Source organism: Kitasatospora sp. NPDC093102 (assembly GCF_040683915.1).
GTDB lineage: Bacteria > Actinomycetota > Actinomycetes > Streptomycetales > Streptomycetaceae > Kitasatospora.
This window is the reverse complement of sequence record NZ_JBFBFA010000001.1, coordinates 229,104-341,400: the sequence shown is the minus strand read 5'-3', so window position 1 is coordinate 341,400 and position 112,297 is coordinate 229,104. Positions and strand designations below refer to the sequence as shown.

102 protein-coding genes and 1 tRNA gene (1 of these 103 running past the window's edge) are annotated in these 112,297 nt (G+C 73.4%); 50 read left to right on the top strand and 53 right to left on the bottom strand.

Annotated features, from left to right (window positions below):
- A protein-coding gene (locus AB0O11_RS01565) for an SAM-dependent methyltransferase (protein ID WP_363380579.1) crosses the window boundary here: on the bottom strand, positions 1–545 show its 5' portion. Its footprint begins 472 nt before the window's first position; 545 of the gene's 1,017 nt are visible here — the first part of the coding sequence; its start codon is at positions 543–545; its stop codon lies beyond the left edge, outside the window.
- A gap of 128 nt (positions 546–673) precedes the next feature.
- Between AB0O11_RS01565 and AB0O11_RS01560 the strand changes: the two genes are divergently transcribed.
- From AB0O11_RS01560 to AB0O11_RS01525, 8 genes are all read left to right on the top strand, one after another.
- A complete protein-coding gene (locus AB0O11_RS01560) occupies positions 674–1,906 on the top strand; it encodes a sensor histidine kinase (RefSeq protein WP_363380577.1) in 1,233 nt (410 codons plus the stop codon).
- A 36-nt stretch (positions 1,907–1,942) separates the two neighbouring features.
- Positions 1,943–2,632, top strand: coding sequence for a response regulator transcription factor (locus AB0O11_RS01555; protein ID WP_363380575.1), 690 nt, complete (start codon positions 1,943–1,945; stop codon positions 2,630–2,632).
- 97 nt (positions 2,633–2,729) lie between these two features.
- Positions 2,730–3,707, top strand: coding sequence for a DUF2520 domain-containing protein (locus AB0O11_RS01550; protein WP_363380572.1), 978 nt, complete (start codon positions 2,730–2,732; stop codon positions 3,705–3,707).
- A 151-nt stretch (positions 3,708–3,858) separates the two neighbouring features.
- Entirely contained in the window at positions 3,859–4,764 is a 906-nt protein-coding gene (gene panC / locus AB0O11_RS01545) for a pantoate--beta-alanine ligase (protein ID WP_363380570.1), read from the top strand.
- Between the two features lie 53 nt (positions 4,765–4,817).
- Positions 4,818–5,267, top strand: a complete 450-nt coding sequence (panD, locus tag AB0O11_RS01540; protein ID WP_363380567.1) for an aspartate 1-decarboxylase — start codon at positions 4,818–4,820, stop codon at positions 5,265–5,267.
- Between the two features lie 15 nt (positions 5,268–5,282).
- Positions 5,283–6,956 carry an L-aspartate oxidase gene (locus AB0O11_RS01535; protein WP_363380564.1) on the top strand — a complete coding sequence of 558 codons (1,674 nt, stop codon included), beginning with the start codon at positions 5,283–5,285 and terminating at the stop codon, positions 6,954–6,956.
- Between the two features lie 4 nt (positions 6,957–6,960).
- A complete protein-coding gene (gene nadC, locus AB0O11_RS01530) occupies positions 6,961–7,929 on the top strand; it encodes a carboxylating nicotinate-nucleotide diphosphorylase (protein WP_363380561.1) in 969 nt (322 codons plus the stop codon).
- Positions 7,930–7,988: 59 nt separating this feature from the next.
- Positions 7,989–8,780: a type III pantothenate kinase gene (locus AB0O11_RS01525; protein WP_224283786.1), complete on the top strand. Its 792-nt coding sequence runs from the start codon at positions 7,989–7,991 to the stop codon at positions 8,778–8,780.
- A gap of 7 nt (positions 8,781–8,787) precedes the next feature.
- On the opposite strand, the gene AB0O11_RS01520 is transcribed toward AB0O11_RS01525, so the two are convergent.
- Positions 8,788–9,654, bottom strand: a complete 867-nt coding sequence (locus AB0O11_RS01520) for a hypothetical protein (protein WP_363380557.1) — start codon at positions 9,652–9,654, stop codon at positions 8,788–8,790.
- 67 nt (positions 9,655–9,721) lie between these two features.
- On the bottom strand, positions 9,722–10,276 hold the full coding sequence (locus AB0O11_RS01515; RefSeq protein WP_363380554.1) for a SigE family RNA polymerase sigma factor: 555 nt from the start codon (positions 10,274–10,276) through the stop codon (positions 9,722–9,724).
- Between the two features lie 192 nt (positions 10,277–10,468).
- Here AB0O11_RS01515 and AB0O11_RS01510 point away from each other — a divergent pair, with 192 nt between their 5' ends.
- The 7 genes from AB0O11_RS01510 to AB0O11_RS01480 all read left to right on the top strand — a co-directional run bounded on the left by AB0O11_RS01510 (position 10,469) and on the right by AB0O11_RS01480 (position 20,436).
- Positions 10,469–11,188 (top strand): hypothetical protein, encoded by a 720-nt coding sequence (locus AB0O11_RS01510; RefSeq protein ID WP_363380551.1) that lies wholly within the window; start codon positions 10,469–10,471, stop codon positions 11,186–11,188.
- Positions 11,189–11,288: 100 nt separating this feature from the next.
- On the top strand, positions 11,289–12,845 hold the full coding sequence (lysX, locus tag AB0O11_RS01505; RefSeq protein ID WP_363380548.1) for a bifunctional lysylphosphatidylglycerol synthetase/lysine--tRNA ligase LysX: 1,557 nt from the start codon (positions 11,289–11,291) through the stop codon (positions 12,843–12,845).
- A gap of 305 nt (positions 12,846–13,150) precedes the next feature.
- Positions 13,151–13,588 (top strand): BlaI/MecI/CopY family transcriptional regulator, encoded by a 438-nt coding sequence (locus AB0O11_RS01500; RefSeq protein WP_363380547.1) that lies wholly within the window; start codon positions 13,151–13,153, stop codon positions 13,586–13,588.
- Between the two features lie 10 nt (positions 13,589–13,598).
- Positions 13,599–14,135, top strand: coding sequence for an amino-acid N-acetyltransferase (locus AB0O11_RS01495; protein WP_363380544.1), 537 nt, complete (start codon positions 13,599–13,601; stop codon positions 14,133–14,135).
- Positions 14,136–14,226: 91 nt separating this feature from the next.
- On the top strand, positions 14,227–14,580 hold the full coding sequence (locus AB0O11_RS01490; protein WP_363380541.1) for an Lsr2 family protein: 354 nt from the start codon (positions 14,227–14,229) through the stop codon (positions 14,578–14,580).
- Between the two features lie 647 nt (positions 14,581–15,227).
- Positions 15,228–17,747, top strand: a complete 2,520-nt coding sequence (locus AB0O11_RS01485; protein WP_224282154.1) for an ATP-dependent Clp protease ATP-binding subunit — start codon at positions 15,228–15,230, stop codon at positions 17,745–17,747.
- A gap of 292 nt (positions 17,748–18,039) precedes the next feature.
- On the top strand, positions 18,040–20,436 hold the full coding sequence (locus AB0O11_RS01480; protein ID WP_363380538.1) for an immune inhibitor A domain-containing protein: 2,397 nt from the start codon (positions 18,040–18,042) through the stop codon (positions 20,434–20,436).
- A gap of 97 nt (positions 20,437–20,533) precedes the next feature.
- Here AB0O11_RS01480 and AB0O11_RS01475 read toward each other — a convergent pair whose 3' ends face one another.
- Positions 20,534–21,724, bottom strand: coding sequence for a beta-eliminating lyase-related protein (locus AB0O11_RS01475; RefSeq protein WP_363380535.1), 1,191 nt, complete (start codon positions 21,722–21,724; stop codon positions 20,534–20,536).
- A gap of 357 nt (positions 21,725–22,081) precedes the next feature.
- Between AB0O11_RS01475 and AB0O11_RS01470 the strand changes: the two genes are divergently transcribed.
- Positions 22,082–22,996, top strand: a complete 915-nt coding sequence (locus AB0O11_RS01470; protein WP_363380532.1) for a M23 family metallopeptidase — start codon at positions 22,082–22,084, stop codon at positions 22,994–22,996.
- Positions 22,997–23,010: 14 nt separating this feature from the next.
- On the opposite strand, the gene AB0O11_RS01465 is transcribed toward AB0O11_RS01470, so the two are convergent.
- Positions 23,011–23,661, bottom strand: coding sequence for a helix-turn-helix domain-containing protein (locus AB0O11_RS01465; protein ID WP_363380529.1), 651 nt, complete (start codon positions 23,659–23,661; stop codon positions 23,011–23,013).
- A gap of 219 nt (positions 23,662–23,880) precedes the next feature.
- Here AB0O11_RS01465 and AB0O11_RS01460 point away from each other — a divergent pair, with 219 nt between their 5' ends.
- The gene (locus tag AB0O11_RS01460) at positions 23,881–25,476 is read left to right on the top strand and encodes an MDR family MFS transporter (RefSeq protein WP_363380527.1); all 1,596 of its coding nucleotides are present in this window, start codon (positions 23,881–23,883) and stop codon (positions 25,474–25,476) included.
- A 79-nt stretch (positions 25,477–25,555) separates the two neighbouring features.
- Here the strand turns inward: AB0O11_RS01460 and AB0O11_RS01455 are convergent, their stop codons facing one another.
- Positions 25,556–26,431: an A/G-specific adenine glycosylase gene (locus tag AB0O11_RS01455; RefSeq protein ID WP_363381249.1), complete on the bottom strand. Its 876-nt coding sequence runs from the start codon at positions 26,429–26,431 to the stop codon at positions 25,556–25,558.
- A 237-nt stretch (positions 26,432–26,668) separates the two neighbouring features.
- On the opposite strand from AB0O11_RS01455, the gene AB0O11_RS01450 reads away from it, so the two are divergent.
- Complete coding sequence (locus AB0O11_RS01450; protein WP_363380525.1) at positions 26,669–27,529, top strand: hypothetical protein; 861 nt, start codon at positions 26,669–26,671, stop codon at positions 27,527–27,529.
- Between the two features lie 168 nt (positions 27,530–27,697).
- On the opposite strand, the gene disA is transcribed toward AB0O11_RS01450, so the two are convergent.
- Positions 27,698–28,756: a DNA integrity scanning diadenylate cyclase DisA gene (disA, locus tag AB0O11_RS01445; protein WP_363381248.1), complete on the bottom strand. Its 1,059-nt coding sequence runs from the start codon at positions 28,754–28,756 to the stop codon at positions 27,698–27,700.
- 194 nt (positions 28,757–28,950) lie between these two features.
- The gene (gene radA / locus AB0O11_RS01440; protein ID WP_363380523.1) at positions 28,951–30,474 is read right to left on the bottom strand and encodes a DNA repair protein RadA; all 1,524 of its coding nucleotides are present in this window, start codon (positions 30,472–30,474) and stop codon (positions 28,951–28,953) included.
- A 150-nt stretch (positions 30,475–30,624) separates the two neighbouring features.
- Here radA and AB0O11_RS01435 point away from each other — a divergent pair, with 150 nt between their 5' ends.
- Entirely contained in the window at positions 30,625–32,631 is a 2,007-nt protein-coding gene (locus AB0O11_RS01435; protein ID WP_363380520.1) for a sigma-70 family RNA polymerase sigma factor, read from the top strand.
- Positions 32,632–33,172: 541 nt separating this feature from the next.
- On the opposite strand, the gene AB0O11_RS01430 is transcribed toward AB0O11_RS01435, so the two are convergent.
- Positions 33,173–34,507 carry a DUF1254 domain-containing protein gene (locus AB0O11_RS01430; RefSeq protein WP_363380519.1) on the bottom strand — a complete coding sequence of 445 codons (1,335 nt, stop codon included), beginning with the start codon at positions 34,505–34,507 and terminating at the stop codon, positions 33,173–33,175.
- A gap of 253 nt (positions 34,508–34,760) precedes the next feature.
- Here AB0O11_RS01430 and AB0O11_RS01425 point away from each other — a divergent pair, with 253 nt between their 5' ends.
- Entirely contained in the window at positions 34,761–35,801 is a 1,041-nt protein-coding gene (locus tag AB0O11_RS01425) for an NAD-dependent epimerase/dehydratase family protein (protein ID WP_363380517.1), read from the top strand.
- A 173-nt stretch (positions 35,802–35,974) separates the two neighbouring features.
- Here AB0O11_RS01425 and AB0O11_RS01420 read toward each other — a convergent pair whose 3' ends face one another.
- On the bottom strand, positions 35,975–37,024 hold the full coding sequence (locus AB0O11_RS01420; protein ID WP_363380516.1) for a family 2 encapsulin nanocompartment cargo protein polyprenyl transferase: 1,050 nt from the start codon (positions 37,022–37,024) through the stop codon (positions 35,975–35,977).
- A gap of 202 nt (positions 37,025–37,226) precedes the next feature.
- Positions 37,227–38,645, bottom strand: a complete 1,419-nt coding sequence (locus tag AB0O11_RS01415) for a family 2B encapsulin nanocompartment shell protein (RefSeq protein WP_363380513.1) — start codon at positions 38,643–38,645, stop codon at positions 37,227–37,229.
- A gap of 329 nt (positions 38,646–38,974) precedes the next feature.
- Between AB0O11_RS01415 and AB0O11_RS01410 the strand changes: the two genes are divergently transcribed.
- Positions 38,975–40,045, top strand: coding sequence for an ATP-grasp domain-containing protein (locus AB0O11_RS01410; protein ID WP_363380510.1), 1,071 nt, complete (start codon positions 38,975–38,977; stop codon positions 40,043–40,045).
- 27 nt (positions 40,046–40,072) lie between these two features.
- Here the strand turns inward: AB0O11_RS01410 and AB0O11_RS01405 are convergent, their stop codons facing one another.
- The 3 genes from AB0O11_RS01405 to AB0O11_RS01395 form a co-directional block, all read right to left on the bottom strand.
- Entirely contained in the window at positions 40,073–40,621 is a 549-nt protein-coding gene (locus AB0O11_RS01405) for a methylated-DNA--[protein]-cysteine S-methyltransferase (protein WP_363380507.1), read from the bottom strand.
- Between the two features lie 111 nt (positions 40,622–40,732).
- Positions 40,733–40,966, bottom strand: coding sequence for a hypothetical protein (locus tag AB0O11_RS01400; RefSeq protein ID WP_363380505.1), 234 nt, complete (start codon positions 40,964–40,966; stop codon positions 40,733–40,735).
- A gap of 168 nt (positions 40,967–41,134) precedes the next feature.
- Positions 41,135–42,400 (bottom strand): MFS transporter, encoded by a 1,266-nt coding sequence (locus AB0O11_RS01395; RefSeq protein ID WP_363380502.1) that lies wholly within the window; start codon positions 42,398–42,400, stop codon positions 41,135–41,137.
- Positions 42,401–42,602: 202 nt separating this feature from the next.
- Here AB0O11_RS01395 and AB0O11_RS01390 point away from each other — a divergent pair, with 202 nt between their 5' ends.
- The 6 genes from AB0O11_RS01390 to AB0O11_RS01365 all read left to right on the top strand — a co-directional run bounded on the left by AB0O11_RS01390 (position 42,603) and on the right by AB0O11_RS01365 (position 48,061).
- Entirely contained in the window at positions 42,603–43,418 is an 816-nt protein-coding gene (locus AB0O11_RS01390; RefSeq protein WP_363380501.1) for a hypothetical protein, read from the top strand.
- Positions 43,419–43,815: 397 nt separating this feature from the next.
- Positions 43,816–44,265 (top strand): sortase-dependent protein, encoded by a 450-nt coding sequence (locus AB0O11_RS01385; RefSeq protein WP_363380498.1) that lies wholly within the window; start codon positions 43,816–43,818, stop codon positions 44,263–44,265.
- An 82-nt stretch (positions 44,266–44,347) separates the two neighbouring features.
- The gene (locus tag AB0O11_RS01380) at positions 44,348–45,076 is read left to right on the top strand and encodes a class F sortase (protein ID WP_363380496.1); all 729 of its coding nucleotides are present in this window, start codon (positions 44,348–44,350) and stop codon (positions 45,074–45,076) included.
- A gap of 131 nt (positions 45,077–45,207) precedes the next feature.
- Positions 45,208–46,053, top strand: coding sequence for a hypothetical protein (locus tag AB0O11_RS01375; RefSeq protein WP_363380493.1), 846 nt, complete (start codon positions 45,208–45,210; stop codon positions 46,051–46,053).
- On the top strand, positions 46,050–46,859 hold the full coding sequence (locus tag AB0O11_RS01370; protein ID WP_363380490.1) for a response regulator transcription factor: 810 nt from the start codon (positions 46,050–46,052) through the stop codon (positions 46,857–46,859). Before AB0O11_RS01375 ends, AB0O11_RS01370 begins: the two co-directional genes overlap by 4 nt.
- Positions 46,856–48,061, top strand: a complete 1,206-nt coding sequence (locus tag AB0O11_RS01365) for a HAMP domain-containing sensor histidine kinase (protein WP_363380489.1) — start codon at positions 46,856–46,858, stop codon at positions 48,059–48,061. Before AB0O11_RS01370 ends, AB0O11_RS01365 begins: the two co-directional genes overlap by 4 nt.
- Positions 48,062–48,124: 63 nt before the next feature.
- Here the strand turns inward: AB0O11_RS01365 and AB0O11_RS01360 are convergent.
- Positions 48,125–48,198, bottom strand: a tRNA-Thr gene (locus tag AB0O11_RS01360).
- Between the two features lie 282 nt (positions 48,199–48,480).
- On the opposite strand from AB0O11_RS01360, the gene ugpC reads away from it, so the two are divergent.
- The 3 genes from ugpC (at position 48,481) to AB0O11_RS01345 (ending at position 51,105) form a co-directional block, all read left to right on the top strand.
- Positions 48,481–49,572 carry a sn-glycerol-3-phosphate ABC transporter ATP-binding protein UgpC gene (ugpC, locus tag AB0O11_RS01355; RefSeq protein ID WP_363380486.1) on the top strand — a complete coding sequence of 364 codons (1,092 nt, stop codon included), beginning with the start codon at positions 48,481–48,483 and terminating at the stop codon, positions 49,570–49,572.
- Positions 49,573–49,737: 165 nt separating this feature from the next.
- Positions 49,738–50,193, top strand: a complete 456-nt coding sequence (locus AB0O11_RS01350) for a hypothetical protein (protein ID WP_363380484.1) — start codon at positions 49,738–49,740, stop codon at positions 50,191–50,193.
- A 111-nt stretch (positions 50,194–50,304) separates the two neighbouring features.
- Positions 50,305–51,105: a nucleotidyltransferase family protein gene (locus tag AB0O11_RS01345; protein WP_363380481.1), complete on the top strand. Its 801-nt coding sequence runs from the start codon at positions 50,305–50,307 to the stop codon at positions 51,103–51,105.
- 165 nt (positions 51,106–51,270) lie between these two features.
- Here the strand turns inward: AB0O11_RS01345 and AB0O11_RS01340 are convergent, their stop codons facing one another.
- From AB0O11_RS01340 to AB0O11_RS01310, 7 genes are all read right to left on the bottom strand, one after another.
- Positions 51,271–52,932, bottom strand: a complete 1,662-nt coding sequence (locus AB0O11_RS01340; RefSeq protein WP_363380478.1) for a DoxX family membrane protein — start codon at positions 52,930–52,932, stop codon at positions 51,271–51,273.
- A gap of 218 nt (positions 52,933–53,150) precedes the next feature.
- On the bottom strand, positions 53,151–54,140 hold the full coding sequence (gene rlmB, locus AB0O11_RS01335) for a 23S rRNA (guanosine(2251)-2'-O)-methyltransferase RlmB (RefSeq protein WP_363380476.1): 990 nt from the start codon (positions 54,138–54,140) through the stop codon (positions 53,151–53,153).
- 137 nt (positions 54,141–54,277) lie between these two features.
- Positions 54,278–55,672 carry a cysteine--tRNA ligase gene (gene cysS / locus AB0O11_RS01330; protein ID WP_363380475.1) on the bottom strand — a complete coding sequence of 465 codons (1,395 nt, stop codon included), beginning with the start codon at positions 55,670–55,672 and terminating at the stop codon, positions 54,278–54,280.
- A 94-nt stretch (positions 55,673–55,766) separates the two neighbouring features.
- Positions 55,767–56,162, bottom strand: coding sequence for a PPOX class F420-dependent oxidoreductase (locus AB0O11_RS01325; RefSeq protein WP_363380473.1), 396 nt, complete (start codon positions 56,160–56,162; stop codon positions 55,767–55,769).
- Positions 56,163–56,383: 221 nt separating this feature from the next.
- Entirely contained in the window at positions 56,384–56,884 is a 501-nt protein-coding gene (gene ispF / locus AB0O11_RS01320; protein ID WP_049657183.1) for a 2-C-methyl-D-erythritol 2,4-cyclodiphosphate synthase, read from the bottom strand.
- Positions 56,874–57,629, bottom strand: coding sequence for a 2-C-methyl-D-erythritol 4-phosphate cytidylyltransferase (gene ispD / locus AB0O11_RS01315; RefSeq protein WP_363381247.1), 756 nt, complete (start codon positions 57,627–57,629; stop codon positions 56,874–56,876). Before ispD ends, ispF begins: the two co-directional genes overlap by 11 nt.
- A 296-nt stretch (positions 57,630–57,925) precedes the next feature.
- On the bottom strand, positions 57,926–58,408 hold the full coding sequence (locus AB0O11_RS01310) for a CarD family transcriptional regulator (protein ID WP_014136563.1): 483 nt from the start codon (positions 58,406–58,408) through the stop codon (positions 57,926–57,928).
- A gap of 427 nt (positions 58,409–58,835) precedes the next feature.
- Between AB0O11_RS01310 and AB0O11_RS01305 the strand changes: the two genes are divergently transcribed.
- Complete coding sequence (locus AB0O11_RS01305) at positions 58,836–59,513, top strand: DUF461 domain-containing protein (protein WP_363380469.1); 678 nt, start codon at positions 58,836–58,838, stop codon at positions 59,511–59,513.
- A 99-nt stretch (positions 59,514–59,612) separates the two neighbouring features.
- Here AB0O11_RS01305 and AB0O11_RS01300 read toward each other — a convergent pair whose 3' ends face one another.
- Together AB0O11_RS01300 and AB0O11_RS01295 are read right to left on the bottom strand one after the other, a co-directional pair.
- A complete protein-coding gene (locus tag AB0O11_RS01300; RefSeq protein WP_031069385.1) occupies positions 59,613–60,308 on the bottom strand; it encodes a response regulator transcription factor in 696 nt (231 codons plus the stop codon).
- A 2-nt stretch (positions 60,309–60,310) separates the two neighbouring features.
- Positions 60,311–61,717, bottom strand: coding sequence for an ATP-binding protein (locus AB0O11_RS01295; RefSeq protein ID WP_363380467.1), 1,407 nt, complete (start codon positions 61,715–61,717; stop codon positions 60,311–60,313).
- A gap of 307 nt (positions 61,718–62,024) precedes the next feature.
- Between AB0O11_RS01295 and phoU the strand changes: the two genes are divergently transcribed.
- Both phoU and AB0O11_RS01285 read left to right on the top strand, forming a co-directional pair.
- Positions 62,025–62,714: a phosphate signaling complex protein PhoU gene (gene phoU, locus AB0O11_RS01290; protein WP_363380464.1), complete on the top strand. Its 690-nt coding sequence runs from the start codon at positions 62,025–62,027 to the stop codon at positions 62,712–62,714.
- Positions 62,715–62,948: 234 nt separating this feature from the next.
- Positions 62,949–63,125 carry a hypothetical protein gene (locus AB0O11_RS01285; RefSeq protein WP_224282645.1) on the top strand — a complete coding sequence of 59 codons (177 nt, stop codon included), beginning with the start codon at positions 62,949–62,951 and terminating at the stop codon, positions 63,123–63,125.
- Positions 63,126–63,201: 76 nt separating this feature from the next.
- Here AB0O11_RS01285 and AB0O11_RS01280 read toward each other — a convergent pair whose 3' ends face one another.
- The 4 genes from AB0O11_RS01280 to AB0O11_RS01265 all read right to left on the bottom strand — a co-directional run bounded on the left by AB0O11_RS01280 (position 63,202) and on the right by AB0O11_RS01265 (position 66,777).
- Positions 63,202–63,798 carry a lytic polysaccharide monooxygenase gene (locus AB0O11_RS01280; protein WP_363380463.1) on the bottom strand — a complete coding sequence of 199 codons (597 nt, stop codon included), beginning with the start codon at positions 63,796–63,798 and terminating at the stop codon, positions 63,202–63,204.
- 425 nt (positions 63,799–64,223) lie between these two features.
- The gene (locus AB0O11_RS01275; RefSeq protein WP_363380460.1) at positions 64,224–64,949 is read right to left on the bottom strand and encodes a hypothetical protein; all 726 of its coding nucleotides are present in this window, start codon (positions 64,947–64,949) and stop codon (positions 64,224–64,226) included.
- Between the two features lie 169 nt (positions 64,950–65,118).
- Positions 65,119–65,928, bottom strand: a complete 810-nt coding sequence (locus tag AB0O11_RS01270) for a hypothetical protein (protein ID WP_363380457.1) — start codon at positions 65,926–65,928, stop codon at positions 65,119–65,121.
- Between the two features lie 3 nt (positions 65,929–65,931).
- Complete coding sequence (locus AB0O11_RS01265) at positions 65,932–66,777, bottom strand: sigma-70 family RNA polymerase sigma factor (RefSeq protein ID WP_363380455.1); 846 nt, start codon at positions 66,775–66,777, stop codon at positions 65,932–65,934.
- A gap of 224 nt (positions 66,778–67,001) precedes the next feature.
- Between AB0O11_RS01265 and AB0O11_RS01260 the strand changes: the two genes are divergently transcribed.
- From AB0O11_RS01260 to AB0O11_RS01235, 6 genes are all read left to right on the top strand, one after another.
- Positions 67,002–67,457, top strand: coding sequence for a hypothetical protein (locus AB0O11_RS01260; protein WP_363380452.1), 456 nt, complete (start codon positions 67,002–67,004; stop codon positions 67,455–67,457).
- The gene (locus AB0O11_RS01255; RefSeq protein ID WP_363380450.1) at positions 67,454–67,849 is read left to right on the top strand and encodes a helix-turn-helix transcriptional regulator; all 396 of its coding nucleotides are present in this window, start codon (positions 67,454–67,456) and stop codon (positions 67,847–67,849) included. Before AB0O11_RS01260 ends, AB0O11_RS01255 begins: the two co-directional genes overlap by 4 nt.
- Complete coding sequence (locus AB0O11_RS01250; protein WP_363380447.1) at positions 67,846–68,094, top strand: helix-turn-helix domain-containing protein; 249 nt, start codon at positions 67,846–67,848, stop codon at positions 68,092–68,094. The genes AB0O11_RS01255 and AB0O11_RS01250 overlap by 4 nt, the downstream gene beginning before the upstream one ends.
- Positions 68,095–68,839: 745 nt before the next feature.
- Complete coding sequence (locus AB0O11_RS01245; protein ID WP_363380444.1) at positions 68,840–70,150, top strand: DUF3987 domain-containing protein; 1,311 nt, start codon at positions 68,840–68,842, stop codon at positions 70,148–70,150.
- A 1,162-nt stretch (positions 70,151–71,312) separates the two neighbouring features.
- Positions 71,313–71,543: a helix-turn-helix domain-containing protein gene (locus tag AB0O11_RS01240; RefSeq protein WP_363380442.1), complete on the top strand. Its 231-nt coding sequence runs from the start codon at positions 71,313–71,315 to the stop codon at positions 71,541–71,543.
- A 3-nt stretch (positions 71,544–71,546) separates the two neighbouring features.
- Positions 71,547–72,785 (top strand): site-specific integrase, encoded by a 1,239-nt coding sequence (locus AB0O11_RS01235; protein ID WP_363380439.1) that lies wholly within the window; start codon positions 71,547–71,549, stop codon positions 72,783–72,785.
- Positions 72,786–72,866: 81 nt separating this feature from the next.
- Here the strand turns inward: AB0O11_RS01235 and AB0O11_RS01230 are convergent, their stop codons facing one another.
- Positions 72,867–73,625: a phosphoglyceromutase gene (locus AB0O11_RS01230; RefSeq protein WP_363380437.1), complete on the bottom strand. Its 759-nt coding sequence runs from the start codon at positions 73,623–73,625 to the stop codon at positions 72,867–72,869.
- Between the two features lie 149 nt (positions 73,626–73,774).
- Here AB0O11_RS01230 and AB0O11_RS01225 point away from each other — a divergent pair, with 149 nt between their 5' ends.
- Entirely contained in the window at positions 73,775–75,094 is a 1,320-nt protein-coding gene (locus tag AB0O11_RS01225) for an MFS transporter (RefSeq protein WP_363380435.1), read from the top strand.
- A gap of 9 nt (positions 75,095–75,103) precedes the next feature.
- On the opposite strand, the gene AB0O11_RS01220 is transcribed toward AB0O11_RS01225, so the two are convergent.
- Positions 75,104–75,640, bottom strand: a complete 537-nt coding sequence (locus AB0O11_RS01220; protein ID WP_363380432.1) for a YbjN domain-containing protein — start codon at positions 75,638–75,640, stop codon at positions 75,104–75,106.
- Positions 75,641–75,710: 70 nt separating this feature from the next.
- Positions 75,711–77,084, bottom strand: coding sequence for a D-inositol-3-phosphate glycosyltransferase (gene mshA, locus AB0O11_RS01215; RefSeq protein WP_363380429.1), 1,374 nt, complete (start codon positions 77,082–77,084; stop codon positions 75,711–75,713).
- 213 nt (positions 77,085–77,297) lie between these two features.
- On the opposite strand from mshA, the gene AB0O11_RS01210 reads away from it, so the two are divergent.
- Positions 77,298–78,131: a class I SAM-dependent methyltransferase gene (locus AB0O11_RS01210; RefSeq protein ID WP_363380427.1), complete on the top strand. Its 834-nt coding sequence runs from the start codon at positions 77,298–77,300 to the stop codon at positions 78,129–78,131.
- 149 nt (positions 78,132–78,280) lie between these two features.
- Here the strand turns inward: AB0O11_RS01210 and AB0O11_RS01205 are convergent, their stop codons facing one another.
- Positions 78,281–78,844, bottom strand: coding sequence for an O-acetyl-ADP-ribose deacetylase (locus AB0O11_RS01205; protein ID WP_363380425.1), 564 nt, complete (start codon positions 78,842–78,844; stop codon positions 78,281–78,283).
- A gap of 235 nt (positions 78,845–79,079) precedes the next feature.
- Between AB0O11_RS01205 and AB0O11_RS01200 the strand changes: the two genes are divergently transcribed.
- Positions 79,080–80,570: a SpoIIE family protein phosphatase gene (locus tag AB0O11_RS01200; RefSeq protein ID WP_363380422.1), complete on the top strand. Its 1,491-nt coding sequence runs from the start codon at positions 79,080–79,082 to the stop codon at positions 80,568–80,570.
- Positions 80,571–80,675: 105 nt separating this feature from the next.
- On the opposite strand, the gene AB0O11_RS01195 is transcribed toward AB0O11_RS01200, so the two are convergent.
- The 8 genes from AB0O11_RS01195 to AB0O11_RS01160 all read right to left on the bottom strand — a co-directional run bounded on the left by AB0O11_RS01195 (position 80,676) and on the right by AB0O11_RS01160 (position 88,595).
- The gene (locus AB0O11_RS01195; RefSeq protein WP_363380419.1) at positions 80,676–81,029 is read right to left on the bottom strand and encodes a DUF2516 family protein; all 354 of its coding nucleotides are present in this window, start codon (positions 81,027–81,029) and stop codon (positions 80,676–80,678) included.
- A 117-nt stretch (positions 81,030–81,146) separates the two neighbouring features.
- Positions 81,147–81,662: a hypothetical protein gene (locus AB0O11_RS01190; protein ID WP_363380416.1), complete on the bottom strand. Its 516-nt coding sequence runs from the start codon at positions 81,660–81,662 to the stop codon at positions 81,147–81,149.
- 2 nt (positions 81,663–81,664) lie between these two features.
- The gene (locus tag AB0O11_RS01185; RefSeq protein WP_363380415.1) at positions 81,665–82,072 is read right to left on the bottom strand and encodes a helix-turn-helix transcriptional regulator; all 408 of its coding nucleotides are present in this window, start codon (positions 82,070–82,072) and stop codon (positions 81,665–81,667) included.
- Between the two features lie 93 nt (positions 82,073–82,165).
- The gene (locus tag AB0O11_RS01180) at positions 82,166–82,969 is read right to left on the bottom strand and encodes an alpha/beta fold hydrolase (RefSeq protein ID WP_363380412.1); all 804 of its coding nucleotides are present in this window, start codon (positions 82,967–82,969) and stop codon (positions 82,166–82,168) included.
- A 64-nt stretch (positions 82,970–83,033) separates the two neighbouring features.
- Positions 83,034–84,131: a MerR family transcriptional regulator gene (locus AB0O11_RS01175; protein ID WP_363380410.1), complete on the bottom strand. Its 1,098-nt coding sequence runs from the start codon at positions 84,129–84,131 to the stop codon at positions 83,034–83,036.
- 34 nt (positions 84,132–84,165) lie between these two features.
- Positions 84,166–85,032 (bottom strand): RNA polymerase sigma-70 factor, encoded by an 867-nt coding sequence (locus AB0O11_RS01170; RefSeq protein WP_363381245.1) that lies wholly within the window; start codon positions 85,030–85,032, stop codon positions 84,166–84,168.
- A gap of 108 nt (positions 85,033–85,140) precedes the next feature.
- A complete protein-coding gene (locus tag AB0O11_RS01165; RefSeq protein ID WP_363380407.1) occupies positions 85,141–85,359 on the bottom strand; it encodes a hypothetical protein in 219 nt (72 codons plus the stop codon).
- Positions 85,356–88,595, bottom strand: a complete 3,240-nt coding sequence (locus AB0O11_RS01160; RefSeq protein WP_363380405.1) for an SNF2-related protein — start codon at positions 88,593–88,595, stop codon at positions 85,356–85,358. The genes AB0O11_RS01165 and AB0O11_RS01160 overlap by 4 nt, the downstream gene beginning before the upstream one ends.
- Positions 88,596–88,778: 183 nt before the next feature.
- On the opposite strand from AB0O11_RS01160, the gene AB0O11_RS01155 reads away from it, so the two are divergent.
- Positions 88,779–89,393, top strand: a complete 615-nt coding sequence (locus AB0O11_RS01155; protein ID WP_363380403.1) for a YceI family protein — start codon at positions 88,779–88,781, stop codon at positions 89,391–89,393.
- A gap of 130 nt (positions 89,394–89,523) precedes the next feature.
- Here AB0O11_RS01155 and AB0O11_RS01150 read toward each other — a convergent pair whose 3' ends face one another.
- Positions 89,524–90,534 carry a LysR family transcriptional regulator gene (locus AB0O11_RS01150; RefSeq protein ID WP_363380401.1) on the bottom strand — a complete coding sequence of 337 codons (1,011 nt, stop codon included), beginning with the start codon at positions 90,532–90,534 and terminating at the stop codon, positions 89,524–89,526.
- A 113-nt stretch (positions 90,535–90,647) separates the two neighbouring features.
- On the opposite strand from AB0O11_RS01150, the gene AB0O11_RS01145 reads away from it, so the two are divergent.
- Positions 90,648–91,964, top strand: coding sequence for an MFS transporter (locus tag AB0O11_RS01145; protein ID WP_363380399.1), 1,317 nt, complete (start codon positions 90,648–90,650; stop codon positions 91,962–91,964).
- Positions 91,965–91,973: 9 nt separating this feature from the next.
- Positions 91,974–92,453 carry a macro domain-containing protein gene (locus AB0O11_RS01140; RefSeq protein WP_363380397.1) on the top strand — a complete coding sequence of 160 codons (480 nt, stop codon included), beginning with the start codon at positions 91,974–91,976 and terminating at the stop codon, positions 92,451–92,453.
- 48 nt (positions 92,454–92,501) lie between these two features.
- Here AB0O11_RS01140 and AB0O11_RS01135 read toward each other — a convergent pair whose 3' ends face one another.
- Positions 92,502–93,071, bottom strand: a complete 570-nt coding sequence (locus AB0O11_RS01135; protein ID WP_363380394.1) for an N-acetyltransferase — start codon at positions 93,069–93,071, stop codon at positions 92,502–92,504.
- 181 nt (positions 93,072–93,252) lie between these two features.
- On the opposite strand from AB0O11_RS01135, the gene AB0O11_RS01130 reads away from it, so the two are divergent.
- Positions 93,253–94,071: a TetR family transcriptional regulator gene (locus tag AB0O11_RS01130; protein WP_363380392.1), complete on the top strand. Its 819-nt coding sequence runs from the start codon at positions 93,253–93,255 to the stop codon at positions 94,069–94,071.
- Positions 94,072–94,139: 68 nt separating this feature from the next.
- Here AB0O11_RS01130 and AB0O11_RS01125 read toward each other — a convergent pair whose 3' ends face one another.
- Both AB0O11_RS01125 and AB0O11_RS01120 read right to left on the bottom strand, forming a co-directional pair.
- Positions 94,140–95,420, bottom strand: a complete 1,281-nt coding sequence (locus AB0O11_RS01125) for a GNAT family N-acetyltransferase (RefSeq protein WP_363380389.1) — start codon at positions 95,418–95,420, stop codon at positions 94,140–94,142.
- Between the two features lie 40 nt (positions 95,421–95,460).
- Complete coding sequence (locus AB0O11_RS01120; protein WP_363380387.1) at positions 95,461–95,982, bottom strand: GNAT family N-acetyltransferase; 522 nt, start codon at positions 95,980–95,982, stop codon at positions 95,461–95,463.
- A 126-nt stretch (positions 95,983–96,108) separates the two neighbouring features.
- Between AB0O11_RS01120 and AB0O11_RS01115 the strand changes: the two genes are divergently transcribed.
- Positions 96,109–96,432, top strand: a complete 324-nt coding sequence (locus AB0O11_RS01115) for a hypothetical protein (RefSeq protein WP_363380385.1) — start codon at positions 96,109–96,111, stop codon at positions 96,430–96,432.
- Between the two features lie 73 nt (positions 96,433–96,505).
- Here AB0O11_RS01115 and AB0O11_RS01110 read toward each other — a convergent pair whose 3' ends face one another.
- The 7 genes from AB0O11_RS01110 to AB0O11_RS01080 form a co-directional block, all read right to left on the bottom strand.
- Complete coding sequence (locus AB0O11_RS01110) at positions 96,506–97,741, bottom strand: C40 family peptidase (RefSeq protein WP_363380382.1); 1,236 nt, start codon at positions 97,739–97,741, stop codon at positions 96,506–96,508.
- A gap of 278 nt (positions 97,742–98,019) precedes the next feature.
- Complete coding sequence (locus tag AB0O11_RS01105) at positions 98,020–99,093, bottom strand: hypothetical protein (RefSeq protein WP_363380379.1); 1,074 nt, start codon at positions 99,091–99,093, stop codon at positions 98,020–98,022.
- 89 nt (positions 99,094–99,182) lie between these two features.
- Positions 99,183–100,997: a threonine/serine exporter family protein gene (locus AB0O11_RS01100; RefSeq protein ID WP_363380377.1), complete on the bottom strand. Its 1,815-nt coding sequence runs from the start codon at positions 100,995–100,997 to the stop codon at positions 99,183–99,185.
- Between the two features lie 118 nt (positions 100,998–101,115).
- Positions 101,116–101,769, bottom strand: a complete 654-nt coding sequence (locus AB0O11_RS01095; protein WP_363380375.1) for a VTT domain-containing protein — start codon at positions 101,767–101,769, stop codon at positions 101,116–101,118.
- A gap of 206 nt (positions 101,770–101,975) precedes the next feature.
- Positions 101,976–104,333: a hypothetical protein gene (locus tag AB0O11_RS01090; protein ID WP_363380372.1), complete on the bottom strand. Its 2,358-nt coding sequence runs from the start codon at positions 104,331–104,333 to the stop codon at positions 101,976–101,978.
- 61 nt (positions 104,334–104,394) lie between these two features.
- Positions 104,395–106,350 carry an ATP-binding protein gene (locus AB0O11_RS01085; protein WP_363380369.1) on the bottom strand — a complete coding sequence of 652 codons (1,956 nt, stop codon included), beginning with the start codon at positions 106,348–106,350 and terminating at the stop codon, positions 104,395–104,397.
- A gap of 195 nt (positions 106,351–106,545) precedes the next feature.
- The gene (locus AB0O11_RS01080; protein WP_363380367.1) at positions 106,546–107,694 is read right to left on the bottom strand and encodes a TetR/AcrR family transcriptional regulator; all 1,149 of its coding nucleotides are present in this window, start codon (positions 107,692–107,694) and stop codon (positions 106,546–106,548) included.
- Positions 107,695–107,925: 231 nt separating this feature from the next.
- Between AB0O11_RS01080 and AB0O11_RS01075 the strand changes: the two genes are divergently transcribed.
- The gene (locus AB0O11_RS01075) at positions 107,926–109,083 is read left to right on the top strand and encodes an acyl-CoA dehydrogenase family protein (protein WP_363380364.1); all 1,158 of its coding nucleotides are present in this window, start codon (positions 107,926–107,928) and stop codon (positions 109,081–109,083) included.
- Positions 109,084–109,156: 73 nt separating this feature from the next.
- On the opposite strand, the gene AB0O11_RS01070 is transcribed toward AB0O11_RS01075, so the two are convergent.
- Complete coding sequence (locus AB0O11_RS01070) at positions 109,157–109,423, bottom strand: hypothetical protein (RefSeq protein ID WP_363380361.1); 267 nt, start codon at positions 109,421–109,423, stop codon at positions 109,157–109,159.
- Positions 109,424–109,543: 120 nt separating this feature from the next.
- Here AB0O11_RS01070 and AB0O11_RS01065 point away from each other — a divergent pair, with 120 nt between their 5' ends.
- Positions 109,544–109,861, top strand: a complete 318-nt coding sequence (locus tag AB0O11_RS01065; RefSeq protein WP_188299973.1) for a cupin — start codon at positions 109,544–109,546, stop codon at positions 109,859–109,861.
- Here the strand turns inward: AB0O11_RS01065 and AB0O11_RS01060 are convergent.
- The gene (locus tag AB0O11_RS01060) at positions 109,851–110,456 is read right to left on the bottom strand and encodes a TetR/AcrR family transcriptional regulator (protein WP_363380358.1); all 606 of its coding nucleotides are present in this window, start codon (positions 110,454–110,456) and stop codon (positions 109,851–109,853) included. The two genes, AB0O11_RS01065 and AB0O11_RS01060, sit on opposite strands and share 11 nt — an antisense overlap.
- Before the next feature lie 109 nt (positions 110,457–110,565).
- On the opposite strand from AB0O11_RS01060, the gene AB0O11_RS01055 reads away from it, so the two are divergent.
- The gene (locus tag AB0O11_RS01055) at positions 110,566–112,116 is read left to right on the top strand and encodes an MFS transporter (RefSeq protein ID WP_363380356.1); all 1,551 of its coding nucleotides are present in this window, start codon (positions 110,566–110,568) and stop codon (positions 112,114–112,116) included.
- The last annotated feature ends 181 nt before the right edge of the window (positions 112,117–112,297 follow it).

Below are 112,297 nucleotides of genomic sequence, written 5' to 3'. Positions count from 1 at the left end.
TCGCCGGGCTCCACGGCCGGCCACCAGCGGTCGGCCCAGGCCGCGTCGGCCGTCGAGACCGGCTCGCCGAGGCGCTGCCCGCCGGTCTCGGTGTCCACCTCGACGTAGCGCAGCACCCCGTCCTCGTCCACCTCCCCGGCGTCCAGCGGCACGTTGTCCAGCCACTCGTTGGCGAACAGCAGCCCGGTCACCCCGCGCGGCGGCTCGTCCGTCCACAGGGCTGTGGACGGCAGGCCGGCCGGGCGCTCGGCGATCTCCACGCCGTACGGGCGCAGCCGCGCCAGCACCTCGGCGGGCAGCTCGGCCAGGACACCGGTGAGCAGTTCGCCCCGCCCGGCCCCCATGTCGACCAGGGTCAGCTCCTCCGGACGGCCGAGGGCCTCGTCAACCTCCAGCAGCAGCCGGGCCACCGCACGGGCGAACCTCGGCGAGGCGTGCACCGAGGTGCGGAAGTGCCCGGCGGGGCCCTCCGGCCTGCGGTAGAAGCCCTGCACGGGGTCGTACAGGGCCTGTTCCATGGCGGGCGCCCACCGCATCCAAGTCATGGGGCGGGACGCTACCCGGTCGCGGACGGCCCTCCCCATCGGCCCGGGTGCCTCTCCGACCTACGGAGTAGGACGGATCGCCCTACCGGCGGACCTGGGCATGCGGAGCGACTGCCTACGCTGGACACGTGCATCGACTCAACGCCTGGCTCCGCCGTCACCCCATGGTGGTCGACGCCGCCTGGGCGTCGATCGTGCTGTTCGTCGGCCTGGTGCCGAGCGACAACTACGTCGACGAGGGCTGGCGCTTCGACGCCTCGATCCTGATCGCGGTGCTGCTGCCGCTGCTGATGGTCTTCCGGCGGCGCCACCCCGACCTCACGGTGGTCGTCGCCACCTCCATCGGCGTCGGCCAGGTGCTCGCGAACGTCTCGCCTGAGGGCTCCTCGATCGCCTACCTGGTCTTCGCCTACACCGGCGCCGCCTTCGGCCGGAAGTGGACCTCCCGGCTGGCGCTGGCGGCCGGCCTGGCCGCCGGGCCGCTGGTGTTCTGGCAGATGATGCCGGTGAAGACGGTCTTCGACAAGGCGGGCGACGCGCACACCCGCCCGTACGCCTTCGGCGAGGCGGCGCTGATCACGCTGCTGATGAGCACGCCGTTCATCCTCTGCTGGGCCTGGGGCCGGCTGACCAGGGTCCGCCGTGCCTACCTGACCGAGCTGGAGGACCGCGCCGCCCGGCTGGAGCGCGAGCGGGACGCCCAGTCCAAGGTGGCGGTCGCCGCCGAACGGGCCCGGATCGCCCGCGAGCTGCACGACGTGGTCGCGCACAACGTCTCGGTGATGATCGTCCAGGCCGACGGCGCCGCGTACGTCCTGGACAACTCCCCGCAGCAGGCGAAGGAGGCGCTCGGCACGATCGCCTCCACCGGCCGCCAGGCGCTGGTCGAGATGCGCCGCCTGCTGGGCGTGCTGCGCACCTCCGACACCAAGGCCGAGGAGTACGTGCCGCAGCCGGGCGTCGAGGAGCTGCCGGAACTGCTGGAGCAGGTCCGCACGGCCGGGCTCGACGTGGACTACGCCACCTCCGGGCACCCGCGCGAGCTGCCGCGCGGCGTCGAGCTGACCGTCTACCGGATCGTCCAGGAGGCGCTCACCAACGTCCGCAAGCACGGCGGCCCCGACGCGCACGCCCGGGTCGCGGTCGACTTCGGCGAGCGCGAGCTGGCCGTCCTGGTGGAGGACGACGGGCGCGGCAGCACCGAGGAGCAGCTGGCCGCCGGCGGCGCGGACGGCCTCGGCCACGGCCTGATCGGCATGCGCGAGCGCGTCGGCATGGTCAGCGGCAGCCTCGACGTGGGCCCCCGCCCCGGCGGCGGCTTCCGGATCCGCGCCGTCCTGCCGCTCAAGGCGGCCCACTAGCCCCGTCCGCCGTCCACCCCTCCAAGGAGTCCCACCTTGACCATCCGCGTGATGCTCGTCGATGACCAGGAACTGCTGCGCACCGGTTTCCGGATGATCCTCCAGTCGCAGGGCGACATCGAGATCGTCGCCGAGGCGGGCGACGGCGCGCAGGCCCTGGAGCTGCTGCGACGCACCGAGGTGGACGTGATCCTGATGGACGTCCGGATGCCGCGGCTGGACGGCGTGCAGGCGACCCGCCGGATCTGCCTGGCCGAGGACGGCAGCCCGCTGCCGAACGCCCCGCACGTGCTCATCCTCACCACCTTCGACCTGGACGAGTACGCCTTCGCCGCGCTCAAGGCCGGCGCCAGCGGCTTCCTGCTCAAGGACGTCCCGCCGACCGAGCTGGTGGCCGCGATCCGCGCGGTGCACGGCGGGGACGCGGTGGTCGCCCCGACCACCACCCGCCGGATGATCGACCGATTCGCCGAGGTGCTGCCCACCCCGCAGAGCTCGCCCGGCTCGGACGCCCTCGGCCCGCTGACCGAGCGCGAGCGGGAGGTGTTCCTGCTGGTCGCCCAGGGGCTGTCGAACGGCGAGATCGCGGCCCGGCTGGTGCTCTCCGAGGCCACCGTGAAGACCCACGTCGGCCGGATCCTGGCCAAGCTGGGCCTGCGCGACCGGGTCCAGGCCGTGGTGCTGGCGTACGAGGCCGGGCTGATCCGGGCCGGGGCCACCGACTGAGCCGCTGCACCGTTCGGGCGCCCCCGTAGACTGGGGCGGTACGTCCGGTACCCGTCGAGTGGACTGGAACGGTCATTCAGGACAAGGCAGGACAAGGGTGGACGTGAATCCGTCCGGCTTCGCCGACTCCGGCGAGTTCGGCCCGCTCGCCGACGGTCTCGCCGACCGGGCTTTCGGTGATCCCGGCGACCCCGGCAACCGCCCGGCCCGGCTGGCCGTCGGCGTGGTCGGCACCGGCCGGGTCGGTCCCGCACTGGGCGCGGCGCTCCAGCTCGCCGGGCACACCGTGGTCGCCGCCTCCGGGGTGTCCGCCGCCTCCCGCCGCCGCGCCGAGGCGCTGCTGCCGGGCGTGCGGATCGTCACCCCGCCGCAGGTGCTGGCCGCCGCCGACCTGGTGCTGCTGACCGTCCCGGACGACGCGCTGGCCGACCTGGTGGCCGGGCTGGCCGCCACCGGCGCCGTCCGCCCGGGCCAGCTGATCGTGCACACCTCCGGCGCGCACGGCGTCGCCGTCCTGGAGCCCGCCACCCGGGCCGGGGCGCTGCCGCTGGCCCTGCACCCGGCGATGACCTTCGCCGGCACTTCGGTGGACCTGGCCCGGCTGGCCGGCTGCCCGTTCGGCGTGACCTCCCCCGAGGAGCTGCGGCCGGTCGCCGAGGCACTGGTGGTGGAGATGGGCGGCGAGCCCGAGTGGGTCCCCGAGGAGGTCCGCCCGCTCTACCACACCGCCCTCGCGCACGGCGCGAACCACCTGGTCACCCTGGTCGCGCAGGCGATGGACCTGCTGCGCACGGCCGGCGTCGCCGAGCCCGGCCGGATGCTCGGCCCGCTGCTGGGAGCCGCCCTGGACAACAGCCTGCGCTCCGGCGACGCGGCCCTCACCGGCCCGGTCGCCCGGGGCGACGCGGGCACCGTACGGCGCCACCTGGCGCAGCTCAGTACGGTGTCCCCGGACATCCCGGCGGCATATCGTGCAATGGCCCGTGCCACCGCCCAGCGGGCGGTGGCGAACGGGACTCTCTCGACCGACGCTGCGGCCGCTGTGCTGGACGCTCTCGACGAGGAGACGCGCTAGGTGACTCCTCCCCGGCCTGGACCGGGGCTTCTCACTCGGCCGCCGAAGCGGCCTCATGACGGACAAGCCCTGCCCGGTGCGCTACCGCACGGGACGGAGCGCAACAAGGCGGCGACACGTCGCGCAGCCGAATGATCGAAGGAGCGCAGGAATGGCGGGCAAGGCCCAGCGAAGCAAGCCCCAGCGGACGCCGAAGGTCCACCGTGCCGTCGTCACGCACACCGTGGACGACTTCGAGGCCGCGTTCTGGCCGGACGAGCATCCGGTGGACAACGCCGTGGTGATGACCATGGGCGCGCTGCACGAGGGCCACGCCGCGCTGATCCGGGCCGCCCGCAAGCAGGTCGGCCGCGAAGGCCGGGTCGCGGTGACGGTCTTCGTCAACCCGCTGCAGTTCGGCCCGTCCGAGGACCTGGACCGCTACCCGCGCACCCTCGACGCCGACGTGAAGCTGGCCGAGGAGAACGGCGCCGACGTGGTCTTCGCGCCCTCCGTCGAGGAGGTCTACCCGAACGGCGAGCCGCAGGTGCGCCTGTCGGCCGGCCCGATGGGCGAGCGTTTCGAGGGCGCCACCCGGCCCGGCCACTTCGACGGCGTGCTGACCGTCGTCGCCAAGCTGCTGCACATCACCGACCCGGACTTCGCCTTCTTCGGCGAGAAGGACGCCCAGCAGCTGGCGGTCATCCAGCGGATGGCCGCCGACCTGGACTTCGACGTCGAGATCGTCGGCGTGCCGACCGTCCGCGAGGAGGACGGTCTGGCGCTGTCCTCGCGCAACCGCTACCTCTCCGAGGAGGAGCGCACCCACGCCCTCGCCCTGTCCAAGGCCCTGTTCGCCGGCCGGGACGTCGCCGCGCAGGGCCCGAAGGCCGTGCGCGAGGCCGCCTCGGCCGTCCTGGACGGCGCCGAGGGCGTCACCCTGGACTACCTCGCCCTGATCGACCCGCACGCCTTCACCGAGGCGGCGGACGACTTCCAGGGCGAGGCCGTGCTGGCCGTCGCCGCGAAGGTGGGCCCGACCCGCCTGATCGACAACGTCCGCATCATCGTCCGGTAGTACCGGCGGCAGGACCCCCCTTTCCGGCATGCACTCACAGGAGGCGTGACCACATGCTCCGCACCATGCTCAAGTCCAAGATCCACCGGGCCACCGTGACCCAGGCCGACCTGCACTACGTCGGCTCCGTCACGGTGGACGAGGACCTGCTCGACGCCGCCGACCTGCTCCCCGGCGAGCTGGTCCACATCGTCGACATCAACAACGGCGCCCGGCTGGAGACCTACACCATCGCCGGCCCGCGCGGCTCCGGCGTGATCGGCATCAACGGCGCCGCCGCCCGTCTGGTCCACCCCGGCGACCTGGTCATACTCATCGCCTACGGGCAGATGGACACGGCCGAGGCCAAGGGCTACGAGCCGAAGGTCGTCTTCGTGGACGAGCGCAACCGGATCACCGGCTTCGGCGGGGACCCGGCGGAGGCACCGGAGGGCAGCGGACTGCTGCGCGGTGACGAGGCGTACCGTGACGAGGACGGCGCGGCCACCGCGGCCACGCGCTGAAGGAGCCACTGAGCCATGTCCGTTACGCATCGCCTCACCGCCCCGACCCCCGGGTGGACCGCCACCACCGACGTGGTCGTGGTCGGCTCCGGGGTGGCCGGTCTCACCGTCGCCCTCAACGTCCGCAAGGCCGGCCTGCGGGTCCTGGTGGTCACCAAGGCCGTGCTGGACGAGGGCTCGACCCGCTGGGCCCAGGGCGGCGTCGCGGCCGCCCTGGGCGAGGGGGACACCCCCGAGCAGCACCTGGACGACACCCTGGTGGCCGGCGCCGGCGTCTGTGACGAGGAGGCCGTCCGCACCCTGGTCACCGAGGGCCCGGACGCCGTCCGCCGGCTGATCGCCACCGGTGCCCTGTTCGACCGGGGTGAGGACGGCGAGATCCTGCTGACCCGCGAGGGCGGCCACCACCGCCGCCGGATCGTGCACGCGGGCGGGGACGCGACCGGCGCCGAGATATCGCGCGCCCTGGTCGCCGCCGTCCACAACGACCCGGACATCGAGCTGATCGAGCACGCGCTCGTCCTCGACCTGCTGACCGACGCCGAGGGCCACACCGCCGGGCTGACCCTGCACGTGATGGGCGAGGGCCGGCGCGACGGCGTCGGCGCCGTCCGGGCCCGCGCGGTGGTGCTCGCCACCGGCGGCATGGGCCAGGTCTTCTCCGCGACCACCAACCCGGCGGTCTCCACCGGCGACGGCGTGGCACTGGCCCTGCGGGCCGGCGCCGCCGTCACCGACCTGGAGTTCGTCCAGTTCCACCCCACCGTGCTCTGGCTGGGCCCAGAGGCCGAGGGCCAGCAGCCGCTGGTCTCCGAGGCGGTCCGCGGCGAGGGCGCCCACCTGGTGGACGCGGACGGCGTGCGCTTCATGGTCGGACAGCACGAGCTGGCCGAACTCGCCCCGCGCGACATCGTCGCCAAGGCCATCACCCGGCGCATGCAGGAGCAGGGCGCCGAGCACATGTACCTGGACGGGCGGCACTTCGGCGCCGAGATGTGGGAGCACCGCTTCCCGACCATCCTCGCCTTCTGCCGCGCCAACGGCATCGACCCGGTCACCGAGCCGATCCCGGTCGCCCCGGCCGCGCACTTCGCCTCCGGCGGCATCCGCACCGACCGGCACGGCCGCACCACCGTCCCCGGCCTGTACGCCTGCGGCGAGGTCGCCTGCACCGGCGTGCACGGCGCCAACCGGCTGGCCTCCAACTCGCTGCTGGAGGGCCTGGTCTTCGCCGAGCGGATCGCCGCCGACCTTGCGGAGCTGCACGCGGCCGGCGAGCTGCCCGAGCGCACGGTGGACGTCGCCGCGGCGCGGGCCGCGCAGCCGGTGCCGCTGCCGCCCTCCGAGGCCCGGGCCGAGATCCAGCGGCTGATGTCGCGCGGCGCGGGCATCCTGCGCTCCGCCGCCTCGATGGCCGACACCGCCGCCGGGCTCGCGCTCCTCGCCGAGCAGGCCCACGCCCACGTCGCCGAGGAGAAGCCGTCCGACCCCCGGGTGGAGACCTGGGAGGCCGCCAACCTGCTGCTGGTCGCCACCGCCCTGGTCGCGGCCGCCGCACAGCGCGAGGAGACCCGCGGCTGCCACTGGCGCGAGGACTTCCCCGAGCGCGACGACGCCCACTGGCGGCGCCACCTGATCACCACCCTCGCCGCCTCCGGCGACCCCGTCAGCACCCCTGAGGAGCAGTAGAACCATGACCCACTCCCACGAGGAACTCCCCCTGGCCGACCAGGGCGGCTGCGGCGACGGCTGCGCCTGCGGGGACGGCGAGGGCTACGAGACCGGCCTGGACCCGCAGCTGGCCGAGCTGCTGGAGGAGGCCGGGCTGGACCCGATCGAGGTCGAGGACATCGCCACCCTGGCGCTGGCCGAGGACTTGGCCGGCGGCGAGGACGTCACCTCGGTGGCGACCGTGCCCGCCGAGGCCGTCGCGACCGCCGACTTCACCGCCCGCCAGGCCGGCGTGGTGGCCGGCCTGCGGGTCGCCGAGGCGGTCGTCTCGCTGATCTGCGAGGAGGAGTTCGAGGTCGAGCGGCACGTCGAGGACGGCGACCGGGTCGCGGCCGGCCAGGTGCTGCTCTCGGTCCGCTCCCGCACCCGCGACCTGCTGACCGCCGAGCGCAGCGCGCTCAACCTGCTCTGCCACCTGTCCGGCATCGCCACCGCGACCCGCGCCTGGGCGGACGCCCTGGAGGGCACCGGCGCGGTGGTCCGGGACACCCGCAAGACCACCCCGGGCCTGCGCGCGCTGGAGAAGTTCGCGGTGCGCTGCGGCGGCGGCGCCAACCACCGGATGGCGCTCTCGGACGCCGCGCTGGTGAAGGACAACCACGTGGTCGCGGCCGGCGGCGTGGCCGAGGCCTTCCGGGCCGTCCGGGCCGCGTACCCGGAGCTGCCGGTCGAGGTCGAGGTGGACGAGCTGGCACAGATCCCGCCGGTGCTGGAGGCCGGGGCGGACCTGATCCTGCTGGACAACTTCACCGTCGACCAGCTGAAGGAGGCCGTCGCGCTGGTGGCCGGCCGGGCGAAGCTGGAGGCCTCCGGCGGACTGACCCTGGCCGGCGCGCGCGAGGTCGCCCAGACTGGTGTCGACTACCTGGCCGTGGGCGCGCTGACCCACTCCTCGCCGATCCTGGACATCGGCCTGGACCTGCGCGCCTGACCGTCAGGCCGAGAGCGGTTCCTGCCCCGACCCCGTCCCGACTCGCAGAAAGCGTCCCCGTGCTCCTCACCATCGACGTCGGCAACACCCAGACCACGCTCGGCCTGTTCGACGGCGAGGACGTGGTGGAACACTGGCGGATCTCCACCGATCCGCGCCGCACGGCCGATGAACTGGCGGTGCTGCTACAGGGGTTGATGGGCAACCACACCGCGGTCCGGGAGGCCGCGGTGGAGGGCCTGGCGATCTGCTCCTCCGTCCCCGCCGTGCTCCACGAGCTCCGCGAGGTGACCCGCCGCTACTACGGCGACGTCCCCGCGGTGATCGTGGAGCCCGGCGTGAAGACCGGGGTGCACGTCCTGATGGACAACCCCAAGGAGGTCGGCGCGGACCGGATCGTCAACGCGCTGGCCGCCAACCACCTGTACGGCGGCCCGTGCATCGTGGTCGACTTCGGCACCGCGACCACCTTCGACGCCGTCAACGCCCGCGGCGACTACGTCGGCGGCGCGATCGCCCCCGGCATCGAGATCTCGGTCGAGGCGCTCGGCGTCCGCGGCGCCCAGCTGCGCAAGATCGAGCTGGCCCGCCCGCGCAACGTGATCGGCAAGAACACCGTCGAGGGCATGCAGTCCGGCATCCTCTACGGCTTCGCCGGGCAGGTCGACGGCCTGGTCGAGCGGATGGCCCGGGAGCTGGCCAAGGACCCGGACGACGTCCAGGTGATCGCCACCGGCGGCCTCGCGCCCCTGGTCCTCGGCGAGGCCACCACCATCGACGTGCACGAGCCCTGGCTGACCCTGATCGGCCTGCGCCTGGTGTACGAGCGCAACCGGCCCGCCGCCGGCTGAGCCGCGCTCAGGGAGCGGGCGTCGGGGCCGTCCGCGGGTACCATTTCCCCCCCGACAGGAAGCCCTCGGTCCCGATGGTCGTGCCCGGCGGGACGGTCACCATCACCAGGCTCCCAGGCAGTGCCTCCAGGACCTTCCGCCAGCGCGGGTCCTTCACCACCGCGGCGAGTTGCTCCGGCGTCAGCGGCGGGTCGGTCCGGGTGATCGGCGCGCCCTGCTCCAGCGACTCGCGGTTCCACTCCTGGAGCATCATCCGGTAGCCGCTCCCGGTCAGCGTGGCGGACCAGGTCTTGGAGCCGGCCGGCTGGCCGGTGCGGGTGGCGGCCTGGTAGAGCTGCAGGTGGGAGCCGTCCGGGAGGTCCGACTCGTCACAGGTGTCGCCACCCGTCGGCACGGCCGGGCAGCCCATGTCGTTGCCGCCCGGGAAGCGCGTGATCCAGAACAGGTACTGGGCCGGGCCGTTCCCGTCGTCCAGCACCAGCCGCAGCTGCGGGGCGCCGCTCTCGGCGCCCCTGGCCTCGCCCACCCGCACCGTCCCCTGCGGCAGGAGTTCGGTGAGCATCCGCTGGAACTCCGGCCCGGTGACCGGGGCGGCGGACGCGGCCGGCGACCCGCCCGCCGCCGCGCCGACGACCGCGGTGCCGGGCCCGGGCAGCAGGCCGCCGAACGCGGCCGTGCCCACCCCGGCCAGGGCCAGCGCGGCGGCGCCCGCCACGGTGCCGATCCGCCGCCTGCGGCGCAGCCGGCGGCCGTACGACCAGCCGGTGTCGACCAGCCGGGTGGCCTCGGTGTCGAAGGCCCCGCCGGCCGCGGCGATGGCCTCGGTGAAGGCCCGCTCGAACCGCTCGTCGGGCCCGTCGTGCTCTGCGGACATGCTGAACCAGCCTCTCTACCAATCGAGTTGACGTGAATAGTGCAGTGACGTCGACGTGCCGGCCGGCTCAGCGCCCGGCTGGCTCGCCGAGGCTGTCGCCGAGGACGCCGCGGATCCGGCCGAGCGCACGGAAGGCCTGGGTCCGGACGGCGCCCGGGGTGAGGTGCAGGATCGCGGCGGTCTCCTCGACGCTGCGGTCCTCCCAGTAGCGCAGGACCAGCACCGCCCGGTCGCGCGGCGCGAGCCGGCCGAGCGCGTCCATCAGGGCCAGCCGCAGTTCCGGGTCGCCCTGCGGGGCCTCGCCGTCCGGCACCGCGCCGACCGGCCGCTCGCCGCTGGAGCGGCGGCCGCGGTGCGAGAGGAAGACCCGCACCAGCACGGTGTGGGCGTACCCGGCCGGGTTGTCGATCCGGCGCTTGCCGCCGAACCAGGAGGTGCGGTGCCACTGGGCGTAGATCCGCCCGAGCGTCTCCTGCACCAGGTCCTCGGCGAGGTGGGTGTCCCCGCCGGCGAGCAGGCAGGCCGACCGGTAGAGCGCTCTGGCACGGGCGGCCGCGAAGGCCTGGAAGTCCTCGTCCCGCCGCCCGCCCCGGGCCGCCTTCCCCTGACCGTCCGGTTGCATCCTGCCCGGCCCCCTCGCTCGTTCTCCCCTGACACCTGGATGACCAGTCAGGCCCCGGAGGTCGTTACAGGTGGCGGCGAAAGGTTTTTTCACCAGGCCAAACGTGGGTGGTTCGGCGCGACGTTACCGACAAATCGGATATTCCTCACGTAGTGTCAGCCCATGCCTACGCCACACGGATCGCGCGGCGGCATGGCTTTCAGCGCCGACGAAGTCCGCGTGCTGCGCCGAGCCCTCGCCCAAGCCCTGCACCCCGCCGTCCCCGTCCACCTCCAGCGGCCCGAACGGCCGGCGCTCGCCGGGCCGGGCGCCGAGCTCTGGGCGGAGGACGTCCAGGACGCCCTGCGCCTGACCGAGGCGATCGACGAGGCCGTCCAGGAGGGCGGCCGGCTGCGCGCCTTCCTGCTCGCCGATCTCGGACGCTACCGCTCCGCCCTGCCCGGCAGCGCCCCCGGCTACCTGGAGCGGCTGGAGGAGGCGGTGTCCGACGGGTACCTGCCCGGGCCGGAGGACCTCACCGCACTGCGCGGGCTGACCCGCCAGCCCTGCGGCCAGGGCGAACGGGCCCGCCGCTCCCGGCTGGCCGGGCGCTGCCACGCGCTGGCCGAGGCCGCCGTCCGCGAGCGGCTCGCCCTCCACACCGGGCAGCCCCGCCACCTGGTGGCCGTACCGAGCCCCGCCGCACCGCCGAACAGTCACCCCACCCCTGTAGGAGGCCGGACCACCATGAGCAGCACCGACTCCCGCCCGGAGCAGCCCGCCGCCGCGAAGACCCCGCCCCGTCCGAACCGGATGCCCACCCCCGCCGAGCTGTTCGGCCGCCGCCCCAAGCCCCCGGCCCACCCCGCTCCGCCCGCCGACCAGGGCCCCGAGGAGATCGAGGACATCGAGCTCGCCACCGGCACCGGCTGAGCCGGCTCACCCGCCGCCCCCCGGGGGGAGACCGCCGCCGCGGTCTCCCCCGCGGTAATCCCGTGGCGGAGCACCGTGTGCGGCTGGCTACCCTTGTGGGGTGAGCGATCAGAGCCTTGTCCCCGCGACCGACGACCTTCCCGAGCAGATGCGCGTCCGGCGCGAGAAGCTGGACCGGCTCCGGGCGGCCGGTGTCGACCCGTACCCGGTCGGATTCCCCCGCACCACCACCATCGCGGACCTGCGTGCCAAGCACCCGGATCTGGAGCCGGACACCGCGACCGGCGAGCGGGCCGGCGTGACCGGCCGCGTGATCCTCTCCCGCACCGGCGGCAAGCTCTGCTTCGCCACCCTGCGCGACGGCACCGGCGACCTCCAGGTGATGTTCTCCCTGGACAAGCTGGGCGCGGAGCGGCTGGCGGCCTGGAAGGCCGACATCGACCTCGGTGACCAGGTCGGCGTCGAGGGCGAGGTGATCACCTCCAAGCGCGGCGAGCTGTCCGTGATGGTCGACCGCTGGGAGCTCACCGCCAAGTGCCTGCGCCCGCTGCCGGACAAGCACAAGGGCCTGACCGACCCGGAGGCCCGGGTCCGCCAGCGCTACGTGGACCTGATCGTCAACCCCGAGGCCCGCGAGATCCTGCACCTGCGCAGCAAGGTCGTCCGCTCGATCCGCCGCACGTACGAGGACCGCGGCTACATCGAGGTCGAGACCCCGATGCTCCAGCCGGTGCACGGCGGCGCCAACGCGCGTCCGTTCAAGACGCACATCAACGCGTACGACATCGACCTCTACATGCGCATCGCCCCCGAGCTGTACCTCAAGCGGCTGGTGGTCGGCGGCGCCGAGAAGGTCTTCGAGATCAACCGCAACTTCCGCAACGAGGGCGCGGACTCCACCCACAACCCGGAGTTCACCTCGCTGGAGTCGTACGAGGCGTACGGCGACTACGACACCCAGGCCGAGCTGATCCGCGAGACGATCGTCAACGCGGCCCGGGACGCGCTGGGCACCACGGTGATCAGGGGCGTGGACGCGCACGGCGTCGAGCACGAGATCGACCTGGCCGAGCCGTGGGAGGAGGTCGGCGTCTACCCGGGCATCTCCGCCCACCTGGGCGTCGAGGTCACCCCGGAGACCGGCGTCGAGGAGCTGCGCAAGCTGGCCACCGAGCACGGCATCCCGTTCGAGAAGGAATGGGGCCACGGTCAGATCGTGCTGGAGATGGTCGAGCGCCTGCTGGAGGAGAACGCCGTCCGGCCGACCTTCATCAAGGACTACCCGACCGAGGTCTCCCCGCTGACCCGCCAGCACCGCTCGCAGCCCGGCGTGGCCGAGAAGTGGGACCTGGTGATCTTCGGTACCGAGATCGGCACCGCCTACTCCGAGCTGGTCGACCCGGTCGAGCAGCGCGCCCGTCTCACCGCCCAGTCGCTGCTGGCGGCCGGCGGCGACGTCGAGGCGATGCAGGTGGACGAGGACTTCCTGCGCGCCCTGGAGTACGCGATGCCCCCGACCGGTGGCCTCGGTCTCGGCGTGGACCGCCTGATCATGCTGCTGACCGGCAAGAACATCCGGGAGACGGTGCTCTTCCCGCTGGTGAAGCCGGAGCCGAAGGCTTCCGCCGCCACGGCGGAGAAGACCGAGGAGGAGTGACCTGATGGACTACGTCAGCGCGATCGTGCCGCCGCTGGTCATGGCGATCGGCTTCGGATTCCTGGTGCGGGCCATCGTCCGCAGCCAGGGCGGAGCCCAGCGGACCAAGGAAGACATCGACTGATCCCGCATGGCCGAGCGGCCCCGCGAGGACCGCGAGGACCGACGGGCGGAACCCGCGACTGACGCCGTCACCCGCCCCGGACGACCGGCGCGCCGCCATTCCCGATTCCCGGGGGTGGCGGCGCGCCGGTTTGGCGCACTTCACAAGATTTGCCCCATTCACTCCCTATCCTGGCCGCACTATGGTCCGGCAACTCGGCGAACTTGAGAACGCCATCATGACCCGGGTGTGGCAGTGGAACCGACCGGTCACGGTTCGCGAGGTTCTCCTGGATCTGCGGTCGGAACGCGAAATCGCGTACACCACGGTGATGACCGTCCTGGACAAGCTCCACAGAAAGGGCTGGCTGCGCCGCGAGCGGGTCGGCCGGGCCTATCGATATGAGCCGGTCTCCTCGCGTGAGGCGTACACGGCGGCCCTGATGAACGACGCCTGGGCCACCAGTGACAATCCGGCGGCGGCCCTGGTGCACTTCTTCGGCCTGATGTCGCCCGAGCAACGCGAAGCGCTCCGGGACGCCTTGCGGGTGGCCGCACTGTTCCCGTCCGATCCGACCGGCGCGGATTCCGCGGACGACGGACCGGATACCGGTGGGACGGAACCGGGAGCGGCGCGATAACGTCCCGACCATGGAGGTCACCATCCGCCGGGCGCGGACCACGGACGTGCGGGCAGTACGCGGGCTCATCGACGCCTACTCGCGCGACGGCATTCTGCTGGACAAGCCCACAGTCACACTGTTCGAATCCGTCCAGGAGTTCTGGGTCGCGGAACGCGACGACAACGGCGTGGTGGTGGCCTGCGGCGCGCTGCACGTGATGTGGGAGGACCTCGCCGAGGTCCGCACGCTCGCGGTGGATCCGGTCGTCCGGGGCTCCGGGATCGGGCACCTGCTGCTGGAGAAGCTGGTGCAGACGGCACGCTGGCTGGGCGTCCGTCGGATTTTCTGCTTGACGTTCGAGGTGGCGTTCTTCGCGAAACACGGTTTCGTCGAGATCGGCGAGCTCCAGGAAACCGATGATGGTACGACAGACCCGGCGGCGATCGCTACGGATGTCTATGAAGAACTCCTCCGCTCGTACGATGAAGGCGTCGCCGAGTTCCTCGACCTGGAGCGGGTGAAGCCCAACACACTGGGCAACTCGCGCATGCTGCTGCACCTCTGAGCCGCTCCACCCGGGTCAAGGGTTTGTGTTTTCCGGAGAAAGGCGCTTTCCTTTCCTTAGGCAATGGGTCGTTTAGCGGAAAGGGAAGCCCGTGGCACAGAGGGTGCAGGTCATTCTTGAAGACGATCTCGACGGCGGTTCGGCGGACGAGACGGTGACGTTCGCCCTCGACGGCGTTGCCTACGAGATCGACCTGAAGAGCGCCAACGCGGACAAGCTCCGCGGTCTGCTGGCGCCGTACGTGGAGAAGGGCCGCAAGCAGAGCGGCCGGCTCGCGGGGGCCCGTCGTCCGGGCCGCGGCGGTGCCGCGCGTCCGTCCGGCGGCGGTGCGCCCGACACCGCCAAGATCCGCGCGTGGGCCAAGGAGCAGGGCCTGGAGGTCAACGACCGCGGCCGGGTTCCGAGCAACGTCCGCGAGGCCTACGAGAAGGCCAACGCGTCCTGATCCCGGCGCCGCGGGCCTGCCGGAGCGGGTGCGGGGCCCCGGCGGCCGAAGGCGGCGCCGCCATCACACGTACGGGGCGCGGAGGGGTCTCCTCCGCGCCCCGCGGCGCGCGCCCGGACGGCCGCGTCACCACCGGTACCGGGGGCCTGCCGGGCGCGGGCTCGGGCGGCGGAACAATCACGGGCCGTGCAACGCTGTAGGAGCGAAGCGGTAGCGCGGACACCACCGGGACGGCGTACCCGGCCCCGGCCGCCGTCGAACCACCGTCGCCGCGGCCGGACTTCTCGCCAGGCGAACACCGCCACCGCGGAAACTGCGCGAGAACCGTCCCGATACCGGGTATGAATGCAGGTGGACGGGATCTTCGGTCCGTCCAGGGGCAGTATGGGCGACCGGCCGGCGGTTCCGGCCGCGCCCCGGCGGTGCGTGTTCGCCGATGGCGTAGCGGAATCCGGTGCATCCGGCCCACCTGTGGGAACACCGTTTCCCAGCATCAGGTTGGGATTGGTGTCGGCTGGTCGCGCAGCATCTCGCTCCTCTACCGGGGAGTGAATCCGTGGGCCGCGCCGCTGAGCGGGACTAGCATGCGGAAGGACAGGGCGGGGACGGACCCCGAACTGCCCGACCGCTCTGAGGAGCGATAAACGATGTTCGAGAGGTTCACCGACCGCGCGCGGCGGGTTGTCGTCCTGGCTCAGGAAGAAGCCCGGATGCTCAACCACAACTACATCGGCACCGAGCACATCCTCCTGGGTCTGATCCACGAGGGCGAGGGCGTCGCCGCCAAGGCCCTGGAGAGCCTCGGGATTTCTCTTGAGGCCGTTCGCCAGCAGGTCGAGGAGATCATCGGCCAGGGCCAGCAGGCCCCGTCCGGCCACATTCCCTTCACGCCCCGGGCGAAGAAGGTCCTGGAGCTGTCGCTCCGCGAGGCCCTCCAGCTCGGCCACAACTACATCGGCACCGAGCACATCCTGCTCGGCCTGATCCGCGAGGGCGAGGGCGTCGCCGCCCAGGTCCTGGTGAAGCTGGGCGCCGACCTCAACCGGGTGCGCCAGCAGGTCATCCAGCTGCTCTCCGGCTACCAGACCGGCGGCGGCAAGGAGTCGGCCACGGCCGGCGGGCCCGCCGAGGGCACCCCGTCGACCTCGCTGGTCCTGGACCAGTTCGGCCGCAACCTCACCCAGGCCGCCCGCGAGGCCAAGCTCGACCCGGTCATCGGGCGCGAGAAGGAGATCGAGCGGGTCATGCAGGTGCTGTCCCGCCGCACCAAGAACAACCCGGTGCTGATCGGTGAGCCCGGCGTCGGCAAGACCGCCGTGGTCGAGGGCCTGGCCCAGGCGATCGTCAAGGGCGAGGTCCCGGAGACGCTCAAGGACAAGCAGCTCTACACGCTGGACCTGGGCGCCCTGGTGGCCGGCTCGCGCTACCGCGGTGACTTCGAGGAGCGCCTGAAGAAGGTGCTCAAGGAGATCCGCACCCGCGGCGACATCATCCTGTTCATCGACGAGCTGCACACCCTGGTCGGCGCGGGCGCCGCCGAGGGCGCCATCGACGCCGCCAGCATCCTCAAGCCGATGCTGGCCCGCGGCGAGCTGCAGACCATCGGTGCCACCACCCTGGACGAGTACCGCAAGCACCTGGAGAAGGACGCCGCGCTGGAGCGCCGCTTCCAGCCGATCCAGGTCGCCGAGCCCTCGCTGCCCCACACCATCGAGATCCTCAAGGGTCTGCGCGACCGTTACGAGGCCCACCACCGGGTCTCCATCACGGACTCCGCCCTGGTCGCCGCCGCCACCCTGGCCGACCGGTACATCTCGGACCGCTTCCTGCCGGACAAGGCGATCGACCTGATCGACGAGGCCGGCTCCCGGATGCGCATCCGCCGGATGACCGCGCCGCCGGACCTGCGCGAGTTCGACGAGAAGATCGCCGACGTGCGCCGCGAGAAGGAGAGCGCGATCGACGCGCAGGACTTCGAGAAGGCCGCGTCCCTGCGCGACGACGAGAAGCAGCTCCTGCAGGCCAAGGCCAAGCGCGAGAAGGAGTGGAAGGCCGGCGACATGGACGTCGTCGCGGAGGTCAACGAGGAGCTCATCGCCGAGGTCCTGGCCACCGCCACCGGCATCCCGGTCTTCAAGCTGACCGAGGAGGAGACGTCCCGCCTGCTGCGCATGGAGGACGAGCTGCACAAGCGCGTCATCGGCCAGAAGGACGCCATCAAGGCGCTCTCCCAGGCCATCCGGCGTACCCGTGCGGGCCTCAAGGACCCGAAGCGCCCCGGCGGTTCGTTCATCTTTGCCGGCCCGTCCGGTGTCGGTAAGACCGAGCTGTCCAAGACGCTGGCGGAGTTCCTGTTCGGCGACGAGGACGCGCTGATCGCGCTCGACATGTCCGAGTTCTCCGAGAAGCACACCGTCTCCCGGCTGTTCGGCTCCCCGCCCGGCTACGTGGGCTACGAGGAGGGCGGCCAGCTGACCGAGAAGGTCCGCCGCAAGCCGTTCTCGGTCGTCCTCTTCGACGAGGTCGAGAAGGCCCACCCGGACATCTTCAACTCGCTGCTGCAGATCCTGGAGGACGGTCGCCTGACCGACTCCCAGGGCCGCGTGGTGGACTTCAAGAACACCGTCATCATCATGACGACCAACCTCGGCACCCGGGACATCTCGAAGGGCTTCAACCTCGGCTTCGCGGCCGCGGGTGACACCCAGACCGGGTACGAGCGGATGAAGGCGAAGGTCGGCGAGGAGCTCAAGCAGCACTTCCGCCCCGAGTTCCTGAACCGTGTCGACGACATCGTGGTGTTCCACCAGCTGTCCGAGGACGACATCATCCAGATCGTCGACCTCATGATCGCCAAGGTGGACGAGCGGCTCAAGGACAAGGACATGGGCCTGGAGCTCAGCGTCGAGGCCAAGAAGCTGCTGGCCAAGCGCGGCTACGACCCGATCCTGGGCGCCCGCCCGCTGCGCCGCACCATCCAGCGCGACATCGAGGACCACCTCTCGGAGAAGATCCTCTTCGGCGAGCTGCGGGCCGGCCACATCGTCGTCGTCGACGTCGAGGGCGAGGGCAAGGACGCCAAGTTCACCTTCCGCGGCGAGGAGAAGTCGGCCGTCGCGGACACCCCGGCCGCGGTTGCCTCGTCCGGTCCGGACCTGACGAAGTAACCCAACTTTTAACAGACAACTTCACAGCCACCGAGCCCCCGGCGTTCACGCCGGGGGCTCGGTGCGTTCGCTCCGAGCGGGCCGGCGGCGGGGCGGACCGGGATCGACCGGCCCCCGTGCTGGCTGGTGCGGGTGCGCTCGGTTTCTCAGCAAGCTTTAACCAACATACGGTTGACACACGGTCAGATGATGGGAAGTCGCGGAGCATAGCGCCGTGACCATGTCACGGTCAAGATCTATCTTTTCTGTGCACCCTTGTATCAAATGACGTCCACCTGTCTTTCATTTTGGTTTGCCGGGCTTTGGCCAGAAGCTGGCCCCGGTCGGGGAGGACGTCACAACGTTGAAGAACACCAGGAGAACCGCTGCGGCTGCCACGGCCGCGGCGGTCATAGTCACGCTCGGCGCGGGCCTGTTCCCGGGCACCGCCGTCGCCGCCGGCTCGGCCCCGGTCCCGAAGGACCCGGCCGACGCCGTCCAGAACACCGAGCACAACATTCCGGGCCCGCTGACCGCGAAGGTGGAGGCGGAGCAGAAGGCCGCCACCGAGAAGCTGCTCAACGGCACCGCCCAGGTCGAGCAGCACAACGGCAGCACCAGCGTGAAGCTCGGCAAGGACAAGTACGTCGAGCTCGCCCGCGAGCGCACGGACAAGATCTTCACCATCCTGGTCGACTTCGGTGACCAGGTGGACAACACCACCAAGACGCCGGACGGCAAGGTCAAGTACGGCGGCGAGGCCGGCCCGAAGCACAACGAGATCGAGAAGCCGGACGCGGCCACCAACAACTCGACCGCCTGGCAGGCCGACTACAACCAGCAGCACTACCAGGACCTGTACTTCTCCAAGGACAAGCCCTCGCTGAAGACCTACTACGAGAAGCAGTCCTCGGGCCGCTACTCGGTCGACGGCGTGGTCTCGGACTGGGTCCGGGTGCCGTGGAACGAGGCCCGTTACGGCTCCGACTACTGCGGCTCCAACGTCTGCGCCAGCGCCCAGGACCTGATCCGCGACGCCGTGGACATCTGGTACAAGGACCAGCTGGCCAAGGGTCAGACCGAGGCGCAGATCAAGGCGACCCTGGCCCAGTACGACCAGTGGGACCGCTACGGCTCGCACCACGACGGGAACTTCAACCAGCCCGACGGGTACATCGACCACTTCCAGATCGTGCACGCCGGTGAGGACAAGTCGGCCGGTGGCGGCAAGCAGGGCAGCAAGGCCCTGTGGGCGCACCGCTCGTACGTCTACGGCAACCTGCAGGGCAAGGCCGGCCCCGAGGGCAACAAGCTCGGCGGCGTCCAGGTCGGCAACAGCGGCCTGTGGATCGGCGACTACACGATGCAGCCGGAGAACGGCGGCCTCGGCGTCTTCGCCCACGAGTACGGCCACGACCTCGGTCTGCCGGACCTCTACGACACCGCCGGCAAGGGCATCGACAACTCGGTCGGCTTCTGGTCGCTGATGTCCTCCGGTTCCTGGCTCGGCGAGGGCAAGAACAGCATCGGCGACATGCCGAACGACCTCGACGCCTGGAGCAAGTACAAGCTGGGCTGGCTGAAGGCCGACCGCGCCAAGGCGGGCACCGAGTCGACCCACCACATCGGCCCGGCGGAGTACAACAGCAACCTGCCGCAGGGTCTGATCGTCGACCTGCCGAAGAAGAGCATCACCACCGAGATCAACAAGCCGTTCGGCGGCACCGGTGAGTGGTGGAGCGGCAGCGCCGACAACCTGAACGTCACGCTCACCCGCGACATCGACCTGACCGGCAAGACCAAGGCCAGCATCAACGCCAAGGCCTGGTACGAGCTGGAGCAGGACTTCGACTACGCGTTCGGCGAGGTCTCCACCGACGGCGGCAAGACCTGGACCGTCATCGACGGCACCTGGAACGGCACCGCGCTGCCCCGCGAGAACGACCGCCCGGCCCTCAGCGGCCAGGTGGCCGCCTGGGGCGACCTGTCCTTCAACCTGGACGCCTACGCGGGCAAGCAGATCAAGTTCCGCTACCACAACACCACCGACGGCGGCCTGCACTTCCGCGGCCTGACGCTGGACAACATCACGGTCGTCGCCGACGGCGCCACCGTGTTCAGCGACGACGTCGAGAACGGTGACAACGGCTGGGTGGCCGACGGGTTCTCCCGCTTCGGCGGCTCGTACAGCAAGGACTACGCGCAGTACTACATCGCGGAGAACCGGCAGTACGTGTCCTTCGACCAGACCCTGAAGACCGGCCCGTACAACTTCGGCTTCGCCGACAAGCCGAACTGGGTCGAGCACTACTCGTACCAGCCCGGCCTGCTGATCTGGTACTGGGACGAGTCGCAGACCGACAACAACGTCAGCGTCCACCCGGGCCAGGGCCTGATCCTGCCGGTCGACTCGCACCCGACCCCGCTGAAGTGGAACGACGGCACCCTGATGCGTCCGCGCATGCAGGGCTTCGACTCCACCTTCGGCTCCCGCCGCGTCCCGGCGCTGACCCTGCACAAGGCCGGCGCCGAGACCGTCATCCCGAAGACCAAGGGCGTCGACGAGTTCAACGACCTGAAGTCGTGGTGGAGCAAGGACAACCAGTACAGCGGTGTCAACGTTCCGAAGACCGGGACCAGCATCGAGGTCGAGAACGAGTCCTCGAACTACCTGGAGACCTGGATCCGGGTCCGCCCGGTCGACAACTGATCGTCAGCCCGGTAGCGATCGGCCTGTGACCAGGCAGCTCTGACAACTCCACGTCCGGCCCGTCCCCGCAGCGCGCGGGGGCGGGCCGGACGCTTTGTCAGGACCGGCCGGCCCGCAGCCGGTCCAGGAAGGCGGCGGCGGCCACCGCGACGTCGGCACCGGTCCAGTCGAGGGCGGCCGCGGCGACCGTGACCTCGGTCATCGAGAGCCCCGGCGGCCCGCACTCGCGCCAGGCGCCGAACAGCCCGGTCCCGGTGTCCTCGGCCAGCCCCAGCCCGGCCTCCTCCAACTCCCCGGCCGGGTACGGCAGCCAGAGCTGGAACTGGTGGGTGTGCGGCGGGGCCGGGTGCACCCGGGCGCCGGGGACGGCGGCGAACGCCCGCGCCAGCGCCCCGGCGACCGTCCCGGCGTGCGCCACGTACCCGGCCAGCCGCGGCAGTTCGCGCTCCAGCCCGGTCAGCGCGGCCAGCGCGAACGGCCACTGCTGGTAGAGCTGCCCGCCGTAGCGGTGCCGCCAGGCCCGGGCGGTGCGGACGAAGCCGCCCGGGCCTGCCAGCGCGGCGCCGCTGATCCCGCCGAGCGTCTTGTAGAAGGAGACGTAGACCGAGTCGGCCAGGCCGGCGACCTCCGGCAGCGGCCGGCCGAGGGCGACGGCGGACTCCCAGATCCGGGCACCGTCCAGGTGCAGCGCCGCACCGTGCTCCTCCCGCACCACCGCGGCCAGCTCCACCAGCTCCGCCCAGCCGGGCAGCACGAACCCGGCGTCGCGCAGCGGCAGCTCCAGGCTCAGCGCGGCGTACGGCTCGTCCAGGGCGCGCAGCTCCTCGGCGGTGGGCTGGCGGGGCGCGGTGGTCGGCCAGAGGCTGCGCAGGCCGGACAGGACGGCGAGCGCGTGCCGCTCGTGCCGGTCGGTGTGGGCCAGCGGGTGGGTGACCACGGTGCGCGGCCCCGCGGCCTCGGCGTGGATCCGCAGCGCGATCTGCTGGGCCATCGTGCCGGTCGGGAAGAAGGCCGCGTCCTCGGTGCCGAGCAGCTCGGCGACCCGGCGCTCCAGGGTGCGGACCACGCCGTCGCCGTACTGGTCCGGGCGGCCGTCCAGGTCGGCGGCGCCGTGCGGACCGGGGGCGGCGCCCGGCAGCGGGCCGGCCAGGTCGGCGAGGCGTTCACGGATGCTCTGCGGCCGGACGCCGGACAGCAGCCGCTCGCAGCCGCGCAGGGCGGCGAAACGGCGGTCCGGCAGGCTCGGGCGGTCACTGGCGTCGGGGTCTTCGCTCCTGTTGCCATACATGGCTCGATGGTCCCGCAGCGGGCCGGACCGGTCAGCGGTGCGGACGGAAAGCGGTCCGAGCCCGCCAAACCCCGGCCGCGCGTGGTGCTGGTCACAGGCCCCCGGCCCGGTACGACCGGCGGTAGTAGCGGGGTCGGCGGAATCGGCGGGCGCCCCGAGCGGTCGTGGACGACCGGATCTCGTGATCGTTACTCCGCCGGTCTGAATCTCCGGCGCCACGCTGACTACACGCCGTAGTACGTCACCCCGTTTGGGACTCCGCTCGGTGACCGTTAAACCTGAGTGGTCCCCCGCTCAGCACGCGCCCGAACGGGCACTCCGTGCTGCCCTCGTACGATCCGTGAGGTACGGCAAGCGATGTCCACCGTCCCGCCCGTGGGGCCGGCCCTGCGCCGGCTCACCGCCCTTGCGGCGGCCCAGGCCGCGGCCTGGCAGCCCCGGATCGGCCACGCCGTCCGCACCCATGTCGCACCGCTGCGCGCCCTCGGCTCGCCCCGGCACACCACCCTGCCCGGCAGCCGGCAGCGCGCCGAGCACGACCACGCGCTGGTGTCCGCCGGATCCGTCGCCGCGCTGCTCGCCGGGGTGCTGCTGGTGGCCGCCCCGGGCACGGCCTCGGCGCAGACCGTGCGGCCCACCACGCCGGGCAGCTCGGCCTTCACCGTGCCGCGGGCGGAGGTGCCGAGCGCGGGGCTGGTCCAGGTGGCCGGCCCCAGCCCGTACAAGCTGCCCGACGACGGCGACTCGGCGCAGCAGTTCGTGGCGGTGGCGGCCAACCTGCTGCCGCTCGAACCGCCGGCGCCGCAGCCGGAGCCGGACCCCGCCGCCGAGCCGGCCCCCGAACCCGGGCCGGCGCCGGCTCCCGGGTGGTCGGCGCCGGTGCCGAACGCACCGACCAGCAACCCGTACGGGAAGGCCAACCGCAGCTACGCGGCCGGCTACCACACCGGGGTGGACTTCGCGGTCTCCCCGGGCACGCCGCTGCTGGCGGTCGGCGACGCGACCGTGGTGTCGGCCGGCTGGGACGGCGCGTACGGCAAGGAGGTCGTGCTGCGGCTGGCGGACGGGCACTTCGCGCAGTACGCCCACATGTCCTCGCTCGCCGTCTCGGCGGGCCAGCGGGTGTCGGCGGGCGAGCGGATCGGGCTGTCCGGGAGCACCGGCAACTCGACCGGCCCGCACCTGCACTTCGAGATCCGCACCAGCAACCGCTACGGCGCGGTGGTCAATCCGATCGCCTACCTCGCGGGGCACGGCGTCACGGACTTCTGAGCCGTCCGACGCCCTCAGGTCCCGGCAGGGGCGGGGGCGGCGGCCGGGGCGGGGTGGCTGATCCCGGCGCCGATCTCCAGCGCGATGTCCCGGGCCGCCCCGATCGCCGCGTCCAGGTCGGCGGCGGGCAGCTGCTCGCCCCACACGTTCCGGGCGTGGCCGCAGTCCGCGTTGTCCTGCTTGAGCAGGAACAGCGACGAGTGGACGGTGAACAGCGCCATCGCGGCCCGCAGCCGGTCGTGGAAGTCCGCTTCCGGCCCGTGCACCAGCTGCACCATGGTGATCATCCGGTCCTTGAAGGCCAGCCCGGCCGGGGACTCGCGCAGCGCGGGCTGGTTCTCGTGGAAGAAGCGCAGCAGCGGGGCCCGCTCGGCCATCCCGTCCGCGAAGCGGCGGATCAGCTCGTCGCGCATCTCCGGGCTCCAGGCCTGCTTGCGGCCCCACGCGATGGTCTCGTCGATCGGCGCGGCCATCCGCTCGACGATGCCCAGGACGATGTCGTCCTTGGTCTTGAAGTGGTAGTACAGCGCGGCCTTGGTGACGCTCAGGCGGTCGGCGATCTCGCGCAGTGAGGTCTGCTCGTAGCCCTGCTCCGCGAAGAGCTCCAGTGACACCTCGATGATGCGAGCCCGGGTGTCGCTGCGGGGGCTGTGCGGAGTACCCATGGCCTGCCTCATGACTGCGTCGGTGTACTGCGGACCCCGGGGTGGTGTCCGCCCCGGGCTCATTCTCCCTGCCCAGACGGCCGGCTGGGAAACTAGCTTGACGACCGGCTAGGAAACAACTTACCGTGCCGACGGTCGATAAACTAGCCGGGCGACAAGTAAGCGACCGCCGCACGGCACGACGCCCCGTCCGAACCACCCTCCGGGAGACCCCACCTCATGTCACAGTCCAAGCCCGTCGGCCCGGTACCGGAGGACAAGACGGCCGAGGAGGAGAAACCGCGGTCACCGCGTGAGATCCGCCTCGTGATGGTCGGCCTGGTCGTCACCATGCTGCTGGCCATGCTCGACAACCTGATCGTCGGCACCGCGATGCCGACCATCGTCCACGACCTCGGCGGCGGCGAGCACCTGTCCTGGGTCGTCACCGCGTACACCCTGGCCACCGCCGCCTCCACCCCGATCTGGGGCAAGCTCGGCGACATGTACGGCCGCAAGGGCACCTTCCTGACCTCGATCGTGATCTTCCTGGTGGGCTCGGCACTGTCCGGTCTGTCGCAGAACATGAACGAGCTGATCGGCTTCCGCGCCGTCCAGGGCCTCGGCGCCGGCGGTCTGATGGTCGGCGTCATGTCGATCATGGGCGCGCTCGTCCCGCCTCGTGACCGCGGCAAGTACCAGGGCATGTTCGCCGCCGTGATGGCCCTCGCCACCATCGGCGGCCCGCTGGCCGGCGGCTTCATCACCGACCACCTGAGCTGGCACTGGACCTTCTACATCAACCTGCCGCTCGGTGCGATCGCGCTCGCCGTGGTCGTCGTCACCCTGAAGCTGCCGAAGGTCCGCAGCACCGCGCGGGTCGACTACGCGGGCGTCGTGCTGCTCACCACCGGCATCACCTCGCTGGTCCTGATCACCACCTGGGGCGGCCAGCAGTACGCCTGGGGCTCCAAGGAGATCCTGGGCCTGACCGCGCTGGCCATCGCCTCGCTGATCGCCTTCTGTTACGTGGAGCAGCGGGCCCAGGAGCCGATGCTGCCGCTGAGCCTGTTCCGGAACCTGAACTTCACCCTGGTCTCGATCATCGGCTTCGTGGTCGGCTTCGTGATGTTCGGCTCGACCGTCTTCCTGCCGCTGTACCAGCAGACGGTCCAGGGCGCCTCGGCCACCAACTCCGGTCTGCTGCTGATGCCGATGATGTTCGGCATGCTGATCGTCTCGCTGGTGGTCGGCCAGGCCGTCACCAAGACCGGCAAGTACCGGATCTTCCCGATCATCGGCACCCTCGTGATGACCGGCGGCCTGATCCTGCTCTCCACCATGGGCGTCGGGACCAGCAGCTTCACCTCGGCCTGCTGGATGGTCGTGCTGGGCGCTGGCATGGGCTTCCTGATGCAGATCACCATGCTGGTCGCGCAGAACAGCGTGGAGCTCAAGGACATGGGCGTGGCCAGCTCCACCGCCACTCTGTTCCGCACCATCGGCGGCTCCTTCGGTGTCGCGCTGTTCGGAGCCCTGTTCAACAACCGGGTGAAGGACACCATGAACGAGATGCTCGCCGGGAAGCCGCAGCCTCCGGGCGGGATGCAGGACCCGAGCCAGATGAGTCTGAACGATCTGCACAAGCTGCCCGACTACGTCCAGGACGCCTACAACCACGCGGTGTCCAACGGCGTGCACAGCATCTTCCTGTGGGGCGCCGGGATCGCCGTGATCGCGATCGCCGCGGCGGTGTTCCTGCGCGAGGTACCGCTGCGCGGTACCGGCAAGGACGAGAAGCCGGCCGAGGCCTCGCTGGAGGCCGCGGCCGTCTGACGGCCGCAGACCGCACGATGGCGCCCCCGGAAGGTTCGAGCCTTCCGGGGGCGCCATCGTCGTTCACTGCCGTCGTCGTTCACTGGGGCAGGCGGTAGACGCCCTGCTCGACCGGCTCGACCAGGCCGTCCGCCACCAGGCCGTCCAGCGCCCGGGCCCGCTGCACCGCGTCCGGCCAGACCGCGTCCAGCCGGGCCTGGGGCACCGTCCCGTGCGCCTCGCGCAGCACCGCGAGCAGCTTCCCGCGCACCTGGCGGTCCGTCCCCTCGTAGGACTGGCCGCGCCGGGCCGGGCCCTCGTACGGCGGGCGGCCGGCCCGCTGCCAGGCGCAGGCGGTGAACAGCGGGCAGTCCCCGCACTCCGGGCCGCGCGCGGTGCAGACCAGCGCGCCCAGCTCCATCACGCCGACCGCCCAGGTGGCGGCCGTCTCGGCGTCGTCCGGCAGCAGCGCGGTGGCGGTGCGGCGCTCGGCGGCGGTGGTGGCCTGGGCCGGGTACTCGACGCCGGTCACCGCACGGGCGAAGACCCGGCGGACGTTGGTGTCCAGCACGACGTGCCGCTGGCGGAAGGCGAAGGAGGCGACGGCGGCGGCGGTGTACTCCCCCACCCCGGGCAGCGAGAGCAGGGTGGCGTGGTCGTCCGGGACCTCGCCGCCGTGCTCCTCGGTGATCGCCACCGCAGCCGCGTGCAGGCGCAGCGCCCGGCGCGGGTAGCCCAGCCGGCCCCACATCCGGACCGCCTCGCCCGGCGCCTCGGCGGCGAGGTCGGCCGGGGTCGGCCAGCGGGTGAGCCAGGCCTCCCAGGCGGGCAGCACGCGCTTGACCGGGGTCTGCTGGAGCATGAACTCGCTCACCATGACCGCCCAGGGCGTCGCGTCGGGGGCCCGCCAGGGCAGGTCCCGCTTGCTCGCCTCGTACCAGTCCAGGACGGTCGAGTGGAACAGCGGCAGGGGCATCGGCGGCCGGGAGGCATCGGCGGCGGTGGCGGTGATGGCAGTCATGTCCCTTCGATCCTCCCACGCCCGCCGACCGCGCCGAAGTGGAGCAGGCCACTCCGAATCCCCTGGGGGCCTCGCGAAAATCGTCCGGTTGGGGCTCGCTCGAACGGATCAAATGGCGGATCATGTGAAGGAAGGGGCGACTGTGCGGTGTTGGTGAGTCAATCGCCACACACAGTCTCGTAGAGTTTGATCGTGCCTTCTCTGCGTCAACCCGTCGGACCACTGCCGGCCTCGATCTACTGGCGTCGGCGCATCGTCGTGCTCGTCGCCGTCGCGGCGGTCGTCGCCCTGATCGCCTGGCTGATGATCGATCAGGGCGGAGGCGGTGACGGCGGCTCACAGGGCAAGGCCGCACAGGCCGTTCCGTCCCAGGACCAGGCCCCGGCCCAGGCCATCACGCCCGGAGCCTCCCCGAGCGGCCCCGCGGCGCGCCCGGGCGGTGGCGGTACCGGGGGCGGCCCGGTGGCGGGCGGCGGCGGCACCGAGGTCAACCTCAGCGGCGGCATCGGCGCCGGCGCCAACCCGGCCCCCGGGGGCGGCGCCGCACCGGCGACCGGCGGCGGCACGGGTGGTGGCACGGGTGGCTCCGGCGGTACGGGCGGCGGCGCTCCTCCGGCGGTGAACACCCCCGAGATCATGGCGCTGCCGGTCTGCGCGTCCTCGCAGGTGGCGCTGGAGCTGGCCGGCACCCAGAACTCGTACCAGCCCAAGGACAAGCCCCGGCTGGCCCTGACCGTCAAGAACTCCTCCGGCGCCAACTGCCGGGTGGACCTGGGCCGCACCGCCTCCGTGATCACGGTGAGCGGCAGCAACAACGACCGGGTCTGGTCCTCCGGCGACTGCCCGGCCGACAAGGGCGGCATCTGGGTGCAGCTCGGCGCGAACGGCAGCCAGACCGAGACCTTCACCTGGGACCGCAGCCGCAGCAAGCCGCAGTGCGCGACCGCCGACCAGACGCCGCCGGCGAGCGGCACCTACGTGGTCCTCGCGGAACTCACCGGGCTCTCCGGGGACAAGGTCTCGGCGCGGGCCTCGATCCGGCTGGACAGCTGAGAACCGGTCAACTTCCACCGGAGCCCCCGGCCGCACGGCCGGGGGCTCCGTCGTGTCCGGGCGCGGGTACGGACCGGGGCGCGGTACGGACGTGCGACGGCCCCCGGGAGGCGTTCGCTCCCCGGGGGCCGTCGCCGTGTCCGGGCTTCCGTACGGCTGCGCGTCCGGTCAGACGTAGCGCTCCAGGATGGACGATTCGGCAAGGCGGGACAGGCCCTCGCGGACCGAGCGGGCACGGGTCTCGCCGACGCCCTCGACGGTCTGCAGGTCGTCGATGCTCGCGGCGAGCAGCTTCTGGAGGCCGCCGAAGTGCTCGACCAGGCGCTCTATGACCGTGTTGGGCAGACGCGGGATCTTCGCCAGCAGGCGGTAGCCGCGCGGCGAGACGGCGGAGTCCAGCGACTCCGGCGAGCCCGAGTAGCCGAGCGCCTTGGCGACGGTCTGGAGGTCCAGCAGCTCGGCGTGGGTGAGCGCCTCCAGGTCGGCCAGCACCTCGGTGACCGTCCGGCCCTTCTTGGCAGCCCGCTCCGGGAAGTAGTCCCGGGCGACCAGCTCGCGCTCCGGCTCCACGCCCGCGATCAGCTCGTCCAGCTGGAGCGAGAGCAGCCGGCCGTCGATGCCTAGCTCCAGCACGTAGCCGGCGATCTCGGTGGCGATCAGCCGGACCATCTCCAGGCGCTGGGCCACGGCGGTGACGTCCCGGACCGTCACCAGGTCCTCGATCTCCAGCGCGGAGAGCGTGCCGGCCACCTCGTCCAGGCGCAGCTTGTAGCGCTCCAGGGTGGCCAGCGCCTGGTTGGCGCGGGACAGGACGGTGGTGGAGTCCTCCAGCACCCGGCGGGTGCCGTTGACGTACATCGCGATCAGCCGCATCGAGTGCGAGACCGCGACCACCGGGTAGCCGGTCTGCCGGTTGACCCGCTCGGCGGTGCGGTGGCGGGTACCGGTCTCGTCGGTGGGGATGGTCGAGTCCGGCATCAGGTGCACGCCGGCCCGGACGATCTTGGTGATGTCCTTGTCGAGCACCACCGCGCCGTCGAGCTTGCACAGCTCGCGCAGCCGGGTGGCGCTGAACTCGACGTCCAGGACGAAGCCGCCGGTGCACACGGACTCGACGGTCTTGTCGAAGCCCAGCACGATCAGACCGCCGGTGTTGGCCCGCAGGACCCGCTCCAGGCCGTCACGAAGCGCGGTACCGGGCGCGATGGCGGTGAGGGAGGCCCGCAGCAGGGCCTCCTCGCGGGAGGCCTTGTCCGCCCCCCGGTCGCTGGCTGCCACGTGACTCCTCCGGTCGACCCCGTGCCTCGCGCCGTGCGCCGGTCCGCGGTCTGTTGCTCTGTCGCTCAGTACCGCTCGGTACTGCCTTCTGGCCAATGAGACTGGGGAAAGTCTAACTGCGTGTGGCTTCGGCAGGGCTTGGGTCAGCGCAGTTCGTCGGAGTCGAGCGGCTCCCAGCCGTCCATCAGCTCCTCGGGGTACGCCGCCGGGCGGTCCGCGGCCCGGGCGGAGCGCGGGGCCGGCGGCGCCGACGGTGCCTCACCACGCGGCTCGGTGCGCGGCTTGGCGGCGGAGCGGCGGCGGCCCGGGATGGCCCGCAGCGCCTCGCCGATGTCGGCCACCTCGACCACCTTCATGCCCGGCGGCACCTTGCCCGGGTCCGGCGGGACCAGGGCGTGGGTGAAGCCCAGCCGGTGCGCCTCGGCGAGCCGCCGCTGCACGCCCGTCACCCGCCGCACCTCGCCCGCCAGGCCGACCTCACCGATCGCCACCAGGTTGCTGGGCAGCGGGGTGTCGGTGGAGGAACTGGCCACCGCGAGCGCCACCGCGAGGTCGGCGGAGGGCTCGGTCAGCTTCACCCCGCCGACCGTCGCGGTGTAGATGTCCTGCTTGCCGAGCTTCACCCCGCCGTGCCGCTCGACCACGGCCAGGATCATCGCGATCCGGGGGGACTCCAGACCCGAGGTGGTGCGGCGTGGGGAGGGGATCTGCGAATCCACCATCAGCGCCTGCACCTCGGCCACCAGCGGGCGCTTGCCCTCCAGGGTGACGGTGAGGCAGGTGCCCGGAACGGGCTTGTCACGCCTGGTCAGGAAGAGGCCGGACGGGTCGGCCAGGCCGACGATGCCCTCGTCGTGCAGCTCGAAGCAGCCCACCTCGTCGGTGGCGCCGTAGCGGTTCTTGACCCCGCGGATGAGCCGCAGCCGGGCGTGCCGGTCCCCCTCGAAGCTCAGGACCACGTCCACCAGGTGCTCCAGCAGCCGCGGGCCGGCGATCTGGCCGTCCTTGGTGACGTGGCCGACCAGCAGGGTGGCCATGCCGCGCTCCTTGGACGCCCGGATCAGCGCGCTCGCCACCTCCCGGACCTGGGCCGGGCCGCCGGGGGCGCCGTCCAGCTCGGCGGAGGCGATGGTCTGCACCGAGTCCAGGATCAGCAGGCCGGGGTTGACCGCCTCGATGTGCCCGAGCACCGCGCCGAGGTCGGACTCGGCGGCGAGGTAGAGGTGCTCCGAGAGGGCGTTGATCCGGTCCGCGCGCAGCCGGACCTGGCCGGCCGACTCCTCGCCGGTGACGTAGAGCGTGCGGTGCTGCGCGGTGCCCGCCTTGGCCGCGACGTCCAGCAGCAGGGTGGACTTGCCGACGCCGGGCTCGCCGGCCAGCAGCACCACCGCGCCGGGCACCAGGCCTCCGCCGAGCACCCGGTCCAGCTCCGGCACGCCCGTCGAGCGGGCCGTCGCGACCTGGCCGTCCACCTGGGCGATCGGGCGGGCGGGCGCGCTGACCGGGCCGGCGGCCGTGGTGCGGATCGGCACCGCGCCGTACTCCTCGACCGTGCCCCAGGCGTTGCACTCCGGGCAGCGGCCGACCCACTTGGGCAGCTGGTTGCCGCACTCGGTGCAGCGGTACGCCGGGCGGGGCTTGGCGGTGGTCTTGGAACGCGGAGGCATGCGGCCCACCGTAGCGCCTGGGTGTGACAACGACGGCCCGCCCGCGGGCTCGCCCCGCGTCCACACAGATGGGCGATGTTGTTACCCGAAAGAAGTACATACGCGGCGAACGGCCGGGGTCAGCCGTGCACGGTCTCTACCGTCGGACGGGTGACAACGAGAACTGTTGGGCCGACCGGGGCGGGCAGGCCGGGTGAACCGACCGGGCCGGCCGGGCCGGTCGGGCCGGTCGGGCCGGTCGGGCCGGTCGGGCCGGTCGGGCCGGTCGGGCCGAAGGCAGCCGCCGCGCTCGTGGCGTACGACCGGCAGGTGGACGGCCTGTTCACCTACTGCCTCTCGGTGCTCTGCGAGCACGACGCGGCCGCCGACGCCCTGGGCGAGGTCCGCGAGCTGGCGCGGCGGTACGGCGCCCGGCTGGCCGAACCCGGGCTGCTGCGCGCCTGGCTGTTCTCACTGGCCCGGTACTGCTGCCTGCGCCGGCTCGCGGGCGGCGGCCGCGGCGTGGCCGGTGCCGGGGCCGCCTCGGCGGCGCCCGGGGCCGAACCGGGCGAGGCCGAGGCGGCCCGGCGGCGGCGCGAGCTGTCCTCGCTCGCCTGGCCGGAGGCGGCCGGCACCGACCCGGAGCAGCGCGAGGCGCTGGAGCTGTCCGTCCGGCACCGGCTGACCCCGCTGGAGGTGGCGGCGGTGCTGGACCTGCCGTTCGAGCGGACCCGCGCGTTGCTGGCCGGGGCCGAGGCCGAAGTGGCCCGGACCAGGGCGGCGCTGCTGGTGCTCGGCGTGGGCAGCTGCCCGGAGCTGGACCGGCTCGGCGGGGCCGGGACGGAGTCCTGGCGGGACTGGGTGCTCGGCCCGGCGCTGCGGCGGGAGCTGGTGCAGCACGTGGTCGACTGCCCGACCTGCCGGGGGACGGCGGAGCGGGTGGCCGCGAGCGAGGCGGCGGAGGGTGCGGCGGGGCTGTCGGGGCTGGCGCTGCTGCGGGCTCCGGTGGACCTTCCCGGGGCTGCCGCGGTCACCGACGTGGCGGCTGCTGCGGTGACGACTGCTCGGGAGGTGGCTGCTCGGGAGATGGCTGCTCGGGTGGCGGAGCCGGGGCTGCGGTTCGACCAGGGCGGCTTCCCCCGGCACCGGGCGCCGGATGCGGGGCGCGGGCTGGCGGTGCGCCGGCGGGTGGTCACCACCGGGGTGCTCGCGGCCGTACTGGCGGCGCCGGTGATCGCGCTCTGGGCCGGGCACCGGGGCGGTGGCGGGTCGGGGCCGGCTGCCTCGGTGTCGGCAGTGCGGGTGGACGAGGCCGGGTCGCCGACCGGGCAGCGGACGCGGCCCGCGGTGGACGGCCCGGCGGAGTCGGGTGCGCCCGGTCTGCCCGGGACGGAGCTCGCGGGGGCCGGGACCGGGATGGTCGCGGGCGGCACCGGTGTGGGCGGGGCCGGTGCAGGCGGGGCCGGTGCAGGCGGTGCCGGTGTAGGCGATGCAGAAACGTTGCTTCCGGGTTTTCCGCGACTCACCTTCGAGGGCGCGGTGATCCCGGTCCCGGCCCACGGCGCAACCCCGCTCAGCAGCCCGACCCTGGTCGCCGCACCGGCCCCGGCGGTCGACCGCGCCTCCGCAACGGGCACGGGCGAGCCGGCCTCCGCCGGACTCCTCACCGTCGAGGCCGGCGAGTACGGCAACCGGACCGTCCTCACCCTCACCAACTCCGGTACCACGGAGATCCGTTGGCGCGCGGTGGCGGACGCCGGCTGGCTCCGGCTCAGCCGCGACTCCGGCACCCTGGCGCCCGGCCAGCGGATCACCGTGATCGTCACGGTGGACGAGGACCAGGCACCGACTACGCACTGGACCGCCCGGATCGCGCTGCCGCCCTCGCAGACGGTGGTCGCCCTGGAGGGCGGTCCGCACAACCGCGGCGGGTCCACCTCCTCCCCGGCCGAGCCGTCGCCGTCGTCGACGCCGCCCTCCACGCCGGTGCCGACCGGTTCCGCGACTGCCTCGCCCACATCGTCCATGTCGCCGTCCGGCCCGCCCACGTCGTCCCCGTCGCCGTCCGGCCCGCCGGCGGGCTCCCCGTCCCCTTCGGGCACGGCCACCGCCGCGCCCGGCTCGGACACCTCGCCGCACCCGACAGGCACGGCGACGGCCTCCCCGCCGAGGCGGTAACAGCGGGTGCAACGCGCCGGACGTGCTCGGCGATGCGCAGGAAGTCGGCCCGGCCGACTTCTCGCGCACGGCAAGCTCGGGCATCCGCCGACTATGTAGACCGACCGCCATATTCCCACCGCAACCCCGGCAAAGGCCGCGCCAGAAGTCGACCCCGCCGACTTCCCGCGCACGACAGAAGCCAGGCATGGCCACATATGTAGACCGACCGTCATATTCCCGACGAAGAGCCCGACGCATGAGAAGTCGACCCGGCCGACTTCTCGCGCACAGCGGGTCGGGCGTCGAAGGATAGGTAGACCGGTCTGCATATTCCTGCCTGCGGCCTCCAGGTGAGAGGACGCGCGAGAAGTCGGCCAGGCCGACTTCTCGCGCGCAGCAGGGTCAGGCCCCGGGAGCTTCCGGCCGCCGGCCGCGAGCCCCGACAGGGACGTGCATGAGAAGTCGATCAGGCCGACTTCTCATGCGAGGGCGGGATCCAGGGGGCCCGCGTCGAGGCGCGTCGAGGGGTGGAAGCCGAGTTGCGGGGGCGGGCAGGATGTCAGACCCGGTGGATCGGCGGGATCCGGTAGCTGCCGTCCAGGACGGCGGGCCCGGGCTGGTAGATGCGGAGGATGGGGCGGAACTCGCCGGGCGGGGTGGGGAGCCAGTTGGCGGCGGCGGCCGGGTCCTCGGGCTGGTCGTGCTGGAGGACCAGGGCGAGGGAGCCGTCCTCGCCGTGGACCAGACCGGGGGTGCGGTCGCCGATCGCGTAGCGGTCGATCGGGTTCTCCACCAGGCAGTAGTCCGGGACGGAGTACATCGTGACCGACCAGAACGCCCCGGCCGGGGGCGGCTGGTCGAAGCGCAGGGTGTAGTCGTGGACGCCGGAGAGGGGCCGGCCGTCGGAGTCGTGGTAGGTCATCGCGAACGAGGCCTCGTAGGCGTGGTTGCCCCAGAGTCCGGCCCGGGCGGCGGCGGCCCGGCTGAGGTAGGCGGCGCGGCGGTCGGGGATGCGCCACTCGGGGTCGTCCAGGGTGCCGGGGCCCAGGTGGTCGGTGTTGTAGTCGAAGAGGTGGAGCGCGCTGCGCCACTCGCCGGGCGGGTGGTCCTCCGGCGGGCGGGTGGCGTCCTCGACCCGTTCGCGGCCGGCCGCCAGGCCCTTGGCCAGTGTCAGCGTCCACTCGGGGGCGGCCGCGCGGTACGGCGAGGCGCCGTCGTCCAGCAGGCCGAGCGGGGCGAAGCGGCGCTGGTACTCGATGTCCGCGGTGGCGGGCGGGAAGGCCTGCATCCAGACCCGCAGCCGCTCGAAGAAGGCCAGCCGCTCGGGGACGTCCCCGTCCGGCTCGGGCAGTCCGGCGACCAGGCCGCCGGGTTCCAGCGGCTCCAGTTCCAGGGCTGCCTGGAGGGCCCGGACCCGGGGCAGGTCGTCCGGGCCGGTGCAGGCGAAGCGGCCGACGAGGGTACCGACGGTGGTGGGCAGCTCGATCACCCGGTCAGGGTCCGGCGGGCTGCCGTGCCAGCCGGGCGGGACGATCAGCCAGGTCTGCGAGCCGGTGCCGGTGGCCCGGCGGCCGAGGTAGGCCACGTTGTCCGTCCAGGCGTCGATCAACTGCAGCACGTAGTAGGCGTCCGCGGTGTCCGGGACGCGCAGCACCTGCGGGCCCTCGGAGAGGTCGAGCTGGGCGATCGAGTAGACCGTGTCGTTGTTGACCGAGACGAAGTCGTCGGCCGGTCCGGCCAGCCGGGTGGCGTGGCTGAGGTGGTTGAACGGCGCCGCCGGCAGGGTGCCCAGACCGCCCCGGACGAACCGCTCGACCATGGTGAGGCCGGCGACCAGCGGGTAGCCGTAGACGTACGCGTCGGCGGCCAGGGCCTCCAGATCGGGGTGGTTCATCGCGGGTCCTTCGTCCGGGGCGGGCAGCCGGTCGGCGGAGTGCTCGGCGTCGGCGGGCCGTTCGTGCCGGCTGTGGCGGGCGGGTCGTGCGCCAGGCCGGGGTGCGGTCGCCGATCGCGGTACAAATCGGATGCTAAGCGGGCCCGGGTGGGGTGGCACGTCGGGCCGGGCGCCATGCGGCATCCGGTGATCCGCTGTCTGCTCACCGCGAATCCGCTCGTACGGGCGGGGCGGACGGGAGAGGGTCGTCGGCATGAAGATCCTCCTGCTTGGTGGCTCGTCCTTCCTCGGACGGGCCTACGCTGCCGAGGCCCTGGCCCGGGGCCACAAGGTGACCACCTTCAACCGCGGCCGCAGTGCCGCCGACCTGCCCGGCGTCGAGGCCGTCCGGGGCGACCGCGACAGTGCCGGGGACCTCGCCCGGCTGGTCGACGGCCGCAGCTGGGACGCCGTCGTCGACACCTCCGCCCAGCAGCCCGCCCAAGCCGCGCTCAGTGCCCGTCTGCTGCGCGAGCGGGCCGGCCACTACACCTTCGTCTCCTCCGTGCACGCCTTCGCCGACTGGCCCGCCCGAGCGGTCGACGAGGACTCCGCGCTGCACCCCTGCCCCGCCGACACCCCGCCCGACCAGCCGCCCGGCAGCACCCTGAAGGCCGGCTGCGAGCGCGCCGTGCTGGCGGGGTTCGGCGCCCGGCGCACGCTGGTGCTGAACAGCGGGCTGCTCGTCGGCCCGTACGAGTTCGGCGGCCGGCTGCCCTGGTGGCTGGAGCGGATGGCCCGCGGCGGGCGGGTGCTCGCTCCGGGGGATCCGCAGCGGACCATGCAGGTGATCGACGTCCGGGACTTCGCCCGCTTCGGGCTGGACCTGCTGACGGCCGGGACCCCGGGGCGGTTCGTCACCACGGCCCCGCCCGGCTGGCTCCGCTTCCGCGAGTGGCTGGAGACCTGCCGGGAGGTGGCGGGCGCCGCGGACACCGAGCTGTCCTGGATCCCGGACGGGCCGCTGCTCGCCGAGGGTCCGGACCAGGTCGGCGCGTGGACCGAACTCCCCCTCTGGGCACCGGATCTGCCCGAGCTGGCGGGCGCCTGGCTGGCCGACACCAGCCGGGCGGAGGCGGCAGGGCTGCGCTGCCGGCCGTTCGCCGAGACGGCGCGGGACACCTGGGAGTGGCTGCGGACGCGCGGGCCCGCCGAGGACACCGACGCCGAGGGGCGCAAGGGGCGGCCGGGGGCGGCGGTGCGGCAGGGCATCGAACCCGCCAAGGAGCAACGGCTGTTGGCCGCTTTCGGCTGACGGCGGACGCGTCGGGCAGCGGGAGCGGGAAGTCGGCCCGGCTGGCTTCCCGCTCCTGAGGCACTCCTGCAACGCTCCTGTCGCGCTCCTGTCGCGCTCCCGAGGCACTCCGGGGGGCACTCCCCCGAGGCGCGCTTTCCCTCCCGGGGGTGCGTTCGGCGAGGTCAGCCCGCTCAGTGCGTGCGGCGGGTGACCAGCTCGGCGAGCGCCAGCAGCTCGTCTGCCGCGGCCGGCTCCGGGACCGCGGCGGCCAGCTGCGCCATCGCCGCGGCCATCCGCTCGCAGGACTCGCCCTGCGCCCAGCCGCGCCCGCCGGCCGCCTCGACGGCCGCCGCGCACCGCGTCAACTCCTCGGGGCTCAAAGGGCGTTCGAGCGCGTACAGCTCGCCCAGCCGATCGCCCTCGACGGTGCCGGACCCCAGCGCCGCGACCACCGGCAGCGACTTCTTGCGGGCGACCAGGTCCGCGCCGACCGGCTTGCCGGTGACCGCCGGATCCCCCCAGATGCCGATCAGGTCGTCGATCAGCTGGAAGGCCAGGCCGATCTCCCGGCCGAAGCCGTCCAGCGCCTGCGCCGCCTCCTCCGACGCGCCCCCGTACAGGGCCCCCATCGCGCAGGCCGCGCCGAGCAGCGCGCCGGTCTTGGCCTCCGCCATCGCCAGGCACTCGGGCAGCGAGACGTCGTTGCGCCGCTCGAAGGCGCAGTCGATCTGCTGCCCCTCGCAGAGCTCGACCACGCAGTCCGCGAGCCGACGGATCGAGCCGTGGGCGGCCGGGTGGGTGTCCTCGGCGAGCAGGCGCAGCGCGAGGGAGTGCATGGCGTCCCCGGCCAGGATGGCCTCGGTGGTGCCGAACACCCGCCAGGCGGTGGGCCGGTGGCGCCGGGTGTCGTCCCGGTCGATGACGTCGTCGTGGAGCAGGGTGAAGTTGTGCACCAGCTCCACCGCGGCGGCCGCGGCGGCGGCCGCGTCGGGCTTGCCGCCCAGGGCCTGGGTGGCGGCGAGGACCATGGCCGGCCGGATCGCCTTGCCGGCGGAGGCCTCGGCGGGGGTGCCGTCGGCCTCCCACCAGCCGAAGTGGTAGCCGGCCACCTTGCGCATGGTGCCGGGCAGCGAGTCGACGGCGGCCCGCAGGACCGGGTCGACCAGGGCGCGGGTCCGGGCGAGGATGCCCGCCGCCTCGTGCCCCTCTTTGTGGTCCCGCTCCAGCGTGGGACTCGTCATGGGTGTTTCCCCCTGTCGGGCGCCTGTCGTGGGACGGCCCGCCGACGGCGGGCCGGGGTTGCGCTGCAGCGCCGGGGCACGGTCGCACGTCGCCCCGGCCGCCCTCGGGCCGGGGCCGTACGCGCGGGGCGTGCCGCCCGGCCGGGGTGCGGTGGGCGGCCCCGGTCCGACGGCACGGCTCTGCGGCCGGCCCCGCGCACCGTCAGTACTGCGCGATGTCCACGTTCTCCAGGACACCGACCGCGTCCGGCACCAGGATCGCGGCGGAGTAGTAGGCGCTCACCAGGTAGGAAATGATGGCCTTGTCGTCGATTCCCATGAACCGCACCGACAGGCTCGGCTGGTATTCGTCCGGAATTCCGGTCTGGTGCAGACCGATGACGCCCTGGCTGTCCTCGCCGATTCGCATCGCGATGATCGAGCTGGTGCTCCCGACGATCGGGATCTTGTTGCACGGGAAGACCGGAACCCCGCGCCAGGACAGGAGCTGCTTGCCCTCGACCTCGACCGTCCCCGGGTAGAGGCCGCGCTTGTTGAGCTCCCGGCCGAAGGCGGCGATGGCCCTGGGGTGGGCCAGGAACATCCTGGTGCCGCGACGGCGGCTGAGCAGCTCGTCCATGTCGTCCGGGGTGGGCGGGCCGGAGTGGGTCTGGAACCGCTGCTCGTACGCGGCGTTGCTGAGCAGGCCGAACTCCGGGTTGTTGACGAGCTCGTGCTCCTGGCGCTCGCGCAGGGCCTCGATGGTGAGCCGGAGCTGGTGCTCGGTCTGGTTCATCGGCTGGTTGTAGAGGTCGGCGACCCGGGTGTGCACCTTGAGGATGGTCTGCGCGACGCTCAACTCGTACTCGCGCGGCCTCAGCTCGTAGTCCACGAAGGCGCTGGGCAGCTCGTACTCGCCCCGGTGGCCGGCCGAGAGGTCGATCTCCGCCTCGCCGTGCTTGTTCTGCGCCTGCTGGAAGCCGTTCAGGTACTCGATGACCTGGAGCTGGAGCGCCTCGGAGCGGTCGTGCAGCTCCTGGAAGGCGGCCCAGGACAGCGTCAGCACGGTGCCGGAGGTCGCGGCGCGGACGGTGTACGGCCAGTCGCCGCCGTCCTGCCGGATCGCCTCGTCACCGATGGGGTCGCCGTCCGCGAGCGAGCCGAGCACCGTCTCCTCGCCGTACTTGCCGGTGCCCAGCCGGTCGAGCTTGCCGTGCGCGATCAGGAAGACCTCGGTGATCGGCGCCCCGGCCCGGACCAGGACGTCACCCGCGGTGAAGTCCCGCTGCACGAAGCGCGAGGCCAGCTCCTCCAGCACGGCCTCGTCCTGGAAGCCGCGCAGCGCCGGCACCTCGGCCAGGGTGGGCGGGACGATCCGCACCTCGGTGCCGGTCTTGACGAAACTCACCCGGCCGCGGCCGACCGAGTAGCGCAGGCGGCGGTTCACCCGGTAGGTGCCGCCGGACACCTGCACCCAGGGCAGCTTCCTGAGCAGCCAGCGCGGGCTGATGCCCTGCATCTGCGGAGCGGACTTCGTGGTCGTCGCGAGGTTCCGCGCGCCCGCCGTGCTCAGACTCTGCTGCTGCCGGATCTCCGACTGCGCACCGGGCACAGGAATACCGGCATTGGTTTCGGTCGACATGAGGGGAGCCCTTCGCATATCCCGATGAAGTGTCGCCTTGCACATGCGTGTTGCAGCTTCATCGTGGGCCCATTCGGTGGCGCCCCGCAATCACTCGTTCGAGTGGTTCGGAATGGTCGAACAAATAGTACGAATAGATCGCCCGATCGATATCTGTTCGACCATTTATTCGAACAAATCGGAGTGCCGCGACCCATCCTCCCCCATCCGCGCCCCGGCCCGCACCCCCTTCGGCTCGACCCGTACGCGGCGCCCCTGCCGTCCGAGCCGTTCGAACAGACCGCTAGGGTGCCCTGACCTTTCGTCAACTCCTTTCTGGGGATGGTCACATGAGTGCGCCCGTGCGTGTCTGGCTGAACCGCACCTTCGCCGAGAACGTCTTCTTCATCGAGCAACTGCGCGCCACCCCGCGGCCGGTGGTGGTCCACGCGACCCACGGCGACCCGGACTCCCCCGTGCTCGCCGCAGCCGACCACGGCACCCCGGAGCCCGCCGACCTGGCCGCGGACGGCTACGTCGGCTACGCCCTGGACTACTGCGCCCGGCACGCCATCGACGTCTTCGTCCCGCAGCTGCACCAGCTCGCCATCGCCCTCGCCCGGCCGGAGTTCGAGGCGATCGGCACCGAGCTGCTCTGCCCGCCCGCCACCGCGATAGCGGCCTTCACCAGCAAGGCCGACGGCTACGCGGCCATCGCCGGAGCCGGACTGCCCACTCCGCCCTGGTGGCGGGTGCGCACCCCCGGCGAGCTGTGGGACGCCGTCGAGCGGATCGAGGGCACCGGGCACACCGCCTGCCTCAAGCCCACCACCGGCACCGGCGGCGCGGGCTTCCGGGTGCTCACCCGGGAACCGTACGGCGCACGGCGGCTGGCCGGCTGGGACCACCGGGTGCAGGTCGAGCAGGTGGCCGCGGCACTGGCCGAGGGCTGCCCGGACGGCGAGCCGGTGGACCTGCTGGTGATGCCGCACCTGGACGGACCGGAGGTCTCGGTGGACTGCCTGGCCGACCGGGACGGCAACCCGCTCACCGCGGTCGGACGCACCAAGGAGGGCCGCCGCCGGGGCTTCACCACCGAGGGGTGCTACCTGGAGCCCGTCCGGCGGCTGGTCCGGGCGACCGGGATGGCGTACCTGTCCAACGTGCAGTTCCGCCGCTTCGACGGCCGGCCGGTGGTCATCGACGTCAACACCCGCCCCGCCGCCGGGCTCCACCAGCTGCGGCTGTGCGGCCTCAACCTGCCGTGGGACGCGGTGCGACTGGCGCTCGGGGAGCGGCCGGAGGCCACGGGGACGGAACCGGACGTGCGCGGCATCGAGTACACACTGGTGTCCGGCATCCAGCCGGTCCTGCCGCACCGGGCGGCGCGAGGGATGTCGCCGGTCCGGGCCCGGGTGTGACGACCGAAGCGGGCGGCAACCGGGCCGCTACAGCGGGCCGTTCCAGTCGAGGGTCGGCTCCAGCACGCCCTCCAGGGTGAGCAGCCAGCGCTTCACCTCGATCCCGACCCGGCCGCCGCCGAAGCCGCCGATCCCGTCCGCCGCCACCACCCGGTGGCAGGGCACCAGCAGGGGGACGGGGTTGGCGGCCATCATCTGCCCGACCGTGCGGGCGGCCAGGCCGGGCTCCGCGACGTCCTCGAACACCCCGCTACGGGCGGCCAGTTCGCCGTAGGTGATGGTCCGGCCGTACGGCACCTCGCGCCAGAGCGTCTGCAGCACCGCGCGGTGCGGGCCGGAACTCAGGCTCCAGTCGATCGGCAGGCCCAGCTCGCTGGTGCGGCCCGCCAGGTAGGCGCCGATCCGCTCGGTGACGGCGGTGATCTTCGGCCCGTCGGTGCACGGCGGCGCCTCGCCGTCGCGCCGCCCGGTGTAACCGGCCGACACCACGCCGAGCGGGGTCACCGCGATGTGCATCGGCCCGCTGGGCAGCGGCGTGGGCACGGTCAGCCAGGACATCGACCAGGACTGCGACACGCTCGGGCCCCCACCCTCCACCGGACCGGCCGCCGACCACCCGGCACCCGGGGGCGTCCCCGCCCCGTGCGCCATGGTACGGCGGGCCGCCGACGGCACGGGCGGCTCCGGTCAGAGCTGCCCCTTGAGCCGGCGGGCGTTCGACGCGCACCAGTGCACCAGCTCGGCACGGTCCGGGGCACGCCCCTCGCACAGCACGGCGAGCTGTTCGTCGTTGATCCGGTTCGGTCCCGGGATCTCCAGCAGGTACGCCAGTTCCGCCAGCACGGTGGCGAGCCGCTCCGCGTCCGTGTGGTCCAGGGTGACCGCGGACTCGTGATGGCTGATGGTGAGCGAGCCGGGCATGATCGACCTCCTCCGTCACCCCCGCCCTCCACGGTACGACCGGGTCGGCCGCCCCGCCCGTCGCGGAGGCGTACGAACGCGGGAGGGGCAGCCGGTCGCGCTCCGGGGCCGGCCGGGCGCGGTGCGCGGTGAGCCGGGGGTGCGCCCCGAAGCCGTCCGAGGGGTCGGTCAGCTGTCCGGGCCCTCCTCCCAGCGGCGGTTCCGCACTGCCGGGACGGCCAACACTACGACCCCGGCAGCCAGTTGCCAGACCGCCCCGAGCAGCAACACGGCGCCCGACCCGAACCGGTCCGCCAGCGGACCGGCCGCCGCCAGCCCGAGCGGGCCGAGGGCGAAGGAACCCAGCACGCCGAACGCCGTCATCCGACCGAGCAGCTCCACCGGCACCCACTTCTGCGTGGTGGTGCTGTACAGCGTCCCGCAGACCGCCGAGCCGACCCCCGCCACCAGCGCGCCGGCGGCCACCCAGGGCAGCCCCGCCCCGGCCGCGAGCGCCCCGGAGGGCAGCGCCCAGCCCAGTGCCGCCACCGACGCCACCGCGAGCGGACGGGCGGGCGCCCGCCCGAGCATCAGCAGGCCTCCCAGCACCGCGCCGGCGCCGTAGCCGCCCATCACCAGGCCCCAGGCCCGGGCGCCGCCGAGGTCCTGCTGCGCGAGCAGCGGACCGAGCACCAGGAAGGGGGCCCAGACCAGCAGGTTGAACAGGCCCATCTGCACGGTGGTGATCCACAGCCACGGGCGGGAGGCGAACTCCGACCAGCCCGCCCGGACGTCCCGGATCATCGACTCCCCGCCGGCCGGCGCCCGCACCGGCAGTCGCAGCCTGGCCAGCGCGAAGGCGCCGACACCGTACGTCACCGCGTCGGCCAGCAGCACCGTCGCCGGTCCCCAGGCGGCGGTCACCAGGCCGGCGGCGGCGGGGCCGACCACGGCGGACACCGAACGGCCCAGCCCCAGCAGAGTGTTGGCGTCCGCCACCAGTTCCTTGCGGCGCACCAGGTCGGGCACGACCGCGCCGAAGGCCGGCATGAACAGCCCCTCGCCGATCCCCCAGACCGCCACCAGCGCGACCATCGCCCAGACCGGCGCGTGCCCGGCCGCCAGCAGCCCGGCGAACAGCGCCTGGACCAGGCCGCGTAACAGGTCCGAGCCCAGCATCACCCCACGGCTGCCGAGCCGGTCGGCGATCACCCCGCCGGCCAGCAGCACCAGCACCACCGGGAGGATCCGGGCCGCCATCACCCACCCCACGTCGGTGCCGCCGCCCCCGCCGTCGAGCACCGCGAAGGCGACCGCGACCGGCGCCATCGAGGAGCCGACGAGGGAGGTCGTGTACCCGATGAAGAACCACGTGAACTCGCGCTCGCCGAGCACGGCGAGACGGTCTCCCAGACGCCTTCTGCGGGCCGGGATCCGTTCAGTCTGCACTGCCATGTGCAGCAAGTCTGCGGTTCGGCGGGGAGCGGTTCAAGGGATTGCGGAGAAAAAGTTGAGCCTTTTGGAGTCAATTTACCGAGCCCACCCATCTGTCGCAGTAAATATTCGTTACTACGCTTCCCCACCTGCCCTTTACCGCGAATTGCGGCTAGGGTTCGAACGGCTTGACGGGATTGATTTACTGCGAGAGAGAGCGGTCGTGAAAGAAACTGCGGCAGGACTCCCACCGGTCGAGTACGCCGTCGCCGTCGAGCGCTACCTGGCCGCCTCCGGGCTCGCCGACGGCTCCCGGCGGATCTACCGGATCGCGCTGGACACCTGGGCCTGGGCGCTCGCCGACCGGCCCGCCCCCACCGGCCCCGAACGGCGGCGGGCCCGGCCGCCCGTCCTGCCGCTCGCGCTGCTCGACCGGCCGGACGCCGCCGAACGGCTCCGCGCCGCGGTCGCCCGGCGCGGAGCCGACACCGACCCGCGCACCCTCAACCGGGAGCTCTCCACCCTGCGCGCGGCCGTGGCCTGGTGGCGGGCCCGGGGCTGGATCGACGGCGACCCGACCGCCGGCCTGCGTCCCCGCCCGCTGCCCGACCCGGCCGCGGCACCGGGCCCCCTGACCCCCGAGGAGCTGCGCACCCTGTTCGCCCTCCGCGTGCCGCTGCGCGAGCAGGCGCTCTGGCACCTGCTGCACGAGTCCGGTGCCGCGATCGAGACCGTCCTCACCCTGGACACCGACCACCTCGACCTGCCCCGCCGCCGCACCCTCCCCCACCCGGACCGCACCCCCGTGCACTGGCAGTCCGGCACCGCCCGGCTGCTCCCCCTCCTGGTGGCCGGCCGCGTCACCGGACCGCTCTTCCTCACCGACCGCCGCGCCCCCACCGGCACCCCCGCCCGCGACCGCTGCCCGTACACCGGCCACGCCCGACTCTCCTACCGCCGCGCCGCCGAACTCTTCACGGCCCACACCCGGCCGCTCGGCCCGGGCTGGACGCTCCGCCGGCTGCGGGCGGGGCGGTAGGGCGGGGCGGGAAGGCAGGGCGCGAAGTCAGAACGGGAAGGCGGCGCGCGAAGGCGGCGCGCGAAGGCGGCGCGCGAAGGCGGCGCGCGAAGGCGGCGCGCGAAGGCGGCGCGCGAAGGCGTCGACCGGTGCACTCCGGCCGAGCCGCGAAGGGCTCCGACGCACCGTTACGCAGCCGATGGGCGGCCGTGACACGACCGGCCGAGGACCGCGACACGGCGCTCCTACCGTCATCCACGACGCCCCGGCCGAACCGGCCGGAGGGCGTCCACGACGAGGACGTACGCGTCCGGCGCCGACGACGGACGTCCCGCGACACCGGCACGCCGGATCCCGCGAACCGCACCGCGGACCGGCGGCCACCACGCACCGACCGATGCAGAGGGAGACACCCCGTATGAGCAGGAGCCGCACCCACCACTCGCCCGCCCGCCGCGTCCTGGCGGCCTGCGCCCTGACCGGCGCAGCGCTGCTGGCCACCGTCACCGGCGGGCAGGCCTGGGCCGACGGCGCGCCGAAGCCCGTCGCGACCGCCCCCAGCCACGTGGCCCCGGGCGGCGACGCGGCGGCGAAGCCCACCGCCGTGCCCGCCCCGGTCGCCCCGAAGGCCGAAGCCTCGCCGGCCGTGGCCGTCCCGAAGGGCGCCGCCTCGCCCGTCCCGGCCGCCCCCGGTGGCGCCCAGCCGCAGGTCCGCGAGGTGCCCAAGGGCGCCGCGCAGGCCGGTGACGGCTCCGCCGCCTCCGACGGTTCGGGCCTGATGCTCGCCGGTGGCGGCACCGTCGCGGCCGTCGGCGCCGCGGCCCTGGGCTTCGCCGTCCTGCGCCGCCGCTCCGGTGCGCGCAGCTGACACCGGTCCCGAGTCCGCCGGGCACCCCGGCGCCGCTTCCCCGTACCCGGCCAGTCGGGGAAGCGGCGCCGGGGCCGCCCCGGTGGCGGGGACCGACAGCCGCCGACGCGCCAAGGCACACCGGCGGGGGCGCCGACGCGCCGCCCGGCCCGGCCCCGGCCCCCTGCGCCGCACCGCCTTCGGCACCGCGGGCCTGCTCTGCCTGGTGCTCGGCACCTCACTCGCGCTGTCCGGCCGGGAGACCCCGGTGGTGAGGGTCGAGACCTCCGGGCACGGCACCGGCACCGACAGCCCCGCGGCGGCCCCGGGCACCCCGGCCACGACCGGCACCGGACCCACCGCGCCCACCGCCTCCAAGCCGTTCACGCCCTCACCGCCGAACCGCCTGCTGGTCCCCTCCGTCGGGGTGGACGCACCGGTGGCCGACCTCGGCCTGAACCCCGACGGCACGGTCGAGGTGCCGCCGGCCGACCGGGGCGACGAGGTCGGCTGGTACCGTAACGGCCCCACCCCCGGCGAGCCCGGCCCCGCCGTGCTCATCGGGCACTACGACACCGTGCACGGCCCGGCAGTCTTCAAGCAGCTGCCGAAACTGCGGCCCGGCGAGCTGATCCGGATCCGACGCGCGGACGGCAGCACCGTGGACTTCAAGGTCCGCACGCTGCTCCAGGCCGCCAAGGACCGCTTCCCGACCGAGCAGGTGTACGGCGACACGCCCGCGCCCGCACTCCGGCTGATCACCTGCGGTGGGCGGATCGGCTCGGACGGCCACTGGACGGACAACATCATCGTGCTGGCAGACCTGGCCTGACGACCCGGCACCGGCCGTACGAAGTGCCGTCGCGGAACCATCGGCCGCCGTCCGCGCGACCTACCACCCGGGGCCGTGACGGGAGCGACGAACCCCGGCGTCGCCGCAGACCAGGAGGACGAGCACCGACCGTGGCAGCAACACCAGCACCCCGCCGCCGGCCCGGCGCCGCCCCGGCGGCCACCCTGGCCGGCCTGGTCGTCGTCCTCGCCCTCGCCGCCCTCGCTTTCGGCCGGGCCACCCCCGGCGGCCTGAGCGACCAGGGCCCGGCCCAGGCCGTCAGGCCGCCGGCGGCGACCCGGCCACTCTGGGCTCAGCTGCCCACCTCCCCGCCGCCGGCCACGCCCGCGGCCGGCGCCACCCAGGAGCCGCCGCAGCCCCTACCGGACCTGACCGTCCCCGGGCGCGACATCACCGCGGTCGACGTCCGCACCGTCCTCACCAGGGATCCGAAGGTGAGCCCGGAGGAGCGCCAGGCGCTCGGCTCCTGCGCCGGGTGCGAGGTCCGCGCCCCCGAGTTCCGCGACCTCACCGGGGACGGACAGCCCGAGCTGATCACCGTCGTCGCCACCCCCGGACCGGTCGTACTGCACGTCTACGCACTCGTCGAGGACCGCCTGCTGCCCATCCTCCGGGTGCAGGTCCAGCCGACGTTCAACGCCGCGACCATCGGCACCGACCTGTGGCTGTTCGAGGCGACCAGCGTCTACGTCCGGACCAGCAGCCACTACCAGTGGGACGGGACCAGGCTCGCCCTGAAGGACCGCCTCGACGAGGGTGTCGGCGTGCTCCCGCCCACCGGCACGGACACCGGCCGGCCGGCCGCCCCCGCGGCCGAGGCCGTCCCGCCCGCGGCACGCCCCACCCAGCCCGCGCCGAAGAAGGCGGCCCCCGATGCCGTCGTCCCGTCCCCGCGCCCCGCCCGGCCGTCCTCCGAACCCACCGCCCCCGTCGTGATCCCGGAAGCGAAGCGATGACCCCCGCAGGCACCCCCGCCGCCACTCCCGCCCACCCGCACATCCTGCTGGTCGAGGACGACGAGGTGATCCGCGAGGCCACCCGGATGGCCCTGGAGCGCTACGGCTTCCCGGTCACCACGGCGGCCGACGGCCTGGAGGGACTGGAGGCCTTCCACGCCGTCCGGCCCGACCTGCTCCTGCTGGACGTCATGCTGCCGCTGCTCGACGGGGTCGGCCTCTGCCGCCGGATCCGGGAGGAGAGCCAGCTGCCGATCCTGATGATGTCCGCCCGGACCGACCCGGTGGACGTGGTCTCCGGGCTGGAGGCCGGGGCGGACGACTACGTGGTCAAGCCCTTCGAGAGCGCCGTCCTGGTCGCCCGGATCCGTACGGTGCTGCGCCGTGTCCGGGTCGTCCCCACGGTCGAGTCCCCGCTGCCACCGATGGCCCCGCCTGCTTCCCCGGCCATCCCCTCTTCCCCCGTCGTCCCCTCTTCCCCTTCTTCCTCGTCTTCCCCTCCCGCCGCCTCCGTCGCCGTGCGCAGCTTCGACGGCCTCCAGGTGGACACCGACAGCATGGAGGTCCGGGTGGACGGCCGCCTCGTCCCGCTCACCCCCACGGAACTGCGGCTGCTGCTGGAGTTCACCGCCGCGCCCGGGATCGTGCTGGAGCGCTCCACCCTGCTCGAACGCGTCTGGGACTACGAGTGGGGCGCCGACACCCGGGTCGTGGACGTCCACGTGCAGCGGCTGCGCGCCAAGATCGGCTCCGGCCGGATCGAGACCGTCCGCGGGTTCGGCTACAAGCTGCGGCGCCCGGCATGACCCTGCGCCGCCAGATCGCCACCGCCGTCGCCGCCATCGCCGTCCTGGTCGCGGTGGCCGTCGGCCTGCTGGTCCACCAGGCGATGATCCGTCAGCACGTCGACCAGGCCCGTTCCTCTGCGCTCGCCGCCCTCGACTCCGCACTGGCCGACTACAAACGCGGCAGCCTGCCGACCGGCCGGGGCGCGGCCGTGAACGACCCGGCCCTGCCCGGCCGGCTGCGCGCCCTCGCCGACGACGGCCGGCACGGCTCGCTGCTCGCCGCCGACGGCACCGGCGAGTCGATGTGGGCGGCCGGCCCGGTGCAGGACGGGGTGCTGTCCGTCCGGGTCGACTTCACCCAGGACCGGCAGGCCATCGCCGACCTGGACCGGATCATCCTGCTCACCGTCGTCGCCGCGGTCTTCACCACCGTGCTGGCCGGCGTGCTCGTCGCCGACCGGATCAGCCGCCGGCTGCGCACCGCGGCCACCGCCGCCCGGGGCATCGCGGCCGGCGGGACGGACACCCGGATCGGCGAACTCGTCGACGGCAAGGACGAGGTGGCCGACCTCGCCGCCGCCGTCGACCTGATGTCCCGCACCCTGCACCGGCGGCTGGAGGACGAACAGCGCTTCACCGCGGACGTCGCCCACGAGCTGCGCACCCCGCTCACCGGGCTGGTCACCGCCGCCGAACTGCTGCCGCCCGGGCGCCCCACCCAGCTCGTGCAGAACCGGGTCCAGGCGCTGCGCGGCCTGGTCGAGGACCTGCTGGAGGTCTCCCGACTGGACGCGGACGCCGAGTCCCCCGACCTGTCCGCCGTCCCCCTGGAGCGCGCGGCACGCCGCACCGTCTCCCTCACCGGCCTGGACGTCACCGTCGGCATCACCGCCGACCGGCAGGTCCGCACCGACCTGCGCCGGCTGGACCGCATCCTCGGGAACCTGCTCCTCAACGCCCACCGCCACGGCGCCGGCCCGGTCCACCTGCACGTCGACGGCCTGCGGATCACCGTCCGCGACCACGGCCCCGGCTACCCCGAGGACCTCCTCCGGCACGGCCCGCAGCGCTTCCGCACCAGCGCCCCCGAACGCGGCCGCGGCCACGGCCTCGGCCTCACCATCGCCACCGGCCACGCCCGCGTCATCGGTGCCACCCTGACCTTCGCCAACCACCCCGAGGGCGGCGCGCTGGCCACCCTCGTCCTGCCGTCGGACTGACCCCGGCCAACAGGGGAAGGGCCGGCCCGACACCCGTCGGACCGGCCCTTCCCGCCTGCACTGAGCCCCCTGTCGGGTTCGAACCGACGACCCCCGCTTTACAAGAGCGGTGCTCTGGCCAGCTGAGCTAAGGAGGCACGGTGGCCGTCCGCGATGGATCACGGCGGCACCGGGGGCAGTCTACCGGGCCCGGGTGACGGGATGGGGGGATATCCGGGGGTTGGTGGGATGGGTGGGCGTGATGGAACCGATGCCGAAATCGGGTCGGGTGGGGGCTGACAAGCGGCGGATGCGCAGGTAGCGTCGCCGGGAGTCGGTCCGCGCAGTGGTTCAGACCACTGGCGGGTCGGCGGAGCACAACAGACCCCCTTTACTCGGATCGTCCGGCACGTTCCTGCCGGTGAAGGAGAACAACGACCATGGCTTCTGTCACGTACGACAAGGCGACCCGCGTCTACCCCGGGGCGGACAAGCCCTCGGTGGACGCGCTGGACCTGGAGATCGCGGACGGCGAGTTCCTCGTGCTGGTCGGCCCCTCGGGCTGCGGCAAGTCGACCAGCCTGCGCATGCTGGCCGGCCTGGAGGACGTCAACACCGGTGCGATCCGGATCGGCGACCGCGACGTCACCCACCTGCCGCCGAAGGACCGGGACATCGCCATGGTGTTCCAGAACTACGCGCTCTACCCGCACATGACCGTCGCCGACAACATGGGCTTCGCGCTCAAGATCGCCGGCGTGAACAAGGCGGAGATCCGCACCAAGGTCGAGGAGGCCGCGAAGATCCTCGACCTCACCACGCTGCTGGACCGCAAGCCGAAGGCCCTCTCCGGCGGTCAGCGTCAGCGCGTCGCGATGGGCCGCGCGATCGTCCGCCAGCCGCAGGTCTTCCTGATGGACGAGCCGCTGTCGAACCTGGACGCCAAGCTCCGCGTCTCGACCCGCACCCAGATCGCCGGCCTCCAGCGCCGCCTGGGCATCACCACGGTGTACGTCACCCACGACCAGACCGAGGCGCTCACCATGGGCGACCGGGTCGCGGTGCTCAAGGACGGTCTGCTCCAGCAGGTCGACACCCCGCGCACCATGTACGACAAGCCCGCCAACCTCTTCGTGGCCGGCTTCATCGGCTCGCCGGCCATGAACCTGGTCGAGGTGCCGCTGGTGGACGGCGGCGTGAAGTTCGGCGGCTCGGTCGTCAACATCTCCCGCGAGGACCTGGCCGGCGCCGGCACCGACAAGACGGTGACCGTCGGCATCCGCCCCGAGCACTTCGAGGTCGTCCCGTCGGGCGGCATCGAGGGCGTCGCGGTGACCGTCAACGTGGTCGAGGAGCTCGGCTCGGACGGCTTCGTCTACGGCACCACCCAGATCGGCGGCAAGGACCACGAGCTGGTCGTCCGCGTGCCCGGCCGCCAGATCCCGGCCCGCGGCGAGACCATCCACGTCGTGCCGATCGCCAACGAGACCCACGTCTTCTCCACCAGCTCCGGCCTGCGCCTGAGCAACTGACGCCGCCCTGCGCCACACCTCGGAGCCCGTCGGACCCTCGCGGTCCGGCGGGCTCCGTCCGTACACCCCCGCGTCAACACGGCGCGGGGACGAACCCGGACACCGTGTCACTCGATGGCGTGACGGAGGGCGATCCGGCCCGTACTCACCGCTACTCTCCTGAGGGTGAAGCAGCTTGTGCGCCGTATCGGCCAGACCGTCGCCCTGACCCTGCCGGTCGTCCTGGTGACCACCGGCACCCTCGCCGTGACCCGGGTCCCGTGGGCCCCGCCGACCGGGCTCGACCAGCAGGTCGTGGCGGCGTCCAGCGGCGACGGCGCCGGGATCGGACGCTCCAACAACGCGGTCGGCGCCGCGGCCAAGGCCGCGGACGGGCTCGCCCCGCAGGAGTCGCTGCGGGTGGTGCTGCTGGACGAGCTGCGCGCGAAGAACCCTTCCGCCGCACTGGACCTGCTGGAGCGGTCGATGCGCGAGCAGCCCTCGCTGACGCCCTACTGCACCTCGCTGGCCGGTGAGCTGGGCAAGGCGGCGGTGCGCAAGTACCAGGGCGACGTCCAGCGGGCCCGCTCCTTCGCCCGTCCGGTCTGCGACGGCTCGTTCGCGGCCGGCGTCGTCGGCTGAGCAAGCCGAGGAAGCCGGGACAGCCGAGGTACCCGAGGAGCCCGAGGAAGCCAAGGGCCCAAGTCTCCCAAGGCGGCGGACGCCTCCCGTCCGCCGCCCTATTGTTCAGGCATGACCGCTGACTCCGGCCCCGACGCCGGCCTCCCGTCCGCCCCACTCCCCCAGTCCCAGCCGCCGCGGCCGACCACGACGCCCGTCACCCAGGCCGTCATCCTGGCCGGCGGCCAGGGCTCCCGGCTGCGCCCCTACACGGACGACCGCCCGAAGCCGTTGGTCGAGATCCCCGGGACGGGCACGCCGATCCTCGGCCACCAGCTGGCCTGGCTGGCCGAGGAGGGCGTCACCGACGTCGTCGTCTCCTGCGGGCACCTCGCCGACGTGCTGGAGGAGTGGCTGGACAAGACGGACCTGCCGCTGCGGGTGCGCACGGTGATCGAGGCGGAGCCGCTCGGGCGCGGCGGCGGCCTCAAGCACGCGGCCAAGGCACTGCCCCGCCCGGACGAGCCCTGGTACGCCACCAACGGCGACATCTGGACCCGCTTCAGCCTGCGCGACATGGCCGCCTTCCACCACGAGCGGGACGCCATCGCGACGCTCGCGCTGGCCCGGCCGCGGATCCCCTGGGGCGCGGTGGAGACCGACCAGTTCGGCAACGTGCTGGACTTCATCGAAGCCCCGCCCTCGCCCTTCCTGATCAACGCCGGCCTGTACGTGTTCAGCCCGGAGTTCGCCGAGCTGCTGCCGGACGTGGGCGACCACGAGCGCACCACCTTCCCCCAGCTCGCCCGCGGCAAGCGCCTGGCGGGCTACCAGCTGCCGCAGGGCGTGTACTGGCGGGCCATCGACACCGCCAAGGACCTCACCGAGGCGGCCAAGGAACTCGCCTCCGGCGCCGGCCGGACGCCCCGGTAACCGAGGCCACGAACCACCGGCGCCACGAACCACCGGCGCCACGAACCACCGCACCCCGGTCACCGACAGCACGGACGCCCGGCACCCCGGACGCCCGCACGCGGACAGGCCGTCGGCCGGGTGCTCCCCCACGGAGCACCCGGCCGACCGGCGTCACCGGGGGTCTCAGGTCGAGGTCGGCGCCCCCGGGTGGGAGGCGCCGCCGCCGGACAGGTCGGCCAGCGGCGCGCTGCCCAGCACCCCGCCGAGCAGCCCGCCGGAGCTCGGGCTGGACTTGGGCGCCGCCCCCGCGCCGCCGGCGCCCGGGGTGCTGCGCGACGCGGGAGCGGAGCCGCCCGAGCCGCCGGACGGCGCGGACGCGGCCGGGGAGGCGCCCGACCCGGCCTCCGCCCTGCCCGAGTGCCCCTTGCCGCTGGGCGTCGGGGTGGCCGGTTTGGTGGGCGGCGGGGTGGTCGCGCTCGGCGTCGGGGTGGCCGGGCGCGGGGCGGCGGGCGGGGGCGTGGTGGACGTGCCCTTGCCGCCGGGGGTGCCGGAGGGGCCGCCGGACGGCCAGACCGGGGTGCCGTAGTCGGTGGCCGGACGGTCCGGCGCCTGGTGCGCCCGGGCGCCGGTGCGAACGGCGGCGCCGAACATCGAACCGAGCAGCAGGGTCACGCCGACCACGACCGTGGTGACCACGGTGCCGCGGCGCAGCACCCGGCGGCGCAGCGCCGCGGGCGCGTCCGCGCCGAACCGGCGCCAGGCCTCCAGGCTGAGCCGCCCGTCCAGCGAGGCGAACGGTGCCCCGGCGATCAGCAGCGGGCTCCACGCCGCGAGGAAGATCAGGTCCGGGGTGTCGTAGACCGGGACGGCCCGCCAGCTGACGGTGAACAGCAGGGCGGCGGAGAGCGCCATCGCCGCGCCGGCGGCGAGCCGCTGCCAGAGACCGAGGACGGTCAGCACGCCGACCACGATCTGGGTGAACGACACCACCAGGCCGGCGCCCACCGGGTGCGCCATGGCGAAGGCCAGCAGCGGTTCGGCGACCTTCCACGGGTGCAGCGAGGAGAGCCAGCGCATCATCGAGCCGCGCTCTCCGCCGTCGAAGTACACCGGGTCGCACAGCTTGCTGAACCCGGCGTAGACCGAGAGCGAGCCGAGGACGGCGCGCAGCGGCAGCAGCACCAGGCCGAGGTCGACCCGGCGGCCCGGGTACCAGGGCTGCTTGCCCGCGGCGTCTGCGGCGGAGACCTCGGGCAGCTCGCCGCTCGGGGTCCAGCCGTGCGGCTCGCCGACGGGGCCGACGCCCGCGTCGGTGGCGGTGCCGGTGCCCTCGCGGGGCTGGCGCGGCAGGGCCCGGGCGCCCGCGAGGGACGGGAGCACCTGGGTGTCCGCCTCGGCCAGCCGGACACCGCCGGCCGGGGTTCCGCCCTGGCGCACCGCTTCCAGCAGCCGGGTGGCCGCGAGGTCCCCGGGTGGCGCCTGGCCGGTCCAGGTGACGGCGGTGACCCGCCCCTTGCGGCGCGGTGCGCCGCCGACCCCGGCCCCGGCCCCGGCCAGCACCGGGACGGCGGAGGCGGGTACGACGACCTGCGGGGTGACCAGCGGACGGCGGATCAGGCCCTGGTTGGCGTACGGGTCGCCGAACGCGGCACCGGTGGACAGCAGTCCGGCCGGAGCCTCGATCAGCGGCGCCACCGAAGCACCGAGCCGGAGCCGGAAACTCGCCTGGGTGCTGCTGAGCCGCGAAGGGTCCGACTCCACCTTGACGGTGTTGAGGCCGGGGCCCGCGTCTATCCCGGTGCTGCCGTCGCCGAACAGGGGGCGCCGAGGTGTTCTGGTGTCCACGCCCGTCTAACCGGGTGACGGCCGCTTAGGACACTCTCCCGGGTGGAGGTCCGACGCATACTTGAAGTGATCATGAAAAAAGCGATCGGGCCCGGTCGGGCCCGATCGCCTTCACTCGGATTGCGGGGAATTCGGAAGATCGCCTGCGCCCCGCGCCCCGGCCGTGCTCAGCGCTCGGCCGTACTCAGCGACGCTCGGCCGCGCTCAGCGCTCAGCGCTCAGCGCTTGGCGCGCAGCCGCGCGGCCTCGTACAGCACGATGCCCGCCGCGACACCGGCGTTCAGCGACTCGGTCAGGCCGGACATCGGGATCCTGACCCGCATGTCGCAGGTCTCCGAGACCAGCCGGGACAGGCCCTTGCCCTCGCTGCCCGCGACGATCACCACCGGGCCGGTCAGCAGCTCCAGGTCGCCGATCTCGGCCTCGCCGTCGGCGGCCAGGCCGACCACCATCAGACCGGCCTTCTGGTAGGCCTCCAGGGCGCGGGTCATGTTGGTGGCCCGGGCGACGGGCAGCCGGGCCGCGGCGCCGGAGGAGGTCTTCCAGGCGCCGGCGGTCATGCCGGCCGCGCGGCGCTCGGGGATGACCACGCCGTGCGCGCCGAAGGCGGCGGCCGAGCGGACCACGGCGCCCAGGTTGCGCGAGTCGGTGACCCCGTCCAGCGCGATGATCAGCGCGTCCTGGCCGGCGTCGGCGGCCTCCTCCAGCAGGTCCTCGGGGTGCGCGTACTCGTACGGCGGCACCTGCAGCACCAGGCCCTGGTGGTTGAGCCCGCCGGTCATCTGGTCCAGCTGCGCGCGCGGGGCCTCCATCAGCGGGATGCCACGGTCGTTGGCGGCCTGGAAGGCCTCGCGGACCCGGTCGTCCGTGTCGATGAACTGCTGGACGTACAGCGCGTTGGCCGGCACGTCGCCGACCAGGGCCTCGACCACCGAGTTGCGGCCGAAGACCAGCTCGGCGCTGCCCGCGCCGCCACGGCCACCGCGGCCGGCACCGGCCCGGCGCATACCGGCCCGCGACTTGGCGTCCCGCTCGCGCTTGAGCGCGGCATTGGCGGCCCGCTGCTTGGGGTGGCCCTTGCGTGCCTCGCCGGGCGGGGTCGGGCCCTTGCCCTGGAGGCCCTTCCGGCTGTGCCCGCCGGTACCGACAGACGCGCCCTTCTTCGATCCGGGGTTGCGGCGGTTCCTGCGCTGGCTGTTGCCGGCCATGGCTGTACTTCCTGTCTGTCCGGCATGCCCCGGCCGTCCCGGTCCGCCCGGTGGCGGCCGTCGGCATGCGCTACGTCATGCGGGAGGGCCGCACCGGTCCGGTACGGCCCACCCATCACCCCGATCGTCGGATGGGGTTACTGGCTGTTGATCGTCCAGCGCGGGCCGGACGGGGTGTCCTCGATCGCCAGCCCGGCCAGGCCGAGCTGGTCGCGGATGGCATCCGCGGTGGCGAAGTCCTTGCGCTCGCGCGCCGCCTGCCGCTGGTCCAGGACCAGACGGACCAGCGAGTCGACCACGCCGTGGAGGTCCTCGCCGCGCTCCGTCCCGGCCCAGTGCGGGTCGAGCGGGTCGAGGCCCAGTACACCGAGCATCGCACGGACCTCGGCCAGTCGCGCCACCACGCTCTCCTTGTCGTCCGCGTTCAGGGCGCTGTTGCCCTGGCGGACGGCGGTGTGCACGACGGCCAGCGCCTGCGGCACGCCGAAGTCGTCGTCCATCGCCTCGGCGAAGGCCGGCGGCACCTCGGGCGCCGCGTCGACCGTGCCGCAGCGCTCGACGGCGCGCTGGATGAAGCCCTCGATCCGGCCGAAGCCGGCCTCGGCCTCGCGCAGCGACTCCTCGCTGTACTCGATCATCGAGCGGTAGTGCGGGGCCGCCAGGTAGTAGCGGAGCACGATCGGCCGCCACGCCCGGACCATCTCGGAGACCAGCACCGAGTTGCCCAGCGACTTGCTCATCTTCTCGCCGGCCATGGTGACCCAGGCGTTGTGCACCCAGAAGTTGGCGAAGTCGTCGCCGTAGGCCTTGGACTGGGCGATCTCGTTCTCGTGGTGCGGGAAGATCAGGTCCAGCCCGCCGCCGTGGATGTCGAAGGCCGCGCCCAGGTACTTGTGGGCCATCGCCGAGCACTCCAGGTGCCAGCCCGGACGGCCGCGGCCCCACGGGGTCTCCCAGCTCGGCTCGCCCGGCTTGGCGGCCTTCCACATCGCGAAGTCCCGCTGGTCCCGCTTGCCGGTCTCGCCCTCGCCCTCGGGCTGGCGCAGGTCGGCCAGCTTCTGGTTGGAGAGCGCCAGGTAGTCGGGGTACGACCGCACGTCGAAGTAGACGTTGCCGTCGGCCGCGTAGGCGTGGCCCCTGGAGATGAGCCCCTGCATCATCTCGATCATCTCGGGGATGTGCCCGGTGGCCCGCGGTTCGGCGGTCGGCCGCAGGCAGCCGAGCGCGTCGTAGCCGTCGTTGAAGGCGCGCTCGTTCTCGTAGGCGATCTGCCACCACGGGGTGCCGAGCTCGCGCTCCTTGGCGATGATCTTGTCGTCGATGTCGGTGACGTTCCGGACGAAGGTCACCTGGTAGCCGCGGTAGGCGAACCACCGCTGCATGAGGTCGAAGTTGAGGTACGACCGGATGTGCCCGATGTGTGGCGCCGACTGGACGGTAGCGCCGCACAGGTAGATCGAGACACAACCCGGTACAAGCGGGACGAAGTCGCGTACCTGGCGGGTGCTGGTGTCGTACAGACGAATGCTCACAGCGTCAAGCGTAGTGGGCGGTGGGGGGTGCCCCGCCACATTCCCCGGGACAACGGAGGCGTGATCCCGGGGAAACGGTGGACCGCGGGCGGGCTCAGATGCTGCCGACCACCTTGCGGGGGGTGAGCCGGACGACCACCCGGACGTCGTCCGGGCCGTCCCAGGTGTACTTGTCCACGCCGCGGTACTTGGCGGCCAGCTCGTCGATCAGTTCCCGGCCGCCCTCCGTGGTCAGCGAGACCTCACCGCGCGCCTCCAGGTACTCGTACGGGTTGTCCGACGGGTTGACGAGGATCGAAACCCGCGGGTCCCGCACCAGGTTGAGGTGCTTGCGGCGACCCTGGACCGTGGAGAACAGGATGTCGCCGCCGTCCCGCTTGACCCAGACCACCGAGGACTGGGGGCTGCCGTCGGGCTGGATCGTGGAGACCACGGCGAAGCTCTTGTCGTCGAGCAGGGCCTTGGCGCGGTCGGAGAGTTCGGCCCTCATGCGCCCACCCCACTGCGCTCGGCGGGGGCGTTCGCCCACTCGCGCCTCTCGATGATGAGCTCGTTCCACTCGCTCATGGCGGTTACCTCTTCTCGTCGGCGGTTCGGCCCGAGCAGAAGCCCCGTACGGGCCCGGACCGAAGACTAACGATCCGGGCCCCGGGGGCACCCTGTGAACACCCGTCAGGTGCGGGCTTCTTCCCGCCGCTCACCGCGACCGGCTCAACGCCGTTCGTACACCAGGGCGGTGGCGATCGCGGCCAGGCCCTCGGCCCGACCGGTCAGGCCCAGGCCGTCGGTGGTGGTGCCGGAGACGGACACCGGGGCGCCGACCGCCTCGGAGAGCGCGGCCTGCGCCTCGGCGCGCCGCTTGCCGATCTTCGGCCGCACGCCGATCACCTGGACCGCGACGTTGCCGATCTCGAAGCCCGCCTCGCGGACCAGCCGGGCCGCCTCACCGAGCAGCTTCGCCCCGGACGCGCCGGCCCACTCCGGGCGGTCGGTGCCGAAGTGGGCGCCCAGGTCGCCGATCCCGGCGGCCGAGAACAGCGCGTCGCAGGCGGCGTGCGCGGCGACGTCGGCGTCCGAGTGCCCGGAAAGCCCGACCTCGGCGTCCGGCCAGTCCAGCCCGGCCACCCGGAGCGGGCGGCCGGCCTCGAAGGCGTGCACGTCGGTGCCGATCCCGACGCGGGGGATCACGGGAGTCTGCGGGTCAGTAGGCATCGGCGGCCCTCCGGCGGGCGAGTACGGCCTCGGCGAGCACGAGGTCCAGCGGACGGGTGACCTTGAACGCCTCCTCGTGGCCGGGCACCACGACGACCCGGCCGCCGTAGCGCTCCACCAGGCCGGCGTCGTCGGTGACCGGCGGCGCGTCGGCGGTGCCCGCACTCTCCTCGGCCAGCGCCTTGGCGTGCACCTCGACCAGGGTGGCGCGGTCGAAGCCCTGCGGGGTCTGCACCGCGCGCAGGGTGGCGCGCTCGGGCGTGTCGAGCACCGGCTCGGGACCGCCCGGGTTCGGCTCTACCCGCTTCACCGTGTCGGCCAGCGGCACCGCCGGCACCACCGCCTGCGCCCCGGCCCGGACGGCGGCCGCGACGGTGTCCACCACCTCGACCGGGACCAGCGGGCGGGCCGCGTCGTGCACCAGCACGACCCCGACCTCCTCCGGGATCGCGGCCAGGCCCAGCCGGACCGACTCCTGGCGGGTCGCGCCGCCGGCCACCACCCGGATGTCCTTGCCGTCCAGCCCGTGGCTGTCCAGCAGGGCGACCACCTCGGCCACCCCGTCGGCGGGCGCGGCGACCACGACCAGGCCGACCGCCCGGCTGCGGGCCAGGGCCCGGACGGCGTGCACCAGGAGCGGCACACCTCCCAGTTCCCGCAGGGCCTTCGGGGCCCCGGGCCCCAGCCGCTCACCGCGTCCGGCGGCGGGCACCACTGCTGCTGCAACTGCTCCTGACGCGTTCAGGTTTCACTCCTTCGGCGAAGTGGGTATGGCCATGGCGTGCCCGGCGGGCGCACCGGGCCCCTTCCGAAGAACCACGGTCCACCGCCCGCCGCACAGCTCCGCAAGTCCCGCGCAACAGCGGGTGCAGAAACGGTCTTGCAGGCCTGGACCGGCCAGGGCGCGGGCGTGGTCCGGACACGCCTCAGCGCCCGGAGTGCCACTGCACCACTCCCGGACGGTTCGTCCGAGGAGCGGCGCGCCGGCACCGGGCGCTGTGAGCGTTGGGCGGCAGCCCGACCGCACTGCGGTGGCGCGCGCTACGAGGCGAGGACCTCGTCGAGCAGCGTCTCCGCCTTGTCCTCGTTGGTGTTCTCCGCCAGCGCGAGCTCGCTGACGAGGATCTGGCGCGCCTTCGCGAGCATCCGCTTCTCGCCGGCCGAGAGGCCGCGCTCGCGCTCGCGGCGCCAGAGGTCGCGGACGACCTCGGCGACCTTGATGACGTCACCCGAGGCGAGCTTCTCCAGGTTCGCCTTGTAGCGACGGGACCAGTTGGTCGGCTCTTCCGTGTACGGTGCCCGCAGCACCTCGAAGACCCGGTCCAGACCCTCCTGGCCGACTACATCGCGCACACCGACGAACTCCGCGTTCTCGGCGGGCACGCGGAGCGTCAGGTCTCCCTGCTGCACCTTGAGCACCAGGTAGGTCTTGTCCACACCTTTGATCTGGCGAGTTTCGATGGCCTCGATCAGCGCGGCCCCGTGATGGGGGTAGACCACCGTGTCGCCAACCTTGAACGTCATGTGACAGGACCCCTTCCGTGGCTTTCCAGCTTAACACGCTTCCCGGCGCACCCGAAGGGCGTTTTCGCAGGTCAGGGCCGGTCTCGGGGCTTGACAAGCACCCCCATGACGTGCTGCGACCAGTGTTCGAGAGGGGCTTCCCGCAGGTCGGAGGCGGTTCCGGGGTTCGGCGAAACCCTTGCGCAACACCCCCGCAACCATGATTGGATCTTGAGCTTTCACCTCTTTCCGGGTCGCGGCCGAATCGTTATTCGATCTTGGTCGAACCTTGTCCGCCGGGTGACCCGGACATGTCGAACGTACCGCCGGACGGCCTCCGGCGGCCCTCGGGAGTGCGACACGGGGACCACCCCGTGAGGAGCGCATAAGCGAGGTCGATAATCTGAGTCCTGACCTACCGACACGTGACCTAGGAGAAGCCGCCGCCGTGAGCCGCAGCCTTCGACGCGGCAGCATCGCCGCCATCGCCGCCATCGCCATCGCCTCGCTGTCCTCCTGCGCCGCCGGCAACACGCCGGACACCCTGCAGATCAAGCCCGACAACGCGGCGGCAACCGTCGGGACGAACCTCCGGCTGAACAACATCGTGGTCGTCACCGGGGAGGGCACCGCGGGCAACTACACCGGTCCCGCCAACGTGGTCGTGAACATCGCGAACACCGCGGACACCCCGGCGGAGCTCAAGTCCGTCACCGTCGGCAACGGTGCAGCTGCCACCTTCACGGACGCCGCCGGCGCTCCGCTGTCCAGCATCGTCGTCCCGGCCGGTGGCTCGGTGGCGATCGGCGGCCAGGGCAACCCGTCCGCCACCGTCGCCTCCGCGACCGTCTCCGTCGGCGGCTTCGCCCCGACCGTCTTCACCTTCAAGGACGGCCAGAAGGTCGAGGCCCAGGCCGGCGTGAGCCCGGACTCGGGCGAGAACGGCCGCGGCCTCTACAAGGGCTTCGGTCCGACCCCGTCGCCGACCGCCACCCCCGCCAAGACCACCACCCCCGGTGCCACCGCCCCGGCCACCCCGACCGCCGGCGCCACCCCGGGCGCGCCGACCACCGGTGCCGCCGTCCCGGCCGGCGCCACCACCCCGGCCGTCCCGGCCGCGCACTGACGCCGCACCCCGCCTCCGGCGGGCCCGCCCGGGCCCGCCGGAGCGACGCGAAGGCCCCTTCCGGCTGCCGGCGGGGGCCTTCCGCGTGGTCGGGACGGTTTACGGCTCGAACTTGTAGCCCAGGCCGCGGACGGTGACCAGGTAGCGCGGCGCGCCCGGGTCCGGCTCGATCTTGGCCCGCAGGCGCTTCACGTGGACGTCCAGGGTCTTGGTGTCGCCGACGTAGTCCGCGCCCCACACCCGGTCGATCAGCTGCATCCGGGTGAGCACCCGGCCCGCGTTGCGCAGCAGCATCTCCAGCAGGTCGAACTCCTTGAGCGGCAGGTCGACCTTGGCGCCGTCCACGGTCACCACGTGGCGGTCCACGTCCATCCGGACCGGGCCCGCCTCCAGGGCGCCCGGGCCGCCGCCGTTGTCGCCCGCGCCGCCGTCCTCGCCGCGGCGGCGCAGCACCGCGCGGATCCGCGCGACCAGCTCGCGGGTGGAGTACGGCTTCGTGACGTAGTCGTCAGCGCCTATCTCCAGACCGACGACCTTGTCGATCTCGCTGTCCTTGGCGGTCACCATGATCACCGGGACGTTGGAGCGCACCCGGAGCTGGCGGCAGACCTCGGTGCCGGGCAGGCCCGGCAGCATCAGGTCGAGCAGGACGAGGTCGGCACCGTTGCGTTCGAACTGCTCCAGGGCGTCGGGGCCGGTGGCGGCGACGGCCACCTCGAAGCCCTCCTTGCGAAGCATGTACGAGAGGGCGTCGCTGAACGACTCCTCGTCCTCGACCACCAGTACTCGGGTCACGATCAGGCCTCCGGGGCAAGCTGAGGGGTTGTGTCTGACAGGTGTTGTTCCCGCTCCCCGGCGGGGAGCGAACGGTCCGTACGGCCCGTACGGACCGTGGTGAGGGTTCGGGGTGCGGCGGCGGGTCCGGCGGGGTCGCCGGCCGGCACGTGGTCCGGCTCCTCGCCGAACGCGTCGTCGGGCTCGTCCTCCGCGGGTGCCTGTCCGGCGGGCAGGCGGATGGTGAAGGTCGAACCCTGGCCCTCCACGCTCCACACCGAGACGGTGCCGCCGTGCGAGGCCGCGACGTGCTTGACGATGGACAGGCCCAGGCCGGTGCCACCGGTCGCCCGGGAGCGGGCGGGGTCGACGCGGTAGAACCGCTCGAAGACCCGCTCGCGGTCCTTCTCGGAGATGCCGATGCCCTGGTCGGTGACCGAGATCTCGATGAGCTCGCCGTCCGCCTCGCCGAGCGCCGCGGCGCTGGAGATCCGGCGGGTGGCGATGGCCACCCTGGTGCGGGGCGGGCTGTAGTTGACGGCGTTCTCGACCAGGTTGCCGAGCGCGGCGGCGAGCTGGCCGCGGTTGCCGTGCAGGTAGAGGCCGGCGATGCCGCCCGCCGCGATCAGGATCTGCTTGGCGGCGGCCTGCTGGCGGCAGCGGTCGATCGCCTCGGCGATCAGCTCGTCCACCGCGACCGGCTCCGGGTCGACCATGAGCCGGTCGTCCTGGACCCGGGAGAGGTCGATGATCTCCTGGACCAGGCTGGCCAGCCTGGTCGCCTCGACCTGCATCCGGCCGGCGAAGCGCTGCACCGCCTCCGGGTCGTCGGACGCGTCGGCGACGGCCTCGGAGAGCAGCGACAGGGCGCCGACCGGGGTCTTCAGCTCGTGGCTGACGTTGGCCACGAAGTCCCGGCGGACGGCCTCCACCCGGCGCCGCTCGGTCTGGTCCTCGACCAGCACCAGCACCAGCCGGGAGCCCAGCGGGGCCACCCGGACCGAGACCGCGAGCGGCTCCGCCGCGCGGGCCGCGCCCGGCCGGGGCACCTCCAGCTCGACCTGGCGGATCTCGCCGTCCCGGCGGGTGGAGCGGGCCAGCGCGAGCATCTGGTCCACGGCGACGGCGCCGCCGCGCACCAGGCCCATCGCGTACGCCGCCGAGCTGGCCTTGACCACCTCGTCGCCCTCGCCCAGCACGATCGCGCAGGAGCGGAGCACGGAGAGCACGGTGTCGACCCCCGGCGGCAGCGGCGGCTCGGGGTTGCCGGTGCCCAGTGACTGGTACCGGCCGTGGTTCCTGCCGCCGGTTCCGCTGTACTTGCCCCTGGCCTGCTCGCGCTCGCTCCAGCGGAAGGCGATGGAGGCGGTGAGGCCGACGCCGAGCCCGGCTATGGCACAGGCAGCGGCGGCGGCCACGTTCACGTCCATGTGGCCAGCGTAAGCGCACGGCCAGGGCAGTCCCCAAGCGCTGGATCAAGGCATCGACCACGCGTTGCCGAGAATTCACCTTCAGGTAGCTGTCGATTCACCGTAGCGGCCGTGCATCGTCGCCCTGACGGCGGAAAGTTGGCCAGGCAGCCCGTGTGGGAGAGATCGGTGCGCCCGACAGCGGCCACCGGCTCGGGTGTGCGCGTACGATGCGCGCCACCAGCAGCGGTCACCCGGACACCGGAAACGACGGTCGGACGGGCTGGCCGGTCGGCACCGCCACCGACACAGCTACTGAGGAGAGAACATGCGCGACGCGTACCACGAGGAACTCGATGCGATCGGCGACAGCCTGGTCGAGATGTCCCGGCTCGTCGGCTCTGCCCTGGGCCGCGCCACCACCGCCCTCCTCGACGCGGACCTGGCGCTGGCGGAGAGCGTGATCGCCGCCGACGAGAAGATCAACGAGCTGCACCACGAGCTGGAGAACCGGGCCATCGACCTGCTGGCCCGCCAGCAGCCGGTCGCCACCGACCTGCGCATCGTCGTCACCTCGCTGCGGATGAGCGCCGACCTGGAGCGCTGCGGCGACCTCGCCCGGCACGTCGCCAAGGTCGCGCGGATGCGCTACCCCGACACCGCCGTGCCGCGCGACCTGCACTCCACCGTCCTGGAGATGGGCCAGCTCGCCCAGCGCCTGGTGGCCAAGGCCGGCCTGGTCATCGCCACCAAGGACGTCGACAAGGCGCTGGAGATGGAGCAGGACGACGACGCGATCGACACCCTGCACCGCGAGCTGCTGTCGCACCTGATCGACGAGCGCTGGCACCACGGCATCGAGACCGCCGTCGACATCACCCTGGTCGGCCGCTACTACGAGCGCTTCGCGGACCACGCGGTGTCGGTCGCCAAGCGCGTGGTGTACCTGGTGACGGGCGAGCACGTGGCCGAGTTCGTGGCCGCCACCGAGGCCGCCGAGGCCGCGCCGGTCGACTGACCTCCGGTACGGGCCCTGCCGGGTGCGGGCCCTGCCGGTCCCGGCATTGCGGCTCACGGCACAGCTGCTCACGGCTCCCCCGAGGGACGGCGAGTAAACCTGAGACGAGGGTGGTGCGGGCGCACGGTCTTCCGTGCGCCCCACCACTGCGCGCCCGTTGACGCCCCCTCCGTCCGGCGGTTTCACTCGACATCGTGGGCACAGGACTGTGCCCGTCACTAGGAGGGAAGCTCGATGAAGGCCAACCCGACCCGACCGGCAACCGCCCACGACACCGTCGAGCCACTCGCCCCGAAGCTGCTTCCCGTCCTCGCGGCCGGCTGCGGCTGCGGCCCCGGCTGCGGCTGCGGCTGCCAGTCCGGTGCGCCCTGCCAGTGCGGCGGCGCCGACGGCGGCTGCTGCGGCCACTGAGCGGTCCGCCGCCCGAGGAGTCCCCCGAGGTACACGGCCTACTGGCGGCCGTGCACCTCGTTCGTTCCCGCGGGCGTCAGAACCGGACGTCGGAGCAGGAGTAGAAGGCGTTCCCGGTGTCGGAGATCGTCCAGACCGCGACGACCACCTGGTGTCCGGTGCGCCCGCTCGGCACGGTCGCGGTGTGGCTGAGCGTGCTCGGCACCTGCTTCCCGCCGTACGGGACGGTCAGGAAGGGCGTCAGGTCCAGGTCGGCCCGGGTGACCGGCCGGCTCGCGTCGTAGCCCGGCTTGGTCATGTAGTACCGGAAGTCGGTGGTCGCGTGCCGGGCGGTGAACGTCCAGGTGAAGGTGAGTGGCCGGCCCGCCGTCACCGGCGTGGTCGGCCAGGCGCCCCCGTGCGGGTCGTCCAGCTCGGCGAAGCGCGAGTTGCCGCCGGCGCAGATGGTGCCGTCCGAGGGGCCGAGGGCCGGGAAGCCCTTGGGACCCTCGGCGCTCTGCGGCTCCCACTGGATGTCACCGCAGTCCCAGGGGACGGCGCTCGTGTGCACGTCGCAGAGCGCGGCTCTGCTGGGCGGGGTCGAGATCCAGCCGTGGGACGAGGCCGGGAAGGCGAGGGTCAACGGGATCGCCAGCGCGGCGACGACCGCCGCGACGATGTGGCGTGTGCGCATGGTGCTCCTCCGTGGGGGTGGATGGAGTGTGCGCCGGGGCACAGGCGCGCGCGTGGGGGTGCAGCGGCCCGGACGGGGAGGTCCTGGCATGCCTGCGTCATCCGGTGCACTCACGGTAGGAGTCGCCACCTGGGCCGTCAATGGTCTGAACCATTTTGCCATCACCTGCCCAACTCCCTTGCCAGGCAGGCCGGTTGACCGCGAATCGGCCGAAACGAACGAAGGCCCCGCCGCCCGGTCTGCCGGGGCGGCGGGGCCGTTCCGCTTCTGGGCTTACTTCTTGCCCTGGGTCTGGCCTGTCGATTTTTCAGGCCTGATCAAGGGCTCCTGACCTGGGGCTGAGCCGTCGACAGTTGTCATCGTTGGCCACCCTTGATCGACGCCGGACGGCCCACAGACGGCCCGAGAAGCGGACTACTCCTCCGTCACTCAGCCTCAGGGGCAGGGCCCACAGCTTGGAGCAGGGAAAGGCAATCGCGGCCAAAGTCGGTGAGTACCCAGATGTTGGCGAAGCCATCATCGGCCGTCATCCGCCCCAAGCCGTCATCCCTGACCATGCCTTCAGCAGTCAGCCGACCGATTGAGGCATGGAGCATGTTGGCGAACCCTGGCAGCTCCTGCAATATCTCCGGTTGTCGCCATCCCGGCCAGGCACCCACCCGAGGATCAGACGGCTCAATCAGGCTGGTTGGCTTCGTGAGGAGGTTCATGAGCAGGACCTCCGGTTCGTCGATCCGGGCAAGCCCACGGATACGCAGGCGCTCAACATCGACCTCCGCTTCGTCACGAACACCACGCGCAAGGCAGCCAGCCAGCGCACGAATCTTCGCGTCATAGGGTGTGTCCATCGCAGCCTGCACACTCTCTGACAGCAGTGCCAGCAGCCTGGGGCTGCTCTCGATGGTCTCAGCAAGACGGTTGGCATCAGTGCCCGCAGCGGCAGCCGCCTCACGCACAAGCTGACTCGCGCGCCGCTCCCGCCATCGCGCGATCACGCCGAAGAGCCGGCCGCCGGCCACATCGACCAGCTCCTTGCCCGCAGCAGCTGCGATGCCGAGTTCGGGACTGATCAAGCCAGCGGCAGCCGCCCCAGCACTCGTCACGCTTCGCATCGCTATCTCGGCAGCGCCTGTTCTCTCACCATCCGTCATAGCTGAGGAGAGTAGACCTAATCCGGCCTCCCCAGAGCGCGCGAGACCGCCAGCTACCGCAAGTCCATCGCCCTGTCTCGATGCAGGGCCGCCCCCAGGGTCTCATCTGCTGGCTCTCCGTGCCTGGCCGTTGGATCGGCCAGGCACGGAGAGCCCGAGCCAGGTGCTGTCAGGGCAGCTGGCAGAACGCCACGGTTGCGTCGTCGCCCGACTTGAACCGCGGCCAGCGGCGCCCGTCCGGATCTGTAGCCTCGGTCTTCCGAACCTCCGAGATCAGGCCGTCCGCGCCAGCCTCCCGGAGCATCGCGAACGCGTCCGCCCAGGATGCCGTGCCGTACTCGGTCACGAGGCGCGAGACTCCATCGGACAGGACGGCCACCGAGCGGACCCCGGCGATCGACACCCCGCCCGTCAGTGCATGGCGCGCCGCTTCTCCGGTGGAGGCGGCCACCCAGTAGCCGTCCATGGTGTTCCGGGTGAGCCGCTGAGCCTCGACCATCCGGCGGACGGCCTCGGCGTGCTCCGGCGTGCCGGTGGCGAACTGTTCCGTCTCCGCCCGGAGTTCCGGCACCACGGTGTCCACCCGCAGGTCGGTGACCACCTGGCAGTCGCCGGCCCGCTCGAAGACGATGGGCGAGTCCGCGAGAACGAGGTAGTCGAACCGGTCGGCGTCGGCCCGCAGGATCGAGACCGTGGCGGACGGCGTACCGGGGTTGCCGAGGTCGCACCCGGGGTGGAGCGCCGCCACCTGCTCCAGCGCTTCCGCCAGCCCGTCAGCCAGCGGCCGGCCGGGCTCTGCCAGTGCGGCCACCAGGTGGCCGCCGAGTTGGGAGACGTACCACGGCACGCCGTGCCGACAACCGGTGTCCAACCCGGCCGTGCTCAGGCCGTCCAGGACGACGGCGAGCGTCGGCGTAGCCGCCACCCAGTCCTCATTGGGGTTCGTGCCACCGGGTGCGGTGGCGATGGAGACGCGCATCTGTCAGCCCTCGTGTCGGTAGATCGGGGTGATCCTGCTGCTCTCCAGAACTTCCAGAGTCTGCGGGTCGTAACGGCAGGAGATGAGCGTGGAGAAACGCTTCGTCCGCACCTCGCGGTACAGCTCGCCGAGGTGGTTCTCCAGGTAGTGCACGACGCCGTTCGCGCCGATCGCGTGGATGCCCGCGACGTAGAGGAACGTCCCCTTGCCGTCGAGGCGGGGAAGCCGAGCGAGGTAGCCGACATCCCCGGCCGTGCCGTCCACGTCGAGCGGGGAGCGGTACTCCGTCTCGGTGTGCAGGTCCACCAGGTGCCAAGCCGTGTCCTTGCGGAACCGCAGGTTGTCGTCACCTTCAAGCACCTGGGCCACGATCGGGGACAGCCGCGGGCCGCAGATGACGACCAGGTGCTCACGGTTGAGGTTCACGATGCCAGACGGCGGGATGACCTCGTACTCGGAGTCGAGTTTCAGACCCGCGAACAGCTTCCGCAGGTGCTCGTAGTTGTTCAGGTCTTCCCTGGTCACGACCTGGCTTGGGTTCTCGTCCGGGGACTTCCCCGCCTCGTACTTGCCGCCGACAGCCACGGTCATCGGCCCCAGGCCGAAGAAGGCCCGCTCCGGCGCGGGGCCGGCCGACGCGAGCTGACCGACACGCCCACGGCTTACGCCAAGCAGGGCAGCAATCTCGGTCTGCGACATGCCCGACGCCGATGCCTCTTCGATGGCCTCCCGGCGGACCCGGGACAGCTCGACCACCCGGTTCTGATAGTCCGCCATCAGGGCAATCGCCGCCTTGGCCCGGTCGATCGGGACGGCCACGTTGGCCACCCGCTCAAGCTCCTCGTGCATGGTGATCCCTTCACTGCCTAGGGGGGCGAAGCAAGCCTACCGCTAGAGGGGCTTGACGCACAGGTAGCGACTGCCTACCTTGGGTATCGCGAGAGAGCGAAAGCCCCCCTAAGCAACACGGGGAAAGGGCCTAGCACTTCGTTGACCTGCGAAAACGCAGCGGAGCGGCGCCCCAACCGCCAAGTCAGTACGCCGCTCCATGCCCCAATGAAGGGAGTTCCATCATGCACGGATCGCTCGCCACTCAGCCGCTGACCATCGGTGCCGTCCAGACGTTCGTGGACGTGTGGGGGGAGCCGGAGGTGACCGAGACGGCCCCGCGTGTGGCGGTGCAGATGACGCTGCACCTGTCGTTCGCGGAGATCCTCGGCCGCCTGCTGTTCAGCCCGGGTGCCCTGCTCATGCAGGAGGACCTGGAGAGCGGCAACGAGGAGAAGATCGTCGGGTGCCTGTGGTTCGCCATGGCGCAGGCCAACGTGAACGACGCCGAGGACTACGCGGACATGGCCATGGACGTCTACTACGGCCGTCGGCGCCGTGACCTGCGGGACTTCGCGGCCCGCCTCGGCGCTGCCGTGACCCGCACCTTCGGTGTCACCGCCCCTCAGCCGCCCGCGCCGACCGCCGCCCCGGTCCTGTCCCTGGTGACCCCGGTCGCCGCGAAGGCGGTGGTGGCGTGAACACGGTCGTTGAGATCCGCCGGTGCCCGCGCTGCTCGGCCCGGCTCAGCCGCAGCAACCCCGACACGCTGTGCGGCCCGTGCCGCCGGACGGTCGGCCCGGAGGACACCCGCCGCAGCCGCCTGGCCGAGTTCCGCGAGTCCGCCCCGGTCGTGGCCCCCGTCGTGGCGGAGGGCCCGGACCTGGGCGCGGTCCTGCGCAACTTCCGCACCCGGACCCAGCTCAAGCAGCTCGACCTGGCGGACCTGCTCGGCTTCAGCCAGTCGTACGTGTCGCTGCTGGAGCGCGGCAAGCGCACCATCCGCGACATCGCCGAGCTGCGGCGCATCGCCGCCGTCCTGCGCCTGCCGGAGGCAGCGTTCGGCCTGCTCCCGCTGGCGGTGGCCGCGTGAACAACCCCGACCCGCACATGCCCTCGCTCGCCGAACTGGTCAGCTACACCAGCCGGGAGCCCCTGACGGTCAAGCAGATCGCCGCCGCGCTCGGCACCACGAAGTGGACCGTGCACCGCGAGATCAACTCCGGCCGCCTGCCGCACTACCGCATCGGCTCTCACATCCGCGTCCAACGCTCGGTCTTCAGGACCTACCTGAAGGACTTGAACGTCCCCGTCGGCATCACCGGCATCGCGGGCTGACAGCCCCGGCTCCAGCGGCGCTCACGCCCGCTCACAGGCGCTCACCGGGTGCCGCTGAAGTCCGACCGGCCGGGCCTGAAACGGCGCCCGGGGCGGGTGAACACTCACCGGTGAACACGAAGGCGCTCACCGCGCTCACGGGCCGCTCACGAAGCGGACCTGAAGCCCGGGCGGGCGGACCTGAAGAGACCACCCCGGCGCCTGAAACGGCCCCCGGTTCGGGTGAGCGTTCACCGGTGAACGCCCCGGGTGTTCACCCCACTCACGACCCACTCACCGGCCGGACCTGAAACGCCCGGCCCCGCCCCTGAAACGGCCCAGGGCCCGGCCGAAGCCCCCGGCTGTGGACCCGAAACCGCTGATCAGAGCAGGGTGAACGCCAGTGCCACCCGACCGGCCGCCGGTGAACACGGGGACCGGAACAGCGCTTCTCCGGTCTCCGCCCCGCTCGGCCGGCGCCCGGCCCGGTCGCCGTTTCAGGGGCGGGGGTGGCCTCTTCAGGCCCGCCCCGTGAACACCGGTGAGCACCCGACCGACGGCCGGTGAACGCCCCCTCCTTAAGAGCGCTTCTCCTCGGCGGACCGGGGCGAGCGTGCCCCGCCGAGCACCGCCAACTCCCCCAAGGAGAAGCGCTCTTAAAGGGGGAGGTGAGCGCCCGCCGAAGGAGCGTGAGCAGTGCGCGACCCACCACCCAGCCGACTGCCCGACCGCTGACCGACCCGCCCCGCGAACCGCCGGAGAACCCGTGTCTGTCGAAACCCTCCCCTCCACCGCCGACGGCCGACCACAGGCCCGACCGAACCCGATGTACGACCCCGCGCCCGGCATCGTGCGCCCCGAGCGGCCGGGCCCCGTCCCGGACCCGGAGGTGTTCTGCGGCTGGGCCGGAGAGACCGTCGCCGCCCTCGACCCGACCACGGAGGCCGACCCCGTCGGCATCCTCGTGAACCTCCTGTCCGCCGCGGGCGCGGCCATCGGACCGGGGCCGTTCATGTGGATCGGCAACGACCGCCACCCCGCCCTGATCTGGGCCCTCACCATCGGCGGCACCTCCCTGGGCAGGAAGGGCGCCGCCACCAACACCGTGCGCCGCCTGCTCAAGGCCGCCGTCCCGGACTTCATCGCCTCCAACACCCGCTCCGGCCTGTCCTCCGGCGAAGGCCTGATCGACATGGTCCGCGACGGCGACGGCGACAAGGACCCCGGTGTCACCGACAAGCGACTGTGGGTGATCGAGTCCGAGTACGGCGTCACCATGGCCCGGGGACGCCGCGAGGGCTCGTCCCTGAGCGGCATCCTGCGCCAGGCCTGGAACGGCGAAGACCTCGGCGTCATGAACCGCGACGCGCTGCACGCCACCGCCCCGCACATCGCCGTCATCGGCCACATCAGCTCCCGCGAGCTGCGGGCCAAGATGCAGGACGCCGAGATGGCCGGCGGCACCTACAACCGCTTCCTCGCCATCGCTGTCTGGCGCAACCTCCTGCTGCCCGATGCCCCCGGTGCCTCCGACGAGCTGATCGACAACCTCGCCTCCGCCTGGCGGACCGTCATCACCGACGCCCGCCGCCTCGGCGAAGTCCAGCTCACCCCCGAGGCCGCCCAGCTCTGGCGTGACGAGGTCTACCTGGCGCTGTGCGGGGACGAGGGCGACGAAGGCCCGATCGCCGAGTTCACCGCCCGCGCCGCCCCCTACGCCAAGCGCGCTGCCATGGTCTACGCCCTGACCGACCACACCGACCGCATCGGCGAAGCCCACCTGCGGGCCGCGTGGGCCCTCGTGCGGTACGCCCGCGCCAGCGCCGCCCACGTCCTGGGCCCCACCGCCGCCGCCAGCACCGGCGATCCGCACCTGGACAAGCTACTGAACGCGGTGAAGACCGCCGGGCCGTCCGGCATGACGCAGAGCCAGGTGCAGGTGCTCCTGAAGCGGCTCAACGCCACCCAGCGCGCCGACGTCACCGCCCGCCTGGTGCAGCTGCCCGGCTTCGCCGCCGCCCAGCTCTCCACCGGCGGACGCCACCAGACCGTCTACCTCTACGCCCCGCCCGACTGAGGAGCGGTCCGGAAAGGCCGGAAAGCCCGCAAAGGCTCCTGACCTGCGGAAACGGCTGGCGGAAAGTGGTCCGGAATGGTCCGCGAAGGGGTCCGCGAACCCCGGCCGCCCGGCTTCCCGGCCCCTTTCCAGACCATTCCGGACGGCTTTCCGCCACACAAAACCCCAGCTCAGACCCCTTTCCAGCCTTTCCGGCCTTTCCGGACCGCACCGGACCCGAACGGAGACCGTCCCATGACCCGCCCGACCCCCACCCGACCCGCCGCCCGACCGGCCACCCGGGCGGAAGTCCCACCGGCCGCCACGACGCCCCGGGCCCGCTCCCCACCACGGACGGCCGGGCAGAAGAAGCCACCCCACCCCCCGGCGGGCGGGTGGACTCTTCCCTCCGCGCCACACGGCCACCGGCCCGCAGAGCGAGCCGCCCCGGCACCGGCCGGGCAACAGCCGGTGACCTCCCACCCACCCCCCACCCGAGGAAAACCCCTCCCCCGCCCGTCCAGGGCCCCCGGGAGGCGCTCCCGGGCCGGGCGGAGGGGTGGGTGGGAGGTCACTCTCCGCGCTCACTTTCATCACCCGCTCCGTGAATCCGGGGGTCCCACGTACGCGTGCACGCGTACGCGCGAAGGAGCCCCCGACCGACACACAGCGTCACCAACGGCCCGCCGCCCGACCGTCAGGCCCGAAGCGTCAGAAACCGTCTGACGGCCCTGACGCCCAGATCCCCGGGTAACGCGCACGCGCGCGCGAGCTGACGCGTCTGACACCCCGTTCTGACGCCCCTGACACCCCTGCCTGACACCCGCCCTGACGGCCCTGACACCCACCCGCCGACCGATCTGACGGTCCTGACACCCCGCAGACCCGACCCGCCCCGCCGGCCAACCGCGATCTGACACCCCTGACGGCCGCCCTGACACCCCTGACGCCGTCACCCGCCGCGACCGACCCGACCACCCGACCCGCCGCCCACCGAGCCCACCTGCCGCCTGTCGCCTGTCACCTGTCGTCCCCACCCCGAAACGGGCCCCACAGCCCCGAAACACCCCCCTGACCTGCGCCTTACAGGCGACAGACAGGTGACAGGCGACAGGTGACAGACAGGCGACACGACAGGTGAGGCGACAGGCAGACAACAGCCCCAACCGCCCTGGAGGACACCTTGGCCAACCGCCGCGAACCGGCCGACACCCCGCCCACCGTCGTGCCGCTGCCCGCCCGCTTCCTCGCCCCCGAGGACATCGCCGCGATGTTCGGCGTCCCGCTGGAGACCGTCTACCAGTGGCGCCGCAAGCGCACCGGCCCGCCCGCCTTCCGCGCCGGCCGACACCTCCGCTACCACCCCGACGCCGTCGCCCAGTGGGTGGCGGACCAGAGCCGAGAGGCGGCCTGAGCCATGGCCGGACACATCCAAGACCGCTGGTACAAGACCGAGCCCGGCCCCGACGGCAAGCCGCGGCGCGTCCGCACCGACCGCTACGGCACGGGCAAGCGCTACCGGGCCCGCTACGTCGCCCCGGACGGCACCGAGAAGAGCAAGAGCTTCCCCGACCGGCAGAAGCGGCAGGCGGAGGAGTGGCTGGCCCGGATCGAGGCCGACATGTCGCGTGGCCAGTACCTCGACCCGGCGACGGCGAAGACCACGTTCCAGGAGTTCGCCGAGCACTGGCTGAGGAGCCAGACCAGCGACCCCAACACGCAGGCCTCGATGCAGTCGCAGCTCCGGCGGCACGCCTTCCCGCGGATCGGGGCCCGGCCGCTCGCGTCGTTCCAGCCCAGCCACATCCGGGAGTTCGTCGCCGAGCTGGAGACCTCCGGCATGTCCGGCTCGTACGCCCGGGTCATCTTCTCCAACGTCCGCGCCGTACTGAGCGCCGCCGTGGACGACGGCATCCTGCTCAGGAACCCGTGCGTCGCCCGCACAGTGCGCCCGCCGGCCGTCGGGGCTCGGCGGGTCGTCCCGTGGGAGCCGGAGCGGGTCTTCGCCGTCCGGGAGGCCATGACGGAGCGGTACCGGACGACCGTCGACGTCGGCGCCGGCTGCGGGTTGCGGCAGGGCGAGATCCTCGGCCTGGCCGTGGACGCGCTGGACTTCGACGCCGACACGATGCACGTCACCCAACAGCTCAAGCTGAGCCGGAGCAAGCCGGTCTTCGCGCCGCCGAAGGGCGGGACGCTGCGGAGCGTGCCGCTTCCCCGGCCGGTGGCCGACGCGCTCAGGGCCCACATGGAGCGGTTCCCGGCGGTGGAGATCACGCTGCCGTGGATGAAGGTGGGCGGACCGCCGGTGACGAAGCGCCTGATCTTCACCAGCCTGTCCGACTCGATCGTCTGGCGCGGCATGCTGAACGAGGACCACTGGAAGCCCGCGCTGGCCGCCGCTGGGGTCATCCCGACGCCGGGCAAGGGCGAGTCCTACGCGTCCGCCCGGGAGCACGGCATGCACGCGCTCCGGCACTTCTTCGCATCGGTGCTGCTGGACGCCGGGGAGAGCATCAAGGCGGTGAGCGAGTACCTGGGCCACGCCGATCCGGGGCTGACACTGCGGGTCTACGCCCACCTGATGCCGGACAGCCGGCGCCGGGCCCGGAAGGCGATCGAAGAGGTCTTCAAGCCTCAAGATCACGAAGGCTGACGGCCCACAGGCGGCCCGGGAATGACGACGGCCCCTGATCTGCGCCATACGGGCAGGTCAGGGGCCGTATCGCCAGGCTGATTACTTCTTGCCCTGGTTCTTGACCGCCTCGATGGCGGCCGCGGCGGCGTCCGGGTCGAGGTAGCGGCCGCCCTGGGCGACGGGCTTGAAGTCGGCGTCCAGCTCGTACACCAGCGGGATGCCGGTCGGGATGTTCAGGCCGGCGATGGCCTCGTCGGAGATGCCGTCGAGGTGCTTGACCAGCGCACGCAGGCTGTTGCCGTGGGCGGTGACCAGGACGGTCCGGCCGGCGGCGAGGTCCGGCACGATGGCGTCGTACCAGTACGGGAGCATCCGCTCGACGACGTCCTTCAGGCACTCGGTGCGCGGACGCAGCTCGCTGGGGATCTCGGCGTAGCGCGGGTCGGCGGCCTGCGAGTACTCGGCGTCGTCGGCCAGCACCGGCGGCGGGGTGTCGTACGAGCGGCGCCACAGCTGGAACTGCTCCTCGCCGAACTCGGCCAGGGTCTGGGCCTTGTCCTTGCCCTGCAGCGCGCCGTAGTGGCGCTCGTTCAGCCGCCAGCTGCGGTTGACCGGGATCCAGTGCCGGTCGGCCTTGTCCAGGGCGATCTGGGAGGTGCGGATGGCGCGGCGCAGCAGCGAGGTGTGCACCACGTCGGGAAGCAGACCCTCGGCGGCCAGGAGCTCGCCACCGCGGGCGGCCTCCTTCTCGCCCTTCTCGTTGAGGTCGACATCGACCCAACCGGTGAACAGGTTCTTCTGGTTCCACTGGCTCTCGCCGTGGCGGAGCAGGATGAGTCGGTACGTCGTGTCAGCCATGACCCCCAGCTTAGTGGGGGGTCGAAAAACCCCTGGTGGGGACCTTAGGCCGGTGTGTAATGTGTGCTCCGCGCATCTGACACTTACATGCGTCGGCTGACCGGGCCTGCCGCACCGCTCAGCGGACGCCCACCCCCGGGAGCCCCCACATGCTCGTCGCCCTGGCCGCCAACCCCCGGCTGCGAAGACTCCTGCACGAGACGGTGGGCGGGCTGCCGCGGCAGTTCTGGTGGCTCTGGGTGAGCACGCTGGTGAACAAGCTCGGGGCCTTCGTCGTCACCTTCCTGGCGTTCTACCTGACCGCCGAGCGGGGGTACTCGGCCTCCTACGCGGGCCTGGTGGCCTCGCTGTTCGGGCTCGGCTCGGCCGTCGCGGCGATCCTCGCGGGTGTGCTGACCGACCGGATCGGGCGCCGCCCCACGCTGGTCGCCGCCCAGCTGGGCACCGCGCTGTTCACCGCCGTGCTCGGCTTCACGGACGGCCAGGTGGCGATCGCCGCGGTGGTCTTCCTGGTGGGCCTGTGCAACAACGCCACCCGGCCGCCCACCGCGGCGATCATCGCCGACCTCGTCCCGGCCGAGGACCGGGTCCGCGCGTACTCGCTGAACTACTGGGCGATCAACATCGGCTTCGGCCTCTCGGCCGCGGTGGCCGGCCTGATCGCCTCCCACGGCTACCTCACGCTCTTCCTGCTGGACGCGCTCACCACCCTGGTCTGCGCGGTGGTGATCTTCGTCCGGATTCCGGAGACCAGGCCTTCCCCCGGCCAGGCGTCGGGCTCCGCCGAACCGCAGGTCAGTCTGCTGTCGGTGTTCCGGGACGCCCCCTTCATGGCGCTGGTCGGGCTGACCCTGCTGCTCGCGCTGGTCTTCCAGCAGGGCAGCACCACGCTGGCCGTGGACATGGGCGCCTCCGGCATCACCTCCACCGAGTACGGCCTGGTCATCGGGCTGAACGGGCTGCTGATCGTGGTCCTCCAGATCCCGCTCACCCGGTGGATGGAGGGCCGCTCGCGGACCGGGCTGCTGATCGCCAGCTGCCTGCTCACCGGCTGGGGCTTCGGGCTGGCCGCGCTGGCCGGGTCCTCGGCCTGGCTGTTCGCGCTCTCGGTGGCGGTCTGGACGGTCGGCGAGATCCTGAACACGCCGGTGATGATGGGCCTGGTCGCCGAGCTGGCGCCGACCCACGGGCGCGGCCGCTACCAGGGCGTGCACAGCCTCTCCTGGTCGCTCGCCTCGTTCCTCGGCCCGGCGGGCGGCGGGCTGCTGCTCCAGCACGGCGGGCCGGCCGTGCTCTGGACGGCCTGCGGGGCGGTCGGGACGGTCGCCGCGCTCGGGTACGTCGTGCTGGCCCGCCGCACCGGTGTGGCGGGGCGCCGCCGCCCCGTGGTGGCGGAGGTCCCGGCGCCCGCGTCCGAGGCCCGGGCGCCCGCGGTGGAGCAGGCCGGGAAGGCTCCGGCGGGCGCCTGACCGGACGGGTCAGCCGGCGTCCGGGGCGTCCGCCTGCGGGGTCGCCGGCGCGGCCAGGTGGGCGAAGGCGGCCAGGTTGCGGGTGGACTCCCCGCGCTTGGTCCGCCACTCCCACTCGCGCCGGATCGCCGTGGCGAAGCCCAGCTCCAGCAGGGTGTTGAACGGCTCGTCCGCGTTCTCCAGCACCGTCCCGAGCAGCCGGTCCACGACCTGCGGGGTGAGCGCCTCCAGCGGCAGCCGGCCCGCCAGGTAGACGTCGCCGAGCGCGTCGACCGCGTACCCGACGCCGTACAGCCGGGTGTTGCGCTCCAGCAGCCAGCGGTAGACGGCCTCGTGGTTCTCGTCCGGCCGGCGGATCACGAAGGCGTTCACCGACAGGGTGTGGTCGCCGACCCGCAGGGCGCAGGCGGTGCTCAGCTTCCGGGTGCCCGGGAGGGCCGCCACCAGCGTGTACGGGTCGGTGGCGGCCGGCTCCCAGGCCACCCCGGCGTCGTCCAGGGCGGTGCGCAGGAGGGTCAGGGCCTCGTCCTTGGTGCGGATTGCCATGGGGGTGACGTTACTCGCCGGTACCGGGCGGGCGCAGCCCCAGGCCGGCCGGGCCCGGGCAGGCGCAGCCTCAGGCCAGCCGTCGACGGGCCGCGGCCAGTCGGCCGGCCGGGCGGGCCATGCTGCCGGCGTACACCTCGGCCGTGGTCGCCGCGGCGGTGTCCCAGCCGAAGCCGGACGCGTGCCGGGCCGCCGCCTCGCCGCGCCGGGCCGCCAGGCCCCGGTCGGTGATGTAGGGCTCCAGCGCGTACGACCACTCCAGCGGGTCGTGGCCGGGCACCAGGGTGCCGGTCTCGCCGTCCCGCACCGCGACCGGCAGACCGCCGACCGCGGCCGCCACCACGGGGGTGCCGCAGGCCTGCGCCTCCAGCGCGACCAGCCCGAAGGACTCGCTGTACGAGGGCATCACCAGCGCCGTCGCCGCCTGGTACCAGTCCGCGAGCTGCGGCTGGCCGACCGGCGGGTGGAACCGCACCACGTCGCAGATGCCCAGCTGGGCGGCGAGCTTGTGCAGGCTCTCCGGCCGGGCCAGTCCGGTGCCGGAGGGCCCGCCGACCACCGGCACCACCAGGCGCTCGCGCAGCTCCGGGCGGCGGCCCAGCAGTGCGGCGACCGCCCGCAGCAGCACGTCCGGGGCCTTCAGCGGCTGGATCCGGCCGGCGAACAGCAGCACCGCGGCGTCCTGCGGCAGGCCCAGCCGGGCCCGCGCGGCGGCGGGCGTCCCCGGCCCGCCGGGGCGGAAGACGTCCAGGTTGACCCCGGGGTGGACGACGGCCAGCTGCTCCGGCCGGGCAGCGTAGTGCAGCGCCAGCTCTGCGGCCTCCTCGGTGGTGTTGGCGATCAGCCGGTCGGCCGCCTCCACCACCTGGGTCTCCCCGATCACCCGGGCCGCGGGCTCGGGCGTGTCACCCGCGGCCAGCGCGGCGTTCTTGACCTTCGCCATGGTGTGCATGGTGTGCACCAGCGGCACCCCCCAGCGCTGCGCGGCCAGCCAGCCGACCTGCCCGGAGAGCCAGTAGTGCGAGTGCACCAGGTCGTAGTGGCCCGGGCGGTGGCCCGCCTCCGTCCGCAGCACCCCGTGGGTGAAGGCGCACAGCTGGGCCGGCAGGTCCTCCTTGACCAGGCCCTCGTACGGCCCGGCGGTGACGTGGCGGACGAGTACGCCCGGGGCCAGCTCGACCGTCGGCGCGTCGTCCGAGCAGATCGACCGGGTGAACACCTCGACCTCGATGTTGAGCTCGGCCAGGCGCTTGGCCAGCTCGACGATGTAGACGTTCATCCCGCCGGCGTCCCCGGTGCCGGGCTGGTGCAGCGGCGAGGTGTGGACGCTCAACATCGCTATCCGGCGCGGGCGGCGGCGGCCGGGGACGAGCGACTGGAGCCGGCCGCGCGCGGGGGCGGCGGGCTGGGCACGGCGTACCGAACGGACGGGGTGCTGGATCACCTGGCTGAAGCCTCCTCTGTGCGGCCCGTCGAGGCGGTCCGCGCCGGGCCGCCCGTTGTCCGGTGTGCGCTGCCCCGTCCGGGCACACATCACCGCCAGTGTGCCAACCACACGGACCGCGTCCGGCATTCCCGCCCCGGCCCACCGGCCGGAGCGGTCGCCATCGCCCCAGGTCAGCACGGTACCGCCGAGGGCCCGACTACCCTTCTGGGCATGGCTGCCTCCTTCGACCCCGCAACCACCGCGCCCGCCCGCGGACGGACCGGGCGCCCGGTGGGGACGGTCACCCGGGGCACCACCAACACCAACCGGCTGCGCCGGATGGACCGCTGGATCGCCCACACGCTCGGCCGCGCGCTGCGCGGCGCCGAGCGCCCACCGGTCGCGGTGGACCTCGGCTACGGCGCCGCGCCGTGGACCGCCGTCGAGCTGGCCGGGCGGCTGCGCACGGTTCGGCCGGACGTCCGGGTGGTCGGGATCGAGATCGAGCCGGAGCGGGTCGCCGCCGCGGTGCCGTACGCCGAGCCGCCGCTGCTCACCTTCCGGCGCGGGGGCTTCGAGGTGCCGCTGGACGGCGGCGCGCCGGCCCAGCTGATCCGGGCCGCCAACGTGCTGCGGCAGTACGACGAGTCGGCGGTCGCCGGCGTGTGGGAGCGGCTGTGCGCACGGCTCGCCCCGGACGGGCTGCTGGTCGAGGGCACCTGCGACGAGATCGGGCGGCGGCACGTCTGGGTCGCGCTCGGCCCGGAGGGGCCCCGGACGGTGACCTTCGCGGCCCGGCTGGGCGGCCTGGGCCAGCCCTCCGACCTGGCCGAGCGGCTGCCGAAGGCGCTGATCCACCACAACGTGCCGGGGCGGCCGGTGCACGCCTTCCTGACCGAGTTCGACCGGGCCTGGGCGGCGGCCGCGCCGTACGGGGCGTTCGGGGCCCGGCAGCGCTGGGTGGCGGCCTGCACGGCGCTGGCGGGCAGCTGGCCGCTGGTGGACGCGCGCGGGCGGTGGCGGCAGGGCGAGGTCACGGTGCCCTGGTCGGCGCTCGCGCCGTAGCCGCCGCGGGAGCAGGTGAGCGACCCGATGCATTCACTCGAACGAGTTATCGAATATCTCTGGCGTGTTGACGCCTCCGCACGCCACGATGGACCCGGCCGAGCGGCGACACCACACGCCGCCCGGTCGGCACCGCGCCCAGCCCGCCGTCAGCCGTCCCGCTCGGACAGCTCCCGCCGGACCCGTTCGAACACCTCGTACATCTCCGACCCGAACAGCACGAACCGCACCTCCGCCAGCTCCGCCCCCGCCTCCGCGTCACCGCCGTCCAGCACCTCCGCGACGGTGCCGAGCGCGATCCGGGCCGCGTCCGCCGGCGGCCAGCCGTAGATCCCGGCCGACACGGCCGGGAAGGCCACCGTGCGCGCGCCGAGCGCCGCCGCGGTGCGCAGCGACTCGCGATAGCAGGAGGCCAGCAGCTCCGCCCGCTCCTCGTACTCCTCCGCCCGGTACACCGGCCCGACGGTGTGCACCACCCACCGGGCCGGCAGCCGCCCGGCCGTCGTCGCCACCGCCCGACCGGTGGGGAGCCCCTTGCCCCAGTGCGAGGCCCGCAGCCGGCGGCACTCCTCCAGGATCTGCGGCCCGCCCCTGCGGTGGATCGCGCCGTCCACCCCGCCACCGCCCAGCAGGGACGAGTTGGCGGCGTTCACCACCGCGTCCACCGGCTGTTCCGTGATGTCACCCTTCACCAGGGTGATCCGCTCCACCATCGCCAGCTCCCTCCCCCGGGCCGCCCGGCCACTGCCGGGACGGGAACCGAGTCGTCGTCCGAGTCCAGTCACCACACCGCCACCGGCGTGGCAATAACCACAACGGCGCCGGTCGGCCAGAGAAATCCCCGGAGATCACGTTATGGTCGCGAGAAGTTCCCCGACGCGCGGTGCCAGGCGGGCACTGCGGACGGACGCCGACCGTTACGCAGTCAGGGAAAGGGAGGAACCACCGATGCCCGCAACGGGAGACGGGCGGGCACCTGGTGCCGCGGACCTGGCGGGCGCCCATGACGGCGCCCCCGTCGGCCATGCCCGCAACCACGCCATGACCGGACCGGCCACGGCGACTCCCCCGATACCCCACCCCCGCTCGCGGGCCGCGCACGCCTCCCACCCGTCCCACATCCCGGAACCGGGAGGCCCTGCGGCGGACGGGCCGGCCGACGGCACGCCGCTGCGGCTGCTGGTCATCGAGGACGACGCCTCGGACGCCCAGCTGATCAAGGCCGCGGCGGCCGACAGCGGCGCCTCGATCGAGATCCACTGGGCCCGCGGACTGGACCAGGCCACCGAACTGCTCGCCCCGCCCACGCCCTGGGCCCGGCGCGGGCGTTCCCGCACCCCCGAGTTCGGCTGCGTGCTGCTCGACCTCGCCGCGCCCGCCGACCTGCCGCACCCGTCCGACTCCTCGGACGGGCTGGAGGGCCTGCACGAGCTGCTCCGCCGGGCTCCGCACACCCCGGTCGTCGTGCTCACCGACGCCGCCGGAGCCGAACTCGGCGCAGCCGCCGTCGCCGCCGGCGCCCAGGACTTCCTGCTCAAGCACGAGACGGACGGCCCGCTGCTCGCCCGCGCCCTGCGCTACGCCGTCGAGCGCAAGCGCGCCGACGAGTCCCAGCGCCGCCTGGTCGAGGCGGAGCTGCGCGGCCAGGAGAACGCCCGCCTCCAGCGCCACCTGCTGCCCACCCCGCTGCTCGACGGCGCCGGGCTCTCCTTCACCCGGCGCTACCGGCCCGGCCGCCGCCGCGCACTGCTCGGCGGCGACTTCTACGACGCCGTGCGCACCGACGACGGCACCGTCCACGTCGTGATCGGCGACGTCTGCGGCCACGGCCCGGACGAGGCCGCGCTCGGCGTCGCGCTCCGGATAGCGTGGCGCACCCTGGTCTTCGCGGGCCTCACCGGCGAGGCCCTGCTCACCACCCTCCAGCACGTGCTGGAGCACGAGCGGCGCAGCGACGAGATCTTCGCGACGCTCTGCATGCTGGTCATCGAGCCCGCCGCCGGCAGCGGCCCCGACGCGCTCGGCGCCGGCGAGCGGGCCCGGCTCTACCTCGCCGGGCACCCGGCGCCACTGCTGCTCGGCCGGGACCACGGGCCGATCACCCTGCCCGCCGACCTCGCCGGCCCCGCGCTCGGCCTGTTGCCGTGCCACGACGGGCAGGCCGCCTGGCCCGCCCACGAGGTCGAACTGCCGGCCGGCTGGCGGCTGTTGCTCTACACCGACGGACTGATCGAGGGCCGGGTCGGAGCCGGGTCGCGCCGGCTGGGCCAGGACGGGCTCGCGGACCTGATCGGCGACCACCAGGCCGCCGGGCTGACCAGGGGGCGGCTGGTCGACAGCGCCATCGCCGAGGTCGAGGAGCTGAACGGCGGCGCGCTGACCGACGACGTCGCGGTGCTGCTGCTGGAGCGCAACCCGGTGCAGCTGATCCTGGGCTGACGGACGCGCAGGCGGGCACGCAGGCGAACACGCAGGCGGGCGGGCACGGAGCGGCCCGGGCGGGTGAACTCCCCGCCCGGGCCGCCGCGTTGTCCGCTGCCGCTCCTACCAGGGGCCGTACGGACCGGTGTTGCTCCGACCGCCCCGACCGCCACCGCCGCCGGTCAGCGCCCGGATCGCCGGGCGGACGTCCACCACGTAGACGATCGAGGCGACCAGACCGGCCAGGGTCCCGATGCCGGTGAAGAAGTTCACCCCGAACAGGAAGTCCCAGCCGAAGGAGATCGCCAGGATCGCCACCCAGAAGCCCTTGGTCTTCTTGTCGGCCGCCCGGTAGGCGTCCTCCCGGCGGGTGGCCGCGTCGGCCAGGGCGAACAGCTTGTAGGCGAGGATGGCGACGGTCGCCCACCAGATCGGGTTCAGATAGGAAAAGGCCAGAATCTGCAACACTCCGACCATCTCGATCTCCTCTGCTCTCGGCTCCGGCGCTGCGCCCGCCGTCCATCCTGGCACGACGACCGTACGCAACGAGGTCAACGTCCCACGGTCACCGGATGTGCCCTGAGGCACACGGGCTCACTCCGCGGCGTCGGCGGCATCCTTGCGGGCCTTGGCGGACTTCCTCGTAGCGGACTCGTTGTCGCTCTCCGCCGCAGGTTCGGTCTCGACGGGCTCCGCGGTCAGCTCGTGCCGGTCGGCCTCGTCCGGCGTGCCCGGGCGGGCCTTGTCCACCACGATCTTGCCGCGCTCGGCCAGCTCGTCGTACGTCTCCTTGGCCCTCACCGCCAGCTCGGCCGCGCGGGCCACCTGCTGCAGGGCGAAGGCCTGGGCTCGCTCCTGAAGGGCCTTGAGGTCGGTCGGCAGGGTGGTGACGGTCTCGGTGACCTTGGCCTGCGCCCCGGTCAGCAGCGACTGCGCCTCCTGGAGCCTGGCCGCGGCCCTCTCCTGCGCGCCCTTGCGGTCCGCCGCCAGCGCCTCGACCCGGCCCGGCACCTCGCACAGCTTCTCGTACGCGAGGTCCCCGGCGCCGGCCAGGGCGTACAGCGGGGTCGGGTCGCTGAGGGTCTTCTTGATCTCGTCGGTGATGGGCATGGTTACCGGTCCTCCCGGTGGCTGTTCTGGATGGCTGGGCCGTCGGCCGTCACACCGGAGGCCGACGCGGCGTTCTCCTTGAGGAAGGCGTCGTAGACCGCGAGCAGCGCCTGCTTCTGCTGCTCGTTGATCAGTGGATCGGCCAGGATCGAGGCCCGTAGCTCCAGGCCCTCGCCCCGCCGCTCCTCCAGGATCCCGGCCTGGACGTACAGCGTCTCCGCCGAGATCCGCAGCGCCTTGGCGATCTGCTGGAGGATCTCCGCGCTCGGCTTGCGCAGCCCGCGCTCGATCTGGCTGAGGTACGGGTTGGACACGCCGGCGGCCTCCGCCAGCTGCCGCAGCGAGTACTGGGCGTTCCGGCGCTGCTCGCGGATGTACTCGCCCAGCGAGCCGACGTTCAGTGAGGCCATGCGGACAGCCTGCAACACCCCGCTTGCAAATGCAAGCAAGGTGCTAGCGACAGCAAACGTGTCGGGGTGGGCGGGGGGCCGGCAGGCGGGTGATCAGGCCAGATGGCGCAGGAGGAGGCCGGTGAGCCGTTCGGGGGAGCGCAGCGGGAGGTAGTGGTCGGCGTCCGGGACGAGGTGGCCGCGGGCGCCGGGGATGTCTGCGGCCAGCCGCCGGGCGATCGCCGCGATCTCCGGGTGGTCGCGGTCGCCGTGGACGACCAGGGTGGGTGCGGTGACGGTGCCGAGGAGCGGCTCGGCCGCCCGGGCCGGGGCGCCCGCGAGGTGGTGCTCGCTGACGATCCGGCGGTGCGCGTTCTCCTCGACCATCGCCGCGATCAGCTCGCCGCCCGGTGCGTCGCGGCCCATGGCGGCCCAGACGGAGAGTTCCAGCTCGGCCAGGGCAGCCGCGTCGCCGCGCCGCCGGGCCTCGGCGTAGGCGGTGGTCTCCGGGGACGGCGGCCAGTCGTGGCCGCTGACCGAGGCACCGACCAGGCCGAGCGCGGCGACCCGGCCGGGGTGGGCGAGGGCGAAGTCCAGCGCGGTCTCCCCGCCCATGCTCAGGCCGACCAGTGCGGCGCTGCGCAGACCGAAGTGGTCCAGTACGGCGCCCAGGTCCGCGACGTCGTCGAAGTCCTGCTCCGGCGCGCTGGAGCGGCCGAGGCCGCGGGCGTCGTAGCGGATCACGTCGTGGTGCCGGGAGAGCGCCGGGGCGACGGCGTCCCACAGCCGGGAGTCCATGCCGGAGCCGTGCAGCAGCACCACCGGGCTGCCGGTGCCGCGGCGCTCCGCCCACAGCCGGCCGCCGCCGGGGGCGGGGACGTGGACCTCGGCGGCGGGCGGATCGGTGTGCAGGCTCATGCGGTGATCCTTCCAGAGGCCCCGCCGGGCCCGGCCGGTCGGGCCCCGCGGGGCCACTGGCCGCTCAGGCGGACTCGGGCAGCCGGATCGGCATCAGGACGGAGAAGGTGCCCGCCCGGCCGGGGGTGCGCACGGCCAGCGGGGCGATCGGGCCGCCGAGTTCGAGGAGCAGCTGCTCGGGCCGCCCGGCGTCGAGGGCGTCGAGCAGGAAGTCCCGGTTGACGGCCACCCGGTAGCCCTCGGGGGCCGGGTCGTCGGCGACCGTCAGGAGGCCGTCCCCGGTCAGGGTCAGGACGGTGACCTCGCAGTCGGCGCCGTCCGGGCCGGAGGGCAGGGTGCGGGTGGTGCCGGTCTCCACCGCGGCGCGCAGTTCGGCGGCGGGCAGCGTGATCCGGTGCTCCGGTTCGAGCCGGGTGACGGCCCGGTGGTCGGGGTAGTCGAAGTCCAGGGCGGCGCCCTCGATCCGGTGCTCCCCGGCCTCGGCCCGGACCACCCCGCCGCCGAGGGTGAGTGCCGCCTCCGCCGCCCCCGCGCCGAGCAGCGCGCGTAGCGCGTCCACCAGCGCTTTCGGGACGACCGTGCCGGCCACCGGCCGCTCGGGCGTGTCGCCGGCGGCGGGCACCTCGGCGAAGGCCATCCGGTAGCGGTCGGTGGCGACCAGGCGCAGTACCGGTCCGTCCGGCTCGAAGAGCACGCCGGCGAGCGAGGGCAGCTCCGGGTCCGCACAGACCGCGAAGCGGACCGCGTCCAGGGCGGCCGCGAGGCCCTCGGCCGGGACGGTGAGCCGGAGTCCGGCGGGGGTGGTGGTCATCGGCTGCTCCCTCTGGTCGATCATCGCGTGGATCAGGGAGAGCTCGCGGCGGGCGTCGGCGAGACCGTCCTCCAGCCGGCGCAGGTGCGCGTCGAGCACCTGCCGGGCCTCGCCGCTGCCGGGTGCGGCGCCGAGCACGGCCCGGATGCCGGCCAGCGGCAGGCCGACCCGGCGCAGCCGGGCCAGCAGCCGGGCGTCGGCGAGCTGGCCGGGCCGGTACCAGCGGTAGCCGGTCTGCGGGTCGACCCAGGCGGGAGTGAGCACCTCGGCGCCGTCGTAGTAGCGCAGGGTGCCGACGCCCAGGCCGCTGGCGCGGGCCAGTTCGCCGATGCTGTGCAGCTCGCTCTCCATGCCGGTGACTCTGCGGGCTCGACCTGGTCGAGGGTCAAGCCGGGTCGGCGAGGTGGGCCAGCTTGCGCGGGTTGCGGACAGCGCGGATCTCGGAGATCCGCACGGTGCCGTCGGGCTGCTCGGCGAAGTCGAACACCGAGACGGAGTCGACCGCTCCGTCCACGGTGACCAGCACGCCGGGCTCGCCGTTGACCAGGACCGGACGGGCACCGGCGCCCTCGCCGAGCCGGCGGAGCACCCCGAGGACGAAGCGGGCGACGTTCTCGGCGCCGGTGACCGGCCGCAACGCGGCGCGGATCACCCCGCCGCCGTCCGTCCAGCCGGTGACGTCGGGCGCGAGCAGTTCCAGCATCCGGTTGAGGTCGCCGCCGACGCAGGCCGCCAGGAACTCGTCGGTGACCCGGCGGCGCAGCTCGGGCGGGGCGTCGTAGCGCGGCCTGCGGGCGCGCACGTGCGCCCGGGCCCGGCTGCCGACCTGGCGGCAGGCGGCCTCGGTGCGGTCCAGGGCCGCGGCGATCTCCTGGTAGGAGAAGCCGAAGGCCTCCTTGAGCACGAACACCGCCCGCTCCAACGGCGACAGGCTCTCCAGCACCACCAGCAGGGCGACCGAGACGGTCTCGGCCCGCTCGACACCGTCGGTCGCGTCCGGCTCGGTGACCAGCGGCTCGGGCAGCCAGGGGCCGACGTAGGACTCGCGGCGGGCGGCGGCCGAGTCCAGCTTGTTGAGCGCGAGGTTGGTGACCGTACGGGCCAGGAAGCCGCCGGGGCCGGCGACCGGGCCGGTGACGCCGCTCCAGCGCAGCCAGGTGTCCTGGACCAGGTCCTCGGCGTCGGCGACGCTGCCGAGCATCCGGTAGGCGATGCCGAAGACCATCCGCCGGTGCTGCTCGAAGTCGGCCAGCCGGGGGTCGGCCGGTCGGGTGTCGTCGGTCCGCGCGGCCCCGCCGGTCGGCCCGGTCCCGTGGGTGTCGGTCACCCGCGCGACGCTACCGCACGGTAGCCACCGCGCTCAGCCCCGGAAGGCCTCGTAGGCGGGGGCGAGCAGGGCGGCGAGGTCGCGGCCGTGCACGGTGATGCCGGAGCGTCCGAGGCGGCGCAGCGAGGGCTCGTCCGGACCGTCCTCCTCGGGCGGGGCGGGGTGCAGGGTGAAGTCGCCGCGCCAGTAGGCGGCGACGTTGACCACGGGCGGCTTCGGTTCGTCGGTCAGCGGTTTCGGTTCACCGGTCATGCGTCCTCCTCGGCCACGGCGTCCTCCCGGGTGAGGGCGACCAGTTCGCGCAGCGCCTCGACCGGCAGGTCGGTGAGCCAGCGCTCCCCCTCGCCCACCACCGTCTGGGCCAACGAACGCTTGGCGGCGAGGAGTTCGTCGATCCGCTCCTCGACGGTGCCGACGCAGACCAGTCGGCGGACCTGGACGTCCCGGCGCTGGCCGATCCGGAAGGCGCGGTCGGTGGCCTGCTCCTCGACCGCCGGATTCCACCAACGGTCCAGGTGGATCACCTGGTTGGCGGCGGTCAGGTTGAGGCCGGTGCCGCCGGCCCGCAGCGAGAGCAGGAACACCCGCGGCCCGTCCGGGGACTGGAAGCGTTCGACCAGCTCCTCGCGGCGCGCCCGGGGCAGGCCGCCGTGCAGGTGGAGCACCTCCTCGCCGAGCCGGCGCTCCAGGTACGGCCGGAGCATCGTGCCGAACTCGGCGTACTGGGTGAAGACCAGTGTCCGGTCGCCCTCGGCCAGCGCCTCCTCCAGCAGTTCGGCCAGCCGGGCGACCTTGCCCGAACGCCCGCCCACCGCCGAGCCGTCGTGCAGCAGTTGGGCCGGGTGGTTGCAGACCTGCTTGAGCTTGCCGATCGCGGCCAGCACCGTGCCGCGCCGCTCCACGCCCCGGACGCCCTCGACCCGCCGCAGGAGGTCGGCGACCACGGCCTGGTAGAGGCCGGCCTGCTCGGCGGTGAGGTTGCACCAGACGGTCATCTCCTGCTTTTCGGGCAGCTCGGCCGCCACCGCCGGGTCGGACTTGACCCGGCGGAGCACGAACGGCGCGGTGCGGCGCCGGAGTTCGGCGGTGCGCTCGGGGTTTCGGTGCAGCTCGACCGGGATCGCGTAGCGTTCCTTGAAGCGCTCGGCCGGCCCGAGCAGGCCGGGGTTGGCGAAGTCCAGGACGGCGTGCAGTTCGGCGAGCCGGTTCTCCACCGGGGTGCCGGTGAGCGCGATCCGGTGCCGGGTGACGGGCAGCGCGCGGATCGCCCGGGACTGTGCGGTGCCGGTGTTCTTGATGTGCTGGGCCTCGTCGGCGACCACCCGGCGCCAGCGGATCGCGCGCAGGGCGGCGAGGTCGCGCTGGACCAGCCCGTAGGTGGTGATGACCAGGTCCACGCCCCGTACGGCTTCGGCGAGTTGCTCCGCGCCGAGGCGGCCGGCTCCGTGGTGGACGTACCGCCGCAGGCCGGGGGCGAAGCGCTCGGCTTCGCGCTGCCAGTTGCCGACCAGGGACATCGGGCAGACCAGCAGGGTGGGGCCGTTGGCGCCCTCGGAGCGTTCGGAACCCCTCTCGGATCCCTCCTCTGAGGTCTTCTCGAAGGCCCTCTCGGAGGCCCTCTCGGAGGTCTTCTCGGAGGCGAGCAGGGCGAGGGTCTGGACGGTCTTGCCGAGGCCCATGTCGTCGGCCAGCACGGCGCCGAGGCCGAGCCCGGACATGGTCCGCAACCAGGCCAGTCCGCGCTCCTGGTACGGGCGCAGCACGGCCCGGAAGTCCGGCGGCAGCTCCGGTGCCGGGGCGGCGCCGGCCTGCCCGGCGAGCAGCTCGCCGAGCGGACCGTCCGCGCGCACCGAGGTGACCGGCAGCCCGGCGACCGTCGCCTCCGGGTCGAGGGCGAGCCGCAGCAGCTCGGTGGCGGCGAGCACGCCGTCGCGCCGGTCGGCGAGGAAGGCGAGCGCGGCGGCGATCTGCGCCGGGTCGGCCTCCAGCCAGGTGCCGCGCACCCGAACCAGCTCCTGTTTGGCGGAAGCGAGTTCGGCCAGCTCCTGCTCGGTGAGCGGATCCCCCTCCGGACCGAGCGCGGCCTGCCAGCGGAAGGCGACCACGGCATCCCGGTCCACCTGACCGGTGACCGCGAGCGAGCCGGGCGCGGGCGGGGTGGTGGCCCGCAGGGCGAGCCCGAGCCGGGGGCGGCGGCGCCACCAGGCGGGCAGCAGCACCCCGAAGCCGCCCTCGGCGAGGGCGGGCGCGGCGGTGCGCAGGAAGTCCAGCGCGCCGGTGCGGTCCAGCGGCAGCGCGGACGGGCGGGAGCGGTGGCGCAGCCCGTCCAGGGCGGGCCACCGGTGGGCGGCGCGGGCGAGTTCGGCGACCAGGACGTCGGCCGGGTCGTCGGCCTTGCGGGCGAGCGCGGCGTGGGCGGCGCCGCCCTCGTGCAGGTCGGCGGCGCGGACCAGCAGGGAGGGCTCGTCCACGGCCTGGAGCAGGAACTCCAGCTGCCAGGCGTCGTCGGAGGGGCGGCCCTGCGGGTCGTCCGGGTCGGGGCCGAGCGGCTCGACCAGGCGGAAGCAGAGCCGCAGCGCCGGGTCGACGGGCTCGGCGGCGGCGTACCAGGCGCCGAGCCGGTGGCGCAGTTCGGCGACCTCCTCGGGCGGGGCGCCGTCGATCCCGCCGTCGGGGGTGCCGAGGGCGTGCAGCCAGCGCTCGGCGACGGTCCCGGCCTCGCCCGGCGGCGGGAAGGGGGTGTCCGCCAGTGCGGCGCGGGCCTCGGCGTCCACCAGCGCGCCCAGGGCGGCGCCCAGCAGCGCCTCGCCACTGCCGGCCCCGTGCGGCCACTCCCCCAGCAGGACGGGCGGGCAGCCGGCGGCCAGGGCGGCGGCCTCGCGGCGCCCGGCCGGGGTGAGGTCGGGCCGCCACCGGGCCTGCGGGCGGCCCTCGGCGGCCTGGGCCCCTCCTGCCCGAGGGCGGGCGGGGAGGGAGGGCAGCGGCAGCACCCGGCCCCGGCCGACCGCCCGCCAGGCGAGGTCGTGCACCCCGGTGAGCCAGCGCAACGAGGGGCCGTGGACCACCTCGACCCGCCCGGTGCCGGGCAGGTCGGAGCCGGTGACGGCCCAGACCGGGTCGAAGACCTCGCCGAGCAGCTGGGCAGCGGCCCCTGCGTCGAAGAGCAGTGCCGGCACCCGCCAGGGGGTGAGGACCGCAGCGCCGCGCGGTGGGGTGACCGGCAGGTCGGGCGAGGGCGCGGGGAGGGTGCCGACGGTGGGCAGCAGCAGGGTGGCCCAGCGCTCGGGAGCCTGCCCGGCGAGCCAGCCGAGGCCCGGGCCGATGCCGCCGAGCACGGCGGCCAACTCGCCGGCCGGGCAGGCGTAGGGGTGGGCGCGCGGGACCGGGGCGCCGGGGCGCGGTTCGGCGACGGCGGGGTGGGCGCGGGCGTCCTCGGCCCAGAGCGCCAGCTGCCCGTCCGCCCGCCAGAGCGCGTGCAGGACGAACATCGGGGGCCTTCCGGGCGGGGTGGGACCGTCCTTCGCAGCCTAACCGGGAGGGCCGACAGGGCCGGTCCGCTGAGCCGTTCGAGGGAAGCCCGGGAGTTCTGGTTGAAAGTTGAACGAAGTTGCCCTACGCTGAAGCCAACAAGTTGAAGCCTAAACAAATGGCTTCGGACCAAGGAGGAAGCCATGGGCCTGTTCAACCGCACCAAGACCGTCACCGCCCCCGCCGCGACCGCCGTCCAGACCCCGGCCGGCCCGGACCTCGCCCACCTGACCGGCGACTGGACGATCGACAACACCCACAGCGAGATCGGCTTCTCGGTCCGCCACGCGATGGTCACCAACGTCAAGGGCCGCTTCACCGAGTACGACGGCAACCTGCACCTGGACGGGACCCACCCGGGCAACTCCTCGGCGGAGCTGGTGATCAAGGTCGGGAGCATCGACACCAACCAGGCCCAGCGCGACGAGCACCTGCGCACCGGCGACTTCTTCGCCGTCGAGACCCACCCGGAGATCCACTTCCGCAGCACCTCCGCCCAGCTGCTGGGCGGCGACTCCTACCGGATGACCGGCGACCTCACCATCAAGGGCACCACCCGCCCGGTCGTGCTGGACCTGGAGTACACCGGCAGCGCCACCGACGCGTACGGCGCCCAGCGGGTCGGCTTCGAGGGCAAGGCCGTCGTCGACCGCACCGAGTTCGGCCTGACCTACAACGCGGCGCTGGAGACCGGCGGCGTGCTGATCGGCGAGAAGGTCAAGCTCAGCTTCGACATCTCCGCCGTCAAGGCGGCCTGAGCCGGGCGATCCGGCCCCCACGAGCACCGCCCCTGCCCGTCCCCCCGGGGCAGGGGCGGTTCCGTCTGTCCCGCGGCAGCCCCGACTCACCCTGCGGCAGCTTCGCCCGCCCCTACGACAGCAGCTTCGACTACCCCGGCGGCAGCAGCTTCGCCTGCCCCGGCGGCAGCAGCGCCGCGTCCGCCGCGGGCAGCCAGCTGCCCGGCGGGCGGTGCAGCCAGCCTTCGGCCGCACCGAGCGCGACCGCCGCCGCGGTCACCGCCCGCAACCCCGGGTGACGATCGCCGGGCCGGTGCACCAGGCTGACCGGACTCAGCGGCACCGGCTCCACCAGCGGCACGGTCACCGTCCCCGGGATCCGCGGGCCGCCGACCGTGGTCAGCATCGGATCGCCGTGCCGGGCGAGGTAGCGGGCGGTCTCGTCCACGCCCACCGGCGGCACGTACGGCGCGGCCGCCGTCAGGCCGTGCTCGCGCAGCAGTCGGGTGCCGAGGTCGGCCCACTCGGTGGTGGCCGGGTTGCCCGCGCAGATGTCGACGGGGTGCCCGGCCAGGTCGGCCAGGCGCAGTACGGGGCGGCCGGCGAGCGGGTGGGTGTCCGCCATCATCACCGCGATCCGCTCCAACCGCACCGGCAGCTGGACGAGTTGACCGCGCACCGGGGCGGGTAGCCCGGCGAAGCGGCCGAAGGAGGCGTCCAGCCGGTGGGCCAGCAGTTCGGCGGCGGCCGCGGCCAGTCCGCCGTGGAAGCGGGCCAGCAGCTCGCCCTCCGGCCAGGCTGCGCGGGCCCGTTCGAGCACCCGGTCGGCGGTGAGGTCCGGGCCGGTGACGTCGCTGTTGAGGTCGAGCAGCAGCGGCCGGGCGCCAGCCCCGGCTCCGGAAGCCGCGTCGGTGAGGATCTCGTCGTGCAGGGCCAGGAACCGGCGCGCCCGGGGCAGCAACCGTTGCCCGGCCGGGGTGAGTTCGACGCTGCGGGTGCTGCGGCTGAACAGCGCGTCGCCGAGCAGCCCCTCCAGGGTCCGGACGTCCCGGCTGAGCGCCTGCTGGGCGATGTGCAGCCGCTCGGCGGCACGGCCGAAGTGCAGGGTCTCGGCGGTCGCGACGAAGCCGCGCAGCAGTCGGGGGTGCAGGTCACGGGGCATGGGCGGCAGATTAACAACAGCGTGTTGTGAGTGCGGCGAAGTAGGTGTTGGACGGTTGCCCGCCGACGGCACCAGGCTGTGGGCACCCCCCTCCCCCTGCTCACAGGAACACGATGCCCTCGCGCGCCTTCCTCGCCTCCTACCGGCGGCTGTTCGCGGCCCCCGGCACCGCCGCCTTCACCCTGGCCGGGCTGCTCGGCCGGCTGGCGCTGTCGATGTACGGCGTCTCACTGGTGGTGCTGCTCTCCGAGCGGCGCGGCTCGTACGGGCTGGCCGGGGCGGTCTCGGCGATCGGGCTGGTCACCGGCGCGATCGGGATGCCGCTGATCGGACGGCTGGTGGACCGGTACGGGCAGGCGCGGGTGACGGTGCCGGCTGCGCTGTACAGCGCCGTTCCGATGGCCGCCCTGCTGCTCTGCGTCCACCTCGGCACGCCCGACTGGACGCTCTTCCTCAGCTCCGCGGCCTGCTCTGCCATGCCCAACCTCGGCGGCATGGCCCGCTCCCGCTGGGCGCACCTGCACCGGGACGACCCGGCCGCGCGGCACTTGGCCAACTCCTTCGAGCAGGCGCTGGACGAACTCTGCTTCATGGCCGGGCCGGTGCTCGCGATGCTGCTCTGCACCACGCTCGCCCCGGAGGCCGGACTGCTCACCACGGGCGCCCTCGGCACCGTCGGCGCCCTGCTGTTCGCCGCCCAGCGGCGCACCGAACCCCCGCTGCCCGTCCGGGAGTCCACCGACCAGAGGCACGGCTCGCCGCTGCGGGCACCCGGACTGCGGGTACTGGTGCTGACCTTCCTGGCGACCGGCATGGTCTTCGGCGCGACCGAGATCACCACCGTGGCGTACGCCGACGCGCTCGGCCACAAGGCGGCGGCCGGCCTGCTGCTGGCCCTGGTCGCGGGCGGCTCCTGCGTGGCCGGGCTGCTGTTCGGCCTGCTGACGTCCCGCCGGACGCCCGGCACCCGCTTCCTGCTCTGCACCACGGCGATGGCCGCGGTGCTGCTGCTGCCGCTCATCGCCGGGCTGGGCGGGGCCGGGCTCGGACTGCTCGGCGTGGCGCTGTTCGCGGCCGGCACCGCCACCGCGCCGACCATGGTGACCGGGATGACGCTGGTCCAGGAGCTGCTGCCGCAGCGGCAGTTCAACGAGGGGATGGCGATGGCGGTGTCCGGCATCGTGGTCGGCATCTCGGCCGGGGCGGCGCTCGCCGGGACGGTCGCCGAGCAGGCCGCTCCGGGCACCGGCTACGCTCTGCCCGCCGCGGCCGCCGGGCTCGCGCTGCTGATCGCGCTGGCGGGGCGGCGGCACCTGACGGGACGGGCGTCCGGGGCCGGCGCGCCGGGCGGGGCGCCGGGCGAGGCGCCGGGCGAGGCGCCGGGCGGGGCGCCGGAAAATGCCGAGCAGATTGTCAGTGCCACCGTCTAACTTCGAGGCATGGCGGAAATCACCTACGTCCGAGGCGATGCCACCGCGCCCCAGGGCAAGGGCGTGAAGGTGATCGCGCACATCTGCAACGACCTCGGCGGCTGGGGCAAGGGCTTCGTGCTCGCACTCTCCAGACGCTGGCCCGAGCCCGAGGCCGCGTACCGACGCTGGCACCGGGAGCGGGCGAAGAACGACTTCGGCCTCGGCGCCGTCCAGCTGGTGCCGGTCGGTCCGTACGTCTGGGTGGCCAACCTGGTCGGCCAGCACGGCATTCGGACGGGGCGCTCCAGCGGGGTTCCGGTGCGCTACGAGGCGATCGACACCGGGCTGGCCTCGCTCGGCGAGGACGCGCTCCGGCTCGGCGCCTCCGTCCACATGCCGCGGATCGGCTGCGGCCTGGCGGGCGGGCGCTGGGAGCGGGTCGAGCCGCTGGTCACCGCCCGGCTGACGGCTCGGGGCGTCCCGGTGACCGTCTACGACCTCGGCTGACCGGACGCCCCGACCCCTTCCACCACCCCACCGACCCGATCACTTCGGCTACTTCGACCGGTCCGGCCGTTCGGACCCGACCGCCACGCGCGCGGCCGGCCACGCGTACACGTACTCGGGCAGCAGGAATCCGCCGGGGAACTCACCCTCCTGCGCCCGGACCCGCTCGGCGCCCTCGCGCTCGTAGAAGGCGATCGCGCGGGTGTTGTCCCGCAGCACCTCCAGGGAGAGTTCGGCCCCGGGGTGCCGCTCGGCGACATGGGTGCGGGCCGCGGTCAGCAGCTCGCGGCCGATGCCGCCACCGTTCAGGCCGGGGCGCACGTGCAGGTTGTCGATCAGCACCCCGCCGTCCGGCTGCGGGACGAGGTAGATGAACCCGACCGTCACACCGGCCCGTTCGGCCACCAGGAGCTCGGGGGCGTTCCCCGGCTCCCCGTAGTCGGCCTCCAGGCGCAGTTTCCACAGCTCGCGCCGCTGGGCGACCATCCCGTCGCCCAGCCCCTCCTCCGGGACGATCCCCTGGTAGGCGGTGCGCCAGCTGTGGGCATGCAGCTCGGCGACGGACTCGGCGTCCTGCACTCCGCCGCGCCGGATGACGATCTGCCCTGAACTGATCATGTGACCAGCCTCCCACAGAGAATGGAGTTGAACATGTTCAACCGATACGTCTACAGTTCTACCGAGCTTTTGAACGCGTTCGAAACAAGGGGGGTCGCCGTGGCACCGGATGCGGAGGGGGCATCCGGTGCCACGAACACCGACACCGGGTGGAACGTCGTCTCCGGCTAGGCTCGTGCTCGTGGACGACCTGGCATCGACGAACCGAACGGACGGCGAGAACGGCGCGGCCGGGGCTCCGGCCGCGCCCGGACCGGAGGGCGGGCCCGGACCGGAGGGCGGGCCCCTGCCCGGCGGCCGGGCACAGCCGAAGACCGACAAGAGTGAGGCGACCCGGGCACTGATCCTGGAGACGGCCATGCGGCTGTTCCAGGAGCGGGGCTACGAGAAGACGACCATGCGCGCGATCGCCACCGAGGCCGGTGTCTCGGTGGGCAACGCGTACTACTACTTCGCGGCGAAGGAATTCCTGATCCAGGGGTTCTACGACCGGATGACCTACGACCACGCGGCCGACGCCAAGCGCCGCATGGCCCACACCCGGGACTTCTCCGAGCGGTTGCAGATCGCCCTGACCTCCTGGCTCGACACGGCCGCGCCGTACCACGAGTTCTCCGCGCAGTTCTTCCGCACCGCCGCCGACCCGACCAGCTCGCTGAGCCCGTTCTCCAACGAGTCCCACCCCGCCCGGGCGACCGCGGTCGAGCTGTTCCGCGACGTGCTCCAGGGCTCGGAGCTGGCGCCCAAGCTGGACGCCGAACTGGTCGAGCTGCTGCCGGACGTGCTCTGGCTGTACCTGATGATCGTGGTGCTCTACTGGGTCTTCGACCGCACTCCGGACACCGAGCGGACCAGGGAGTTCGTCCGCCGCTCGACGCCGCTCGCGGCCCGGGTGATCAACCTGTCCCGCTACCGGGTCTTCCGGCCGATCGTCCGCGACGCCAAGGGCCTGATCCAGGACTTCATCCTGCCCACCATCGGCAGGACGGCGGTCAAGTAGCGCCCGCCACAAGGACGGCGAGGAGGCCGGCCCGCGCACGGACCGGCCTCCCGCATGCGTGCCCGGCCTCAGAATCCGTCCGGGTTCCAGGCGGCGAGCGGGGTGCGCAGCAGCAGGTCGGCAGCGGCCGCCGCGCCGGGGCGCGACTCGGTGACCAGGCCGGCCGCGGCCAGCCGCGGCACCGTCTCACCGCCCAGGTAGAGCGAGCCCAGTGCCGAGGCGCCGAGCGCGAGGTCGGCGTCGTCGGTGGTCCGGGTGCAGCGGCCGGTGCCGTCCCCGGCCACCTCCAGCGCCCAACGGCCCGAGGCGTAGCCCAGCTTGTCGTCGACCTCCAGCACCACCCGCCCGGGGGCGCCGTACGTCCGGGCGTTGAACGCGGCCTCGACGTCCAGCACCCGCAGCCAGGTGAAGTCGGCGTTCTCGACGTACGGGGTGGCCGCACGCGGGTCCTGGAGCAGCAGCGGCAGCGGGTCGTCCGGGCCGAGGTTCTCCACCACGACCTTGCGCACCCAGTCGACGGAGAGGAGGAAGCGCCACAGCTCGGTGGTGGTCGCGCCGTCCAGCGCCAGGAAGTCCTCGACGGTGAGCGTGCAGTCGGGATAGCTGCCGTCCCACTTGTCGTCGATCCGGTAGACCGCCAGGCCGGTGACCACGCCGTCGGCGTCCCGGTGGACGGCCGCGAACGGCTCCTTGAAGTCGAAGCCCGGCACCTGGACCTCACCGGTGGTGCGCTGCCACCACAGCTCGTTGCGGTCGATCGCGCCCGGCTGGGTGCGCCGCCACCGCTCGTGCAGGTCCGCGCCGAGTTCGCGCAGCTCGGCCATGGTCACGAAGTCGATCCGGCTGCCGGGGACGACCGGCAGGCCGTCCCGCAGGCCGCGGGTGCGGCGCAGGTCGACGTTCCAGCCGTGGCCGCGGGTGGCCGGGCCGAAGCCGAACCGGCCGTAGATGTTGTACTCGGCGGCGATCAGGATGGCGACCGGCGTGCCGCTCCCGGCGGCGGTCGCGAGGTCGCGCCGCATCATCGTGCCGAGCAGGCCACGTCGGCGGTGGGTGGCGCTCACGGTGACGTTGGTGATGGCGTCGGCGGTGATGACGGCCCCGCCCGGGACCGTCAACTCGGCGTCGTAGCTCCGGAAGGTGGCGATCTGGCGGTCGCCGTCGAAGCCGGCCAGCATCCGGCCCGGCTCCCACTGGCGACGGCGCAGATCCGCCGCGCTGCCCACGTGGGGGCGCAGGAAGCCGAGGGCGAGCGCGCGGTCCCAGGCCTCCACCTCGTCCTCGGAAACCGCCCGGATCCGGAGTCCGTTCACGGTGTCAACGGCCGTGTGGTCGATGCTGTTGCCCATGCGGCCACCGTACGGCGGCGCCCCGGGGGCGGCATCCGATTTATTCCGTGCCCGACCCGGTGTGCTCGCCCGGCACCACCACCCAGTGGTTGGTGTGCAGGAGGCGGTCCGAGAAGTCCAGGTCCCGCTCGCCGAGAAACCGGAAGCCGAGCGCCCGGCAGATCCCGTTGGACGGTCCGTTGGTGGTCCCCGGGTTGGCGTGCACCTCGCCCCAGCGGCCGTCCTCGGCGGCGGCGTCCAGCACCAGACGCACGGCCGCCTTGGCGAGGCCTCGGCCCTGGTACTCGGGCAGCACCATCCAGCCGATCTCGGAGACGGTCGCGCCGTCCTCCTGGTCCGACCAGAGCGTGACGGTGCCCGCCGCCTCGCCGTCCTCGGCGCCGTCCGGCACGATCATCCTGATCCAGGAGCTGTCCGCGGCCACCTCGGCCAGGTCCTTGCGCAGCCGCGCCTCCACCTGCTCCCGGGGCAGCGGCCCGCCCAGTTCGGCCATCATCAGCGGGTCGCAGCGCATCCGGACGTACGCCTCGACGTCCCCCGCCCGAACATCCCGCAGTCGCATGACTCCTCCTCAGCGCCGGTCCGAGCGGCCACGCTAACGCGGCCCACCGACATTGGCGCCGGGCGACCCGGGCTGGCATCCTCGTGCCGGTTCAGGTACGGACGATCCGCTTTTTTTGGGGGAGCCATGGAGGACGAGTACTTCCGCCGGTTGAAGGAGTACGAGGGCCGGTCGCTGACGGCGAAGGCCGTCGGCGGGCTGACCGTCGCCGGCTGGCTCTGGGCGCTCTGGCTGGTCTTCCTCCCGGCCGGCGGACTCTGCGGCTCCCCGGCCTTCTACGAGCCGACCGGCTTCCACATGGCGGAGGCCTGCGACTCCGAGATGATCGGCCGGATCGGCAGCGCGCTCGCCGTCCTCCTCGTGTCGCTCCCGTTCGGCGCCGCCTGGGGCTGGTCCGTCGTGCGACTGCGCGAGAGCCGCAAGGCCCTGGCCGCCCTCGCCGGCCGGTAGCCGACGGGGCGGCGCCGGAGCGCCCCCGGCTTCCCGGGTCAGAACATCTAGGGACGGGCGTAGAAGACGGACCCTAGGGACGGGCGTAGAAGTCCGGGGTGCCCATGATCCAGAGGCTGGCCTGTTTGATCGGCATGCCGGCCCGCGGGGCCTCGATCATCTGGTCGTCGCCGATGTAGAGGCCGACGTGGTAGATGTCGGCGGCGCGCCCGGTGTCGGTCCAGAAGACCAGGTCGCCGGGGCGCAGTTGGCGGTAGCCGATCGGGGTGCTCTGGGCGTACTGGTCGGCGGCGAAGTGGTTGAGCTGTCGGCCGCCCTCGCGCCACGCCATCATGATCAGCCCGGAGCAGTCGTAGCCGCCCGGGCCCTCGCCGCCCCAGACGTAGGGCAGGCCGATCGTGGACTTGGCGAAGGCGATGGCGGCGGCCGCGCCCTCGGCGGACCACGGGTGGGCGGCGCTCGGCGCGGCCTTGGCGTTGGCGGCGGCGCGGGCGGCGGACCCGGCCTCGCGGGTGGCGACCGCCTCCAGGGCCTCCCGGCGTTGGCGCTCCAGCTCGACGGTGGTGTTCCGGGCGGCGGCCAGCTCGGCGAGCAGCTGCTCGCGCCGCCGCCCGGCGGCGGCCACCTCGCCCTGCTGGGCGGCCAGCCGCTGCTCCGCCCGGGCCTTGGCCGCGCCGACCTCGGCGGCGGCCTTCCCCGCGGTCTCGGTGGCGGCCCGGGCGGCGGCGGAGGCGCTACGGGCGGCGGTGGCCGTGGAGGTGGCGGCGTCCAGGATCTGCCGGGTGCGCTCGCTGACCTGGCCGACCGCGGCGGCGCGGTCGCCCGCCTCGCGCGGGCCGTGGGCGCCGAGCAGGGCGTTGAGGGCGGACAGTTCGGCACCCACCCCCTGCCGGTACGTCTCGGCCGCGAGCCGGGCCGCGTCCTCGGCGGCGGCCGCGCGCTCGGTCTCGGCGGCGGCGGCGCGCTGGGCGGCGGCGTCCTCCTCGACGCGGGCCCGGGTGAGGGCGAGCTGGGCGCCGTTGTAGGCCTCGACGGCCTGTTCGGCGGCGCGCCCGGCCCGGTCCAGCTCGGCCCGGGCGGCGGTGAGCGCGGACTCCAGGGCGGCGGCCGAGGAGGCCTTGCCCTCGGCGTCGGCCCGGGCCCGGTCGATCTCCTCGGTGGTCGGGTACGGCTCCTCTCCCCCGGCCCGGCCGGCCGCCGGTCCACCGGCACGCGGTTCGCCGGTCGCCGGGGCGGCCTGGACGGCGGGGAGCAGCCCGAGCAGGGCGGTGAGGGACAACAGGAGGGTCAGCAGGATCCTGCGCGCCACGCGACATCCCTTCTGGCGGGTCCGGAGGGGACGGCGTCGGACGGCGCGCGGCGTCCGGGCAGACGGCGGCCCGGGACGGCGGGAAGTCCGATGAATCATCCCATCACATGACAGAACGGTCACATGACGCCCATGTTCTCAATTCCGGCGGCCTTCACGCCCGGAAAGTGCTCTGCCAGTCGGGTGGCTATCGGATAATCCGACCACGCCTCAGCTCCGGCGCGGCGTATGAGGAGCAGGTCGGCGAGGCGAGCCGGAAGCGAGCGCGGAGAGACGGACTACCGGCTGATCCGGCGGGTGTGCGTCCGCAGCCGACGGTGCCGCTCGGGGCGGCTTTCCAGTCCGGTCGGACCGACGGCGAAGGCCCGACTGCGCCCGGCCCGGACGGTCCGGCGGCGCTGCTGCGCCAGGCGGGAGCGGCCCGGACCGGCCTCGGCCGCCGGGTCCGCCGCGACCGGCGCCTTCCCCTCCGCCCCGGCGGCGGCCGCCGAGCGGCGGTCGGCCAGCCGGGCCTGACGGCGGGCCAGCGCCCGGGCGGCGTGCGCGTCGAGGTGGGCGGTGGCCCTGGCAGCCATCCGCTCGGCCACCCGGTGCGCGGCCGGGTGGTTGACGGGCACCTTGTCGGGGGCCCCGGCGATCAGGTCGAAGAGCCAGGTGCGGGCGCGGTCCGCACGCCGGTGCAGCAGGCGCTCGCGCCGCAGCGCACGCGCCCGGCGACGCGGGCGCGTGGCGTATCGCCAGCGGGCCCACGGGCTGCTCGGGCGGGCCAGCCGGACCGCCCCGATCCAGGACAGGCCGGGGACCATGATCCCGAGCAGTCCGGTCCACACCTTGCCCTTGAGCAGGGTGATCACCGAGGCCAGCGCGTTCACCGAGATGATCGTGATCAGACCCCACCTGGTCTCCTCGCCGGGCACCACGCCGAGCGGCACGTACCCGACCAGCAGCAGGGAGGTGAACAGGATGCCGAAGATCACCGCGTCCACCGACTTGCGGCCCTGTTCGCTCCAGTACACGTCGTCCAGGTGCAGGATCAGCGCGAACTCGTCCAGCACCAGGCCGCAGCCGATGCCGAAGGCCAGCCCGAACCAGTTGATCCACGGATGCCCGCCGTAGGTGGCGAACACCCCGATGCCGCCGAGCAACAGGAAGCCCAGGCCGAACACCATGTGGTGGATGTGCAGCCCGCCGGGGGTCACGTTGCCCGGCCACCAGCGCACCTGGGCGCGGATCATCCGGACGCTGAACCGGATGAAGACGAAGGAGACGATGAATCCGACCAGCAGCAGGAACAGCGGTTGCTTGTGCGTGGCGACGATGTGGTCGCGGTAGCCGTCCAGCAGTGTCGTCATGGGTCTTACCTTCGTTCCTGGTCCTGCGTCCTGCCTGCCGCAACGTGGCCCGGGGCACACATCGCCCCCAACACCGGGCCGACGCCCGGTCAGAACCCTCGAGTTCGCTTGGCCGCCCGGCGCGGCACGGCCGGGTAGAGCGACGGGCGCTCGGCGCCGACCGGCAGCTTCATGAACAGGCGGGCGATCTCCCCACCCAGGTTCACCCCGACCGCCAGCGCCATCGCGATCGCCGCTGCCCGGAAGACCGACACCAGGCCGGCGCTGGAGTGCCCCTGGGCGAAGGCGAGCATCCCGAGGTAGAGCGCCGAACCGGGCATCAGCGGGCCGATCGCGGCGGTCACGTACGGCAGCGCCGAGCCGTTGCGGTAGCGCGCCATCAGCTGGCCGAAGAGGCCGACCAGCCCGGCCGCCACGCCGGTCGCCGCGATCGGGTTGACACCCGCGTTGTACACCAGCGCGCCGTAGCTGGCCCAGCCGATGCCGCTGTTGACGGTGACCAGGGCCAGCGTGCGGCGGTCGGTCTGGAGCAGCGTCGCGAAGGCCAGGGTCAGCAGCATCGCGGCGACCATCTGGACCGGCGGGTAGCTGACGCCCACCAGGCTCTCGTCCGGGCGCAGGTTCGCCTCGAAGCCGACCCCCAGGTAGAGGATCACCATCACCCCGATCACGATGCCCGCGACCAGGTAGATCACTTCCAGCAGTCGGGCCGCGGCGGTGATGTAGAAGCCGGTCAGACCGTCCTGCACGGCGGCGACCAGGGCGCGCCCGGGCAGCAGGGCGAACAGGCCACCGGTGATCACGACCGAGCCGCGCAGGCCCCAGTCGTTGAACGAGAGGATGATGCCGGAGGCGGCGGCCGGCATCGCGGCCGCCACGAACTGGTAGAACTCCGGCAGCCGGCGCCGGGCCAGCGCGGAGGCCAGCCGGTCGCCGAGGACGGCCGCGACGAAGGCGCTCGCGAACACCAGCCAGGCCTTGTCGTCTATCCGCCCACCGACCAGGAAGGTCGCCGCGCCGGCCAGCAGGCCGCTGGTCAGGGCGAGGAACCAGGCCGGGTACGGGTGCCGGTTGCGGCGGATCACCGCGAGCCGGCGGTAGGCGTCGTTGACCGTCACCTTCTCCGCGGTGATGTCCGCGACCAGCTGGTACACCGCGTTGAGCCGGGTGTAGTCGGAGGTCCGGCGGCGCACCACGCGGTCGGCGGTGACCGGCGGCTCGACCAGCGAGGGCTGGTGCGAGATGCCGATCAGGGTGAAGGTGACCTGCGGCTCGCAGCGGTCCAGCCGGTAGGCGTGCGCGATACCGAGCATCGCCGCCTCGACGTCCTCGGCGGCCTCGCCGCTGGCCAGCAGCAGCTCGCCGATGCGCAGCGTCAGGTCGAGGATGCGCGGGACGTTGCGGGTGGCGGCCGCGGAGGGGTGCAGTTCGCGGGCGGTGCGTTCGAAGGCGGGCCGCTCCGACATCGGGGTGCGCAGCAGGGTGCGCATCCGGTCCGGCCAGGGCGCCTCGCCCGGGGCGCCGGCGGTCAGGTCGGGGACCGGGATGCCGGTGGGCGGGGTGTAGCCGGCTGCCCGCCACTCCTCGGGGGTGAGGGTGTCCTCGGCGACCGAACGGCGGCGCACCGGACGCCCGGTCTCGGGGCGGCCGGTCTCGGGGCGGCCCGGGGCCGGCGCCGGCTCGGGTGTCGGCTCGGGGGCCAGCAGGCCCTTGGTCTCCGGGACGGGCGGGGCGAGCGGGACGACGGTGGTGGGCTCGACCGGCGGGGCGGGGTGGCCGAGCAGGCCCTCGGTGGGCGGGGCCTCGGCGGGGTGCACCGGCTTCGGGGGTGCCTGCCGCGCCTGTCGGACCGCCCGGCCTCCCCTCGCCCGCTTGCCCGCACCCGGTCGGCCCCGCTTAGGCACTTCCGCTCCTTGCCACCCCTGGTGGCCGCCGGCCACCGTTCGATCTCGGTTACACCTTGCCTGATCGAACAGCCGGACGCACATGTACGCGGCGTCGCGTGGCCGCAGCGGCGGACGCCTACCCGGCGCGGTGGCGGTCGGCACGGGCCGCGCCGGAGCGGCGGGCCCGCAGCAGCTCGATCGCCACCGGGACCACCGAGACCAGCACGATGCCGACCAGGATGGCCTCGATGTTGTCCCGGACGAACGGGATCTGCCCCAGGAAGTAGCCGAGCACGGTGACGCCGCCGCCCCACAGCACGCCGCCGACCAGGTTGAACACCACGAAACCGCGGTAGTTCATCCTGCTCACCCCGGCGACGATCGGGGTGAAGGTGCGCACGATCGGCACGAAGCGGGCCAGCACGATCGCCTTGGGCCCGTGCCGGTCGAAGAAGGCGGCGGCCTTCTCGACGTTCTCCTGCTTGAAGACCCGGGAGTCGGGCCGGCGGAAGAGGCTCGGGCCGACCTTGCGGCCGAAGAGGTAGCCGACCTGGTCCCCGGCCACCGCGGCAACCACGATCAGCGCGCAGACCAGCCAGAGCGGCTGGTGCAGGTAGGTGCCGCCGGCCACCAGCAGGCCGGTGGTGAACAGCAGCGAGTCACCCGGCAGGAAGAAGCCGATCAGCAGGCCGGACTCGGCGAAGACGATGGCCAGGATGCCGATCAGGCCGAAGGTGGAGATCAGGGTGGTCGGATCGAGCCAGGACGGGCCGAGGGCGAGGCTGGTCACGGTGCGGGCACTCCGAAGGTCGAGTCTTGGCAATGAAACGGTAAAGCATTGACAAAGACTCGATTCGGGGCCGGAAGGTTCCCGGCCGGAAGCGCGGGCGGCCCCGGAACGCGCGGGGCCCGGAGGAATGCCGCCCGGAACGCCGCCGGCCCCGGCGGGGGCCCCGGAGGGCCGGCCCGCCGGGGCCGCGGCGCGGTCGAGGGTGGTCAGAGCCCGTAGCGCTCGACGATCTCCTCGTGCCGGGCGAGGTCCGCGCCGGCCGCCTTGGCCAGCTCCGGCCAGCCGAGCGGGTGCGGCCAGCCGCCGGTCAGCCGGTGCAGCAGGGCGTCGGCCTCGGCGGCCGAGGCGGTCGGCGGGACGCCGAGGGCCGCGTAGACGCCGGGCAGGGTGTCGCCGTCCTCCGCCGGGTCGGTGATCCGGTACTGGTCCCCGCTGTACACCCAGACCGCGTACCCGGCCTCGTGCAGTTCCTCGCGCAGGACCGACCACGGCTCGTCGCCGGGCCGGCCGCCGTCGATCCAGTACGTGGTGTACCCGGCCGGGTCGAGCAGGGTGAGCAGCCCGAACACCGGGCGCCAGTGCTGCCGCTCCTCCTCGGGGGCGTCCTCGGCCGGCGGGCGCTCCAGCAGGGCCGGGGCGAAGACCACCACGTCGCCGTGGTTGAGCGTCAGGTCGTCGCCGAGCACCGGCAGGATGCGGGCGGTGGCCGGGCCCGTCCGCAGGGCGGGCAGGTCGGACGTCGCGCCGTTGGTGCGGGTGGCGCGGATGGTGACCAGCTGCCACTCCTCGTCCACCGGGCCCTCGGGCTCGTCGAACTCGATGTCGAGCAGCGCGCCGGTGGAGCGGACCACGGCCCAGTCCCGGTTGGCGCTGGCCGCGGTGATCAGGTGCCACAAGTCCGGCTCCTGGACCGTCCGGTGGCCGTCCTCGTCGCCGGCGTCCTCGGCCGGCACCGCGCGCTCCAGCAGCTCCAGGTACATCCGCTGCGCGGTGGCGTGGTCGCCCAGCTCGGTGGCGGCGAGAGCGGCGAGGCGGCGGGTGTTGAGCACCTCGTCGTCCAGCGCCAGGATCGCCCGGCACTGCTCCAGCGCCTCGGCCCAGCGGCCCTCGGCGGCGGCCCAGCGGGCACGTATCCAGTGCCCGTCGGCCGGGGCGGAGGCGGCCACCCGGTCCGCGAGGCGGCGTACGCCCTCGGCGTCCCGGGCCTCGATCAGCATCTCGCCGAGCGCGCCGGTCAGCTCGCGGTCCGCCGGGTCGTCCTCCACGTACCGCCACAGCAGGTCGGCCGCGGCACGGGCGTGGCCGAGGCCGCCGAGCACGGTGGCCAGGAGCACCGCCAGTTCGGTGGCGCCGGCCTGCTCACCCCGGTACCGGTCCAGGGCGACGGAGAGCAGGTCGGCGCCGGTCTCGTAGGGCACCCGGACCTCGGCCAGGTGCGCCGTCAGCTCGCCCGGCGGGACGGGCAGCTCGGGCTCCGGCAGTACCTCGGCGGCCGCGCGCAGTGCCGCGACCTGCTCCGACACGCCGTCGGTGCGGCGCAACCGGGTGAGCTTACGCTCCCCCGTCGCGGCGAGGGTCAGCGCCACCGTGCGGGCGCCGCGGGCGAGCGCGAGCCGGCCCGCCGCCAGCAGCAGGTCCACGCACGGGCGGTGCGCGCCGACGCCGTCCAGGTAGCCGACCCAGCCGGCCAGTACGGCGCCCAGCTCGGCGTCGTTCTCCCGGGCGCCGGCCGCGACCAGCAGCTCGACCGTCTGCGTCCAGGCGCCGCGCAGGTCGGCGTGCTTCTCGGCCTCGGCCCGCCCGGGCAGCAGGGCGAGCGCCTCCTCGGTGCGGCCGAGAGCGGCGAGCGCGCGGGCCCGCAGCAGGGCGCCCCAGCGCTGGTCGCGCTCGTCCAGCCCGCGCCCCTGCTTCTGCTCGGCCCGCTCGGCGGTGTCCAGCAGCTCCAGCACGTCCTCGTGCCGGCCCAGCAGGTGCAGGGTGCCGGCCCGGGCCTGGTGGAAGCGGAGCGAGACCGGCTGGCCGGCCGCCCGCATCCGGTTGGCCGCGGAGTCCAGGTAGTCCAGCGCCTCGGCCGCCCGGCCGTCGTCCTCCAGGGCGTCGGAGTACTCGCGGGAGAGGCAGTCGTAGCAGGCCCGGGCGGGCTCGATCCGGTCCAGCGTCTCGCCGACCACGGCGAGGCGCTCGGCCACGTACCCCGGCCCGTCGACCCGGGCGTGGCAGATCGCGAAGTCCTGCACCACGCAGACGGACTGCGGGCACCCCGCCGTCTCCTCCCGGTGCGCGAAGTCCAGCAGGTCGACCGCCTCGGGCAGCACCGCCTCGCCCTGCTGGCGCTTGTTCAGCAGGTTCTGCATCCGCCAGTGCCGCAGGTAGACCTCGACCCAGGGCAGGCCGAGCGCCCGGGCGGCGGCCACCGCCTCCGGGTAGAGCGCGTCCAGCTGCTCGTTGCGCCCCTCGGTGGCGTGCTCGGGCAGCTCGATGATGGCGTCGGCCAGCCGGTGGTGGCCGGCCTCGGCCAGCTGCCGGTGGGTGTCGCGCACCCAGGCCCAGATGTCGGTGGTCATGCCGGTTCCCCCTGCGTCGTGCTGATGAGTTGTCTACCGCACACCCCTGACAATCCGTCCGTCACGGCTCCTCCGAGAGGGCGCCGGGGCTGTCCGGGACCTCCGGCAGGCCGGCCGGGACGGCGGCGGTCAGGGCGGAGACCGCGGTGCCGATGCCGGTCAGCGCCGTGGTGAGGTCGCCCTCGGAGGGGCCGGACGAGGCCGCGGCCATGATCACCTTGATCGACCGGAGCAGCCCGGCCGCGGTCGCGCTGCCGGTGTGCCCGCGGCGGTAGGCGGCGAGCAGGTCCTGGACCGCCGGACTGGCCAGGTTGAGGTAGAGCCGGGCCCGCACCCCACCGTCGGTGCGGGCCGTGAAGGCGCGGGCCAGCCGCAGGGCGGCGGACGGTATCCGGGCGTCCGCCTGGTCGTCCTCGATCCGGGCCTTCAGCTCGGCCTCGCGGTCCGGCACCAGCACCAGCGGCAGGCCGGGCGGGTCGAAGCGGGCCGGGACGAGCTGCTCGCCCGGGTCGGCGAGGGCGCCGGCCAGCCAGGCCGACTCGTGCTCCGGCAGCGGGCGCTCCGGGTCGCGGAACAGCTCGCGGTCGCCCTGCTCGCTGCCCAGCTCGACCACCCGGCAGCCGCGCAGCTGGGCGTAGCGGCGCAGGAACGGCAGGACGGCGTATCGGTCGCCGCGCGCGATCGGCACCCGCATCGCCCGGTACAGCATCTCCTCGAAGCCTCCGCCGCTGCCGAGCGCGACGTGCACCGCGCCGCCTCCCGCCGCGCGCAGCGCGCCGGCCGTGAGGTCGCCCTGCGAGGTGGGCACCGGGACGTCGTCGGCGAGCAGGGTGAACAGCCGCTCGTCGCAGAGCGCGGCGCCGAGCAGGTCGTTGCCGTGCCGGGTGAGGATGCGGCGCCAGGCGGCGGGCCGCAGCCGGGCGGTCTCGTACAGGCCGTCCACGATGGCGTCGGTGAGGACCTTCCGGAGCGCGTGGTAGTGCTCGTCGCGCTGGAGGTCCTCGCGGCTGGCGGTGGGGGTGAGCCGGTTGGACTCGACCACGCCGCCGATGAACCCGGCCCAGCGGGGCAGCAGGTCGCGGGCGTCCTCGGCGAGCAGCATGCCGCGCAGGTAGACGGCGAGGTCGCGGTTGTCGCTGCTGCCGTAGGTGCCGCCGTCCTGGACCCAGAGCAGACCGGCCGCGTCGGTGACGCCCTCGACCGGGTGGACCGGGAAGGCGGTCAGCGGTTCGAAGCGGCGGCCGAAGGCGGCGGCGAAGCGCATCCGGGCGGCGTACCGGTCACCGTCCGAGGGGCTGCCCGAGGCGTCTCGGCCGGGGGCGGGGGTGGGCGGCGGGAGGGCCGATCGCCGCCAGGGCACCTCGACGGAGTTGACCGGACGCTCGTCCTCGCCGACGTGGACCGGGATCGGCAGCAGCACGCAGTAGCGGCCGAGCACGTCGCGCAGGACGTCCTCGTCGGCGAGGTGGCCGTGCTCGGCCTTGATCGCCAGCTCGACCACCGTGCCGGGGCGGGGCCGGGCGGGCACCGGCTCGACCTGGTACTGCTCGCCGCCGCGGCTGCGGTAGCGGTGCCCGAGCAGCGGCTCGCGGTGCGAGGTGGTGGTGACGGTGACCTCGTCGGCGATCGAGAAGGCGGAGAGGAAGCCCAGGCCGAAGGCGCCGATCAGCTCCTGGTTGCCGGTCAGTTCGCGCAGCATCCGGGTGTAGCCGGTGCCGACGGTGGCCAGGTAGGAGTGGATCTCGGGTTCGGTGAGGCCGGCCCCGGTGTCCTCGATGGCGACGGTCCGCCGGGCGGCGTCGGCGTGCACCCGGATCAGCGGGCGGTGGTCGCCGTCCGGGTCCTCCAGGAGCCGGCGGGTGTGCGAGTCGTGCGCGTTCTGGACGAGTTCGCGCAGCGCGACCAGCGGGGTGGAGTAGAGGTGGGTGGCGAGGACGTTCACCAGGCCGCCGAGATCGACCTCGGTCGTGCGCAGCTCCTCGGCGGGGGTGGGCTCGGGCGGGGCACCATCAGACATGGGTCCTCAGTGTGCCAGTGCGACTATCTGGCGACCATTTCTTTCTTCTTGACGCCTTGCTGACGGAATGACGAAATGACGCAATGCGGTCAGCTCTTAATTGACCGATCCTCCACCATCGGGGGAATTGCCACCCGTTCGGTGGAATTCGTCCACTACCCGTACGTCCGCTGCCGGTCCCGCCCCGGGGCCTGCTCAGGAGAGAGCCAGCACCGCCCGGCCGAGCCTCAGCAGGCAGTCCCCGAGGTCCGGCCGGGCGCTGTGCGGACGGTTCCGCACCCCGTCGTTGACCAGCGCGAACAGCGCGTGCACCCGGATCCGGGCGGTCGCCGCGTCGCACGTGGGGTGCACCTGCCGCAGCAGCCCGACCCAGGTGCGCAGGAAGTCCCGCCGGAAGTCCACCGCGGCCCGGCGGTCGGGCGGGGCCAGCCGCTCCGTCTCGCTGAGCATCGCGCCCAGGTAGTCCCCGTTGCGCAGCGCGAAGCCGACGTACGCGCCCAGCCCGGCCTCAAGTGCCGCCCCGGGCCCGGAGGCGGCCGCGATCGCGCCGTCCACCTCGTGCCGGAGCCGCTCGCGGCTGCGCACCAGCGAGGCGGCGAGCAGCTCGGCCTTGCTGTCGAAGTGCCGGTACACGCTGGGGCCGGAGATGCCGACGGCGGCGCCGAGCTGGTCGGTGCTGACGTTGTCGAAGCCGCGCTGGTGGAACAGCCGCACGGCCGCCGCGAGCAGCTCCTCCCGGCGCGCCCGCGGCCCGGGTTCCGGCACCGGTACGGCGGCGGGCCCTGCGACCGCACCCACCAGGGAGACCCCGAGGACGGCCGCGACCACCTCGCGCAGCAGCGCCTCGGCCCGTCGGGCCTGCGGCGCCGCCGACTGGTAGGAGAGTCCGGCGCAGGCCGAGAGCGCCGACCAGCAGAGCAACTCGGCGTCCCCGGTGGCGAGTTCCGGCCGTTCCGCGCGCAGCACGGCGACCATCAGGGCGACGTCGGCGCGCAGTTCGCGGCGCAGCGCCGCCCGCCGGGCCGGCGGCAGCAGCCGGGCGTCGCGCTGCACCAGGGTGCCGAGCGGGCGGTGGCCGACCGCGACGGCGGCCAGCGCGGCGCCGAGCTCGGCGGTGGTGCGGGCCGGGCACAGTCCTTCGGCAAGCGCGTCCAGGCCCAACCGGACGGCGCGGTCGAGCAGTTCGGGCTTGCCGCGGAAGTGCCGGTAGAGCGCGGGCGCGGTGATGCCGACGCCGGCGGCGACCTCGGTCATCGAGACCTGGTGGTAGCCGCTGCGGTGGAAGCGGTCGGCGGCCACGGCCAGGATCTGGGCGCGCCGTCCGGGCGGCCGTCGGACCACCATGGCGTGCCTCCCTCCCCCTCGGCCGGGTACCGGCCCGGTACCGGAGCGGCATCGACGGAAGGCTAGCAAGGATTCACTTCGCACCCCCGTCGACCGTGCTTCCCAGCGCCTTCTCACGACCGGCCCACTCTGGACAGCCGAAGCTACCCCGGATTAACTTGTGGGGCCATCACCAGGCACGTTCCGCCCCGGCCGGCAGCCCCGGCCGGTGCCGTCGAAGGGAGCGCCGCCGTGCGCCGCACCGTGTTCAACGAGGACCACGAGGCCTTCCGGGAGACCATCCGGGACTTCATCGCCAACGAGGTCGTCCCGGTCTACGAGAGCTGGGAGGCCGAGGGCCACCCGCCGCGCGGCTTCTACCGGCAGCTCGGCGCACTCGGCGTCTACGGCATCGAGGTGCCGGAGGAGTACGGCGGCGCGGGCGAGAGCGGGTTCAAGTACCAGGCGGTGATCGCCGAGGAGACCGCCCGGGCGGGCGTGAGCTTCGGCTCCTCCGGCGTGCACACCGGCCTGGTGCTGCCGTACCTGCTGGAGTACGCGAACGAGGAGCAGAAGCGGCGCTGGCTGCCCGGCTTCGTCTCCGGCGACATCATGACCGCGATCGCGATGACCGAGCCCGGCGCCGGATCCGACCTCGCGGGCATCTCCACCACCGCGAGGCTCTCCGAGGACGGCACCCACTACGTCCTGAACGGCGCCAAGACCTTCATCACCGGCGGCGTGCTGGCCGACCTCGTCCTGGTGGTCTGCCGCACCGCCCCGTACGACCCGGAGAACCGCCGGGCCGGGCTGTCCATCCTCTGCGTGGACACCGCCTCCGAGGGCTACACCGTCGGCCGCAAGCTCCAGAAGATCGGCCTGCGCACCTCGGACACCGCCGAGCTGGCGTTCAGCGACGTCCGGGTGCCGGTGGAGAACCTGCTCGGCGAGGAGGGCAGGGCCTTCTCCTACCTGACCCACAACCTGGTGCAGGAGCGGCTGGCGATCGCCGTCGGCGCGTACGCGGCGGCCGCAGCGGCGGTGCGGTTCGCGGTGCAGTACGTCAAGGACCGCAAGGTGTTCGGCAAGGCGGTGGCCGAGTTCCAGAACACCAAGTTCACGCTGGCCGACTGCGAGGCCCAGGTGATGGCGCAGCAGTCGATGGTGGACCGGGCGCTGGAGCTGTACCAGAACGGCGAACTGACCGTCGCGGACGCGGCCGCGGCGAAGCTGTTCTGCACCGAGTCGGCCTCCACCGTGATCGACAAGTGCCTCCAGCTGCACGGTGGTTACGGCTACATCCTGGAGTACCCGATCGCCCGGCTCTACACCGACAACCGGGTGTTCCGGATCTACGGCGGCACCAGCGAGGTCATGCGCAGCATCATCGCCAAGTCGCTCGGGCTGTAGGCCCGTCCGGGGCCGACGGCGCGCCGGGCCGCACCCCTCGGCGACCCGCCTCGCCGCTGCCGGCCGGGCGGGCTCAGTTGGGCGAGCCGTGCTCGGCGCGCCAGGCCTCCCAGCCCGCCGCGGAGGCCACCTTCGCCTCCCGCAGGGCCCGCTGGGCGAGCGTGCCCGGCGGGGTTTCCAGGCCGCGCACCCAGCTGCGCCCGGCCGCGATCAGCGCCGCGCACACCACCACCGTGCCGGCCGCACTGAGCACGGTGCCGATCGCGGTGAGCGCCACACCGCCGGTCAGCAGCGGGCGGTTGACCCGGAACCCGGGAATGACTCTGTCGTTGGTCGCCATGCCTCCACGATGCGGGCAGCCGGCGGAGCCTGCACGTCGGGCTGCTCGGCCCGGGTCGCTCCGGGTGCGGGAGGCCCGGACGTCCGCGACGCTGGGCACACGGAGTGAGGAGGCGGCGCGATGCCCGATCTCGAACAGCTCGCCGTGGAGCACGCCGCCCTTGCGGCCGAGAGCCCGCACGGGCGCAGCGCCCACCTGGTGCTGCACGACGGGATCCTGCGCCAGACCGTGATCGCGCTGACCGCGGGCACCGCGCTGGACGAGCACAACCCGCCCACCGCGGGCAGCGTCCAGGTCCTGCGCGGCCGGGTCTCGCTGACCATCGCCGGACGGCGGCTGGAACTGCCGGCCGGCCGCCTGGAGCCCGTCCCGCAGGAGCGGCACGGGCTGCTGGCGCACGTCGACTCGGTGGTGCTGCTGACGGCCGTCACCGCGTAGCGGACCCGGCCTCCACGGGGCCGAACACGCTGTCGCCGACCAACCGCAGTCCCCGCAGGAAGTCCCGTCCGCTGGGAGCGAGTTCGGGCGCGGCCAGCCACTGGGCGCAGTAGCCGGCCAGCAGGGTCTGGTAGAAGGCGCCGCGGACGACCTCCTCCTCGGTGTCCGGCACCTCGGGCAGCCCCTGGAAGACCGCGGCCAGCCCGAGCCGGCCCTCCTTCTGCGCCGCCGCGAAGGCCTCCGCCAGTTCGGGGGCGTGTCCGGCCTGGGCGAGCGCCTCGAACTGGGCCGCCCAGAGCCCGCGGTGCTCGACGAAGACGTCCCGCAGGCCGTCCCAGACGGCCGCGAAGCGCACCTCGGGGTCGTCCGACACCTGGTTGGCGGCGATCACCACCGCGCCCAGGGCCTCCCCCATCTCCCCGATCGCCTCGATCATCGCCGCGTTGAGCAGCGCCTCCTTCGAGCCGAAGTGGTAGCCGATCGCGGCCAGGCTGACGCCGGAGGCGGTCGCGACGTCGCGGGCGGTGGTGCGCCCGTAGCCCTTCTCGTACAGGCAGCGCTTGGCGCCGGCCATCAGGTCTTCGCGGTTTCCCATTCCTCGATCCTACGGAAGCCCTGGACGAATGTCTCGCACGAATGTCTTGCACGGGCGATTTACACATACGTACTAGACAAGCGTCTTACCCGCCCGTACCGTCTTCCCCATGACCGCAACCACTGGCCGCGCAGGCCGTCGCGAATGGATCGGCCTGGCCGTCCTCCTGCTCCCGACCCTCGTCCTCGCCATGGACATGGGCGTGCTCTTCTTCGCCGTCCCGTACATCTCCACCACGCTGGCGCCCAGCGGCACCCAGCAGCTGTGGATCATGGACATGTACTCGTTCCTGCTGGCCGGGCTGCTCATCACGATGGGCGCGCTGGGCGACCGGATCGGCCGCCGCCGGCTGCTGATGATCGGCGCCTCCTGCTTCGCGGGCGCCTCGCTGCTGGCCGCCTGGTCGCACGACGCCGGCCAGCTGATCGCGGCCCGCGCGGTGCTCGGCGCCGCCGGGGCCACCGTGATGCCCTCGACCCTCGCGCTGATCCGCAACATGTTCCACGACCCCAAGCAGCGGCAGATCGCGCTCGGCGCCTGGGGAGGCATCCTCACCGCCGGGGCCACCCTCGGCCCGGTCGCCGGCGGCCTGCTGCTGGAGCGCTTCTGGTGGGGCTCGGCCTTCCTGCTCGCCGTCCCGGTGATGGCCCTGGTGCTGCTGACCGCGCCCGTCCTGCTCCCCGAGTACCGCTCCACCGGACGCACCGGACGCTTCGACCTGCTCGGCGCCGCGCTCTCACTGGCCGCGATCCTGCCGCTGGTCTACGGCATCAAGACGGTCGCCGTCGAGGGCTGGAGCCTGCTGCCCGGGCTCGCCGTCCCCGCCGGACTGCTGCTGGCCGGCGCGTTCGTCCTGCGCCAGCGCGCCGCCGCGAACCCGCTGCTCGACCTGAGCCTGTTCCGGATCCGCACCTTCAGCGGCGCGATCAGCGTCAACACCGTCGCGATGTTCGCGATGATGGGCTTCGCCCTCTTCACCTCGCAGTACCTCCAGCTGGTCAAGGGCATGAGCCCGCTGGCCGCCTCGCTCTGGTCGCTGGTGCCGAGCCTGGGCGTCGGCGCGGCGGTCGGGGTCAGCTCGGCGCTGGCCGGCAAGGTCCGCCCGGCAGTGCTGATGGGCGGCGGCTTCCTGGTCGGCTCGGCGGGCTTCGCGATGATGACCCGGGTCGGCCCGCACTCCCCGCTGGCGCTCGTCCTCACCGCGGCGGGCGTACTGGCCGCCGGGACCGTCGGCACCATAACAATGACCGCCGAGATGGTCGTCTCCGCCGCCCCGGTCGAGCAGGCCGGTGCCGCCTCCGCCACCTCCGAGACCGCCGTGGAGCTCGGCAGCTCGCTTGGCATCGCCCTGCTCGGCGCGGCCGGCGCCGCGGTCTACCACCACCAGCTGGACGGCACCCTCCCGGCCGGCGTCGACGGCGAGGCCGCCCGGACCGCCCAGGACACCCTCGGCGGCGCGGTCACCGTCGCCGCCCACCTGCCCGGCCGGCTCGGCGCCGACCTGCTGGAGACCGCCCGCACCGCCTTCACCGACGGCCTGCACGTCGCCGCCGTGGTCGGCCTGGTCTTCGCCCTGGGCGCCGCGGTCCTGGCCTACCGCCTGATGCGCCACCTCCCGGCCGCCGCCCCCGCACCCACGCCCGAGGCCGTCGCCGCCTGACCCACCCGGCCCGATCCACGCGAGTCATCGAGAGCCCCCGCCCACCCCGGGCGGGGGCTCTCCGCCGTTGCGGAGGCAGCCACCCGCCGCGGCCACCGGCCGGCCCGGCGGCCGCACCGAGCACGGCGCGCCGCCGCGCCCAGCCTCCACCCAGGGGTGGACCGCGATGGCTCCACCCCCG

Coding starts and splice junctions, on each gene's coding strand:
- panC (WP_363380570.1), top strand. CDS start 3,859: ATGGCGGGCAAGGCCCAGCGAAGCAAGCCCCAGCGGACGCCGAAGGTC.
- panD (WP_363380567.1), top strand. CDS start 4,818: ATGCTCCGCACCATGCTCAAGTCCAAGATCCACCGGGCCACCGTGACC.
- AB0O11_RS01535 (WP_363380564.1), top strand. CDS start 5,283: ATGTCCGTTACGCATCGCCTCACCGCCCCGACCCCCGGGTGGACCGCC.
- nadC (WP_363380561.1), top strand. CDS start 6,961: ATGACCCACTCCCACGAGGAACTCCCCCTGGCCGACCAGGGCGGCTGC.
- AB0O11_RS01520 (WP_363380557.1), bottom strand. CDS start 9,654: ATGTCCGCAGAGCACGACGGGCCCGACGAGCGGTTCGAGCGGGCCTTC.
- AB0O11_RS01515 (WP_363380554.1), bottom strand. CDS start 10,276: ATGCAACCGGACGGTCAGGGGAAGGCGGCCCGGGGCGGGCGGCGGGAC.
- AB0O11_RS01510 (WP_363380551.1), top strand. CDS start 10,469: ATGGCTTTCAGCGCCGACGAAGTCCGCGTGCTGCGCCGAGCCCTCGCC.
- AB0O11_RS01500 (WP_363380547.1), top strand. CDS start 13,151: ATGGTCCGGCAACTCGGCGAACTTGAGAACGCCATCATGACCCGGGTG.
- AB0O11_RS01495 (WP_363380544.1), top strand. CDS start 13,599: ATGGAGGTCACCATCCGCCGGGCGCGGACCACGGACGTGCGGGCAGTA.
- AB0O11_RS01485 (WP_224282154.1), top strand. CDS start 15,228: ATGTTCGAGAGGTTCACCGACCGCGCGCGGCGGGTTGTCGTCCTGGCT.
- AB0O11_RS01475 (WP_363380535.1), bottom strand. CDS start 21,724: ATGTATGGCAACAGGAGCGAAGACCCCGACGCCAGTGACCGCCCGAGC.
- AB0O11_RS01470 (WP_363380532.1), top strand. CDS start 22,082: ATGTCCACCGTCCCGCCCGTGGGGCCGGCCCTGCGCCGGCTCACCGCC.
- AB0O11_RS01465 (WP_363380529.1), bottom strand. CDS start 23,661: ATGGGTACTCCGCACAGCCCCCGCAGCGACACCCGGGCTCGCATCATC.
- AB0O11_RS01460 (WP_363380527.1), top strand. CDS start 23,881: ATGTCACAGTCCAAGCCCGTCGGCCCGGTACCGGAGGACAAGACGGCC.
- AB0O11_RS01455 (WP_363381249.1), bottom strand. CDS start 26,431: ATGCCCCTGCCGCTGTTCCACTCGACCGTCCTGGACTGGTACGAGGCG.
- radA (WP_363380523.1), bottom strand. CDS start 30,474: ATGCCTCCGCGTTCCAAGACCACCGCCAAGCCCCGCCCGGCGTACCGC.
- AB0O11_RS01430 (WP_363380519.1), bottom strand. CDS start 34,507: ATGAACCACCCCGATCTGGAGGCCCTGGCCGCCGACGCGTACGTCTAC.
- AB0O11_RS01425 (WP_363380517.1), top strand. CDS start 34,761: ATGAAGATCCTCCTGCTTGGTGGCTCGTCCTTCCTCGGACGGGCCTAC.
- AB0O11_RS01420 (WP_363380516.1), bottom strand. CDS start 37,024: ATGACGAGTCCCACGCTGGAGCGGGACCACAAAGAGGGGCACGAGGCG.
- AB0O11_RS01415 (WP_363380513.1), bottom strand. CDS start 38,645: ATGTCGACCGAAACCAATGCCGGTATTCCTGTGCCCGGTGCGCAGTCG.
- AB0O11_RS01410 (WP_363380510.1), top strand. CDS start 38,975: ATGAGTGCGCCCGTGCGTGTCTGGCTGAACCGCACCTTCGCCGAGAAC.
- AB0O11_RS01400 (WP_363380505.1), bottom strand. CDS start 40,966: ATGCCCGGCTCGCTCACCATCAGCCATCACGAGTCCGCGGTCACCCTG.
- AB0O11_RS01395 (WP_363380502.1), bottom strand. CDS start 42,400: ATGGCAGTGCAGACTGAACGGATCCCGGCCCGCAGAAGGCGTCTGGGA.
- AB0O11_RS01385 (WP_363380498.1), top strand. CDS start 43,816: ATGAGCAGGAGCCGCACCCACCACTCGCCCGCCCGCCGCGTCCTGGCG.
- AB0O11_RS01370 (WP_363380490.1), top strand. CDS start 46,050: ATGACCCCCGCAGGCACCCCCGCCGCCACTCCCGCCCACCCGCACATC.
- AB0O11_RS01365 (WP_363380489.1), top strand. CDS start 46,856: ATGACCCTGCGCCGCCAGATCGCCACCGCCGTCGCCGCCATCGCCGTC.
- ugpC (WP_363380486.1), top strand. CDS start 48,481: ATGGCTTCTGTCACGTACGACAAGGCGACCCGCGTCTACCCCGGGGCG.
- AB0O11_RS01345 (WP_363380481.1), top strand. CDS start 50,305: ATGACCGCTGACTCCGGCCCCGACGCCGGCCTCCCGTCCGCCCCACTC.
- rlmB (WP_363380476.1), bottom strand. CDS start 54,140: ATGGCCGGCAACAGCCAGCGCAGGAACCGCCGCAACCCCGGATCGAAG.
- AB0O11_RS01325 (WP_363380473.1), bottom strand. CDS start 56,162: ATGAGGGCCGAACTCTCCGACCGCGCCAAGGCCCTGCTCGACGACAAG.
- ispF (WP_049657183.1), bottom strand. CDS start 56,884: ATGCCTACTGACCCGCAGACTCCCGTGATCCCCCGCGTCGGGATCGGC.
- AB0O11_RS01310 (WP_014136563.1), bottom strand. CDS start 58,408: ATGACGTTCAAGGTTGGCGACACGGTGGTCTACCCCCATCACGGGGCC.
- AB0O11_RS01295 (WP_363380467.1), bottom strand. CDS start 61,717: ATGGACGTGAACGTGGCCGCCGCCGCTGCCTGTGCCATAGCCGGGCTC.
- phoU (WP_363380464.1), top strand. CDS start 62,025: ATGCGCGACGCGTACCACGAGGAACTCGATGCGATCGGCGACAGCCTG.
- AB0O11_RS01285 (WP_224282645.1), top strand. CDS start 62,949: ATGAAGGCCAACCCGACCCGACCGGCAACCGCCCACGACACCGTCGAG.
- AB0O11_RS01280 (WP_363380463.1), bottom strand. CDS start 63,798: ATGCGCACACGCCACATCGTCGCGGCGGTCGTCGCCGCGCTGGCGATC.
- AB0O11_RS01275 (WP_363380460.1), bottom strand. CDS start 64,949: ATGACGGATGGTGAGAGAACAGGCGCTGCCGAGATAGCGATGCGAAGC.
- AB0O11_RS01270 (WP_363380457.1), bottom strand. CDS start 65,928: ATGCGCGTCTCCATCGCCACCGCACCCGGTGGCACGAACCCCAATGAG.
- AB0O11_RS01265 (WP_363380455.1), bottom strand. CDS start 66,777: ATGCACGAGGAGCTTGAGCGGGTGGCCAACGTGGCCGTCCCGATCGAC.
- AB0O11_RS01260 (WP_363380452.1), top strand. CDS start 67,002: ATGCACGGATCGCTCGCCACTCAGCCGCTGACCATCGGTGCCGTCCAG.
- AB0O11_RS01235 (WP_363380439.1), top strand. CDS start 71,547: ATGGCCGGACACATCCAAGACCGCTGGTACAAGACCGAGCCCGGCCCC.
- AB0O11_RS01230 (WP_363380437.1), bottom strand. CDS start 73,625: ATGGCTGACACGACGTACCGACTCATCCTGCTCCGCCACGGCGAGAGC.
- AB0O11_RS01225 (WP_363380435.1), top strand. CDS start 73,775: ATGCTCGTCGCCCTGGCCGCCAACCCCCGGCTGCGAAGACTCCTGCAC.
- AB0O11_RS01220 (WP_363380432.1), bottom strand. CDS start 75,640: ATGGCAATCCGCACCAAGGACGAGGCCCTGACCCTCCTGCGCACCGCC.
- AB0O11_RS01210 (WP_363380427.1), top strand. CDS start 77,298: ATGGCTGCCTCCTTCGACCCCGCAACCACCGCGCCCGCCCGCGGACGG.
- AB0O11_RS01205 (WP_363380425.1), bottom strand. CDS start 78,844: ATGGTGGAGCGGATCACCCTGGTGAAGGGTGACATCACGGAACAGCCG.
- AB0O11_RS01200 (WP_363380422.1), top strand. CDS start 79,080: ATGCCCGCAACGGGAGACGGGCGGGCACCTGGTGCCGCGGACCTGGCG.
- AB0O11_RS01195 (WP_363380419.1), bottom strand. CDS start 81,029: ATGGTCGGAGTGTTGCAGATTCTGGCCTTTTCCTATCTGAACCCGATC.
- AB0O11_RS01190 (WP_363380416.1), bottom strand. CDS start 81,662: ATGCCCATCACCGACGAGATCAAGAAGACCCTCAGCGACCCGACCCCG.
- AB0O11_RS01185 (WP_363380415.1), bottom strand. CDS start 82,072: ATGGCCTCACTGAACGTCGGCTCGCTGGGCGAGTACATCCGCGAGCAG.
- AB0O11_RS01180 (WP_363380412.1), bottom strand. CDS start 82,969: ATGAGCCTGCACACCGATCCGCCCGCCGCCGAGGTCCACGTCCCCGCC.
- AB0O11_RS01175 (WP_363380410.1), bottom strand. CDS start 84,131: ATGGAGAGCGAGCTGCACAGCATCGGCGAACTGGCCCGCGCCAGCGGC.
- AB0O11_RS01165 (WP_363380407.1), bottom strand. CDS start 85,359: ATGACCGGTGAACCGAAACCGCTGACCGACGAACCGAAGCCGCCCGTG.
- AB0O11_RS01160 (WP_363380405.1), bottom strand. CDS start 88,595: ATGTTCGTCCTGCACGCGCTCTGGCGGGCGGACGGGCAGCTGGCGCTC.
- AB0O11_RS01155 (WP_363380403.1), top strand. CDS start 88,779: ATGGGCCTGTTCAACCGCACCAAGACCGTCACCGCCCCCGCCGCGACC.
- AB0O11_RS01150 (WP_363380401.1), bottom strand. CDS start 90,534: ATGCCCCGTGACCTGCACCCCCGACTGCTGCGCGGCTTCGTCGCGACC.
- AB0O11_RS01145 (WP_363380399.1), top strand. CDS start 90,648: ATGCCCTCGCGCGCCTTCCTCGCCTCCTACCGGCGGCTGTTCGCGGCC.
- AB0O11_RS01140 (WP_363380397.1), top strand. CDS start 91,974: ATGGCGGAAATCACCTACGTCCGAGGCGATGCCACCGCGCCCCAGGGC.
- AB0O11_RS01135 (WP_363380394.1), bottom strand. CDS start 93,071: ATGATCAGTTCAGGGCAGATCGTCATCCGGCGCGGCGGAGTGCAGGAC.
- AB0O11_RS01125 (WP_363380389.1), bottom strand. CDS start 95,420: ATGGGCAACAGCATCGACCACACGGCCGTTGACACCGTGAACGGACTC.
- AB0O11_RS01120 (WP_363380387.1), bottom strand. CDS start 95,982: ATGCGACTGCGGGATGTTCGGGCGGGGGACGTCGAGGCGTACGTCCGG.
- AB0O11_RS01115 (WP_363380385.1), top strand. CDS start 96,109: ATGGAGGACGAGTACTTCCGCCGGTTGAAGGAGTACGAGGGCCGGTCG.
- AB0O11_RS01105 (WP_363380379.1), bottom strand. CDS start 99,093: ATGACGACACTGCTGGACGGCTACCGCGACCACATCGTCGCCACGCAC.
- AB0O11_RS01090 (WP_363380372.1), bottom strand. CDS start 104,333: ATGACCACCGACATCTGGGCCTGGGTGCGCGACACCCACCGGCAGCTG.
- AB0O11_RS01085 (WP_363380369.1), bottom strand. CDS start 106,350: ATGTCTGATGGTGCCCCGCCCGAGCCCACCCCCGCCGAGGAGCTGCGC.
- AB0O11_RS01080 (WP_363380367.1), bottom strand. CDS start 107,694: ATGGTGGTCCGACGGCCGCCCGGACGGCGCGCCCAGATCCTGGCCGTG.
- AB0O11_RS01070 (WP_363380361.1), bottom strand. CDS start 109,423: ATGGCGACCAACGACAGAGTCATTCCCGGGTTCCGGGTCAACCGCCCG.
- AB0O11_RS01065 (WP_188299973.1), top strand. CDS start 109,544: ATGCCCGATCTCGAACAGCTCGCCGTGGAGCACGCCGCCCTTGCGGCC.
- AB0O11_RS01060 (WP_363380358.1), bottom strand. CDS start 110,456: ATGGGAAACCGCGAAGACCTGATGGCCGGCGCCAAGCGCTGCCTGTAC.
- AB0O11_RS01055 (WP_363380356.1), top strand. CDS start 110,566: ATGACCGCAACCACTGGCCGCGCAGGCCGTCGCGAATGGATCGGCCTG.